Source organism: Bacillus sp. P4_D3 (assembly GCF_056401855.1).
Genome location: NZ_JBFUIN010000001.1, coordinates 1 through 88,995, shown reverse-complemented (window position 1 = coordinate 88,995; position 88,995 = coordinate 1). Strand labels below are relative to the sequence as shown.

At 35.7% G+C, this 88,995-nt stretch carries 86 protein-coding genes, 1 rRNA gene and 1 other annotated feature; of the genes, 28 read left to right on the top strand and 59 right to left on the bottom strand.

Annotated elements, in window-relative coordinates; all coding sequences use genetic code 11:
* Window positions 1-93 (bottom strand): 16S ribosomal RNA (locus AC1DTM_RS00435); the annotation flags it as partial.
* A gap of 447 nt (window positions 94-540) precedes the next feature.
* On the opposite strand from AC1DTM_RS00435, the gene AC1DTM_RS00430 reads away from it, so the two are divergent.
* Window positions 541-897 (top strand): YgzB family protein, encoded by a 357-nt coding sequence (locus AC1DTM_RS00430; RefSeq protein ID WP_002159371.1) that lies wholly within the window; start codon window positions 541-543, stop codon window positions 895-897.
* A gap of 86 nt (window positions 898-983) precedes the next feature.
* Here the strand turns inward: AC1DTM_RS00430 and perR are convergent, their stop codons facing one another.
* The 6 genes from perR to AC1DTM_RS00400 form a co-directional block, all read right to left on the bottom strand.
* Entirely contained in the window at window positions 984-1,412 is a 429-nt protein-coding gene (perR, locus tag AC1DTM_RS00425) for a peroxide-responsive transcriptional repressor PerR (protein WP_000237831.1), read from the bottom strand.
* Window positions 1,413-1,863: 451 nt separating this feature from the next.
* Entirely contained in the window at window positions 1,864-2,319 is a 456-nt protein-coding gene (bcp, locus tag AC1DTM_RS00420) for a thioredoxin-dependent thiol peroxidase (RefSeq protein WP_002010353.1), read from the bottom strand.
* Window positions 2,320-2,363: 44 nt separating this feature from the next.
* Complete coding sequence (locus AC1DTM_RS00415) at window positions 2,364-2,768, bottom strand: potassium channel family protein (protein WP_002091112.1); 405 nt, start codon at window positions 2,766-2,768, stop codon at window positions 2,364-2,366.
* A gap of 72 nt (window positions 2,769-2,840) precedes the next feature.
* Window positions 2,841-3,626 (bottom strand): ABC transporter permease, encoded by a 786-nt coding sequence (locus AC1DTM_RS00410; protein ID WP_016103474.1) that lies wholly within the window; start codon window positions 3,624-3,626, stop codon window positions 2,841-2,843.
* A gap of 4 nt (window positions 3,627-3,630) precedes the next feature.
* Complete coding sequence (locus AC1DTM_RS00405; protein ID WP_002113871.1) at window positions 3,631-4,422, bottom strand: ABC transporter permease; 792 nt, start codon at window positions 4,420-4,422, stop codon at window positions 3,631-3,633.
* Entirely contained in the window at window positions 4,415-5,428 is a 1,014-nt protein-coding gene (locus AC1DTM_RS00400) for an ABC transporter ATP-binding protein (protein ID WP_002113870.1), read from the bottom strand. The genes AC1DTM_RS00405 and AC1DTM_RS00400 overlap by 8 nt, the downstream gene beginning before the upstream one ends.
* A gap of 127 nt (window positions 5,429-5,555) precedes the next feature.
* Here AC1DTM_RS00400 and hemL point away from each other — a divergent pair, with 127 nt between their 5' ends.
* From hemL to AC1DTM_RS00385, 3 genes are all read left to right on the top strand, one after another.
* A complete protein-coding gene (gene hemL / locus AC1DTM_RS00395) occupies window positions 5,556-6,854 on the top strand; it encodes a glutamate-1-semialdehyde-2,1-aminomutase (RefSeq protein ID WP_002159373.1) in 1,299 nt (432 codons plus the stop codon).
* Between the two features lie 202 nt (window positions 6,855-7,056).
* Window positions 7,057-11,493, top strand: coding sequence for a glutamate synthase-related protein (locus AC1DTM_RS00390; protein WP_016103473.1), 4,437 nt, complete (start codon window positions 7,057-7,059; stop codon window positions 11,491-11,493).
* A 269-nt stretch (window positions 11,494-11,762) separates the two neighbouring features.
* On the top strand, window positions 11,763-12,851 hold the full coding sequence (locus tag AC1DTM_RS00385; protein WP_002159375.1) for an aromatic acid exporter family protein: 1,089 nt from the start codon (window positions 11,763-11,765) through the stop codon (window positions 12,849-12,851).
* Between the two features lie 13 nt (window positions 12,852-12,864).
* Here the strand turns inward: AC1DTM_RS00385 and AC1DTM_RS00380 are convergent, their stop codons facing one another.
* From AC1DTM_RS00380 to AC1DTM_RS00365, 4 genes are all read right to left on the bottom strand, one after another.
* A complete protein-coding gene (locus tag AC1DTM_RS00380) occupies window positions 12,865-14,625 on the bottom strand; it encodes an ABC transporter ATP-binding protein (RefSeq protein WP_016103472.1) in 1,761 nt (586 codons plus the stop codon).
* 54 nt (window positions 14,626-14,679) lie between these two features.
* The gene (ntdP, locus tag AC1DTM_RS00375; RefSeq protein ID WP_016103471.1) at window positions 14,680-15,210 is read right to left on the bottom strand and encodes a nucleoside tri-diphosphate phosphatase; all 531 of its coding nucleotides are present in this window, start codon (window positions 15,208-15,210) and stop codon (window positions 14,680-14,682) included.
* A 319-nt stretch (window positions 15,211-15,529) separates the two neighbouring features.
* Window positions 15,530-15,784 carry a YgaB family protein gene (locus tag AC1DTM_RS00370; RefSeq protein WP_002010338.1) on the bottom strand — a complete coding sequence of 85 codons (255 nt, stop codon included), beginning with the start codon at window positions 15,782-15,784 and terminating at the stop codon, window positions 15,530-15,532.
* A 185-nt stretch (window positions 15,785-15,969) separates the two neighbouring features.
* Window positions 15,970-16,251: a gamma-type small acid-soluble spore protein gene (locus AC1DTM_RS00365; RefSeq protein WP_002151730.1), complete on the bottom strand. Its 282-nt coding sequence runs from the start codon at window positions 16,249-16,251 to the stop codon at window positions 15,970-15,972.
* A gap of 125 nt (window positions 16,252-16,376) precedes the next feature.
* Between AC1DTM_RS00365 and AC1DTM_RS00360 the strand changes: the two genes are divergently transcribed.
* Complete coding sequence (locus AC1DTM_RS00360; protein WP_002091123.1) at window positions 16,377-16,553, top strand: hypothetical protein; 177 nt, start codon at window positions 16,377-16,379, stop codon at window positions 16,551-16,553.
* 133 nt (window positions 16,554-16,686) lie between these two features.
* On the opposite strand, the gene mutY is transcribed toward AC1DTM_RS00360, so the two are convergent.
* Complete coding sequence (mutY, locus tag AC1DTM_RS00355) at window positions 16,687-17,784, bottom strand: A/G-specific adenine glycosylase (RefSeq protein ID WP_002159378.1); 1,098 nt, start codon at window positions 17,782-17,784, stop codon at window positions 16,687-16,689.
* Window positions 17,785-17,933: 149 nt separating this feature from the next.
* On the opposite strand from mutY, the gene AC1DTM_RS00350 reads away from it, so the two are divergent.
* Window positions 17,934-18,914, top strand: coding sequence for a metal-dependent hydrolase (locus AC1DTM_RS00350; RefSeq protein WP_016103470.1), 981 nt, complete (start codon window positions 17,934-17,936; stop codon window positions 18,912-18,914).
* A gap of 24 nt (window positions 18,915-18,938) precedes the next feature.
* Here AC1DTM_RS00350 and AC1DTM_RS00345 read toward each other — a convergent pair whose 3' ends face one another.
* The gene (locus AC1DTM_RS00345; protein ID WP_002159380.1) at window positions 18,939-19,205 is read right to left on the bottom strand and encodes a YfhJ family protein; all 267 of its coding nucleotides are present in this window, start codon (window positions 19,203-19,205) and stop codon (window positions 18,939-18,941) included.
* 122 nt (window positions 19,206-19,327) lie between these two features.
* Here AC1DTM_RS00345 and AC1DTM_RS00340 point away from each other — a divergent pair, with 122 nt between their 5' ends.
* Window positions 19,328-19,486, top strand: coding sequence for a small, acid-soluble spore protein K (locus tag AC1DTM_RS00340; protein ID WP_002113845.1), 159 nt, complete (start codon window positions 19,328-19,330; stop codon window positions 19,484-19,486).
* Window positions 19,487-19,518: 32 nt separating this feature from the next.
* Window positions 19,519-19,671, top strand: coding sequence for a YpzG family protein (locus AC1DTM_RS00335; RefSeq protein WP_002010325.1), 153 nt, complete (start codon window positions 19,519-19,521; stop codon window positions 19,669-19,671).
* Window positions 19,672-19,733: 62 nt separating this feature from the next.
* Here AC1DTM_RS00335 and AC1DTM_RS00330 read toward each other — a convergent pair whose 3' ends face one another.
* Entirely contained in the window at window positions 19,734-20,051 is a 318-nt protein-coding gene (locus tag AC1DTM_RS00330) for a YfhH family protein (RefSeq protein WP_002113842.1), read from the bottom strand.
* Window positions 20,052-20,060: 9 nt separating this feature from the next.
* Window positions 20,061-20,873, bottom strand: coding sequence for a recombination regulator RecX (recX, locus tag AC1DTM_RS00325; RefSeq protein WP_016103469.1), 813 nt, complete (start codon window positions 20,871-20,873; stop codon window positions 20,061-20,063).
* A gap of 81 nt (window positions 20,874-20,954) precedes the next feature.
* On the opposite strand from recX, the gene AC1DTM_RS00320 reads away from it, so the two are divergent.
* The 4 genes from AC1DTM_RS00320 (at window position 20,955) to AC1DTM_RS00305 (ending at window position 24,164) form a co-directional block, all read left to right on the top strand.
* Window positions 20,955-21,860 carry a TIGR01777 family oxidoreductase gene (locus AC1DTM_RS00320; protein ID WP_033714563.1) on the top strand — a complete coding sequence of 302 codons (906 nt, stop codon included), beginning with the start codon at window positions 20,955-20,957 and terminating at the stop codon, window positions 21,858-21,860.
* Window positions 21,861-22,005: 145 nt separating this feature from the next.
* The gene (locus AC1DTM_RS00315; RefSeq protein ID WP_002113826.1) at window positions 22,006-23,136 is read left to right on the top strand and encodes an amidohydrolase; all 1,131 of its coding nucleotides are present in this window, start codon (window positions 22,006-22,008) and stop codon (window positions 23,134-23,136) included.
* A gap of 240 nt (window positions 23,137-23,376) precedes the next feature.
* The gene (locus AC1DTM_RS00310) at window positions 23,377-23,934 is read left to right on the top strand and encodes a GNAT family N-acetyltransferase (RefSeq protein ID WP_002091129.1); all 558 of its coding nucleotides are present in this window, start codon (window positions 23,377-23,379) and stop codon (window positions 23,932-23,934) included.
* Between the two features lie 110 nt (window positions 23,935-24,044).
* Window positions 24,045-24,164, top strand: coding sequence for a YfhE family protein (locus AC1DTM_RS00305; RefSeq protein WP_000358484.1), 120 nt, complete (start codon window positions 24,045-24,047; stop codon window positions 24,162-24,164).
* A gap of 373 nt (window positions 24,165-24,537) precedes the next feature.
* Here AC1DTM_RS00305 and AC1DTM_RS00300 read toward each other — a convergent pair whose 3' ends face one another.
* The 13 genes from AC1DTM_RS00300 to nagE all read right to left on the bottom strand — a co-directional run bounded on the left by AC1DTM_RS00300 (window position 24,538) and on the right by nagE (window position 39,558).
* Window positions 24,538-25,704, bottom strand: coding sequence for a diglucosyl diacylglycerol synthase (locus AC1DTM_RS00300; RefSeq protein WP_002113823.1), 1,167 nt, complete (start codon window positions 25,702-25,704; stop codon window positions 24,538-24,540).
* Between the two features lie 473 nt (window positions 25,705-26,177).
* Window positions 26,178-26,909 carry a pyruvate formate-lyase-activating protein gene (gene pflA, locus AC1DTM_RS00295; protein WP_002159384.1) on the bottom strand — a complete coding sequence of 244 codons (732 nt, stop codon included), beginning with the start codon at window positions 26,907-26,909 and terminating at the stop codon, window positions 26,178-26,180.
* A 69-nt stretch (window positions 26,910-26,978) separates the two neighbouring features.
* Window positions 26,979-29,228: a formate C-acetyltransferase gene (pflB, locus tag AC1DTM_RS00290; protein WP_002113820.1), complete on the bottom strand. Its 2,250-nt coding sequence runs from the start codon at window positions 29,226-29,228 to the stop codon at window positions 26,979-26,981.
* Window positions 29,229-29,380: 152 nt separating this feature from the next.
* Window positions 29,381-29,602, bottom strand: coding sequence for a hypothetical protein (locus tag AC1DTM_RS00285; RefSeq protein WP_002159385.1), 222 nt, complete (start codon window positions 29,600-29,602; stop codon window positions 29,381-29,383).
* On the bottom strand, window positions 29,571-31,115 hold the full coding sequence (locus AC1DTM_RS00280; protein ID WP_016103467.1) for a glycosyltransferase family 2 protein: 1,545 nt from the start codon (window positions 31,113-31,115) through the stop codon (window positions 29,571-29,573). Before AC1DTM_RS00280 ends, AC1DTM_RS00285 begins: the two co-directional genes overlap by 32 nt.
* Entirely contained in the window at window positions 31,108-32,073 is a 966-nt protein-coding gene (locus AC1DTM_RS00275; RefSeq protein ID WP_476999952.1) for an NAD-dependent epimerase/dehydratase family protein, read from the bottom strand. Before AC1DTM_RS00275 ends, AC1DTM_RS00280 begins: the two co-directional genes overlap by 8 nt.
* A complete protein-coding gene (locus AC1DTM_RS00270) occupies window positions 32,070-33,314 on the bottom strand; it encodes a nucleotide sugar dehydrogenase (protein ID WP_016103465.1) in 1,245 nt (414 codons plus the stop codon). Before AC1DTM_RS00270 ends, AC1DTM_RS00275 begins: the two co-directional genes overlap by 4 nt.
* Window positions 33,304-34,851 carry a glycosyltransferase family 2 protein gene (locus tag AC1DTM_RS00265; protein ID WP_016103464.1) on the bottom strand — a complete coding sequence of 516 codons (1,548 nt, stop codon included), beginning with the start codon at window positions 34,849-34,851 and terminating at the stop codon, window positions 33,304-33,306. Before AC1DTM_RS00265 ends, AC1DTM_RS00270 begins: the two co-directional genes overlap by 11 nt.
* Window positions 34,852-34,864: 13 nt before the next feature.
* Complete coding sequence (locus AC1DTM_RS00260) at window positions 34,865-35,059, bottom strand: LSm family protein (RefSeq protein WP_002029614.1); 195 nt, start codon at window positions 35,057-35,059, stop codon at window positions 34,865-34,867.
* A gap of 16 nt (window positions 35,060-35,075) precedes the next feature.
* Window positions 35,076-35,477 carry an LSm family protein gene (locus tag AC1DTM_RS00255; protein ID WP_016103463.1) on the bottom strand — a complete coding sequence of 134 codons (402 nt, stop codon included), beginning with the start codon at window positions 35,475-35,477 and terminating at the stop codon, window positions 35,076-35,078.
* A 169-nt stretch (window positions 35,478-35,646) separates the two neighbouring features.
* The gene (locus AC1DTM_RS00250) at window positions 35,647-36,462 is read right to left on the bottom strand and encodes a hypothetical protein (RefSeq protein ID WP_016103462.1); all 816 of its coding nucleotides are present in this window, start codon (window positions 36,460-36,462) and stop codon (window positions 35,647-35,649) included.
* 86 nt (window positions 36,463-36,548) lie between these two features.
* Window positions 36,549-37,793: a serine hydrolase domain-containing protein gene (locus AC1DTM_RS00245; RefSeq protein ID WP_016103461.1), complete on the bottom strand. Its 1,245-nt coding sequence runs from the start codon at window positions 37,791-37,793 to the stop codon at window positions 36,549-36,551.
* Window positions 37,794-38,055: 262 nt separating this feature from the next.
* Window positions 38,056-39,558 carry an N-acetylglucosamine-specific PTS transporter subunit IIBC gene (nagE, locus tag AC1DTM_RS00240; RefSeq protein ID WP_016103460.1) on the bottom strand — a complete coding sequence of 501 codons (1,503 nt, stop codon included), beginning with the start codon at window positions 39,556-39,558 and terminating at the stop codon, window positions 38,056-38,058.
* 323 nt (window positions 39,559-39,881) lie between these two features.
* Between nagE and glsA the strand changes: the two genes are divergently transcribed.
* Together glsA and AC1DTM_RS00230 are read left to right on the top strand one after the other, a co-directional pair.
* Window positions 39,882-40,811, top strand: coding sequence for a glutaminase A (glsA, locus tag AC1DTM_RS00235; RefSeq protein ID WP_002113796.1), 930 nt, complete (start codon window positions 39,882-39,884; stop codon window positions 40,809-40,811).
* A gap of 175 nt (window positions 40,812-40,986) precedes the next feature.
* A complete protein-coding gene (locus AC1DTM_RS00230) occupies window positions 40,987-41,331 on the top strand; it encodes a DUF3969 family protein (RefSeq protein WP_002091149.1) in 345 nt (114 codons plus the stop codon).
* Between the two features lie 159 nt (window positions 41,332-41,490).
* On the opposite strand, the gene ytaF is transcribed toward AC1DTM_RS00230, so the two are convergent.
* Window positions 41,491-42,102 (bottom strand): sporulation membrane protein YtaF, encoded by a 612-nt coding sequence (gene ytaF / locus AC1DTM_RS00225; protein WP_088098680.1) that lies wholly within the window; start codon window positions 42,100-42,102, stop codon window positions 41,491-41,493.
* A gap of 136 nt (window positions 42,103-42,238) precedes the next feature.
* Between ytaF and AC1DTM_RS00220 the strand changes: the two genes are divergently transcribed.
* Window positions 42,239-42,892: a helix-turn-helix domain-containing protein gene (locus AC1DTM_RS00220; protein WP_002201865.1), complete on the top strand. Its 654-nt coding sequence runs from the start codon at window positions 42,239-42,241 to the stop codon at window positions 42,890-42,892.
* A gap of 100 nt (window positions 42,893-42,992) precedes the next feature.
* Here the strand turns inward: AC1DTM_RS00220 and AC1DTM_RS00215 are convergent, their stop codons facing one another.
* From AC1DTM_RS00215 to AC1DTM_RS00205, 3 genes are all read right to left on the bottom strand, one after another.
* Complete coding sequence (locus AC1DTM_RS00215) at window positions 42,993-44,315, bottom strand: acetylornithine deacetylase (protein ID WP_078180143.1); 1,323 nt, start codon at window positions 44,313-44,315, stop codon at window positions 42,993-42,995.
* 180 nt (window positions 44,316-44,495) lie between these two features.
* Entirely contained in the window at window positions 44,496-45,935 is a 1,440-nt protein-coding gene (locus AC1DTM_RS00210; RefSeq protein ID WP_033714561.1) for an amino acid permease, read from the bottom strand.
* Between the two features lie 106 nt (window positions 45,936-46,041).
* Window positions 46,042-46,296, bottom strand: coding sequence for a biotin/lipoyl attachment domain-containing protein (locus tag AC1DTM_RS00205; RefSeq protein WP_002010281.1), 255 nt, complete (start codon window positions 46,294-46,296; stop codon window positions 46,042-46,044).
* 302 nt (window positions 46,297-46,598) lie between these two features.
* Between AC1DTM_RS00205 and AC1DTM_RS00200 the strand changes: the two genes are divergently transcribed.
* Window positions 46,599-48,002, top strand: coding sequence for a sigma-54 interaction domain-containing protein (locus AC1DTM_RS00200; RefSeq protein WP_002159400.1), 1,404 nt, complete (start codon window positions 46,599-46,601; stop codon window positions 48,000-48,002).
* Window positions 48,003-48,240: 238 nt separating this feature from the next.
* Window positions 48,241-48,438: a hypothetical protein gene (locus AC1DTM_RS00195; protein WP_016103456.1), complete on the top strand. Its 198-nt coding sequence runs from the start codon at window positions 48,241-48,243 to the stop codon at window positions 48,436-48,438.
* A 52-nt stretch (window positions 48,439-48,490) separates the two neighbouring features.
* Here the strand turns inward: AC1DTM_RS00195 and truA are convergent, their stop codons facing one another.
* The 6 genes from truA to AC1DTM_RS00165 all read right to left on the bottom strand — a co-directional run bounded on the left by truA (window position 48,491) and on the right by AC1DTM_RS00165 (window position 54,593).
* A complete protein-coding gene (truA, locus tag AC1DTM_RS00190) occupies window positions 48,491-49,228 on the bottom strand; it encodes a tRNA pseudouridine(38-40) synthase TruA (RefSeq protein ID WP_002113777.1) in 738 nt (245 codons plus the stop codon).
* 83 nt (window positions 49,229-49,311) lie between these two features.
* Window positions 49,312-50,691 carry a 23S rRNA (uracil(1939)-C(5))-methyltransferase RlmD gene (gene rlmD / locus AC1DTM_RS00185; RefSeq protein WP_016103455.1) on the bottom strand — a complete coding sequence of 460 codons (1,380 nt, stop codon included), beginning with the start codon at window positions 50,689-50,691 and terminating at the stop codon, window positions 49,312-49,314.
* A 10-nt stretch (window positions 50,692-50,701) separates the two neighbouring features.
* On the bottom strand, window positions 50,702-51,565 hold the full coding sequence (locus tag AC1DTM_RS00180) for a DNA-3-methyladenine glycosylase family protein (protein WP_002113774.1): 864 nt from the start codon (window positions 51,563-51,565) through the stop codon (window positions 50,702-50,704).
* A gap of 59 nt (window positions 51,566-51,624) precedes the next feature.
* Window positions 51,625-52,407, bottom strand: coding sequence for a delta-lactam-biosynthetic de-N-acetylase (gene pdaA, locus AC1DTM_RS00175; protein ID WP_002201873.1), 783 nt, complete (start codon window positions 52,405-52,407; stop codon window positions 51,625-51,627).
* A gap of 125 nt (window positions 52,408-52,532) precedes the next feature.
* Entirely contained in the window at window positions 52,533-54,056 is a 1,524-nt protein-coding gene (gene fumA, locus AC1DTM_RS00170) for a class I fumarate hydratase (RefSeq protein ID WP_195743203.1), read from the bottom strand.
* 354 nt (window positions 54,057-54,410) lie between these two features.
* On the bottom strand, window positions 54,411-54,593 hold the full coding sequence (locus AC1DTM_RS00165) for an SE1561 family protein (protein ID WP_002091170.1): 183 nt from the start codon (window positions 54,591-54,593) through the stop codon (window positions 54,411-54,413).
* A gap of 213 nt (window positions 54,594-54,806) precedes the next feature.
* On the opposite strand from AC1DTM_RS00165, the gene yfkAB reads away from it, so the two are divergent.
* Complete coding sequence (yfkAB, locus tag AC1DTM_RS00160) at window positions 54,807-55,934, top strand: radical SAM/CxCxxxxC motif protein YfkAB (RefSeq protein ID WP_016103453.1); 1,128 nt, start codon at window positions 54,807-54,809, stop codon at window positions 55,932-55,934.
* Between the two features lie 192 nt (window positions 55,935-56,126).
* Here the strand turns inward: yfkAB and AC1DTM_RS00155 are convergent, their stop codons facing one another.
* Both AC1DTM_RS00155 and cax read right to left on the bottom strand, forming a co-directional pair.
* A complete protein-coding gene (locus AC1DTM_RS00155) occupies window positions 56,127-56,924 on the bottom strand; it encodes a YfkD famly protein (RefSeq protein ID WP_016103452.1) in 798 nt (265 codons plus the stop codon).
* A gap of 79 nt (window positions 56,925-57,003) precedes the next feature.
* Window positions 57,004-58,059, bottom strand: coding sequence for a calcium/proton exchanger (cax, locus tag AC1DTM_RS00150; protein WP_002159406.1), 1,056 nt, complete (start codon window positions 58,057-58,059; stop codon window positions 57,004-57,006).
* A 179-nt stretch (window positions 58,060-58,238) separates the two neighbouring features.
* Here cax and AC1DTM_RS00145 point away from each other — a divergent pair, with 179 nt between their 5' ends.
* The 3 genes from AC1DTM_RS00145 (at window position 58,239) to AC1DTM_RS00135 (ending at window position 59,494) form a co-directional block, all read left to right on the top strand.
* Window positions 58,239-58,655, top strand: coding sequence for a pyridoxamine 5'-phosphate oxidase family protein (locus tag AC1DTM_RS00145; RefSeq protein WP_002140268.1), 417 nt, complete (start codon window positions 58,239-58,241; stop codon window positions 58,653-58,655).
* 155 nt (window positions 58,656-58,810) lie between these two features.
* Window positions 58,811-58,957, top strand: a complete 147-nt coding sequence (locus tag AC1DTM_RS00140; RefSeq protein WP_000817786.1) for a BH0509 family protein — start codon at window positions 58,811-58,813, stop codon at window positions 58,955-58,957.
* A 108-nt stretch (window positions 58,958-59,065) separates the two neighbouring features.
* Window positions 59,066-59,494, top strand: coding sequence for an EamA family transporter (locus tag AC1DTM_RS00135; RefSeq protein WP_002029573.1), 429 nt, complete (start codon window positions 59,066-59,068; stop codon window positions 59,492-59,494).
* 13 nt (window positions 59,495-59,507) lie between these two features.
* Here AC1DTM_RS00135 and AC1DTM_RS00130 read toward each other — a convergent pair whose 3' ends face one another.
* Window positions 59,508-60,101 carry a DedA family protein gene (locus tag AC1DTM_RS00130; RefSeq protein ID WP_016103451.1) on the bottom strand — a complete coding sequence of 198 codons (594 nt, stop codon included), beginning with the start codon at window positions 60,099-60,101 and terminating at the stop codon, window positions 59,508-59,510.
* A gap of 477 nt (window positions 60,102-60,578) precedes the next feature.
* Here AC1DTM_RS00130 and AC1DTM_RS00125 point away from each other — a divergent pair, with 477 nt between their 5' ends.
* Window positions 60,579-63,362: a tetratricopeptide repeat protein gene (locus tag AC1DTM_RS00125; RefSeq protein ID WP_016103450.1), complete on the top strand. Its 2,784-nt coding sequence runs from the start codon at window positions 60,579-60,581 to the stop codon at window positions 63,360-63,362.
* Window positions 63,363-63,405: 43 nt separating this feature from the next.
* Here the strand turns inward: AC1DTM_RS00125 and lepB are convergent, their stop codons facing one another.
* The 3 genes from lepB to AC1DTM_RS00110 all read right to left on the bottom strand — a co-directional run bounded on the left by lepB (window position 63,406) and on the right by AC1DTM_RS00110 (window position 65,985).
* The gene (gene lepB, locus AC1DTM_RS00120) at window positions 63,406-63,942 is read right to left on the bottom strand and encodes a signal peptidase I (RefSeq protein WP_016103449.1); all 537 of its coding nucleotides are present in this window, start codon (window positions 63,940-63,942) and stop codon (window positions 63,406-63,408) included.
* Window positions 63,943-64,230: 288 nt separating this feature from the next.
* Entirely contained in the window at window positions 64,231-64,911 is a 681-nt protein-coding gene (locus tag AC1DTM_RS00115; protein WP_002159411.1) for a lysoplasmalogenase, read from the bottom strand.
* A gap of 123 nt (window positions 64,912-65,034) precedes the next feature.
* Window positions 65,035-65,985, bottom strand: a complete 951-nt coding sequence (locus AC1DTM_RS00110; protein ID WP_016103448.1) for a DMT family transporter — start codon at window positions 65,983-65,985, stop codon at window positions 65,035-65,037.
* A 426-nt stretch (window positions 65,986-66,411) separates the two neighbouring features.
* Between AC1DTM_RS00110 and AC1DTM_RS00105 the strand changes: the two genes are divergently transcribed.
* Entirely contained in the window at window positions 66,412-68,337 is a 1,926-nt protein-coding gene (locus AC1DTM_RS00105; protein WP_002113732.1) for a heavy metal translocating P-type ATPase, read from the top strand.
* 182 nt (window positions 68,338-68,519) lie between these two features.
* Here AC1DTM_RS00105 and AC1DTM_RS00100 read toward each other — a convergent pair whose 3' ends face one another.
* The 3 genes from AC1DTM_RS00100 to AC1DTM_RS00090 are packed head-to-tail and all read right to left on the bottom strand — an operon-like array spanning window position 68,520 to window position 70,428.
* Window positions 68,520-69,389, bottom strand: coding sequence for a YihY/virulence factor BrkB family protein (locus AC1DTM_RS00100; RefSeq protein ID WP_016103447.1), 870 nt, complete (start codon window positions 69,387-69,389; stop codon window positions 68,520-68,522).
* A gap of 5 nt (window positions 69,390-69,394) precedes the next feature.
* Complete coding sequence (locus AC1DTM_RS00095; protein ID WP_002115844.1) at window positions 69,395-69,910, bottom strand: DUF4075 domain-containing protein; 516 nt, start codon at window positions 69,908-69,910, stop codon at window positions 69,395-69,397.
* A 53-nt stretch (window positions 69,911-69,963) separates the two neighbouring features.
* The gene (locus AC1DTM_RS00090) at window positions 69,964-70,428 is read right to left on the bottom strand and encodes a low molecular weight protein-tyrosine-phosphatase (RefSeq protein WP_002159414.1); all 465 of its coding nucleotides are present in this window, start codon (window positions 70,426-70,428) and stop codon (window positions 69,964-69,966) included.
* A 177-nt stretch (window positions 70,429-70,605) separates the two neighbouring features.
* Between AC1DTM_RS00090 and AC1DTM_RS00085 the strand changes: the two genes are divergently transcribed.
* Window positions 70,606-70,830 carry a DUF1128 domain-containing protein gene (locus tag AC1DTM_RS00085; protein WP_002113714.1) on the top strand — a complete coding sequence of 75 codons (225 nt, stop codon included), beginning with the start codon at window positions 70,606-70,608 and terminating at the stop codon, window positions 70,828-70,830.
* A gap of 192 nt (window positions 70,831-71,022) precedes the next feature.
* Window positions 71,023-73,689 carry a cation-translocating P-type ATPase gene (locus tag AC1DTM_RS00080; RefSeq protein ID WP_016103446.1) on the top strand — a complete coding sequence of 889 codons (2,667 nt, stop codon included), beginning with the start codon at window positions 71,023-71,025 and terminating at the stop codon, window positions 73,687-73,689.
* 53 nt (window positions 73,690-73,742) lie between these two features.
* Here the strand turns inward: AC1DTM_RS00080 and AC1DTM_RS00075 are convergent, their stop codons facing one another.
* The 7 genes from AC1DTM_RS00075 to AC1DTM_RS00045 all read right to left on the bottom strand — a co-directional run bounded on the left by AC1DTM_RS00075 (window position 73,743) and on the right by AC1DTM_RS00045 (window position 80,321).
* Window positions 73,743-74,825 (bottom strand): toxic anion resistance protein, encoded by a 1,083-nt coding sequence (locus AC1DTM_RS00075; protein ID WP_002115838.1) that lies wholly within the window; start codon window positions 74,823-74,825, stop codon window positions 73,743-73,745.
* 18 nt (window positions 74,826-74,843) lie between these two features.
* Window positions 74,844-76,475, bottom strand: a complete 1,632-nt coding sequence (locus AC1DTM_RS00070) for a YceG family protein (RefSeq protein ID WP_199714963.1) — start codon at window positions 76,473-76,475, stop codon at window positions 74,844-74,846.
* Window positions 76,476-76,585: 110 nt separating this feature from the next.
* The gene (locus AC1DTM_RS00065; protein WP_016103445.1) at window positions 76,586-77,377 is read right to left on the bottom strand and encodes a TerC family protein; all 792 of its coding nucleotides are present in this window, start codon (window positions 77,375-77,377) and stop codon (window positions 76,586-76,588) included.
* A 73-nt stretch (window positions 77,378-77,450) separates the two neighbouring features.
* Window positions 77,451-78,029, bottom strand: coding sequence for a TerD family protein (locus tag AC1DTM_RS00060; protein WP_476999951.1), 579 nt, complete (start codon window positions 78,027-78,029; stop codon window positions 77,451-77,453).
* Window positions 78,030-78,109: 80 nt separating this feature from the next.
* Window positions 78,110-78,694, bottom strand: coding sequence for a TerD family protein (locus AC1DTM_RS00055; RefSeq protein WP_002113699.1), 585 nt, complete (start codon window positions 78,692-78,694; stop codon window positions 78,110-78,112).
* Window positions 78,695-78,717: 23 nt separating this feature from the next.
* On the bottom strand, window positions 78,718-79,314 hold the full coding sequence (locus tag AC1DTM_RS00050) for a TerD family protein (RefSeq protein WP_002029589.1): 597 nt from the start codon (window positions 79,312-79,314) through the stop codon (window positions 78,718-78,720).
* A 128-nt stretch (window positions 79,315-79,442) separates the two neighbouring features.
* Window positions 79,443-80,321, bottom strand: a complete 879-nt coding sequence (locus tag AC1DTM_RS00045; protein WP_002113697.1) for an ROK family protein — start codon at window positions 80,319-80,321, stop codon at window positions 79,443-79,445.
* Window positions 80,322-80,528: 207 nt separating this feature from the next.
* Here AC1DTM_RS00045 and AC1DTM_RS00040 point away from each other — a divergent pair, with 207 nt between their 5' ends.
* Window positions 80,529-81,635: a cell wall anchor protein gene (locus AC1DTM_RS00040; RefSeq protein WP_476999950.1), complete on the top strand. Its 1,107-nt coding sequence runs from the start codon at window positions 80,529-80,531 to the stop codon at window positions 81,633-81,635.
* Between the two features lie 115 nt (window positions 81,636-81,750).
* Here the strand turns inward: AC1DTM_RS00040 and proS are convergent, their stop codons facing one another.
* On the bottom strand, window positions 81,751-83,181 hold the full coding sequence (gene proS / locus AC1DTM_RS00035; protein WP_016103441.1) for a proline--tRNA ligase: 1,431 nt from the start codon (window positions 83,179-83,181) through the stop codon (window positions 81,751-81,753).
* Window positions 83,182-83,226: 45 nt separating this feature from the next.
* Window positions 83,227-83,433: a binding site (T-box leader), on the bottom strand.
* Between the two features lie 93 nt (window positions 83,434-83,526).
* A complete protein-coding gene (locus tag AC1DTM_RS00030) occupies window positions 83,527-83,820 on the bottom strand; it encodes a YesK-like family protein (protein ID WP_133059465.1) in 294 nt (97 codons plus the stop codon).
* A gap of 154 nt (window positions 83,821-83,974) precedes the next feature.
* Between AC1DTM_RS00030 and AC1DTM_RS00025 the strand changes: the two genes are divergently transcribed.
* Both AC1DTM_RS00025 and AC1DTM_RS00020 read left to right on the top strand, forming a co-directional pair.
* The gene (locus tag AC1DTM_RS00025; RefSeq protein WP_088098672.1) at window positions 83,975-85,288 is read left to right on the top strand and encodes an alkaline phosphatase family protein; all 1,314 of its coding nucleotides are present in this window, start codon (window positions 83,975-83,977) and stop codon (window positions 85,286-85,288) included.
* A gap of 108 nt (window positions 85,289-85,396) precedes the next feature.
* A complete protein-coding gene (locus AC1DTM_RS00020; protein ID WP_016103438.1) occupies window positions 85,397-86,680 on the top strand; it encodes an MFS transporter in 1,284 nt (427 codons plus the stop codon).
* Window positions 86,681-86,754: 74 nt separating this feature from the next.
* Here the strand turns inward: AC1DTM_RS00020 and AC1DTM_RS00015 are convergent, their stop codons facing one another.
* From AC1DTM_RS00015 to AC1DTM_RS00005, 3 genes are all read right to left on the bottom strand, one after another.
* On the bottom strand, window positions 86,755-87,006 hold the full coding sequence (locus AC1DTM_RS00015; RefSeq protein WP_078173516.1) for a helix-turn-helix transcriptional regulator: 252 nt from the start codon (window positions 87,004-87,006) through the stop codon (window positions 86,755-86,757).
* 56 nt (window positions 87,007-87,062) lie between these two features.
* The gene (locus tag AC1DTM_RS00010) at window positions 87,063-88,310 is read right to left on the bottom strand and encodes an MFS transporter (protein ID WP_016103437.1); all 1,248 of its coding nucleotides are present in this window, start codon (window positions 88,308-88,310) and stop codon (window positions 87,063-87,065) included.
* Window positions 88,311-88,376: 66 nt separating this feature from the next.
* On the bottom strand, window positions 88,377-88,958 hold the full coding sequence (locus AC1DTM_RS00005; protein ID WP_016103436.1) for a TetR/AcrR family transcriptional regulator: 582 nt from the start codon (window positions 88,956-88,958) through the stop codon (window positions 88,377-88,379).
* Window positions 88,959-88,995: the final 37 nt, after the last annotated feature.

Sequence of the window (88,995 nt, the reverse complement as noted above, 5' to 3'; positions counted from 1 at the left end):
CATAAGAGCAAGCTCTTAATCCATTCGCTCGACTTGCATGTATTAGGCACGCCGCCAGCGTTCATCCTGAGCCAGGATCAAACTCTCCAATAAAGTTAGTTTGTCTAGCATCTAAAAATAAAAATTGACGTTCACGTTGTTTGTTTCGTTCAGTTTTCAAAGAACTACTTCGCCGCTCAATTGCGACTTCCTTATGTTAACATCTTCGTTTTTCGATGTCAACTAAGTTTTTTAAATTTCTTTTTTGTCGTTTTCTGCGTTTCCGCATCAGCGACGTTTATTAATATATCATGCAGTATATATAGGGTCAATACTTTTTCTAAAAAAAATTTCACATCCCGTTAAAAAGCTAAATTAACTATAGAAAAAATTACTACTCCTCTTTTATAGACATGCTTCTTCCACCTAATCTCTTTCTGTATTGCATCTTAAAAGAAAGCACTACTGTTCTTTAATAAGTGATAAATTTAATCATCGCCTTCACTTTCATAAAATATTCTAAATTGTGTGTTATATTATCCCTATAGGAGTGTGGTGGGAATGGGTATTAAATATTCGAACAAAATTAATAAAATCCGAACCTTTGCATTGAGTTTAGTATTTATCGGCCTCTTCATTGCATACTTAGGTGTCTTTTTTCGCGAAAACATCATTATTATGACAACCTTTATGATGGTTGGTTTTTTAGCTGTCATCGCTAGCACTGTTGTTTACTTTTGGATTGGTATGTTATCTACAAAGACGATACAAATTATTTGTCCAAGCTGCGATAAACCAACAAAAATGCTCGGTCGTGTCGACGCATGTATGCATTGCAACCAACCTTTAACACTCGATCCGAGTTTAGAAGGAAAAGAATTTAATGAGAAGTACAATAAAAAAAGCTATAAAGGATAACACGTACTTTCACTTTAGTATTTTTTCATCCCCATATAATAAAGAAAGAGGGTGACGAAATCGTCACCCTCTTTCTTTATTATATATTACGCCTTATGACACTCTGGACAAACGCCATAAATTTCTAAGCGATGACTATTAATAACGAAGCCTGTCGTTTTCGCAGCTTCCTCTTCAAGCTGTTCCAAACCTCCATAAGGAAAATCAACAATCTTACCACATTTTTCGCAAATCACATGATAATGTTGACTTGTAACATAATCAAATCTACTTGAAGCATCCCCATAAGTTAATTCCTTTACAAGTCCAACTTCTTTAAACACACGTAAGTTATTATAGACAGTTGCAACACTCATATTTGGAAACTTACCTTCTAATGCTTTATAAATGTCATCCGCTGTTGGGTGTGTCATAGATTCCACAAGGTACTCTAAAATAGCATGACGCTGTGGAGTAATGCGTACACCCGTATTTTTCAGCATTTCTAGCGCTTCTTTTAATTCTTCTTTGACCACCGTCATGCACCCCGATTCTATACGGATTATTATTTTATAATTCTTATAAAGAGTGTACTCTTTTTCTTATAAATCGTCAATATTTCTACTATAAGTATGTGGTTTATTTTTGTATATATCCTTATTCTTATATACCTTCCCCCATTTCCTATACATTTACATAGAAAAAAGTGCGACATAATCGCACTTGGAATACTATCATCTGAGGAGGTATGCCCTACACTTTCACTTTATGTATCGCAAGAAAATATGTATAGACGCATGCCTTACATATATATTTTTTCTCCACATTAATATAGATTATTTTATCCCGCTATTTGCGGGCAGTAAGACTCCCACTTCAAAATTCCGCAAATGCGAAGGAGTTAGGCGGGAGATCAACTGCCCGTAAAAGCCCAATTGGTGCGGGCTAATAATCAGTGTAGATAGACACCCCCCACTGATTAAAGTTTCACTTTATATAAGAAAGAACGTCTTCAATATGTCCTTTCACTTTCACTTTACGCCATTCTTTTACAAGTTCACCATCTTTATTGATAAGGAATGTAGAACGCTCGATTCCCATGTACTCTTTTCCAAAGTTCTTTTTCAACTTCCAAACATCGTACAATTCTGCTACTTTATGATCTTCATCTACTAAAAGTACAAATGGAAGCTCATGCTTCTCTATGAATTTCATATGTCTGTTCACCGAATCAGGACTGACACCAAGGATGACCGTGTCCTTCTCTTGGAATAATCCATATGCATCACGAAAATCACATGCTTCAGTTGTACACCCTGGAGTCATATCTTTCGGGTAAAAATATAAAACTACATTTTTACCTCGGAAGTCAGCTAAGCGAATTTGTTCTCCGGTACTTCCCTCTAATGTAAATTCCGGTGCTATTTCTCCTACTGTGATCATTGTTATCACTCCTTTTCTTTTCTATTACTATAACAAATGCTACCTTATTTTTCATTGTCCATTACAGTCCTTACCACAAATGCAAACGGTAATGTATATCCAATTAGCGCTTCTCCAATTGCAATCCATCTTCCGATTCCAATCGGAGCTATATCACCATATCCAACGGACAATAAAGTAACCGCGCTAAAATATAAACATATTTCAACGAGCTGAAAGGAATGAGCACTTAACCTATCCCCATCTTCTTTCAAAACTGCAAAACCCATTTCCTCTAGCACAACATAACTTAATCCAAACGCAATCAGTACCGTTGTATAAATTAAAAACAACGTAGCTAAATTGTACAGCGAAAAGAAACGATTGGAATTTGAATATGAACTCCATAATAATTGGACACTTCTCAAAATAGCGATTGCTGCAATTAATAGAATAAATCCCCATAACATGTCCTCCACCTCATTTTATATGTATGAGGACTATAGCTGATTTATCCCTTAGAAACGAACAAGCTTCTATAATTAATTCCCTGCACCACGATATCGTTTAACCCCTTGATTCCAGAGGTTGATTGCAATAGTAAAACAGATAACACCAACAATTGGCGTTGCGAAAGCATAGCTATTCCACTCTGTTTTTCTTAAAAAGTATGCTGCTGGATATACCCCAACAAATGCAAACGGTAAAACAAACGTTAAAACAAAGCGAATAACACGGTTATAAATATCAACAGGATAGCGTCCATAATTCCCTATGTTATACATAAGCGGCATAATGGAACTTTTCGCATCCGACCAAAAGCCAAGACTTGCAAGCGTAACAAATATCCCACCGTACACAAGTGCCCCTCCCCCTGCCATAAGTAGGAATAAGAAGAAATCATACCAGTAAAAAGATAATTGCAGCTCCATTGCTGCATAACCCATCACAATAATCCCCGTAATAGCTCCAATTAAAGATTCAAGTTCCATTCTTTCTAATATAATTTGAAATAAACTATGAATCGGTCTCGTTAATATACGGTCCATTTCTCCTTTAATAATGTAACGATCATTAAAGTCCCATATATTAAAGAAAGCTGAAAAAATGGCAAACGGTACTAAAAAGAACCCATAGATAAAGATTACTTCTTCTCGGCTCCACCCTTTTAGTGCTTGAGTATGCCCAAACACAACGAGAATGAAGATTAAATTAACAGCTTGTAGTGATAAATCTGAAAGTAATCCGACGATAAAATCGCCACGATACTCCAATTTTGTTTTTATATATTGACTTGCATATTGCAAAAATAATTTTATATATATCATCTCGTCATCCCCCTTGTACGATTAGACGTTTTCTCGCCGTTTTCCACATCAGTACAATTGGAATAATAAGTATAATTGCCCAAATCATTTGAAATAATAAAGCTTCATATAACTTACTTCCTTGTATACCTTCAGAGAAAATCATACTCGGAATATAACTAATTGCTTGAAACGGTAAAAACACCATTGCTTTTTGGGCCCATAACGGATAAAAACTAATCGGTAATAATAAACCAGAAAATAAATCGATAACAACACGTTTCGCATACATAATTCCACTATTATTAAATAAGAAGAATGTAAGCATTCCTGTCATTAAATTTATTTGTGTATTAATGATAAAACTAAATATTAAAGATAAGAAGAAATATAACCACGTTTGAAAATTCGTTGTAATTTGTAATGAAAATAATAACGTAACAATAACCATACCCGGAATTGAAAAGAAAGCAAAACGGAATATCCCTTCTCCAAGCCCTTGCATAACTTTCATACCTAAATAGTTATATGGACGAATTAGTTCTACCGCTACACGTCCTTCTTGAATTTCCATCGCAATTTCTCTATCTATATTATTGAAATAAAAAGCGCGTGCCATCCATGCGATCGCAATATACGTAGTCATTTGCGAAATAGATAAACTTTCAATATTCTCTTTCCCGCTATAAATTGCTTGCCATAAAAAATAATACGCACCAATGTTAATCGTATAAATTAAAATCCCGCTGTAATAATTTGTACGATAAGCAAGCATCATTAAAAAACGAATCCGAATCATTTCAATATACTTACCCATGCATAATACCTTCTTCATAAATGTTACGAATAATTTCCTCTGTAGACACTTCGTTAATTTTCAAATCTTTAATTTGAAAGGCTTGTACTACTTTAGAAATCAACATAGAAATGATAACTTCTTCATTCGGTATTTTTGCAACCCATGCGTTTTCTTCTTTCGCTTTTGACCAAACAACATGACTATCTGGCATAACCATTGATAACTCCTGGTATGAAACTGGGGCAACAAACTGAAAATGTATTTCCTTCTCTACTCCCCACTGCGTACGAAGATTATCTAAAGATCCGTCATACATAATATTTCCTTCATCAAGCATGATGACGCGTTCACATAAAGCTTCAATATCAGTAATATCATGTGTCGTTAATAAAATTGTTGTTTTATAACGTTCATTCATCTCTTTTAAGAATTCTCGTATTTTCAATTTCACAAGAACATCTAGTCCAATTGTTGGTTCATCTAAAAATAATAACGGCGGATTATGAATTAACGCCGCTGCTAATTCACAACGCATTCTTTGACCAAGAGATAATTTCCGTACCGGTTTATCTAATAAAGGACCGATATCTAACGTTTCAATAACATGTTCCATATGTTCCTTATACTGAGCGTCTGATACACCGTACACTTTCTTCAATAAACGAAATGATTCTTGCACTGCGATATCCCACCAAAGCTGCGAACGCTGCCCAAACACAACACCGATTGTTCTTACAAATTCTTCTCTCTGTTTGTGTGGATTCATTCCGTTCACTGTAATTTGTCCTGATGTCGGAGTCAAAATCCCTGTAAGCATTTTAATCGTCGTTGATTTACCAGCACCATTCTCACCAATATAACCAACCATTTCACCTTGCTTTATAGTAAAAGAAACATCATTTACTGCTGGCACTATTTTATAATTACGATTTAATAAATCGCGAAATGCACCCTTTAAGCCCGGACGACTTGAATAAGCTGTAAACTCTTTACGTAACCCTTGTACCTCAATTACCGATTTCATAATCGGACCCCCTTCCTAAATGTCACAACGAATAGTTTACCCAACTGCTCCTTCTATCACAAACAATACGTCTTTTCAAAAAACATGTTAGAATAATACATAGATTTTTGTAAGGAGATGAATTGTAGTGAATTTCACGAAATCAGAAGCATTACATAAAGAAGCGTTAGAACATATCGTTGGTGGTGTTAATAGTCCTTCTCGCTCTTTTAAAGCAGTTGGAGGCGGTTCCCCTGTTGCAATGGAACGCGGGAAAGGTGCTTATTTCTGGGATGTAGATGGAAATAAATATATCGACTATTTAGCAGCGTATGGCCCAATTATTACTGGACATGCTCACCCGCACGTAACAGAAGCAATTAAAACAGCAGCTGAAAACGGCGTACTATACGGTACTCCAACAGCATTAGAAGTAAAATTCGCAAAAATGTTAAAAGAAGCAATGCCCGCTTTAGATAAAGTCCGCTTCGTAAACTCTGGTACAGAATCCGTTATGACAACCATTCGTGTTGCTCGTGCTTACACTGGCCGCACAAAAATTATGAAATTCGCTGGTTGTTACCACGGTCATTCCGATTTAGTACTTGTAGCAGCTGGCTCTGGTCCTTCTACCCTTGGAATTCCTGATTCAGCTGGCGTGCCACAAAGTATCGCCCAAGAAGTTATTACTGTTCCATTTAATAATGTAGAAACTTTAAAAGAAGCGTTAGATAAATGGGGACATGAAGTAGCAGCTATCCTTGTAGAGCCAATCGTTGGAAACTTCGGTATTGTAGAGCCAAAACCTGGCTTCCTTGAAAAAGTTAATGAACTTGTTCACGAAGCTGGTGCACTAGTAATTTATGATGAAGTTATTACTGCTTTCCGCTTTATGTATGGCGGCGCTCAAGACTTACTTGGCGTAACCCCAGATCTAACAGCACTTGGTAAAGTTATCGGCGGTGGCCTTCCAATTGGTGCTTACGGTGGTAAGAAAGAAATTATGGAACAAGTTGCACCGCTCGGCCCTGCATACCAAGCTGGTACAATGGCCGGGAACCCTGCTTCTATGGCATCAGGTATTGCCTGCCTAGAAGTACTTCAACAAGAAGGCGTATACGAGAAATTAGATGCACTTGGCGCAATGCTTGAAAAAGGAATTTTAGAACAAGCTACAAAACATAACATCGATATTACAGTAAACCGTCTAAAGGGTGCATTAACTGTATACTTCACGACAAATACAATTGAAGATTACGATGCAGCCAAAAATACAGATGGTGAAATGTTCGGTAGATTCTTCAAGCTGATGCTTCAAGAAGGTATTAATTTAGCACCTTCTAAATATGAAGCATGGTTCTTAACGACAGAACATACAAAAGAAGATATTGAATATACAATTGAAGCTGTTGGCAGAGCATTTTCTACCCTAGCGAACAATAAATAATCTCTTCATTCAAAAGGAAAAAAGAAAGCCCATCTTTCTTTTTTCCTTTTTTCTATTTCATAAATCCCTCATTAATAGTATAATTATTCATAATTATCTGTTTTATATTCTTTTATATCCTTACTATCCCTGTATACAAGGCAGTTCATGCCTTGAATAGTAAGATTATTCAAAAATCATTTTCCAGAGGGGGGATTGACGGATGCTCAATAAAAAAAATAAATGGACACCGTCTTTATTTCGGAATTATAAAAATGCAGAACATGATGCGTGTGGAATCGTTTCCGTTATGGAAAAACGAAGAATTCCTACAAAAGAAAACATCGATTTTTGTATACAATCACTAGTCAAAATGAATCATAGAGCTGGTTTCATTAATGGCGAAGGAGATGGCATCGGAATTCATATCGACATGCCAAAAGCACTTTGGAATGAAAAACTAAAAAGTAGCGGATATAATCCAACGATTGTGGATCATCCCCACTTTATCGTTGGACATTTTTTTCTAAACAAACAAGAAAACATTGCTGATTTAAAAGATTACATTCGTACGCAACTAAACAATGAAAACTTTACAATTGTTCTCGAAAATGATGATGTAATAAACTCAGATGCACTCGGTCCTCTTGGTAAACAAGAAGAACCTTTATTTTGGCAAATTGCCCTTATCGCCCAAAGTGAAGTTAAAAATATTGAACAAACATTATTTTCTGTAACAATAAAAATCGAAGAAAATGAAGCAATTCATGTTGCCTCATTAAGTCATGAACATGTTGTATATAAAGTTCTGGGCGCTGGTGATACACTCGTTGCTTATTACAATGATTTACAACACCCACTTATCGCTTCAACTATGACACTAGGACATAATCGCTATTCTACTAATACGTTATCTAATTTTTTTCGTGTACAACCATTTAGTATTCTCGGGCATAATGGTGAAATTAACACGATTGCAAAATTACGTGATCAAGCTGACATGATTAATGTACCACTTACTGCCGGGGGCAGTGATTCCCAAGATTTAAACCGCACCTTAGAAACCCTTCTCGTTCAGTATAACTACAGTTTATTTGAAGCAATGGATATATTATTTCCACCAATTATTAATGAAATAAAACTTTACGAAACAAACTTACAAAACTTATACACTTATATACGTGAGGCTTGGGGGCATTTCGCACAAGGTCCAGCTGGCATCATTTCACGTTATAAAGATGAAGCTGTTTTCAGTGTCGATTCCCTTGGATTACGCCCAGTTTGGAAAGTAGAGACAGAGAGCTCCTATATTTTCTCTTCTGAACCTGGAGTTGTATCACCAGCCGAATATGTAGCAGAGCCGAAACCACTCGCTCCTGGAGAAAAAGTTGGATTAAAATGGAATGAACAAGATGAGCTCGTTCTCTATGAATACGACAATTATCAAATTGAAGTATTCAACCGTTTTAATAAACGAATCGATGTTACCAACTATCATGTAAACTTATCTATCCCTGAAACGAAAGAAACTGAGGGATTATGTGATTTGGTTCAAGTTGAAACGAATCAATACGTCGCTTTCGGCTGGGATCGAGAACATATTCAGCTCCTTGAACAGATGGCGACAAAAGGCGTCGAACCAATTCGTTCACTTGGGCATGACTCACCACTTGCCGCACTTGATACAGATAGACGAAATATTGCTGATTTCATTAAGGAAAGTGTAGCCGTTGTTACAAATCCAGCAATCGATCGTGATCGAGAAGTCGAGCACTTCTCCACACGTACTGTACTCGGAGAGCGTCCGGGTTTATTAGATAACTCTAAACAACCATTTGTAATCGAGATGCTCTCACCAATTATTTTAGAAGGAAGTTTAGCTCAATCTATCGCGGCAGACTTACACACGATTACGTACGAACAACTTATACAGCTATTCATCACTCATAGCTCTGTCTCTACAATTTCTGTCACATTTAGTCCATCAGAAACTTTACAAAGCGCATTAAACCGAATTGGTTCCGAAGCGATAGCAGCCGTTAAAGACGGGGCTTCCCTACTAGTATTAGATGACGCTAAATCTCATCAAAATGAACTGTTATGGATTGATCCACATTTAGTTACTGCTAAAGTACATCAAGCATTAACTGAAAATAAATTACGCCGGAAATGCTCTCTCGTTATACGTTCTGGTGCCCTTCGCTCCTTACACGATATCGTCACGCTATACGGATTAGGGGCAGATGGTATTAATCCATATTTATTGTTCGCAACGGTAAATGATGGAACAAAAGCACCAATTACTAATTTGTATACCGCACTTAATAAAGGACTAGAGAAAGTAATTTCGACGATTGGAATTCATGAATTACGCGGTTACGGTCGCCTCTTCTCCTCTATTGGATTACATGAGGAAATCGCAAATATATTACAAATTACAAATTTCTTCGGTTCAAATGATTTAGCTTTTTCACTTGAATCACTTGCTGAAGATGCGAAAATTCGAGCTGATGATTATAACAATCCAAAAGTTAGAATGCGAAAATCATTTCATATATTCCCCCGGATTTGGAAAGCAATTGGTGATGTTGCAAAAGGAAACTCTTATGATGATTACCGCGACAAGTTAAGTGAATTAGAAGAAAATAACCCTATCGCAATCAGGCACCTTATTCAAACAAAACAAACAGAACATGTAATTCCGACTGAAGAAGTGTCCATCGGCATTCACAATCATGATTTACCATTTATTATTAGTTCTATGTCATTCGGTTCTCAAAATGAAATTGCCTTCCGTGCATATGCAGAAGCTGCCAATCAGCTAAATATGATTAGTTTGAACGGTGAAGGCGGCGAAATTAAAGATATGATTGGTAAATACCCACATACACGCGGACAACAAGTTGCATCTGGCCGGTTTGGAGTAAACGCTGAACTACTAAATTCATCAAATTTAATTGAAATTAAAATCGGTCAAGGAGCAAAGCCTGGTGAAGGTGGACATTTGCCTGGTTCAAAAGTGACTGCCAAAATTGCGGAAGCGCGTAATGCTACAATTGGTTCAGATTTAATTTCACCTTCTAACAACCATGATATTTATTCGATTGAAGACTTGGCTCAAATGATTACAGAAATTAAAACGGCTAATCATCTTGCAAAAGTAGCTGTAAAAGTTCCTGTCGTTCCTAACATCGGAACAATTGCTGTCGGTATCGCAAAAGCTGGCGCTGACTTTATTAACATTAGTGGATTTGATGGCGGAACAGGTGCTGCGCGTATTCACGCATTGCAACATGTAGGTCTTCCTGTAGAGATTGGCGTTAAAGCTGCTCACAATGCGTTACTAGAAGCAAATATGAGACATAAAGTAGAAATTTGGGCAGACGGCGGTATTCGAAGTGTCAATGACGCCTTAAAAATCATGCTCCTTGGAGCAAACCGGATCGGATTTGGCACATTATCAATGATTGCAATTGGCTGTACAACTTGCCGTGGTTGTCATCTTGATACGTGCCACGTCGGAATTGCAACACAAATTGAATCTGAAGCTCAAGCGAAAGAACATGGACTGCGCCGTTTCGTTCCACGTGAATTAGAAAGCGCAGTTACAGGGCTATTAAGCCTATTCACTACTTTCGGTACAGAATTGAAACGTTTAACAGGGCAGCTCGGTTACACAAACTTACAAGATATTATCGGACGATCGGATTTATTAGAACAAACTCGAGGCAAGGACTTATTAGACTTACGTAATTTAATACAAACGATAGAAGATTCATCCGTGAAAATAACGGCATCTGTACAAGAAAAACAATTTGAAACAACAAATTCTCTCCAGTCAAAAGAATTAGTAAGCGTCGGCGTAGAGCAACGCGTAATGGGCGGTCTAGAATCCTGTTATCGTATTCGTAGCAAATTATATGAAAACACTCATCTTGAACCACTTACATTAAAGTATACAAACGGATCTGTTCCCGGAAACGGATTAGGCGCGTACAATAGCGAGAACTTATTTATACACGTAAATGGTGGCGCGCAAGATGGAATTGGAAAAACTTCATTTGGCGGTGGCATTTATATAACGAAAGCAAAAGGAAAAGATGGAACATATTATAACGGTTCTGTCGGAAAAGGATTTGGATACGGCGCTCAAAAAGGTGCATTATACGTGCAAGGTAACGCTGATGCTCGTGCTGGCATTCGCCTTTCTGGAGCAGATATGATAATTGGAGGCAGAATTACAAAACCACTTCGCGAAAAAGAACAAGGAAATATCGGAGTATATTCTAATATAAAAGGATTTGCTTTTGAATATATGACAAATGGTCGTGCTCTTGTTTTAGGAGATCCTGGTCCATGGATTTGTGCCGGCATGACTGGTGGTGTTGTTTATTTACGTCATGAGCCAAACTTAGGTTTAACAGAACACGCTTTAAAAAGAAGAATCGCTAAAGGTGCAAATGTAACATTGCAGCCAATTAGTAAACATGGTTTACAAGATGTGAACGAATTATTATTAGACTACATTCGTGTATTAAATGAGCATGAACAATATGAAGAAGTCGCTTTGTTAACACCATTATTAGATGATATCCAGCTTCACTTCTATGAAATTATCCCGAAAAAAGAACAGGCGGATCCATCTATTTCAACTGAATGATATGTACAATATTTATTTTCATAAAAAAATTGACGAAGCGAGCATCGCATAGTAATCTAGAATAACAATTTGAAACCTGCTGAAATTCAGCAGGTTTTTTTATTAAAGAATAGATGTTTAAAGAGAATTTGGAGAAATTATAAATTGATTGTAATTTATTTATTAAACTTTTTAACGTCACTAAAATATCACTTGCTAACATATTGTAATGAATGTATAGTATCATGTTGTACATTCATTATGACAAGAGAAAGGATATCAATAAGGGTATGAAACTTGGTGCTCGCATTTTAAAAACGGGTATTGCCATTACATTAGCTTTATTTGCTTGTATTTTACTTCAATTACCGAGTCCAGTATTTGCGGGAATCTCAGCTATCTTTGCTGTTCAACCGTCTGTATATCGCTCGTATTTAACAGCTCTTGAGCAAATTCAAGCAAACGTAATTGGTGCGGTATTCGCTATCGTATTTGCTACTGCTTTTGGACATAATCCTTTTATTATTGGATTAACGTGTATATTAGTAATTGCTCTTACTTTACAATTACACTTAGAAAAAACAATATCACTCGCTTTAGTAACAGTTATCGCCATTATGGAGTATCAAGGCGAAGATTTCTTTAATTTTGCCTTACTTCGATTCGCAACGATTATGATTGGAATTATTGCGGCTTCGCTTGTAAATTTAGTATTTATGCCGCCAAAATATGAAACAAAACTTTACCATCGCATCGTTGATAATACAGAGGAAATTGTTAAATGGATTCGTATGAACAGTAGGCAAGCTTCTGATTTTACAACGCTAAAAACCGATATTGATCGCATGAAAGAAAAAATGATTAAACTAAATCATTACTATTTGCTGTATAAAGAAGAAAGAAGCTATACGAAAAAAATACAATTCGCAAAAATTCGTAAGCTCGTTTTATTCAGACAAATGTTAGCGACAACAAGCCGTGCTTTAAGCACATTAAAGTCATTACATCGCACTGAAAATGAACTGCGCTATATGCCAGAAGAGTTTCAGGAATCTATTCAAAACGAACTTGATTCATTAACGCATTATCACGAACAAGTGTTATTAAAATTTATTGGTAAAGCAAAGAAACAACAATCCGTTGAGATGCTTGATGAAGTTGAAACAGGTAAACAAGAATTGATTGATATCTTTATGGATTATCAAAATAAGGATGATGAGGAAGCATATAAAATATGGTTACACCTCTTCCCTCTTATTTCTTCAATTATTAACTACAGTGAGGAAGTAGAGCATTTAGATTTACTTGTGGATAGCTTCTACACATACCATAAACCAGAAAGCGAACTCCAAATCGAAGATAAAAAAGAAGACGAATAAAAAACAGCTCCTTTTACGCTAAAGGAGCTGTTTCTGTTATATGCTGAAGTCGATATAGATTGTAATAAAATCCCCTTTTTTTCATTAACTCTTCATGAGAACCCTTTTCTTTTATTTCACCATCTTCAACATAAATAATTGTATCGACATGCGTGATCGTCGCTAATCGGTGTGCAATGATAATTGTTGTCCGATCTGCAGCTAACGTTTGCAGTGCCTCTTGAATATACCGTTCATTTTCTAAATCTAAAGCGGACGTTGCTTCATCTAATATAAGTAAAGACGGATTCTTTAGAAAAACCCGCGCGATTGCTACACGCTGTCTTTGTCCACCAGATAATTTCACACCACGTTCCCCAACGACAGTATCATAGCCGTCTGGCAACTCTGTAATAAAATTATGAATTTGTGCAGCTTTGGCAGCTGAAATCACTTCCGCCTCTGTAGCTTTCGGATTGCCATATAAAATATTAGCCCCGATTGTATCGCTAAATAATAAATTATCTTGTAGCACAATTCCAATATGACTACGTAAATTTCTCATATTATACTTTCTTACATCTATCCCGTCTATATAAACTGCACCTTCAGAAACATCATAAAAACGCGGAATTAAACTAGCAAGAGATGACTTTCCTCCTCCACTTGCCCCTACAAGCGCAACCTTCTCTCCCGAGCGCATAGTTAATGACAGATTATGCAATATTTCTTTTTCATCCGCATTATAACGAAAAGAAACATTATCAAATACAATTTCACCATTTAACTTTTTTGTTTGCACTGCATTTGGCACATTAACAATATCGTATTTTTCATCCAACAATTCAAACACTCGATCCATCGAGGCGAAAGACTGTGTTAATGTTGTAGATGAATTAACAAGGCGACGAAGCGGACTATATAAACTATCCATATATCCAACAAAAGCAACCATAGTACCCAGTGTTAACGATCCTTGAATTACCTCATACGCCGCAAAACCAATAACAAGTAATGGCCCTAAATCCGTTAACGTATTCACTGCCGAAAATGTTCTCGCTGTCCAACTCGTATGAGTTAGTGCTTTCGTTAAAAATTCATTATTTCTCTTTTCAAACTGTCCTCTTTCATACTCTTCTAATGCAAAACTACGTGTCACTTGCATTCCTTGAATACGTTCATGTAAATACCCTTGCATAGTTGCTAACGCTTGTGAGCGCTCTTTCGTCAATTTTCGAAGGCGCCCGAAAAAATATTTCACTGCAACTACATAAATAGGTAAGATTAATAAAGCAACAAAGGTTAATTTTATATTCATAGAAAACATAACGATAATGGCAATAACAATTGTTGCAGTATCTAACCAAACATTCATAAGACCAGTAATTACAAAATCCTTCGTTTGTTCTACATCATGGATTACACGTGAAATAAGCTCCCCTGTTTTTGTGTTCGAATAATAACGTAAGCTCAATTTTTGCAAGTGCCCAAAAATATATTTTCGTAAATCGTATAGTATTGTATTGGCAATGCGCTGCGCAAAATATTGACGATAATATTCTATCGGCGGCCTTACTACTGCAAAAATAAAAAAAGCAATCCCAATTGCGGTTATTAATTGAGACGTTTTTTCTTGAAGCGATCCCGTGCTTTGAATAACATCATCAATAATATACTTTAATAACCATGGCATAATAAGCGGGATACCAAACTTCACAAGACCAATAATAATTGTAATAGCAATAAGCCATCGATATGGTTTAACAAATTGTAAATATCTTTTTATACCTTGCACATAATCCCCCCTCTAATAGGACAAACCTGCCGGGAAATCCCCTGCAGGTTTGTTTTAATTTCTGTACATTAAATATCTTTCGTACCACATATCTACGAAATCCGGTGCGAATGGACCTTTTCTTTGATGAATCCACTGTGTTAAATGTGCTACATTTCGTTTTAAAATTGTATCAATAACAGGTGGATACTGCATGATTTGGCTATGCTTCTCATACTCATCTTCATCTAAAAGTGTATATGTCATATCCGGATACACTTTAATATCTAAATCGTAATCAATATACTTTAATGCCTCAGAGTCATATGCAAAAGGAGAACTTAAATTACAATAATAATATACTCCTTCTTCCCTTAGCATTCCAATCACATTAAACCAATAATTGGCATGAAAGTAACAAATCGCAGGTTCGCGAGTAATCCATGTTCGGCCATCTGATTCCGTAACTACTGTACGATCATTCGCTCCGATCACAAGACTCTGCGTCCCTTTTAAAATCGATGTCTCTTCCCACATTCTATGAATGGAGCCATTATGTTTATAACTATGTATTTGTACCTTTTCTCCTTCTTTGGGAAATCCCATATATGCTCCCTTCTTTCAGCTGCAAATGCCATTCTTAAGTTGTCTTAACTACCCCTTGAACTGCATTCACTTTTTTTCTATTATAACTTTTTTGTCAAAATTTTAAAACTAAAGCGATAGGATACTTGTTTTCATAAGGAATATAATGAAGTTTGTATTATTGAATACCACATCACCAACCCTTTTACTAAAGGAAAATCCTCTATGAATTAGCAATACGTATTTTAGAAGATTAAACGAAGATATAACAAAAAGAAAAGTCCCCCTCATCTCTGTTTAAGAAAGGACTTTCCCCTAAAATCAACAACATATCTCACCCTTAATTTGAAATTATTTTTTCGGTTTCAAAAGATTGAATCACATTATTCGTTTGCTGTTCAAATTTTTCATGCAAAAGTTTTAATGCTATTTCTGTTCTGTATATTTCTTGACGGATAAAATGCAATTCTTTTTTATCACACGTATCCCTTCCACTCATTTCAATTTGCTGATACTTCTCTAAATGTGATTGTAACTTTAAAAGCTCATCCATCGTTTCCAACTGCTCTCCTACCAACTTATCAAAATCGTTCATCACTTACCCCCTTTTGATTCATTCGCCAGTTATAATTCCTATTACATATTTCTAATCGTGAACTTCTTTCTCCTTTGACTATATTTGTTGACTTATTAGAAGTTATGTCGTTCACTTTATTTTCATTACAGTGACACGCACACAAAGAAAACACTTCTCTCGAACGGAGAAGTGTTTTTCCTTCATTACTGATTTGAGCTAGAAGATTGTGATTGTTTTGCAGCTGATTGTGCATTTTGTTTTTTCACTGCATGCACATCTGTTTCAGTTGCAAACTCTGTACCATAACTAGCATTTGCACTTTGAGCACCAGAAGCTTGTGCTTTCTGTGCCTCTGATTGTGCGTTTGCTTGTTTTACTGCTTGTACATTCGTTTCAGTTGCAAACTCTGTACCATAGCTAGCATTTGTACTTTGAATGCTAGCACCAGAAGTTGCCTTATTATAACCTTGTTGTTTTTTACTCATCTTTCTCACCTCCACAATYAATAATGTAACCAATTTGCTTAGAAGTTATCCCTAATTTTCTTTTTAAAAATTCACGTATATATCTCTTATCACTCATTCAAACTACATATGATGGAGGTGGGAATATGTATACTGGGCGTGATATGACTGAGCTAACTATGATTTCCAAAAATGAATGGAAAGAGGATGAATTAGCTTATTTTCATCATTCATTTCAGCAAATTATGCCTTATCTAAATGTAGAGGGACAAACGATTTATAAAGAAGTTGTGAAAGAAATCGAGTCACGGGGCGGATTATAAACGCATGGATTTTTAACCTCAAAATACAAATTTATTTTCAATATAAAAAACGTGTTCCAAAGTTCTGGAACACGTTTTTATTATTTATCCCGCATTAACGGGCAGTAAGACCCCCACTGATTAAAGTTTCACTTTATTGCATTGTAATTTTCTCAACACACTTTTCGTAAATTGTACGATGTGATTTCGAGAAAGGTAACTGTTCGAACGCTTCTTTCGACACAAACTTTAATGTATCCGTTTCGACAATATTACCTGTTACTTTTCCGTAAAATATAAATATATCCCAAGTACGATGTGTAAAAGTATGTTGTACATTCATCGCGTATTCATCAATTGAAACAGAGAGATCAAAGCTCTCCTTCATATAATCCGTAAGCTGTTGTTTCTGATTACGAATACCTTCACCTAGTTCAATATTCGGGAACTCCCACATATTAGCCAGTAATCCCGTACTTGGGCGTTTATTAATTACGTAACGGCCATCTTCAGTTTGAAGTACTCCTGCAACGAGCGGTACCATTGTAGGTGCTTTCGCTTTACTTTTCACTGGTAGTTCTTTTTGAACACCTTCAGCATACCCTCTGCAATGTTCACGTACAGGACAAAGTAAACAAGATGGATTTTTCGGGATACAAATTAATGCCCCTAATTCCATCAAACCTTGGTTAAAATAAGATGGATTTTCTACCGAAATAATTTCACGCACAATCTCTTCAAAAACTTTTCTCGTCTTCGGCTTTGCAATATCATCCCACACTGATAAAATACGAGATAATACGCGCATAACATTTCCATCAACCGCTGGCTCTGGTATGCCATATGCAATGCTTAAAATGGCACCTTTTGTATATGGTCCTACTCCTTTTAATTTTTCAATTTTCTTTACATCGCTCGGTACTGTCCCGCCATATACTTCTTTTACCTCTTTTACTGCCGCGTGTAAATTTCGTGCTCTAGAATAATAACCTAAGCCTTCCCATGCTTTTAATACTTCTTCATCATCGGCAGTTGCTAGCGCTTCAAGCGTAGGAAACTTCCCCATAAAATTTGCGTAATATGGTTTTACAGCCTCTACCCTTGTTTGCTGTAACATAATTTCCGAAACCCAAACACGGTATGGATCTTTATTTTTTCGCCACGGTAAATCACGTTGTTCTTTTTCAAACCAACCAATTAAATCATTTTGAAACTGTTCTATGTTAAACTCATTTAATATTTCAAGTGTCAAACTTGATCCCCCTCATTTTTTTGCATATATGTACTATTATAAAGATTTTAGGAAAAAATTTAAGTAAGATGACATAGGAAATAGAAGGCAAAGGACTTGAGGTATCGAATAAAAAGAGTTACATTAATAAAAAACGGAGGTGGATTTCTATGGACACAGCCACTCACCTTGTTATGGGCGTTACTCTAGGCAGTTTGGCAACATTAGATCCAGCTATAGCACAAAGTGATATTGGGCCACAAGCAGTGATGCTTGCAACAATTGCCGGTTCCAATATTCCTGACATCGATACAGTTTTAAAATTGCGTAATAACGCTAAATATATAAGAAATCATCGCGGGATTACTCATTCCATTCCTGCAGTGATTCTTTGGTCACTCCTTATAAGTGGCATCTCTTTCGCCTTCTTTTCAGACGCTCCCTATCTGCATCTACTACTTTGGTCATTTATTGCCGTCTTTCTTCATGTCTTTGTGGATATTTTCAACGCCTATGGTACACAGGCATTAAGGCCCTTCACAAAAAAATGGGTAGCGCTCGGCATAATTAATACGTTTGATACGGTCATTTTCTTTATCCATATACTCGCTATCGCCTGTATGCTTGTCGGAGCACATAAAGGCTATACTGCTTTAGCAGCATATATATTAATGTTTGTTTACTACATCGGCCGCATTATGATGCATCGAAATATCAAAAGTATAGTATACAAACGTTTCAAAAATGTAGAGAAAGTGATTATTTCTCCTTCTTACAAATTTTATCATTATCATTTAGCCGTCGTTACAACTGAACATTACTACGTCGCAAGATGGCACCGCGGTAATATCCTTGTATACGATAAATTTAATCGCGTACCGTTCCCGAATACTGCCATTATGCAAGCTGCTGTGCGAGATGAAAATATATCTGCTTTCTTATCTTTCTCGCCTGTATATCGCTGGGATATTTTCGATTATGATAACTATTATGAAGTTCGATTTATTGATTTGCGGTATCGAAGTAAAGATTATTATCCATTCGTCGCAATCGTCCAGCTCGATCAAAATTTAAATATTATTAATTCATATACAGGATGGATTTTCAGCGAAGAAAAACTTCGAAAGAAACTGGAATTGCTTCCACATTAAAAAAAGCGACCTAAGTCGCTTTTTTTAATGTTTCAAATGATCTTCTTGATTGATTAAATGGCTATACTTCGGATTATTCGTACGCATTTCATGAAGGCGCTCTCCATGATTATTAACCCATGTTCGTACCACTTGTTCAGTCATTTCCTCACCTTGGTAACGACCTGATTTAGCATAAGTTGTTCGGAAGTCTTCCCACAGTAATTCAACCCATGCACGAGCTTGTGCGTAAGAAAGGTTGTCATTCTTATCTAATAATTCTTTCGTTAATGTTTCATAAATATCATTCATGTTCTATTCTCCTTTTACCTATTTATTCCCTTAATTTCTAAAGGATAGTTTCTTCTATTTTGCACATTCTATAAGTGATACTTCTTAAAGAGGTATCGACTGATAATGAGGGGGCGTTCTTAATGGGTAGACAAGCCGAATTTTGGTCTGAGTCAAAAAACAACAGCAAAATCGAAGGTCAACCGAAAGCGAAATCACGCTTCGCTTCGAAACGACCTAACGGCACAATTAACACGCACCCACAAGAACGTATGCGTGCTGCAAATCAGCAGGAAGAGTAGTCCAAATTAAATTCCTACACGAGGTGATAAAGATGAGCTACCGTGACCATTTAGATCGTCGTTCTGAATTATTTAACCATACGTGGACTCGTCCAAAACATGCGAAGGCGCAAGTTAACGGACAGACGCAACAAACCCAGTCTCTCATTATACTGGCAAACGAATGTAAAAAACGCCAATTTTAGAATCTCCTATCTCCTTTAACGTCTACCAAAGATGAAAACCAGAGAGATTCGCTCTCTGGTTTTTATTTTTCTTGTAGCAAGGAAATTGGTATTCCAATCTCTTCATTATCATTTTGCTTATATCCCCAAGCAAATACCCCATTGAAATACGTAATTTTAAATACCACACCAGGTTCTTCTACTAATTCATATGTCTCACCAATATGGAATTTATTTATATCTATCATATAAGCACGAGCCATAGCCATTTTTCTCATTAATACATCGAATTCATTTACAATTCCAAGTTGCTCAGCCTTTACTGCTTGCTCCTTCAAAACCCCAATTTCTTCCCTTAGCTCATGTGGTGTCATTTCACTGTAGCGTTTTGGCATACCCATCTTATTTCCTCATTCCTCTTCACGTTTCATTTGTAAAAATATATCTATCTCATCAATAGAGAATCCTTTTCGATATAACGCTTGCTTCACCTTATTTTCGAATGTCCAACCATCATACTTCTTATATTTCTCATAATATTTATTCCCATGATAGTGTAACGCTTCTTGTTGCTGTTCGTCATCTTTTTCGTCTTTCAATTCTTCCAGACAAATTTGAATTACCTCTCTAGAATACCCTTTACGAACAAGCATTTCGTCTAATTTTTGTTTCATTTGTAAAAATGAATGCTTTTGATAAGATTTTTTTTTCTTTTCTATAAGAAACAAAGCATTCTCAATTTGCTTCTCCTTTGGATACTCTTGTAAACTATGTGTAATGATTAAATCCTGAACACCTTTACTTAATAGCCCTCTCCTAATAACAGTTGGACCTTTTTGATTCACATTACTTTGCGTTCGCACGTATGAAATAGCGTACTCTTTATCATTAATATATCGATCATGTAATAATTTCGAAATGACTTCAGAGATGATGGCCTGTCCCACTTCTTTTTTTCGTAAGAAATCTTCTATTTCTTGTTTTGTTCTCATTTGATAGGATAAATAGGAAATTGCTTGTAAATATGCTTTTTGTACCTCTTCATTGTACAAAATATTCCCTAACGCTACTTCATCAATTTCTAAGCCTTTTTGTAACCCATGTTTCATTAAGATTGATTGATTCACACTAAACCCGTACTCTTCACCTTGACCTTTATCAATATAAATATTAAATCGTTCTTTCGAGCGTTTTTGCACTTCTATTTTTGTAATGACAGTCATACTCTCACCTCTCTATTATTTTAACATAGTCAAGGAACGTTTTTGCTTTTCAAGAATATATATAATGAGGAGGAAATGATTGTGAAAATCGCAATTTCTGGTGGCTCTGGCTTTATCGGCAAATACCTTTCTAGTTTTTTTATTCAAAAGGGATATACTGTTTACATTCTTACTCGAAAAAAAACTGCTGAAACTTCACATACTAACCTTCAATACGTACAATGGACACCGGATTTACAGACCTTTCCCCTCTCCTCTATCGATGTAGTTATTAATCTAGCTGGAGAGTCTATTAATAGTAGATGGACAAAGAAACAAAAAGAAACAATTTTAAACAGTAGGATTCAAACAACAAGAGGACTCATGAAACAATTACAAGCACTCGCAACAAAACCACACACATTTATTAACGCAAGCGCTATTGGATACTATGGAACATCTGAAACAGAGTCTTTTACTGAGCAACAAGAAACTCCCGGAAATGATTTTTTAGCAGAAACAGTATTTTTATGGGAGCAAGAAGCATCTAAAGCACGTTCTCTTGGAATAAGAACAATCTACTCAAGATTTGGAGTCGTATTAGGTGCAGACGGAGGAGCTCTTCCAAAAATGCTACTTCCCTATCAATTATATATTGGGGGGACAATTGGATCTGGAAACCAATGGTTATCATGGATTCATATAGACGATGTCGTTCGCATGATTGATTTCATCATTCACAAAAAAGAAATTGACGGACCTTTTAATATTACAGCGCCAACGCCAATACGGATGAAAGAGTTCGGTGAAATTATTGCCACTATAACTAGGCGACCTCATTGGTTACCTGTTCCTTCATTTGTACTGCGCGCTTTACTCGGTGAGATGAGTATACTTGTATTAGAAGGGCAACATGTATTACCCAATAAAGCGATTGAACATGGATATCGATACACATTTCCTACAGTTAACCATGCATTACAAAATATACTCTTGCATACAATGTAGTACTTCTAAAATAGTTTTACGGGTAGTTTATCTCCTTCAAAACTTCTCACTTTCTAAACTCCGGAGCATTACTACACGAACAACCTTTCAGTTACTTTGTCTTAACTTACACTAAATATTACAAAGTAACAGAAATGAGGTACCTATGAAAACATTGCTCAAACAAGCCATCGTATATCCTATTACCTCTCCAAAATTTCAAGGAGATGTACTGGTTACAGGAGAACGAATCACCGAGGTCAAACCTTATATTAAGCCTACTCAAGATATGACTGTTATAGACGCACGAGCTCTTCATCTTTTACCTGGATTTATTGATGTGCATACTCATCTTGGTCTCTATGACGAAGGCACTGGTTGGGCTGGTAATGATGCAAATGAAACATCTGAAGTTTCAACACCACATATCCGTTCTTTAGACGGGATCCATCCTTTTGATATTGCATTTCAAGACGCTGTACAAAATGGGGTTACGACTGTTCACGTTATGCCCGGAAGCCAAAATATTATCGGCGGTACTACTTGTGTAATAAAAACTGCTGGAACTTGTATTGATCATATGATTATTCAGGAACCCGCTGGTTTAAAAATTGCCTTTGGAGAAAACCCTAAAAAGGTCCATAGCAACGGCACAAAAGAATCAATAACACGTATGGGAATTATGGGGTTACTTCGTGAAACATTCTATGACGCACAACACTACGGGCATGAAGCTGATTTTCGAATGCTCCCTATTTTAAAAGCACTCCGCCGAGAAATACCAGTACGTATCCACGCTCACCGCGCAGATGATATCACTTCAGCTTTACGCTTTGCGACAGAATTCAATCTTGATTTACGTATTGAACATTGTACAGAAGGACACTTTATTGTTGAGGAACTTTCGAAACATAATTTAAAGATTTCAGTTGGTCCGACCCTTACACGACGTTCGAAAATCGAGCTTAAAAACAAAACATGGGATACTTATCATATATTATCTAAAAGTGGCATAGAAGTTTCTATTACAACAGATCACCCTTATACACCCATTCAATATTTAAATGTTTGTGCCGCTATCGCTGTTCGAGAAGGATTAGATGAAAAAACGGCCTTGGAAGGAATAACTATTTTTCCAGCTCGTAATTTACGTTTAGAGAATAGAATTGGAAGCATTGAAGTTGGAAAAGATGCTGATCTCGTGTTATGGACTCACCATCCTTTCCATTATTTAGCCAAGCCTGTACTCACCATGATTGACGGAAAAATAATTTACAAAAAAAATAAAAAAAACTAGTTTATTTTTTTGACTAGATAAAGTATTATACGATTATAAACTGAATGAAACCATAATCAATTTGTGTCGTGATTATCATTTTCAAATTGATGAATGGGGAAGGCAAATGGTGCGCCACCAGCGTTATAAACTGGTTCTAGTGGGTTCGATTCCCACCCCGAAATTTTTTAAAGATTGATATAAAAATTTCGAGGGTGGGTGTTTTTTCGTCATGCTACCCTCGTGTGAGGAGGAGTTAGTGTGTTGAAAAAACGCGACTTACACGACAGCCACGTTCTATACGAGTTAATGGTGGATCCAGCTGTCTTCCCTTTTGTGCGTCAAAAGGCTTATTCTTATGAAGAATATTTATTTTTAACGAAACAAACAATTGAAGCCGAAGAGCGTGGAGAATTAATCTCACGCACAATTTTAGATGAATGGGGTAACCCTATCGGTACAATTACTTTATTTGATGTGCAAGAAAAAGCCGGATTCCTCGGAACCTGGCTTGGCAAACCCTATCATGGCAAAGGATATAATAAATTAGCGAAAGATTCATTTTTTAGCGAACTTTTCTACGAATTAGATATTGAAACGATTTTTATGCGTATTCGTAAAATAAATATCCGGTCTATTAAGGCTGCCGAAAAACTACAATATGTAAATCTAGCAAACGAAACAAGAAAAGCCGTTTATGATGAAATTAACGCGCATGAAGAAGTATATAATTTATATGAAATTCCAAAAGATCAATATACACTTGCAACAATGCGAGATACAACATTCCAAGAAGCACACCAATTAAAAGAAGCGTAATCTAAAAATTCAGAAATAATAATTAATCATTACTAATTTGACATATATGTATATCACCCCATGTCTTTGGAAACGATAGATAGTGACTTTAGGACACGAGGTGATTTGTAATGGATAAAAAGAAACGTGATAAAGCAAAAAACACATTATCTAGTACACAAGAAGTTCTCTATCAACGAGAATTTCGAAAAGCAGATCGTGCAGCGGGCTATCGCTCAAAAAGCATTTAAAGTGAAACTGAATAATTAGAAGGTTTCCCCCCTAATTATTCAGTTTCATTACATAAGATCTTCCAATAGATTAGCAAAAAAGGTTCCTTATAAATAAGGAATCTTTTTTGTGGACAACTTTATCCACAAAAATCGTAGAATTGTGCATAAATTCCAAAAGTATTTTACGAATTCATCTATTTAAATGAATTCTAAACGTGAGAATTGTGGATAATTTTCTAAAAAATGTGGACTATGTGGATATAGTTGTTAATATTCCGACTTTACTGTCTAATAGAAGCGCAATACCTTGTGGATAAGTTAATAATTCACGTTTACTTTTTTTACAACAATAAAAAAACCCTCTTTAAATGCTTAAAAGAGGGGTTTCATATTAAGTAAAAGATTCGGCAAGAGCTGGTGATTTAATAGGTATATGATTCGGCTCTGCATGATTTTCTGCCAAAATTGTATCCACAATATGACCAGCTGGCTCAGGACGATAAATACTTTTCATTGCTTCTTTCATTTGAAGAAGCTTCATATCATCTTGTAATAACGCCTCTGTTTTTGCAAAAACTTCACTATCATCACGAATGACAACTGCAGCCCCTTTTTTTTCAAAATACAACGCATTTTCATTCTCTTGTCCTGGGACAGGTTTATATAAAATGACAGGTACTTGTAATGCTGCTGCTTCGCTTAATGTAATACCACCTGGCTTCGTAATCATACAAGAAGTAACACGGAACAACTCATCAATGTTTTCAACATAACCAAATACTTTTAAAGCATCAGAACTTTGTTCCTGTAGTTCCATTAAATCCTGCTTTAAAGCTTCGTTTTTCCCACAAACGACAACTACTTGTAAGTTTGGTACTGACATAAATGACTGGCATAGCTCTTTTACACTCCCTAGCACACCATGAGCACCTGCTACAATTAATAACATCTTTTTATCCTTACATAACTGATATTTATTATATATAATTGCTGGATTTATCTTTAGCTCAAAACTGCTGCGAATCGGAATCCCTGTTTCAACAATTTGCTCTGCAGGTACACCGATATCAACCATCACTTTTTTCACATGATCGGTTGCTACAAAATAACGATCTACTTCTCGATGGATCCATATTTTATGCACACAAAAATCCGTTAATACGTTATAAACAGGAATAGAAATACCTATTTGCTTTTTCAATTCTGGTACAGCGATGATCGGAAAGGTATTAATAACAATATCCGGTTTCTCCACCTGTAATAGCGTCTTCAAACGCTTCCTTCCAAAATTCGCATACCAAGATGCTATTTTTTTATCATAAATTTTCTCTACACCATAATAAAACAAACGATATAATTCTTTTCCTACCGTATAGCTTTTTAAATATAAATATTTTGTAATATCGGTTATAACTGGATGTGATTCTCCGAACAAGTCGCATACAATTACATCTTTGATTCCTTTTTGACGAAAGGTTTGTTCTAATGTTTTCGCTACTTGCACATGACCGTTACCGTAATGTGCAGTTAATATTAAAACCTTGGGGTTTTTTATCAAACAAATCCACTCCTAGCTTTTTGTTTCTCCATATTGCATATACGACAATAGGAAAAACATTTTCCTTAAACATTACATACTCGGATTCCAATATTCCCCTGTTAGCTATGTACCTGTCGTGGATATGCAAAGCATATAAGATTGACCCCTTAATCCTATCTGTGCTCATATCTTTATATTATACTTTCCTATAAGGGCTTTCGCAATAACTTACAAATGTTCTATATTTCATGATACTCACTCTTTTACTTCTTAATTCTTTTTACTATTTTGTTTTCCCTTTACAATTATGTAAATTTCTCCGCCTATCCTTTACAAAAATATGGATATTCTCTCTTCAGTATACTCTTTTCTAAATATATACTCTAGATTTTATTATAAAGTGAAGGCTAATAATCAGTGGGGGTTTACGGGCAGCAGGGCTCCCACAAATAGCGGGGTAAAGAAACAAAAAGCCTAATCCAATATTTGGATTAGACTGCTTTTAAAATATGTTTTGCATGCTCAACATTTTCTTCTGTCGGTGGATTCACATCCGCAAGTGGATACTTATGTCCAAGTGCCTCCCATTTATAAACACCGAGTTTATGATATGGTAACACTTCCACTTTCTTAACATTAGATAGACTTTGAATAAAGTTTGATAATTTTTGCAGATCCTCTTCACCATCGGTAACACCGGGAACCAATACATGTCTTACCCAAATTAGTTTCTTTCTATCCGATAAATAACGAGCAAATTGTAAAATGTGTTCATTTGGTTTCCCTGTTAATTTACGATGTTTCTTTGAATCAATATGCTTCAAATCTAATAAAACTAAATCTGTATAATCCATTAAAATATCTAGCTTATTTTGGAATTCTGGTTCTTCAGAATAACAACCGCCCGAAGAATCGATTGTTGTATGGATACCAGCTTCTTTGCACTTTTTAAACAACTCAATTAAGAAGTCTAGCTGTAATAGTGGCTCTCCACCGCTAACTGTTATACCGCCTCCAGAAGCTTCAATAAATGGAAGGTAACATGTCACATCCTGCATCACTTCTTCAACTGTTATTTCTTTACCTTTACCGATTTCCCACGTATCAGCATTATGACAATATTGACAACGTAATAAACACCCTTGTGTAAATATGACATAACGAATCCCTGGGCCATCAACAGTACCGCAAGACTCTACAGAATGTATTCTTCCTTTTACCATGTTACTTCCTCCTTTATTGAAACAGCCTCCCTCCGCTATATATTAAAAGCGGAGGAACACTTTTTTCACTTACATGCTTTCATGCATTGTACGGTTAATTACATCAATTTGTTGTTCACGAGTTAATTTAATAAAGTTAACAGCGTAACCAGATACACGAATTGTTAATTGTGGATATTTTTCAGGGTGCTCCATTGCATCCATTAATGTTTCACGGTTAAATACGTTAATATTTAAGTGGTGTCCTTGTTTTATTGCATATCCATCAAGCATAGATACTAAGTTGCGTACTTGTACATCATCTTCTTTACCAAGTGCTTTTGGAATAATAGAGAATGTATTTGAAATACCATCTTGTGCATCTTCATATGGTAATTTAGCTACAGATAATAATGACGCTAATGCACCTTTTGTATCACGGCCATGCATTGGGTTTGCGCCCGGTGCAAATGGTTCTCCAGTACGACGTCCATCTGGAGTGTTACCAGTTTTCTTACCGTATACAACGTTAGATGTGATTGTTAAGATTGACATTGTATGAACAGAATTACGGTATGTTTTATGTTTACGAATCTTGTTCATAAATGTTTTCACAAGATTTACTGCGATTTCATCTACACGATCATCATTGTTACCGTATTTAGGGAAATCTCCCTCAATTTCGAAATCAACTGCAATACCATTTTCATCACGAATTGGTTTTACTTTTGCGTATTTAATTGCACTTAAAGAGTCTGCTACTACAGATAATCCAGCGATACCTGTTGCCATTGTACGAAGAACATTTGTATCATGAAGTGCCATTTCAATACGTTCATAGCTATATTTATCGTGCATATAGTGAATTACATTTAATGTATTTAAGTATAGACCAGCTAACCATTCCATTGTCATATCGAATTTACGCATAACTTCTTCATAATCTAATACTTCAGAAGTAATTGGTGCGTATTCAGGACCAACTTGTGCTTTTGACTTTTCATCTTTACCACCGTTAACCGCATATAGTAATGCTTTCGCTAAGTTTGCACGTGCTCCGAAGAACTGCATTTGTTTACCAATTCTCATTGCTGATACACAACAAGCAATACCGTAGTCATCACCGTAGTCAGAACGCATAATGTCATCATTTTCATATTGAATTGCTGATGTTTTAATAGACATTTTTGCACAGTAGTTTTTAAAGTTTTGCGGTAATTGTTTAGACCAAAGAACTGTTAAGTTTGGTTCTGGTGCTGGTCCTAAATTATCTAATGTATGCAAGAAACGGAATGAGTTTTTTGTTACTAACGGACGGCCGTCTAACGCCATACCACCGATAGATTCAGTTACCCAAGTTGGATCTCCAGAGAATAGTTCATTGTAATCAGGCGTTCTTGCAAATTTCACAAGACGTAATTTCATAATGAAATGATCAACAATTTCTTGTGCTTTTTCTTCTGTTAAAGTACCATTTGCTAAATCTCTTTCAATGTAAACATCTAAGAATGTAGAGGTACGTCCAAGGCTCATTGCTGCCCCGTTTTGCTCTTTAATTGCTGCAAGATAAGCAAAGTATAACCATTGGAAGGCCTCTTGTGCATTTGTAGCTGGCTTAGAAATATCGAATCCATGAGAAGCAGCCATCTGTTTTAACTCTTGAAGTGCACGCATTTGCTCAGATAATTCTTCGCGTAAACGCATTGTATCTTCGCTCATTACACCGCCAGTTAAATTATAATCAGCTTTTTTCGCTTCAATTAAATGATCTATACCATATAGCGCTACGCGGCGATAGTCACCGATAATACGTCCACGTCCATATGCATCTGGAAGACCAGTAATAACACCTGATTTACGAGCCGCTTTCATTTCTGGTGTGTATGCATCAAATACACCTTGATTATGAGTTTTACGCCAGTCTCTGAAAATCTTGCTAAGTTCTTTATCCATTTCATATCCATACGCTTCACAAGCTTGTTCCGCCATACGAATACCACCATATGGTTGTAAAGAACGTTTAAATGGTTTATCAGTTTGGAAACCGACCACTTTTTCAATATCTTTATTTAAATATCCTGGTTCATGTGATGTAATAGAAGAAACAATTTTTGTATCCATATCAAGAACGCCACCGTTTTCACGTTCCTTTGTTGTTAAATCCATTACTTGATCCCAAAGTTTTTTCGTTGCTTCAGTTGCTTCCGCTAAGAAAGAGTCTTCTCCCTCGTAAACGTTTACATTATTTAAAATGAAATCGCGAACATCAATCTCTGCTTTCCATTTTTCACCTTTAAAGTTTTCCCACGCGTTTTTTACATTTTCTAATACTTGAGTCATCCTAATCTCCTCCATTTTTGATTAGTACAGGACTGCGTTTTTTTATATAACAGCTTACACACTTAGAATACTACTTTTTTTCGGAGGTGGACGAAATAGTTGTGACATGTTTGTGAAATATTGAGCAAACTACTATACCCGTAGTGTTAACTTCATGTAAAAGTCTTTATAACTAAACCTTTCTTTAATTGTATTTTTTTGGTACCCTTATATACGAGTCCTATTTTGTAATATAAGAACGATACCCATTGTAGAGCTGTAATACTCTTATCTCCTAATCTGTTATAGTTTTTATAACAGAGCAAAAAAGTGTACATACGTTGTACACTTTTTTTGTTACCACTATAAAACATCTCTTTTTCTATTTCCATCATAAAATCCACCACGACTGTTTGTTAATGCAATTAATTGCTCTAATCCTTCTATATGATCACCAATAATTCGAAGGACAGCTGGAGGATGACCTATTTTTGCGAAATGTTCACTGGGACGAACACGGTTCATCTTATCAACATCGATACGACTTACACAAGCGATTTCAAAACCTGAAAGTACAGCTTTCACTTGTGCTACACAAGGTGACAATAATGATTTATACCCTATTTCCTTCAAACAAGTACGACTAAACGCATTAGGAACCGCAATAAGAGAGCCTACTCCTAAATCTTTTCTATCATAAGCTAAATTTAATGCATATTTAAATGCTGTTACAAGATGAAGTGGTACTCTCAAATCTAAATAATGATTTAAATCATTTAATGCGACATCCGTTCCATCTGCAATAGCTTTTGCAAAGGGATATAGCTCACTAGCTGGGATAACAAAATCACCGTCTATAAATAAAACAATTTCTCCTTTTGCAAAATAAGTTCCAAGTGAACGCCCCACATCGTTTCCAAGTGCTTCTTTATACACAATTGTTGTTGCTCCCTTGTCTTTTGCAATTGTTGCCGTTTTATCGGACGAACCATTTACAACAACAATGATTTCCAATGGTTCAATTTTGCGAAGCTCTTCTATAATCTTTCCAATCGTCATCTCTTCATTTTGCACAGGAATAATAACCGATAATTGCTGTCCTTTATACAAATTAGATGTAATGCCCCATCCTTGATAAAAGTCTTCAAAATTTAGAGTATGGTAGACACTATCTCTTTTCCTATTTCCATCGCAATATCCCCCGCGCGTATCACTGCCTAATATCCTCTCTGCTACAGCTTCTATATGATCGCCTATCATTCGTTTTTCGGAATGAGCAAGATTCGTGCCGTATGCAGCATGCTCGAGTGGGCGAAATTTATTCGGAGTAATAACATCAATCGCACAATGACGGCTAATTCTCCATTTACTTTGTGCTAGGCGTAGATGAGCCACAATAGGATTAACAAAACATTCGTATCCAATATTTTGCACAACTTCCTTCGTCAGCGCATGAGGTACAGATAGTAAAGAATCAATTTTTAATTCTTCACGCTCTAACATTGCATTTAATATTTGGCGCCATACTGTAATAGAATGTGGTTTTTGTTTCTTTAAAAATAATGCGTCTAAATTATTTAAAACTACATCAGCCTGATCATATAAAATTGGATTAAGAAATACTTGCAATTGTGAAGTTCGAATAGCAAAATCACCATCTACAAACAGTAATACATCACCTATCGCATGTTTTGCACCAACTGCGCGTCCAACATCGTTACCAAGTGACTCTTTATGCTGGATTACTGTACATCCTAAGCTCTCAGCAATCGCTTCTGTACCATCATTACAACCATTTGCTACTACAATAATCTCTACTGGGTTTAGTGCTTTTACCGATTGAACCACGTCTGAAATCGTATCCACTTCATTACATACGGGAATAATAACTGATAACGACTTAGCCATTGTTTTCTTCACGAAACCACTTAATAGTTTCTTTCAATCCTTGTTCCCACGTTACTTTCGCTTGAAACTGAACAAGTTCTCTTAATTTCGTTACATCTGGTTTTCGATTTGGAATTTCTTCAAATCCATGTGGATATACTTCCTCAAATGGAACGTGCACAATTTTGGAAACAGACTTCGTTAATTTTTTTATATCTTCCGCTACTTCCCTTATATTTTTTTCATTCTCAGAACCTATATTAATAATTTCACCATTTACCTTCTCATCCATTGCAAGAATTGTTGCCTCGACCGCATCACTTACATACGTAAAGCAACGTGTCTGCTTCCCATCTCCATATACGAGAATATGGTCACCTTGCAAAGCCGCACGAATAAATCGTGGAATTACTCCTGCGTATGGACCATCTTTCGCTCTTGGACCATAAATATTAAAATAACGAACAATCGTTACAGGTAAGCCTTCTAATGCGTACCCTAAACATAATGTTTCCTCTAACGTTTTACAAATTGCATAACTCCAACGTATTTTGGAAGTTGCACCGTATAAACGATYTCCTTCTTCAGAGAATGGCGGCTCTCCCTTTCCATATACTTCAGAAGTAGATGCAAATACTACTTTCTTCTTCCCTTTTAACGCTGCTTGTAAAATATTTCTCGTTCCATCGAAATTTGTTTCAATAAGCTCTACACTTTTTTCCATTGTAGTTTTGACTCCCAAAATTGCAGCTAAATGAAACACCACATCATGTTGATTTACTAATTCATAAATTGAATTTTTATCTAAAACGCTTATTGGAATAACCCGGAGCTCTTTCATTAACTCATTATGATATTTATTTTTTCCTTTATAGAAGTTATCAACAATAGTAACTTCATAACCTCTTTTCACCAACTCTTCAGCTAAATGCGAACCAATAAATCCTGCTCCACCTGTAATTAAACATTTTTTACTCATACACTCACCTTCTTTACGATTCCACGTGTATCTATTAATCGCTCAATCCCTTTAAAAAGATTCCAATCGATACTAGAGTGATCCGTTACAATTAAAATACAATCTGCTTGTTTAATTCTTTGTTCATCTAATGGAACAGATTGATATAGTGTAGCTCCAATTTCCGCTGTAGAAATATACGGATCATGATATTCTATCTTGTATCCTTCTTTTATTAATAATTGAACAATTGGCAACGCTGGTGATTCTCTCAAATCATTTACATCTTTCTTATACGCAATCCCTACAATTAAAACCGTTGCGGGTGATTGCACCGTACCTTTTACTTTCCCAATTATTTTCTCTGGCATTTCTTCATTAATTACATGTGCCGCCTCAATTAATTGACTAATTGCTCCACTCTTTTTTATTCTCCATTGGAAATATAAAGGGTCTACCGGAATACAATGTCCCCCTATTCCTGGTCCTGGCCAATACGGAGTAAATCCAAACGGTTTTGTAGATGCTGCTTCAAGTGCCTCATAAAAATTAATATTCAAACTTTCACAAAGTATATTTAACTCATTTACTAATGAAATATTAACTAAGCGCTGAATATTTTCAAATAGCTTACACATCTCTGCTACTTTCGGGGAGCTAACGGGAACAACTACATCAAATATAGTGCTATACAAATCCTGTACTTTTTGTTTACACTGCTCGGTTTGTCCACTAATAACTTTTGGAATTGTTTCGACTGAATACTGACTATTTGCTGGGTCAATTCGCTCTGGTGAATAGCCAATATAATAATCTTCTCCTACCTTTTTACCTGTTTGAGAAATAATCGGAATGATAACTTCCTCCAGTGTACCTGGATATGTGGAGCTTTCAAAAATGAAGGTTTGTCCTTTTTGAAGGTTTTGTTGTATATAATAAGAGGCTGAAATGAGGGCACTTAAATCTGGTTCTTTCTGCTCATTAATTGGGGTTGGCACGGTCACAATGACATAATCGCTATGCTTAAAATCTGCAACACCTTTATCTGGTGTATTCACTATTAATTTTCTTTCGTTTATTAAGCCTTGTAATACTTTAGAAGACACATCAGGAATATAACTTTCTCCTTTTATAATTGATTCTATTTTCCTAGTATCCTTATCTAATCCAAGTACAGCATGTCCTTTTTCTGCAAAAAGGACCGCTAAAGGAAGGCCAACATATCCTAATCCAATAATGGTTACTTTACTACTAGCATTCATCTATATTCTCTTCTTCCCTTCTCAATTGTAATATTATATCTCTATCCCTTTCTCCATCCGTAAAACTCCCGCGCTCATTCGTATGCTGTAATAAATAAGCAATCGCCTCAAGCTGATCTCCGAAAATACGATCAAATGCAGGAATTCGTCCGTTTACAAACCCGTGTTGTTCTGGACGTATACGGTTCGGTTTTATAACATCAACAAAATCTATTGCGCTTATAGAAAAATCAGCTAAAATAGCTTTCATTTGAGCTAACGGTGGAATAACGAGGGCCTCGTATCCAATCTTCTCTATTACTTTTTTATGCATAGCATGTGGTACTGCCGTTAATGAGTTGTTCCATAAGTCTGGTCGTTTTGCTACCAAATTCACGAAATATTTCCCCATACTAATTGGATCTGTAGGATGAAACATATCCAATAAACATTGCAAGTCATTTAACGCAACATCATTTCCATCTTCTACAGCACGTAAAAATGGAACTAGGTCTTTCGCACCAATCACAAAATCACCATCTAAAAATAAATAAATATCAGCCGTAGCATGCATGGCTCCTATTGCTCTTGCCACATTGTGCCCAAGTGCTTTTGAAAATTCAAGGACAATAACATTCTCTAGTTTTGCTTGTTTAATTGTCTCCGCATCCGCTCCATTCGCAACAACTATAATTTCATCTATACCTGCTTTTTTCACTTCTTGTATAACAGATCTTATAGTCATTTTTTCTTCTGATACTGGTATAATCGCACTGTATTTCGCTTTTTCCTTTTGTAATAAAACTGGTTTATACTTCCCTATAAACTCTCTATCCCTGTTTCCCTCCGAAAAACCGCCGCGTTTACCATATGTTTCGATTACGTATTGCAAAGCACGCAAATGATCACCCATAATACGACTAGTCGCTTTCGGATAAGGAGAACCAGGTGATGTACCCGTGTGCACAGGACGAACCTTATTCGTGTGAATTACATCGACCGAAGCCATATCGGCAATATCTACTCCTCTAGACATCGCCATCGCTTGAAATAGTGCTGGATCTGCTAAATTCCACCACCCAAGATTCTCAATAACATCCCGATTCATCGCATGTGGAATTGCGATTAAAGAACCAACAACAAGCTCTTTTTTATTCAAATAACGATTCAACATGAATTTCCCAACTGTCGTATAGTGTGGTCTCATCTTTAAATAAACAGACCATGTTAAATTATTCACAACAATTTGATGCCCTTGCTGAACTCCTTTCACGAAACGTTGTAGCTCTTTACTCTCAATAACGATGTCACCATCTAAAAACAATACAATTTCACCTTTTGCTTCTCTAGCTCCAATTGCCCTTCCTACATCATTGCCAAGAGAATGTTTATAATAAATTACATGGCAACTATGCTGTAATGCGACTTCCTTCGTTCCATCTGTCGATCCATTATCTACTACAATAATTTCATACGGCTTCAGCTTCTCCACTTCTACTAAAACTTGTGATAAAGTACTTGCTTCATTATGCGCTGGAATAACAACTGATATTCTCATACTTGTATCACTCTTACCCTTCCAAGCGAACATAAGCAATAATAGGAATACGCACGAGTACATCTTCAGGTGGTCCATAAGAAGGTGATGTACGAACACTTACTGCCCCATCCGTCACAGATAAAAGAATACCTGCAACAATTTCAACAGCTGTCACAACTTGCACTAATTCACCGACATGGTTACGCAATTCATCAGTAAATAACATATATAAGTCTCCTTTCTTACACTTCTTTCATTGATATAATACTTGTAAATGGTAATAAAACTTCAGTTCCTATTCCTTCTTGCAGCGTTAAGAAATCGTCACCAACTGCTACAATAACACCTGTTAACTGTCCAACTGTCACAGTAATTTCTACGTTTTTACCTAAATATTGCTTTGCAATTTCTTTAAAAGGTGATGTATTGCATTCTTTTAAAATGTTACAAATAATAGATTGAAATTGACTTGATTCTATAAACTCTTCCGTAGCTTGCTTAGAATTTCTTTGAATAAATCTCGCGAAGTTTTGCGAAAATAAAAGTCGTTCCACAGCAGGCAGTAACTTGTCATCTAAAAAATAGCCTAATTGTCTATTAAACAGTCGGGATAATTTATGCCAATATTTTCTGAACAGACACATATGCTTCTCCTCCTATTATTTTTAAAGTATAAAAATTTACATCCATACATCTTAATTTATACAAAGCAGGCTTTTTTTGTGATAGGTAAGGCATACATTTTCTAAAAGAAATAATTGTTTCAGAGCATAAAAAAGATAGATGGTTTCCCATCTATCTCTTTTCTAATCTTTAATTTTTAATTGTCACAATGGCAGCTACGCCGTAATATACCGCTCTTGATAATTCTGCTTGTTCGGATATAGAAGCTGTAACAAGGGATCCACCACTTGCCGAAAAATATTTTGCAGCTTCTAACGGAATACCATCTTCTTTCACATCAATATGTGTTCCATCTTGCCAGTCTATTTTCTGCATTGTTGCTGAAAAGTCCCCAGTCACTTTACCAATTTCCTTACCATTCATCTCTAAAAATATCCATTCCCATTTTGTTAAACTTAGTACTTGTTTCAACTCTCCAATTTTCTTTCCATTTATACTATAAAATATATAGAAGTTACGCACGCCCATCTTCTTTTGAACACGCAGCAATCTTTCTCCCGATTGATTATATAAATAAAATTGTTGCTTATGTAGTCCCTTAAAAAGAAAAGAAAGTGCACCTTTCCATATACTTTGAATAAAGGAATTATACTCTTCTTTTAAAAACCCTACTGCCTTGCCATCTAATCCAAAGTACGTTATTACTTGAAATACCCCTACCTCTCTACGAACAACGAACTTTTGTTGTTCAAATAATCTAGAGCTCCCTATATTACAATTGTCCTGTTTAAGCATTTTTGCTCTTCGTTTTTCTATAAAACTATATATTAGTAATCCAAACGCTGGTAGCAAAATACCTATTAATTTCAGGATTTCTTTATCTGAAGTGAATATTGTTCCTTTTTTATATTCCATAACTAATCCAATTACAACGATAATCCATACAATGATAGCTATAAACAAAGTTCGTTTCGCATTGCGTGCATGATGCTTATGTATACTCATAAACCTCCCCCTTTTCCATTTATTTCATTATCGCACCGCACATATATTTCCTCAATGCAAAAAAGACTATCCAAAAGGACAGTCTTTTACACTTCTATATTTCGTAACATCGTATAAATGTCGTTATTCACTTTACCAAATGATTTGATGTTGTTTTGAATGTTAGATAATAACACAACATATACACTACCATTTTTACTAAATCCATTTAAGCAATTCCAACCTGGCATTACACCGTGATTTGAATAACTGCCTGGATCTACATACCAGCCAAATCCGTAATCCTTTTTCACGGCTGTAAACATTTGATCATAACTCTCTTTTGAAATTAATTTTCCTGAGAATAGCGCTTCATTAAATAAATATAAATCATGTGCGCTTGTATATATATCACCACAACCATATAGTTGTGACATGCTCGGAATGTTAGGTGTTGTCATGTTGTTATTCACTATTTTATAACCTGTTGATGGGAACCTTGTTTGCTCTAACGCTTTACCAAAACCAGAATGCTTCATACCAGCAGTAGCAAAAATATGTTGTTTAATATATTCTTCTAATGGTTGTCCACTTACCTTCTCAGCAATGTAAGCAAGTATAGAGTAGTTCGAATCGGAATACTTCCATTTCTCTCCTGGACCGCCAATACGCTTTTGATTCCCTATCCGCTTTATCAGTTCTTCATGAGAGATATCTTCTGTTCCCTGCCCATATTCAGGAATTCCTGATGTATGTGTTAATAAATGTTTTAGCTGAATGCTATTACCTTGAGGAAAATCTGGGATATACTTCGCTACTGTATCTTCTACTTGTAATTTATTCTGATCTTTCAATTGCATAATAGCAGTCGCTACAAATGCCTTTGAAATAGAGCCAATATAAAAGGTCGTTTCTGAATTATTCGGTACTTGCTTCTCTTTATTCGCCATACCGTACCCTTTATTCAAAAGAACTTTCCCGTTCTTCACAATAACAGCTGTTCCACTAAATCCTGCGTTTTGTAAATATTGATCCAATTGAGCGTTTTCATTAATTTCTTGAGGCGGTCCTTCAGCAGGCTGCTCTATAGCTTGCGCTTGTTTCACTTGTTCTTCCTGCTCTTTTTGTTTTTGTGCTTCTTGCTTCTTTTTTTCTTCTTCTTTCTTTTTCAACTCTTCTTGCTTCTTCATTTCTGCTGCTGCTTTTAAAGTTTCCTCTTTTTTATTATGCGCAACAATTTTTGTATACATGAAATATACAAGTGACAGTAGTAGGGCTAGAATGATTGTTCTTTTTATGTATACAATCGACCGATTTGCTTTCCCATTAACAGTATTTTTTTCCTGATCCATGATTACCTTTTTCCCCTTATTTACCGATAATTTAATTCATCTACACAAGACTTATTTCAAATCATTTTCGCAGATTATGGACACTCCATTTTATGTCATCACTACTGTATCACGCACCGAACATATTACCAACCTATATGTTCAAAAAAGAAAAAGAAAATTTATAAAAGTAAGATTCCCTTTAAAAAATTAACAAAAAAAGAGGATATCCTGTAAAAGACTGTTGTTATCAATCTTTTTGGATATCCTCTTATCTAACTATTTACACGTGTTTTTTCATATCATCGGCAACAGATTCAACGTTTGTGCCTACGATAACTTGTACACTTGTATTACTTAATTTCATAACACCTTTTGCACCTGCGCGTTTTAATGCCGGCTCATTTACTAAACCTGCATCTTTCACTTGTAAGCGTAGACGCGTTGCACAGTTATCAATAACTGTTAAATTGTCTTTTCCACCTAAAGCAGCTACATAAGTTTCACCAATTGAACCTGCAACTGGTGCGTCTCCATCTTCAACTAACTCATCATCATCTTCACGACCAGGAGTTTTTAAGTCGAACTTCTTAATTAAGAAGTAGAATACTACAAAGTAAATTGCTGCGTAAATTAAACCGATTCCAGCTAGTAACACTGGTTTTGTTGCAATACCAAAGTTTAAGAAGTAATCAATTGCACCGGCACTAAATGTGAAACCATCGTGAATGCCAAGTGATGTTGTTACGAATAAAGAAATACCTGTTAACACGGCATGAATACCATATAATAATGGTGATAAGAACATGAATGAGAATTCAATAGGTTCTGTAATACCAGTTAAGAATGAAGTTAATGCTAGACCACCTAACATCCCTGTAACCATTTTACGTTTTTCTGGTTTAGCAGCTGCAATCATTGCGAAACAAGCTGCTGGTAAACCGAACATCATAACTGGGAAGAAACCAGTCATAAACATACCTGCTGTTTTATCCCCTGCAAGGAAGCGAGCGATATCACCATTTACAACATTACCTGCTGCATTTGTAAAGTCACCAAATACGAACCAGAAGTATGTGTTCATTACATGGTGTAAACCAATTGGGATTAATAGACGGTTTAATAAACCAAATAGACCTGAACCAACTGCACCTAAATTAACAATTCCATGAGCCAGTGCATCAATACCATTTTGAATTGCCGGCCAAATTTGTGCGAATAGAATTCCTAATATTAGCATCACAACCGATGTAACAATCGGAACGAAACGTTTTCCAGCAAAGAAACCTAACCATTCTGGAAGTTTAATTTTATGGAATTTATTATAAAGGAACCCTGCTATAACACCGACAATAATACCACCTAAAACTTTCATATCCACTTTAGTCGATAATTCGGCTGCCTTAGATACTTGTGTCATTGTATCTGCAAGCTTAGATGGATCTACATTCGCGCTATTGCCTATTAAATCTTGGACTTTACCTAATTTATCTTGTAATTCTGCAGTAGAATATCCCTTACTAAGTGCATCAATACTGTTTTTCATAACAAGATAACCAATTGCACCTGCAAGACCTGCTGCACCACTACCATCAACTGAAAGACCTATTGCAATACCAATTGCAAAAATAAGTGCTAAATTATCAAAAACCGCTGCGCCGGCCTGTGCCATAACAGGAATATTAAATACATCTGGTTGCCCTAAACGAAGCAATAATCCTGCTGCTGGTAGTACTGCGATTGGAAGCATTAACGCTTTACCAATACGTTGTAAAAACTGCAACATTTTAATTCCCCCTATCAAATTTATGAAATCGTTATCATTATAAGTACGCTTTAGAAAACGCTTTCTATTACATAACCATAATAACATATAGTTGTATAGATGTGTAGTTTTTATTTCCGAACTTTTTATGGATAAGTTTTCTATTTCCAAACTGTTATATAAAAGGAAAATTCTCCTTGTTAGCTCCACAATATACAGACAAAAAAACTTATTATCGCACAAATAACTTTCGTTTTATCATTCCACTTTTTCATGTTATTATTTATTTCCGAGCATATCGGGAAAAGTAAACTTAGTTAATTCGAAATAGGAGCGTTGGTACTATGCAGTGCATTGAAACAAACAACTTACAGCAGTTGTTAGAACAAGTAAAACCATATACGAAAAAAGGAAAACTTGCTACTTATATCCCCGAACTAGGAAATGCAGATCCAGCTGATTTAGGGATTGCCATTTTCCATAAAGAAACAGAATATATCCATGCTGGCAACTCACAAACACTATTTACTCTTCAAAGTATTTCCAAAGTAATTACACTTGCACTTGCCCTTTTAGATCGTGGTGAAGAATATGTATTTTCTAAAGTTGGAATGGAGCCAACTGGTGACCCTTTTAATTCTATTATTAAGTTAGAAACGACAAGTCCTTCCAAACCTCTTAATCCAATGATTAATGCAGGAGCACTAGCTATTACAAGCATGTTAGCGGGAAAAGATAACGAAGAAAAAATGGAGCATATTCTTCATTTTGTACGTGAAATAACAGATAATCCTACTATTAATTATTCTTCTACAGTTGCTAATTCAGAATTAGAGACTGCTTACTTAAACCGTTCACTTTGTTACTATATGAAACAAAACAGCATTATCGATTGTGATATTGAAGAACTTATGGATTTATACACTCGTCAATGTGCAGTTGAAGTAAACTGTATCGATTTAGCACGTATTGGCTTAATTTTTGCAATGGATGGATATGATCCATATAAAAAGAAACAGATCATCCCTAAACATATTACGAAAATCTGTAAAACATTTATGGTTACTTGCGGGATGTATAATGAATCTGGTGAATTTGCAATTCGTGTTGGAATCCCTGCAAAAAGTGGTGTAGCGGGCGGCATTTTCGGCTGCGTAAAAGGCGAAATGGGAATCGGTATTTTCGGACCAGCTTTAGATGCAAACGGAAATAGTATCGCTGGTTTTAAAATTCTCGAATTACTTTCTGCCCAAGAAGGTTGGAGTATGTTTTAATTTAGAAGTTATCCTGCTATATTGGCAGGATTTTTTATTTCACGAAAAAGTCCGTTCTACTAGGCATCAACACAATTCAAAAAAACAGTAATAAAAGTTCTCTTTATTATGCATATTTGTTCCCCCCTCCTGAATAATATAGTACAACCTAGCGCTGTATGTGGAGGTGTAAAAGATGAAACTCATATTTCAAATGGAGAAACAACCTGTTCTCGAAAAAACAATTCTCCTTTTCATATTGAGTATTGTAGAAAGTTTGAAACTAAAAGTTGTTTCACTCGATGAAGCTCACCGATACATATTCAATTTAGAAGTGCTTGAACTATTAATGGATCGGAACATCGATGATCAAGTACTAGAACTTATTCATTTCGGAATGGGACTTGAAGACATTTACCATGTACTTCCCGAAGAACTTGAACATAGTATTGAAGAACTGAAATGGCTTTGTATTCAAGTTTTAAGTGAGTACAGTATGCATGATGATGAATGTGCACAACTAATTGAAGATATACGCTAAAAAGCACCTATACAGGTGCTTTTATTTTTTTAAACCTTTTGCGCAAAAATTGGATAATACTTGAAAATTTTCGTTACCTTGAAAAGATTTCACGTCGATATATGCAATTTCTTAGTGTATTTCCAAGGAAATACTCGAATACTGTTTTCTCTATCCTTCTTACAACAATTGATCAATTCCAATAAGAATTAATAACACACCTGCAATTATAGTTGCCCATTTCCCTAAGTATTCAGCTAAAAATCTTTTACCCACATACGTAAAACCGCTAATACAAATAAAACTAAAAATCCCAGAAATACATGCCGTAAGCCAAAGATTTAAATTTGTTACTCCAGCATCAAATCCACCTGCAATATTATTTATGGATAATGCAACTCCTAAAACAATTGCTTCCGAAAAACTAATTGTTTTAGAACCATCAAAATCTGCTTTTTCTGGATCACGTAAAACCCCCATAAGTACACTACTATCTTTAGATCCTACGGTATCTTTTTGACTCAAGAAAGGCTGACATAAAATAAACACCCCAATTATTCCTAAAACAATTGCTCCAATAATGTTTGCTGTGAACTCTGAAATAAATAATGCGATCCAATTCCCAAAAAATCCAGCTAGTAAAGTAAATGAAAATCCAAAAAATGCGATGATAAAATTGTTAAACCACGAAATTCGAATTTTGCGAATGCCATATGCAATCCCAACACCTGCATTATCTAAATTRGACGCAATCCCGATTAAAAAAATTGAAAATAAACCCGCTGTACTCATCGTACAGTCACCCCTTTCTCACTTTTCAATGCATATTATGAAAATGTTGAGCAACTGTGCTTGTCTGTTTCATATACTTGTAATAAATGCTCAACATTTTTTCAACGATAAACAATAGAAAAGGAGTGCCTACATTATGCCCAATGAAAATCCAAATGAGCGGCTCGGTAAATTAATAAAGAAACTGTTAAAGGAGCGCGCTCTATCTATGCGCCAACTAGGAACACTGACAAATATTGATCCTGCAACAATTTCAAGAATAATTAATGGCAAACAACAACCGAAGCAAAACCATTTACAAAAATTCGCAAAATGTCTACAAGTTCCACCGCAATTATTACTTGATGAAATGTATCCTGACTCTCCACACATAAATAAAGAAAAAGCAGATATGTACACATCTCTCGATACAATTCAGCAAACATTACAATCCTCTAACCTATTCGACTTCGAGTACACAACAACTCGTGTGAAACAAGAACTTGAAAATTACGAGCGCTATGCTCAAACTACTGAAGGCGAAAAACGTATTCACGAGAGTTTCAAAAGTAAACTAGAACAAATTGATAGTGCTGGCCCTTTCATTGAACAATTAACAAGTATGTATCAACAATTTTGTACAGAAACCATTTCAAACGAAGAACGTGCAATTATTGGGGGTGCCTTACTATATTTCATTTTATCAACAGACATTATCCCCGATTATCTTTTTCCAATTGGCTATTTAGATGATGCCATTGCCGTTGAATTAGCTAAAGAGAAATTAATTGAAGTCAAACGAAGAACATAAACAGCATAACAAGCTATTTCAGATATTGAATTTATCCACCTCTGAAATAGTTACAAAAAAATCGTACAAGCATACTCACTCGCACGATTCAAAAATCAAACTATTTTCTCGTATGACACCATTCATATATAAAAGCAGTAATTACTTTTGTAAATTCAATTAACTGCTCCACTTCAACTTTCTCATTTACAGAGTGTGCTTCTTCTAGTGTGCCTGGTCCATAAATAATCGCTGGAATGTGGAACTCACTAAACCAACCGCCATCAGTTACCGTTGCTGACATATCTAAAATTGCATTTTTAGATAAAATAGATTCATGTACTGAACTTAGAGTTTTTACAGCAACATGTTCGCTATCTACTTCTAAAGAAGGAAAAATTTCGCCACGATCCACAATCATTGATTCTCCGCCCCACTTAAATTGTGGTGGGTTCTCGCTTAACCATGGATCTGCTGCTGCCACTTTTCCTAAATACTCTTCTATTTCTTCTATTATTTGTTCATGCGTTTCATTTGGATAAAAATGTACGGTTATCCACAATCGGCACTCATCCGCAATAAATGCCGCATGACGTCCTCCTTCAATAACAGCTGGATTAATTGTAGTTGTTCCAGATGGATAGCCTTCATATGTTTTCATGACTGCCCAATGACGCTCTAATTCTTGTAAGCTTTGCACAATTTTCATCATTTTCTCAATCGCACTCGCTCCAAATAGACGTCCTCCAGCATGGATCATTTGTCTACGTGTTGCATCATGAAACGTTTGCGGGCTTTTCACAGTAATCCATCCAGTAATTACGCCGCCCTGTCCTTGCATATGTAAATCACTCGTATCCACTACTACTGCAAAATCAGCATCATAACCACGCTTACAACATTGAAGTGTCCCTGCTTCTCCTACTTCTTCGCCAATTACCGATTGAAAAATTAAATCCCCAGGTAATTCAATCCCCGCTTCTTCTAAAAGCTGAATAGCAAATAAGGCTCCAGCTAGTCCACCTTTCATATCTGCCGCGCCTCTCCCAACTAACCAACCATCTGTTATAAACGGCTCAAACGGATTTGTTTCCCACGGCTCGTCCTTTGATACTTCTGCAACATCTATATGCCCATTAATAATGAGACTTTTATGTGACTCACTTGCTGTCCCTTTTTTCACTCCAACAACATTCGGATCATTCGGATATACATCCCATTTATCAATACTAAAATTTCGTTTTTTTAGAAACTCTGCCACAAATTCTTGCGCCTCATTTGTATTTCTTGCTGGTGGTGCTGGTGTTTCAAAGCGAATTAAAGCTTTTGTAAGTTCTAGTAGCTCGTCTTTTCGTAAATCAATTTGTTTTAATAGCTGTGAAACTTCTTGATTCATTGCTAATTCCCCTTTACATACGTAGTATGTTTCCAGCTTTATTTTCACAAAAAAAGAGACTGTTTACAATCTTACAGTCTCCAAATTAATCAATATTATAAAGTGAAACTATAATTAGTGGGGGGTGTTCACCCCCCACTAATTATTAGCCTTCACCAATCGGGCGTTTACGGGCAGTTGATCTCCCACCTAACTTCTTTGCTCCAGCCGAATTTTGAGGTGGGAGTTTTACTGCCCGTTAATGCGGGGTAAACTTTCTACTTCTGTTGTATTTGTCTTTTCAATATGTTCTACTTTACTTCCCTTATTTCTTGTAGCACGGTAAAACAGTAAGCAAATAATCATAAATGGAATACCACAATACAATGCCATTCTTTGTTCCGGAATAAAAGCCATAGCAACAATTACAGTTAAATTTAATACTAACGCAAGAATTGGAACAAATGGATACAGTGGTGTTTTAAATTTCAAATCCTTAATATCTCCGCCCTGCTTTAAGTATGTCCTTCTAGCTAATAGGTTAGATAAAGCAATAGATGCCCAAACTAATATCGCTCCGAACCCTGCAATTGAAAGAAGCCATAAATAAACTGTATCTTCCGCATAAATACCTGATAGTAATGAGAGACACCCTACAAACGTACTTACAATCAATGCATAAATAGGAACACCGTTTTTAGATAATTTACCAAAAATCGGGCTAATCATTCCTTGATTCGACATCGACCATAGCATACGGGAAGTTGCATATAATCCTGAATTCGCAACCGATAGTACAGCTGTAATAATAACGAAATTTATAATATCAGCCGCATAAGGAATACCAATTTTATCAAATACAACTACGAATGGACTTTCTATCACGCCTGCTTGCTGCCAAGGAAATAGTCCCGCAAGAATAAAAATAGATAGTACAAAGAAAATAAGTATGCGCCAAACTGTATTATTAATTGCCTTCGGGATAGTTTTCTCTGGATTTTCACTCTCACCAGCTGCAATACCAACTAGTTCTGTTCCTTGGAAGGAAAAGTTAACTGCAATCATCGTAATTAAAATAGCTGATAATCCATTTGGAAACAATCCACCATAATCAGTAAAGCTAGAAAACATCGGTGCTGGCTCATTTCCTTTCATATCTAGAAAACCAAACATTGCTGCCCCGCCTAAAATGATAAATGCAATAATTGTAATTACTTTAATACTTGCAAACCAGAATTCAACCTCCGCAAAACTTCTTGAAGATAACGCATTAATAACAAAGAGCAACACTGCAAACACTACACACCAAATCCATGACGGTACATCCGGAAACCATCGTTTCATTAAAATACTAACTGCAATTAATTCAATACCTATCGTAGCCGTCCAGTTTAGCCACGACATCCATCCCACTACATAACCTGCTGCAGGGGAAATGTGCTTTGTAGCATACGTTTGATAAGATCCTGCATCAGGCATCGCAACTGCTAACTCTCCAAGACAGAGCATCGTTAAATACATAACAAATCCACCGACAAGATACGCTACAATCGCTCCTCCAGGTCCAGCTTCATGAATTGTATAACTGGATCCTAAAAAAAGCCCAGTACCAATAACCCCTCCGAGTGCAATCATAAATATGTGCCGACTTTTCAATTCCCTTTTTAATCCTTGGTTTTGATCCATTATATAAATCCCCCCTTTTCACTTTGCAAACCCTTTTAATGTAAGCGTTTTTAAAACCCTTCATAGTAAAAATAATTATTTAAAAGAGCAAAAATACATATTACTACTATTAATCACTACCTGTTATTAAAAGGTCATCCCTCACTGTTATTAATAGTTTTTGATCAGCGATAGCTTGTCCTTCTACCACTTCTAATGATTCGATATAACCACTGATTCCCACTTTAATTTCCACTTGCTGCTTATCTATTGTTTCAATTAACGCTAATTTTTCCCACTCATATACGTAAGAACTTTCAGTAACAAATAATTTCTCTACTTTCCCGTAACAAGGACTATACACGCCTTCTATAACCGTCTTCACTTTATAAATTCCTCCCTCTTATTAATTGGCACTGAAACGTTGCATAACCTATAAAGATTCCTAATCCCCCTACTCTTTAAATTTAGAGATCTCAACTACTATTCATGCAAAATACGTACCAACCTCAACACCTATGTAAAATTGGGATTTCTTACGAAAAAAATCTGCATAACCGCAAAATTTTTCTATCATTTGAAAAGTTTTAAGAGAAAATAGCAAAAAAAATTTTGCGATTTTATAAGAATTTTAATAAAATTATAAAAAGTCAGTCTTCATAGGGTATAACGAGGAGAAGATAATACATGCATACAGAAGAAATCAATTTTAAAAAGATTATTGAAATGAATATGCTATATGAAACTTTACTAAATGAACTAGATATTGGGATTCATATTATTAATGAGGAAAGTAAAACGATTATCTATAACCGCAAAATGATGGACATTGAATCAATGGATCGTTCTGATGTGCTAGACAAAAATCCTTTAGAAGTATTTGCATTTGAAGAAAATAAAAATAGTACTCTTATAGAAGCATTAAAACTTGGAAAAACAAACAAAAATATAAAACAAACGTATTTTAACAATAAAGGACAAGAGATTACGACGATTAACGATACTTTTCCTATAATAGAAAATGGAAAAATTAAAGGCGCTATTGAAATTTCAAAAGAGATTAGTCATTTAAAGCAAACAATGAAAACGAACCTTTCTCGCAAACAAAATACTAAGTTTACCTTTGATCACATAATTGGTGATTCTAGAGCTATTCAATCGGTCATTGCAGAGGCAAAGAGAGTAATACGTACATCCTCCTCCATACTTATCATTGGAGAAACAGGGACCGGTAAAGAGCTATTTGCGCAAAGCATCCATAATGAAAGCCAGCGTTCAACAAAACCATTTATTTCGCAAAACTGTGCCGCTATACCAGAAACCTTAATGGAAAGTCTACTATTTGGTACAAATCGAGGTGCTTTTACAGGAGCAATAGATAAACCTGGTTTATTTGAAGAAGCAAACGGCGGGACTTTGTTATTAGATGAGATCAACTCATTAAGTCCAACACTTCAAGCTAAATTGCTGCGGGCTATACAAGAAAAAACAATACGAAGAATCGGAGGCACACAAGAAAAAGAAATTGATGTTCGTATTATAGCAACTATTAATGAAGATCCTCTTGAAGCCATAGCACACAATCGATTAAGACAAGACTTATATTACCGATTAAGCGTTGTTACTTTATGTCTTCCGCCTTTACGGGAACGAAAAGAAGACATTGCATATCTTGTTCAACACTTTATTGAAAAATACAATATCCAATTTGATCTTAGCGTAAAAGATGTAGATTTAAACGTAAATAACTTTTTCTATAAATACGATTGGCCTGGTAATGTGAGAGAACTAGAACATATAATTGAAGGCTCCATGAACTTAATAGAAGATGAAGATATCATTACAGCTTTCCATATGCCAACGCACTTTCGCGAACTAGCAAAAAAGGAACTCAATATGCAGACTCCGCTAACTAGTCACAATACTGATACGCCACAAAATTTAAAACGTATAATCGAAGAAATGGAAAAGAAATATATCCATCAAATTCTTAAAGAAAATAAAGGTAATATCTCACAAGCCGCAAAGTTTTTAGGATTGAGCAGACAAAACTTACAATATCGAATTAAAAAATTGCATTTACACATATGAAATAAAGTGAAACTTTGATCAGTGGGGGTTTTGTCCATCCCCCACTGATTATTAGCCCACACCAATTGGGCGTTTACGGGCAGCACGACTCCCACCTAACTCCCTCGCATTCGCCGAATTTTGATGTGGGCGTCTTACTGCCCGCAAATAGCGGGATGAATATTTCTCCAAGTGTAAGTACCCATTTGGGAAAATATGTTATAATATACATGCAACATGCTAGAAAGGGGCTATATATATGAGTAATGATAAAAAATTAAAGTTACTACACTATTTAGGTCTTTTCCCTACCATTCTATGTATAATGCTATTCATTGATATGAGCAGCTTTCCTCATGCAAAGCTATTAGGCATAATTAGTGGCTCCTTTGCAGCTATTATGCTTGCTGCTTTTTGGAATTTGAAGCTACTTATGAAGAAAGAAAAATCTTCTTAATTTCAAAGTGCAAAAAAATCGAGCCTGATCAGCTCGATTTTTTTACTTATTATTAAAATTTAACATTCTCCAAGTACAACCCGCTCGCCTCAGCAAGACAATTAATTTGATTACGTTGTTTTTCCTCTAAAATGTTTGGAATTGCGTCCGCCTCTAATTGTCCTAATCCAACTTCAATTAATGCTCCAACAATTTTTCGCACCATGTTATGAAGGAATCCGTTACCACTTACTCTAATTTGTACAAATCCTGATTCTTCGAAAACATCAAGTGTATACACTTCTCGAACCATAGATTTTTTCTTAGACTTTGCATTTGAAAAAGCAGTGAAGTCATGTGAACCAATTAAATGTTTCGCAGCTTCTTTCATGCTTTTCACATTTAATTGTTTATTCACATGCATGCTGTATTTACGCATAAATGGGTTCGTATGCTCTTCATTCCAAATTTTATACAGATATGTTTTTGCTTTAGAATTGTAACGAGCATGGAAACGATCTGGTACTTCTTCTACACTCGTAATACTAATATCATTTGGTAAATATTGATTTAAATACTTTTTCACTTTATGTTCTACTAACTTCTCATCACTTTGAAAGTTAGCTACTTGATTCAAAGCGTGTACACCAGCATCCGTTCTACTACAGCCGATAATTTCAGTTTCTTTTCCGACCATTTCAGATATTATACTTTCGATTTTCCCCTGAATCGTATTGTCATTATTCCCAAGACGTTGCCACCCTTTATAACGCGCACCGTCATATTGAATCGTCAATTTATAATTGTTCATCGTATTCTCCTTACTTCCATTCGCTAAATAAAATATACCCTCACATAACTCCTGCTTTGTGAGGGACATATCCTTATTGAATGTTACTTTCTAACAAGTTTCACTACATTTTCTACATGAGCTGTATGCGGGAACATATCAACTGGTTGCACATACTCCACTTCATAACTCTTCATTAATGTTTGTACATCACGTGCTAATGAAGATGGATTACAAGACACGTAAACAACTTGTTTCGGTTTCACTTTTAAAATCGTTTCAAGTAATTTATCATCGCAACCTGTACGCGGTGGATCGACAACAATGACATCTGGACTCCAGCCTTCTTTCACCCATTTCGGTAACCATTGTTCCGCTTTACCAGCTTCATACTTTGCATTTGTGAATCCGTGGCGTTTTGCATTTTTCTTTGCATCTTCAATCGCTTCTGGAATTACATCCATACCACGTACTTCCGCTGCATCATTCGCAAGCCAAAGTCCAATCGTACCGACACCGCAATACGCATCCACAATCTTCTCGTTTCCTGTTAAAGCAGCTGCTTTTTTCGCTTCATCGTATAAAACAACCGTTTGTTCTGGATTTAATTGGAAGAATGCGCGTGCTGATAATTCAAATGATAAATCACCTAGTGTTTCTTGAATTACTTCTTTTCCAGCTAATTTAAATGTTTTATCACCGAAAATAACAGACGTTTTACGCCAGTTTACGTTTTGCATAATTGATTTAACACTTGGCATTTGTTTTTGTACTTCTGCGATAAATTGATCTTTATTTGGTAATTCTTCTTTTGTTGTAATAAGTGTGACTTGCACTTCCCCTGTTTGAACTGCAGTACGTGTCACAATTGTGCGTACTAAACCTTTTTGTTTTTTCTCATTGTAAATAGAAACATTTAATTTTTCTAATATACGTCTTACAACTTTTGTCGCTTCATTCGTTGCTTTATGCTGAATCATGCAATGAGAAATATCAATTAACTGATGTGAGTTTTGCTTATATAACCCTGTAATAACCTTTTCGTCTTTACGCCCCACTTGCAATTGACTTTTATTACGATAATGCCATGGATTTTCCATACCAAGCGTTGGGCGAATTTTCTCTTCTAGACTGTCATTCATATACTTCTCGAATGCTTGTACAACGATATCACGCTTTTGATTTAATTGTTCTTTATAATCTAAGTGCTGCAATTGGCAGCCACCACACTCCTCATATACTGAACATGGTGCTTTCACACGATGTGGTGATGATTTACGAACTTTTTTCACTTTCGCTTCAGCGAAGCCACGCTGAATTTTCGTTGCTTCAGCAACAACTTCTTCTCCTGGTAATGCCCCTGGAATGAAAACAACTTGTCTCTTAAAATAACCAACGCCTTCTCCGTTAATCCCAAGACGTTTAATTGTCACAGGAAACGTTTGACCAACTTCCAACTTACTCTCTTGTTGCTCTTGTATCATTATTACACCTCTACTCTATACTTTTCCATAAATATAACGCTGCATAACTGCAATATGGTTCACACTCTTGTTTCACTTTTTCTAAAAATGCATCATCAGGCTTATTATCTAATTGAAATACACCTTGAAGTGCACGCCTAATCCCGATATCTGCTTCTGGAAACATGTTTTTCCGGCCAAGCCCAAACATTAAAAAGTTTTGCACTGTCCATGCTCCAATACCCCTTATTGGTAACAATTGTGCCGATACTTCTTCTTCTGTTTCGTTTTCTATCCTTGCTAAATCTAATTTACCGTCTGCAATATGTTTTGCTAATCCTACTATATATTCGGCTTTTCGCTGACTAAACTTCTGCTCTCTCAATTCCTCTATTGAAATATTCGCTACTCTTTCTGGTGTTGGGAAAAAGAAAACGCCGTTCTTCTCTGTCCCATATCGTTTTACAAATTGATCTGTTAGCACCGTAGCAAATTTCAAATTTATTTGTTGATGAATAATACAACGAAGAAGACAAGCGAAATAATCAAACTCTAATATAATTGGAGTATAAGCATATGTTTCAAACAGTGGACGTAATGATGTGTTTAAAAAATGATCTTGTATATTTTGAAACGGTTCATTCCAGTGAAAAATGGACCTCATTCGTTTCATTACTTTCTCTTGATCTCCTGCCTGACTAGAAATCCAAAACTGTGGATTTTGAACAGTACCAATCCCTTGCAAACGAACAACAATTTGTTCTTCGTCTATAAAAAGCGGGACATAAATTACTTTCTCGTCTAATTGAATGACGTTTAACGGGTCGAAAGCTAAACGCTTTAGCACTTCTTCAAAATGGTACGGATATTCTAACGTAACATGTTCGCTCCACATACGTTTCCCCATCCTTTTTACACATCATTATAGCATGAGAAAACCGCAAGCATACATGCTTACGGTTGATTGCTTTTTACTAAATCATCTAGGCTTTTAAAATGATACCCTTTCTCGCGCAAATCATCAATGATTTTCGCAAGTGCTTCTGCATTATCTTTTGATATTGCATGAAGTAACAAAACAGATCCTGGATGAATCATAGTCATTACATTATTATGAGCGTATTGCCATCCTCTTTGCTGATCTACTTTCCAATCAAGAAATGCAAGCGACCAAAACACGTTATGATATCCCATTTCTTTCGTAAGAGCTAACGTTCTTTCGCTAAATACACCTCGCGGAGGGCGTACATATTTCACTTCTTTTTGCCCCGTTACTTTTTTAATCTCTTCCGTTACGCTCGTTAATTCTTCACGAAGTTTTGCATCATTTACTGTTGTAAAATCTGGATGACTCCAAGAATGATTACCAATAATATGTCCTTCATTTTTCATTCTTAATAATAAATCTTTTTGTGTTTTTATATAATGTCCCGTCACAAAGAAAGTTGCTGGTACTTTTTTCTCCTTTAATACATCTAAAATCTTTCCTGTGTATCCATTTTCGTATCCATTATCAAATGTTAAATAAATATCTTTTTTCTTCGTATCTCCTAAATAAAACCCACCATTTTTTTGTAGTAATTCTGTATATAGTTTCCCTGCATCTGGCACCGTTTCATTTTTAGGACGTGGGATTCCCCAGTTATGTGGTGTATTCGTATAAGCAAATGTTGAAACTGGAACAAGTGCCATCATAATTGAAAAAATGAGACCTATATATAACCATTTATATTTCATAAATAGTCTCCTTTCCATATATAATCGTACCTGTAGTTTCTGTTTCCCTGCTTTCTTTCATGCTGAACATGTTTTTCTATATATACCAAAAAATGCACCTCGAATAATTCGAGATGCATTTCTCTTTACTTAAATACAGGTTCTTTAAAGCTCGCCAATTTTTCAAGTGATGTTTTATCAACATCAGCATGTAGACTTTTACCATGAGAATCCATCGTTACAACTGCTTTAAAACCATCGATACGTAAATGCCACATTGCCTCTGGGATACCGAATTGTAAGAAATCAACATCTTTCACTTCTTTAATACATTCAGCATAATATTGTGCTGCACCACCAATTGCATTTAAGTACACACCACCGTGTTCTTCTAAAGCTGCTAATGTTTTAACACCCATACCGCCTTTACCAATCACAGCACGAATACCGAACTTTTTCATAATATCGCCTTGATATGGCTCTTCACGAATGCTTGTCGTTGGACCTGCCGCTTTAATTTGCCAATTGTCATTCTCATCTTTCACTACAACTGGACCGCAGTGATAAATAATTTGTCCCTTTAAATCTACTGGACAATCGTTATCCATTAAATGTTTATGAATCGCATCACGTCCTGTATACATCATGCCGTTAATTGTAACAACATCACCAACACGAAGTTCACGAATTTGCTCTTCTGTAATTGGAGCTTGTAATACGATTTCACGCTGCTCTGTTTGTTCTTGCGCAGCATCTTGCTGAAGTGTATCTTCACCTTCCTGGTACAACCAATCCATAATTTCACCTGTTTCAGGATGAATTGTTACACCAAGACGACGATATGCCCAACAATTATATGCAACAGATACGTAGAAGCTCGCTGGCAAACGATTATATACTCCAACTTTGCAACCTAATAAAGTTGTTTCTCCGCCAAATCCCATCGTACCAATGCCAAGCTTATTTGCATTCTCTAATACGTACTCTTCAAGCTTTTGTAATTCTGGAATTGAATTTACATCATCTAATGTACGGAATAATTGATTTTTTGCTAATTCGTAACCTGATGTGCGGTCTCCCCCGATACCGACGCCGATTACCCCAGCGCTACACCCTTGCCCTTGCGCTTGATATACTGCATGAAGAAGGCATTTACGAATTCCTTCTAAATCACGCCCAGCTCGTCCAAGTCCTTCTATTTCACAAGGCAAGCTATATTGAATATTTTTGTTCTCACAGCCCCCGCCCTTTAAAATTAAACGTGCATCAATGTAATCTTTTTCCCATTGTTCAAACTTAATAACAGGTGTACCTGGTCCTAAATTATTTCCGCTATTGTCTCCAAAAAGAGAATCAACAGAGTTTGGACGAAGTTTACCATCTTTTGTCGCCCGCTCAAGCGCACTATAGATAGCTTCCTTCAGTTTTAATTGATTCACACCAACTGGTGTATAAATTTTAAACGTTGGCATCCCTGTATCTTGGCAAATTGGCGAGATATTATCATCTGCCATTTTAATATTATTCGTAATTGTGCCAAGTGCCATCGCCGAACGAGTTCCTGCATTTTCTCGTTCTTTCGCTTGTTGAATTGCGCGACGAACATCTTTCGGTAAGTTCGTTGACGTTTCAACAATTAGTTGATACATGCTTTCTTGAAGCTTTTCCATTGTTACTTCCCCCTCAATTGTGAACGCTACCAAAACGTTATGAAATGAAAATTCCATTGTTATACTCTTCAGCTGTTTATTTATCCCGCTATTTGCGGGCAGTAAGACTCCCACCTCAAAATTCAGGTGGAGCAAAGAAGTTAGGTGGGAGATCAACTGCCCGTAAACGCCCGATTGGTGAAGGCTAATACTCAGTGGGGAATGACCCCCACTGAGTAAAGTTTCACTTTATTTCACGCCATTAAAGGTTAAATGAAATTTTTCACAACTTGATTATACCTTTTTTTCTATATTCCTTCTATTATCCGTACAGAAAAAGGCTGCCAATTTTGTAGTGGCAGCCTTTTTAATATATTATTCGTCTTTTTTAAATTGCTCACATTTCAGTTCTAATTCATCTAACATTGCAAGAAGACGATCTACATCTTCCAATTCTACCTCTTCTGGTTCAATCGTATCAATTACTTCAATGAACATATTTAAACGTTTTTTCAAATATACTAGTTGTGAATCTTTATCTTGAATTGCTTTTCCCATGAAGGCACTCTCCTTTTAATTCGAGTTGCTTTTATTATACCGCAAAAATGATGGATATGGGCATGTAATTTCATCAAATTTGTCGCAGTAATTCATTATAATGTAAGCCCTCTCTCTTTTTTCACAAAAAAGTTTCACTTTATAAAAAGCACATATTCTTCTATTATAGAGAATGGACAAATTGTTATTTCAATAGTCAAAGGAGTATTTCATATGACGATATCACAAATAATGAAGCCGATTACTCCTTCTTACGATCCATGGGAAGCGTATATGGACCTTGAAGAGTACGGCAAACTACTATTAACAAACGTTGAGTTTACAACGACGACGTTATGCAATATGCGTTGCGAGCATTGCGCTGTTGGTTACACATTACAGCCGAAAGATCCAAATCCGCTTCCGATGGAGCTTTTATTAAAACGATTAGATGAGATTCCTTATCTACGTTCTTTAAGTATTACAGGCGGAGAACCTATGCTTTCAAAAAAATCCGTCGACAACTATGTAACACCACTCTTAAAATACGCCCATGAACGAGGCGTTCGCACTCAAATCAACTCAAACTTAACTATAGATTTAGCACGTTACGAACAAATTATTCCCTACTTAGATGTATTGCACATTTCACATAACTGGGGAACAATCGATGACTTCGTTGAAGGTGGATTTGCAATGATGGAGCGTAAACCTACTTATGAACAGCGCGCTAAATTATTTGAAAGAATGATTACAAATAGTAAGGCTCTATCAGAGGCAGGTGTACTCGTATCAGCCGAAACTATGTTAAACAAACGAACTCTACCACATATTGAACATATTCACCATCAAATCGTTGAAGAAATGGGCTGTAAACGTCATGAAGTGCACCCGATGTATCCGAGTGACTTCGCTAGCACACTTGAAATTTTAACAAAAGAAGAAATTCGAAATGCAATTGAACATTTATTAGAGATCCGTGATGAAAATGTATGGATGTTATTTGGAACATTACCTTTCTATGCATGTAGTGATGATGAACGTGATTTATACACATTGAAGAGATTACATGAAAGTAAAAATGTAACTGTCCGCAATGATCCCGATGGTCGTTCTCGTTTGAACGTAAATATTTTCGATGGAAATATTATCGTGACCGATTTCGGTGATGTCCCGCTTCTAGGTAATGTACAAACAAATACACTACAAGAAGCTTACGACAAATGGTGTGACTCAAAAACAGCAAAATCATTAAGTTGCCATTGTCCTGCCGTGAAATGCCTTGGACCAAATGTTCTTGTAAAAAATAGCTACTATCCAAAAGAAGATTTCTTATCAAAAACATCAAACATTATGTTATAAAGTGAAACTTTAATCAGTGGGGGTTTTATTCATCCCCCACCGATTATTAGCCTTCACCATTCGGGCGTTTACAGGCAGCAGGGCTCCCACCTAACTTCTTTGCTCCAACCGAATTTTGAGGTGGGAGTTTTACTGTCCGGCAAATAGCGGGATAAATAAAAAACGTCAGCTTATAGGCTGACGTTTTTTATTTCATTGTGAATGTGATGAAGAAACAAATTTAAAAAATAAATGATCATGAATTGGAATAGCAGCTCCGATTCCTTGAGATGTAATATTTTTCACGACAAGCCTTTTTTGATTCCCTTTTAACACAAGGTAGACTTCTCCAAATGTTACTTTTCCTTTTTCATTTACTGCTGGTGTATACGCATATAAATATCCAAGTTGACTTGGACTAATATTATAAACACGCTCATGTCCGGTACCATAACCAATGGTTGTTTTAAATGAAAGTGGCAATTGTACTTTTTCAAGCGCTTTTAGAAGCATCATTTTTTTCACATCTGTAGCATCTTTCATATCTGCTGTTAAATCACCTTCGATTGTCTTTTGGGTTTCTTGCTTATAGCGAAGTGGGTATAAGCGATCACCTCCGCGATTATCATATACATTCCGATTTACTTGCTTATATTCCCAATTAATCGATGTGTCTATTGACTCATAATTTAATGCCCATTGACCTAAATAAATTTTCGCCCGGTATCCTACCGCAAGCGGTGCATTCGAAATTGTTGTTTCATTAAACATTCGAATTAAATCAGGGTTTTCAATTTTTATATTTGCTGTTTTCAATAATTCTTGCGCAAACTTACTTGGCTGTAAACGCGGTAAATCTTGTGCGTCATTTGGAAATGTATTATCTTTTGAAATATTTAAAACAGATGAAGGCATTTTTACTTCTACCGGTGTCTTTGCAAAACTACTGTTAGGAAATAATAAAATAAACGAGACCATGGTTGAAAGACATATGCTGTATACTCGTTTCACCTGTCTGGCTCCTTCCTACATAAAGGTATATAAATCTGTATTTATTGTTTTCCCTCTGAAGCATTGTTATCCCTATTTTTCATAATAAATAAAAACCAATTCCCATAATGACATACGCCGCTAATAAAGTGCCTCCTTCAAACCAGTTTGTATCCCCATCATTTGAAATCGCAATGGTTAAGAAAACAGCTGTAATCATAGAAACAAGTTCAGGTATTGTAAATACTAAAGGCATCTTTTGTGCAAAAAGCATCGAAAGAAGTACTAACACAGGAGCAACAAACATAGCGATTTGTAATGTAGAACCTACTGCAATTTCTACTGCGATATTCACTTTATTTTTATATGCCATAATAATCGCAGATGCATGTTCTGCTGCATTACCAACAATTGCAACGATAATAACCCCTATAAATAACTCTGACCAGCCAAACGACTTTGCGACCGTTTCAAAAGTATGTACGAGTGCCTCTGACACATAAGCAACTGCAAGTGTTGCTATCGCTAAAACGAGTAGCGCTTTACCTTTGGACCACTCTGGCTCTTCCTCATGTGCTACTTCATCACTTTTATGTTGATATACACCACGGTGCGTAACTAACTTAAATAGCAATGCAGCAAGGTACATAATAATCATGATAATAGAAACACCAATACTTAATTGATACGTCTTTCCAGCATCCATCTTCATTGAAAAAATCTCCGGAATAACAAAGGCTACGACAACAGCAAATATTAATAAAGCTGAATTATGTCTTGCATCATAAACATTGAAACTTTGCCTTTTATACTTAAGGCCACCTATAAAGAAGGATAGCCCTCCTACCAGTAATAAGTTTCCAAGTACAGAACCAGTTAAGGAAGCTAAAACAACTTCTGTTAATCCTGCCTGAAGTGCAAAAATTGAAATGATAAGTTCAACGGCATTACCGAAAGTGGCATTTAATAAACCACCTATCCGAGGCCCAGAAACGATTGCTAAACTTTCTGTCGCCCTCCCCATAAAACCAGCTAATGCAATAATAGTAATGCAGTATACAGCAAACATAATGGTTTGTGGCCAATGAAGTGTTTTTCCGATTACAGAAAGTGGTACACCTATAAGCGCTACTGTAAGAAATATTTTATTAAACATGCTTTTCATCCTTCCATCGTATGTATTTCTCCTCGATATTATTATTATTCATCTCCTAACTTGTCCGATTTCATCACAATTACGTTTAAAAAATCGGATTGAAGAAAACAGTATGAAAGATATTTAAATTATCTTGTTCAGACAGAAAAAATTACGAATTATGAAAAGAGGCTAAAAATATGCACTTAAAAGAAAAAATCGCAACTATTATTCAAGGTCAACGTACTGGTGTATTATCTACTGTACGTAACGATAAGCCACATAGCGCCTTTATGATGTTTTTCCACGAAGATTTTGTACTATATGTTGCAACAGATCGAAATTCAAAAAAGATAACAGATATCGAAAAAAATCCCAATGTACATGTACTACTTGGACGCGAAGGAAAGAAATTAGATGAAGATTACATTGAAGTTGAAGGTATAGCTTCCATCGAAGAAGATCAAACATTAAAAAACAAATTTTGGACTAATAGCTTAAAACGCTGGTTACTAGGTGCGGAAGACCCTAATTACGTACTAATAAAAATTAATCCCGATACAATTTATTACATCGATAGTGCCGGTACGACCGAGCCCGAGTTTTTACGACTATAAAATAAAAACAAGCCCCCTTAGGTGGGCTTGTTTTGTCGAAAGGTTCTTCTGAAAAAAACAATAAAATAGGTGGAACTTTCTAAAGATTGTGTTATATAATAGCAGTAACTTAAATAAACTGTATTAAAACAGATTGAGGGGAGAAATAAAAATTGATGAAAAGAGAAGAACGAAAAAACATGATTGAGTTTATTGAAAAGAAAAAAGGGATTGAACGTGACGAATTATTATTTATGACAGATGATGAAGTAGAGCATATTTATAATGTAACGTACTTTTTATATGAAGAAATAGCAGAGTAGCATAATAAACCCCCACCTTATTAAAAATATAGGACGGGGGTTTATTTCGTTATTTATACATGAGAATGATTTTCATGTATAATAATGTAAGATTGGAGGAATTTCCCTATGAGTTCATGGCTATTATTCGCACTATTATCAGCAATTGCTGCTGCCCTCGTATCTATTTTTGGAAAGATTGGCTTAGATGGAATCGATGCCAACGTCGCAACAACGGTTCGCTCTATTATTATGGCATTATTTATGGTAGGAGTTATTATTATACAAGGTAAATTTCAAAATATCGGTGATGTTCTCTTAAATAAAAAAGCACTGCTATTTATCACATTAAGTGGAATCGCTGGTGCTTCGTCATGGCTATTTTATTTTCTTGCATTAAAAACAGGAAAAGTTTCACAAGTAGCACCTATCGATAAATTGAGTGTAGTATTTTCCATTATTCTCGCGATGATTATATTAGGTGAAAAGTTAAACTTTATGACTGGTATTGGTGTAGTCTTTATTACAGCTGGTGTATTATTTATTGCTTTCAGCTAAAAAACCGCTATTATTAGCGGTTTTGTCTTTTCCTTATGTAAATCCACACAACCAATGTTACAATTGCCGAAACTAATAAAATCCATATTCCATAATGATGTAAACTATATTCAACAAAGCGCCACTTCTCTCCCAGTTTCCAACCTAGGCCAATAAAAACACTTATCCAAATTAGTGCACCACCGTAAGCATACAAACAAAAACGCCACCATGTTAAATTTGAAACTCCAGCAAAATATGCTGTTAAATGACGTACTCCTGGTATAAAGTATCCAATCATTAAAAGAAATGGACCGTATTTTTCAAATAAAATATGTGTTTTTTCAATATGATGTTCCTTAATTCTAACTTTCGGACCATATTTTTTTAAAACAGGGAGCCCAAGTTTTAAACCTAATATGTAACTTAATGTAATGCCAAGCATTGCCCCTGCCATTCCACTTAAAAAAGCAGCTGTTCCTGACATAACTCCTTTTGAAATGTTATATCCAATAAAAGTCAATAAAAACTCATCCGGTATAGGTAATCCAACAATCCCGCCAGCTAGAGCTATAATAATTCCAAAATAACCATAATGTGCGATTAACTCGCCAATATGTTGTTCCATTCGGAAGACACATCCTATACACGATCGTTATTCCATATTGTGCCCATTCTATCTTTAAGACAAACATGGTATACATATTCACTATACATTGTTTTTATAATGAACTCTACTTCTATTCCATTCCTTAAACAGAGATTTAATCAGTGGGTTTTTTATCCATCCCCACTGATCATTAGCCTGCACCAATCGGGATTTTACGGGCTGCAGGGCTCCCACTTAACTTCCTTGCATTCGCTCAATTTTGGAGTAGGAGTCTTACTGCCTATAAATAGCGAGATAAAAAAATAAAAATTCATAGGCTTATTTTTTTGTTACAATAAAGGGAAGTTACTTTTTGCAACGGTTTAACTCTCAAGAAAAATGATATATCTAGCAAAAACATAGTTTGGTCTATATAATGCAACTTCTACCTAATAGAGTAACATGCACCCTTTTACATACAACATCATTTTTCTAAATTATACAGGGGGAACGAACATGACCATTGAAAAACAATTTATCCAAAAGATTTACTATAAAACATTTTTAACAGAAGAAACTTCCATTCCGGTAACGGAAGTACTCGGTGAAGCATATATAAATGAATCAAAAAATGAATTCTCCAATATATCTAATATTCGCTTCGCACAAGGTGAAGTTTACTTTCAAAATAACGACTTTGAAGCAGCAATATTTAAATGGGAGAAAGTAAATAATGAACTTGCTCTCTGGGCCATGAAGAATATTGCAGATGCTTATTTCGAATTAGGTTTCTTACCAAAAGCAGAGGAACTTTATAAATCTATTCAATCAGAAGATACAACTCTTACGATGGAAGTTTCCCTACAACTTCTTTCTCTTTATATCGAGCAAGACCGTCTAGGACTAGCATTTAAGACGATTAGTGAAGCTGTTGCATTTCAACCAGACTATCCGAATATTACTGCGATTGCTCGATCGTTCTATGAAAAACAAGAAGATTGGAATAATGCTATTGAACTCGCTGTTCAAGAAGGAATTCGAACAAAATCATTACACTGGTTCGATACTTTAATAAATTATGTGAACAGAGGCTTTACTAAAAAAATTAAACCTGAGTATTTCTATGAATCTTTAAAAGCCTTATATACAATTGATCAAGTTCAATTTAAAGAGCTTGTTATTTCACTTTGGAACAGTTATCAAAATGAATCATTACATCTACCTTGGATTCAAACAATAAATCACTTATTCTTACATATTGAAGTAGACGCTAATGATGATTGGAATGAAATTTCTACTCGCTATCAAGAGACGTATTTTGAATTGATTACTGGACAATATTTCATGCACGAATTACAAGGACTTGTACCAGATTTATTAACAAATTGGTTTAGTTTAACGAAAACCGAGGATTCTTTACTTGTCTCCGCAGCAGTATTAGCATGGAATGAAGTTTCACCGACAACTCTAGAATCATTACTCGTAAAAAGCGCAGGTGCCTTACTTTCAAATGCATCAGCTCATGCAAATGTTGATATGGCAGACGTATCAGCATTATTTGAAACGATTGCTGTATGGGCTGAGAAGAATGATGTAGATTTAGGTCATCAATTCACACTACTTGTTCGTGAGTTATACGATTTAACTGTTACACAACTTCTAGTAGCAGGCGCTAGCGATTATGATAAATCAGCCTTTATTAACTCTATACTAGGAGAAAATATATTAAATGGGGCTATAACAACTTCAATTACATTTAAAGATGATAGTCAAACTGAAATAACTGAGCTTACAGAGCTAGATATACGAAATATACCAAACTTTGACGAACTTCATAACATACTAGCGGCACCTTCTCAGTCAGAACTAGAAAAAAAATGTATTGAAGTTAAATTACCAAGTAGATTTTTACGAAAAAATAAGTTTTCATTCCTTGTCACACCTACTGTGCATGGACAACTTGACAAAAACAGCTCTCACTTTGAATACTTACAGGCAGCAGATAGTCTCATCTATGTACTAAATTCAGCTTCACCATTACATGATGAAGAGCTCGATACATTATTATATATTCGTGAGCAAGTACCAAATTTACAAATTCAATTCGTCTTACAAACAATTGATACGACTACTAGTGAAAACATCACGAACAACATTAAAAAGAAAATACTCGTACATTTCCCAGAAGCACAATTTTTCCCTTACTCTCCTTCACAAGAGAGTAGTGAACAGCTAGGTAACGTAACAGACTCTATTCTTTCTAACCTTACTCAGCGTAACGTTGAAAAAGAACGCATTGAAAAATTATTATGGTTTATCCAAAAAACAATCGCATACCTTGTCAATGAACGTGTGGAATTAGAAAATACGTTAGTGAAATCCGTCCGCTGGAATAAACATATTTTAGTAAAACTTGATGGTTTTATTAATAATCTTACTGCCATCCAAAAAGATAAAATTCGTTCCATTACAGAATCTTATCTCTTAACGAAAGAAGAGATTACGCAGGATATACATTCTCAAATTCCTGAATTGTTGCAGAGTTGCTCTGATCTTGTTCAAGAAGATAGTGATTTCAAATTGGTCCATGAAGAACTAAATGTAGCAATGAATGAAAGAATTCAAAAACATGTACAGCAAGTGCTTCTCCCTAAATTTACTCAATCTATTCAAGAATGGATTGAAACTGCTCATAATGAATTCATTCAAGCTCAGGCTTATTTAGATGAAATGGGCGATACCTTTAATAAGCTCTATGAGGAAGAGCGTATTAAACTTCCTTGTGATTTCAAATTACTAGATGACTGGGATAGAGATGTTGCAAGAATGACGAATAGAATTACAGTAGCTAACATCAATATTTTATTACGCTTTACACCGACACAATTTTTCTTAAAGAGTGCAGGGAAATTATTCGGTAATATGCAAAAAAATCAATCTATGCTATCAAATAAATATAAACAATATATTGAAACAGAAGATTATACAGAAGTTGCTCAGATGATTTCAAAACAATTTTTCCTTCAATTTGAAGTATTTGAAGGTGCGCTAGAACGTGATATCATGATGTTCTTTAAAGACCCTCTTAGCATATTGAAACAAACCGTAGAAGCGGCCCAACTTGAAATACAAGAAGATGAGCAAACATTAACAAAGCTAAGAACGAACCCAGAAACTTATCATGATCCTTTAACACTCTTTAAATTGCAATTGTTACAACGAAAATTCATGTTAAATATCGACCGAAACAATGAAATCATTGCTTCACAAGAAACAATAAATAAAACATCAACTGTTTAAATAAGAAAAACCAAGCAACTAATTCGCTTGGTTTTTCTTATTTCTAATTATCCATTTTCACATGTTCAAATGGATAATATATCGCCATGAGCTTTCCTAATACTTCTGTTCTATCAATGAGCCCTAAGCCGTTCCTACTATCCCTACTAACTAAACGATTATCTCCCATCACAAAAATTTTGTTTTTAGGAATTGTAATCGGTCCAAAATCTTCAGTTAAATTGATAAGTAATTTTTCTGCCTGTTTTTTATTATTCTTTAAATACTCTTCGTTTTTCACTTGATGATTAACATATAATTGATCATTTCTCATCTCAATTATATCTCCAGGCAAACCAATCACTCTTTTCACATAAAAGTTGTCTGTCTTCACAACAATAATGTCTTCTCTTTCATAGCTTTCAAATTGTTTTGCTAACTTATTAACAATCACCTTATCCCCATCTTGTAACGTTGGCCTCATAGATGCTCCTTTTACAGTCGTAGGAAAAAACAAAAAGATTTTTGCCAAAAACACCAATAAGCATGCAATTGCAATTATTTCAAAGAATTCACGCAAATTTTTTTTCTTTTGCATCATTCCACCATCTCATCATCTTTTTATTTTCATTATAAGTACTCCGACCAGTTAATTTCCACAAAATTCTGAATTATAACATTAGAATATTACAAATATAAAAAATAATAACCCCCCATAAATTTACTATCCTTATATACTATATTTTCCATCTACTAAACAGGACTTTTTCTATGACATTCATGCTTAGAAAATATAGAATACTGCATAAGTTAAAAAACAAATATAGTAGCATAGCAATAAAAAAGATACTCTCAAAATAGTCTATCAACTATTTTTGAGAGTATCTTTTTATAATCCTACATATACAATACACATCTGAGCCGCGACATATGTAAACCAAATCCAAAGTGGTTCATACTTCAGTTTGCGCCCCCCGATATCTGTCACACCGATAATAAAATCAGAAATCACAAACAATAAACCACCAAGTGCTGGCACCCACCATATTCCTGTATTCTCGTAATATAAGGCGAATGCAAAACATGCCATTCCTCCAACCCACAAACCGTAAATTAGAGCCCCAATCGTAAACAATTTATCCTGTTTTTCATTTCGGATAAAAAAGAACCATCCTATAATTAGAAAGAGTCCGTATACGAGTAAACCGATCCAAAAACCATTCCATGAAATACCTGTTTGTAAAAATGCTTTCACATAGAAACAATGTGCAAGCGCGAAAGTAACCATTCCTCCAATTAATCGATGACCAATTGGAATTAATCCTGCCATAAATAAATCCCCTACAGTTGACAATGTCATACCGAGTGCAACCCACGTACTGTACTCAACCGATGGATCTTGTAACCATATCCAAATTGCACTTCCTGTTAAAGAAAAACTAAGAATAAGACGAACCGCTAAAGGTAACGGCATATTATTTCTCGTTCTTTTCGTCTGTCCTATTGCATAAATTGCTCCCATTAAAAAAAGAATAATTTGCCCGACTAACACAATGTAAAGTACATTCATAATATGTTCTCCTCAATAAATGCTTTTTCTATCTTTTTTTCGTTACATATAGCACGTTCTCCTTTTTCTATGTAAAAAAAGAAGAACAATACTGTTCTTCCATTTTAATCGTTTTTCTGTTCTCTATGCTAGTTGTTTTTCTTGCTCAACTTTCTTTTTAATCGGATTACGATTTACTACAATAATTCCCGCTGCGACACATGCTAAACCAAATAGTACAAAGGAATGAATTGCTTCCCCTAAAATCAGACTTGATAGTAGCACACCAAACACTGGTATAAAGAACATATACATCGAGACTTTCCCTACTTTGTTATACTTCATAATTGTATTCCATATACAGAATCCCGCTGCTGATAAGAACGATAAATATATGAGCATAAGTATTGCATGTAGATTAAATGCGAATGGCATCATTCCAACTTGAAATGCACCTATACATATCAAACCAATTGATCCGAAAATCATCTGATATGCTGTCATATACCCAATATCTAACGTTTTACTACCTTCTTTCGCTAATATGTTTCCATACGAATACATCATCGCTGCTCCAAGAAGTAATAAGCTACCTATTCCAAAATGGAATGATAAACTTCCATCACTCGGTACATTCACTAAAATCACACCGCAAAAACCGATAGCTACTCCAATTACTTTTCTCCTATTTAGAGCATCATCTTTATATAAAAAGTGTGCGAGTAAAATTTGAAAGAATGATGATGTTCCTGAAATAATCGCTCCTTCAATTCCTGAGCTGTAACTCATTCCAATATAAAAACATATATATTGAAGAAAAGTTTGAAACAAGCCAATTTGAACTAACTGCTTTCCTGTTCCTTTTTTGAACTTCATATCTTTTCCTAACGCTTTAAAAAATAATAAGAGCATTACACCAGATAAGAAAAAGCGATAGCCAGCAAATAATATTTGTTCCCCGACTTCTTGTGGCTGAATTCCAAGTTCAACATAGCTTAATTTAATAAAGGGAAATGCGCTTCCCCATAAAAATGTTGCTACTATTGCAGCAATAAACACGCCAATCGGATGGGTAAAAAATTTCTCTGTCTTCAACTTGATGTCTTCCTTTCCGACCTTTTTATGAACAATATTCATATATACCAAAGGAAATGCGAAAACACAAGTTTTCAGTTTATCCCGCTATTCGCCGGGTAGTAAAACTCCCACCTCCAAATTCGGCTGGGGCAAAGAAGTTAGGTGGGAGCCCTGCTGCCCGTAAAAGCCCGATTGGTGAAGGCTAATAATCAGTGGGGGATGAACAAAACCCCCACTAATTAAAGTTTCACTTTATACTAAAACAAAAACATATCATCTAAGAAAAACATATGCTATACTATAGAATAATTACAACATAATAACTATTAAAATCAGATTCAACAGAAATGCTGCTATCCATTATGGATGGCAGCTTTCGTCGTTTTATAGGGGTTTCGATTTTGATTCTTTTTCTCAATAAGAATTCGGAAGGAGCGAGTATTAATGAACGCAGAAGTAAAAACATTACAAGCACAAAAAGATATTTCTCATCCCTCTTTATGGGATACATTAAAGAAACATTATGAACTTATATTTGCAATCGCATCTGGTATTTTTATTTTAGCTGGCTGGTTATTCACAAAAAATGATGCAATAAGTGCAGGTATTACTTTCTATATCCTTGCTTATGTAATTGGAGGATTTGCAAAAGCTAAAGAAGGTATTGCAGACTCAATTGAAGAGAAAGAGCTAAATGTTGAAATGCTCATGATTTTTGCAGCTATCGGCGCCGCAGTTATCGGTTACTGGGCAGAAGGTGCTATTTTAATCTTCATCTTTGCATTAAGCGGAGCAATGGAATCTTATACATTAAGTAAAAGCCAAAAAGAAATTTCAGCGCTTCTTGACTTACAACCTGAAGAAGCATTACGTATTTCACACGGAACCGAGGAACGTATTCCAGTTGGACAATTACAAATTAACGATATTATTTTAATTAAGCCAGGTGAGCGTGTTCCTGCTGATGGCACAATTCATACTGGTGAAACAAATATTGATGAAGCTGCTATTACAGGAGAACCTATTCCGAATGAGAAAAAATTCGGTGATGAAGTATTTGCTGGCACTGTAAATTTACGTGGAGCTATTGAAGTTAAAATTACGAAGCCGAGCGATCAAACATTATTCCAAAAGATTATTCGTCTCGTTCAAAGTGCACAAAGCGAAAAATCACCATCACAACTATTCATCGAAAAATTTGAAGGAACATACGTAAAAGGTGTACTACTTGTTGTTGCGCTTATGATGTTCGTTCCTCATTTCTTACTTGATTGGAGTTGGAATGAAACGTTTTATCGCGCTATGATCTTACTTGTAGTCGCTTCTCCTTGCGCACTAGTTGCAGCCATTACACCGGCAACTTTATCAGCAATTTCAAACGGAGCGAGAAACGGTATTCTCTTTAAAGGTGGTATTCATTTAGAACGTCTAGCTTCAGTAAAGGCGATTGCCTTTGATAAAACAGGAACATTAACACAAGGAAAACCTACTGTAACAGATGTATATGTTCGAGAAGGCATAGCAGAAAGTGAAGTACTTTCTATTACAGCAGCGATTGAAAGTCACTCTACACATCCTTTAGCAGAAGCGATTGTTAAATATGCAAAACATGCTTACGACATTACGATAAAAAAACCAGAAAACGTTGAAGATGTAACTGGTTTTGGATTAAAAGGAATATTAGAAAACAAAGCTTATAAAATTGGTAAAGCTGATTTTATCGGAGAAGAAATAAAAACATTCCATAATGGCATTTCTGCTTCACTTGAAAAAGAGGGGAAAACTGTCGTTTATATTAGTGATGAGGATGGTATTCTTGGACTGATCGCTTTAAAAGATACCCTTCGCCAAGAAACGATAGCGGCTATTCGTGATTTGCAAAGCATTGGTGTCGAAGCAATCATGATTACTGGTGATAATGAAGAAACAGCAAAAGCAATTGCCAATGAAAGTAATATAAAAGAATATTACGCATCATGTTTACCGGAAACAAAAGTTGAAACGATAAAGCAGTTAAAAGAAAAGTATGGCATAGTCGCCATGGTTGGAGATGGTATAAACGATGCACCTGCCCTCGCTACTGCTAGTATTGGTGTTGCAATGGGTGAAGGAACAGACGTAGCATTAGAGACTGCAGACGTTGTTCTTATGAAAAACGAATTATCTCGTCTCTCTCAAGCAATCCGTTTATCAAAACGAATGAACCGTATTGTGAAGCAAAACGTTATCTTCTCTTTAGCTGTCATTGCAATGCTGATTTGTTCAAATTTTTTACAGTTTTTAGCTCTTCCCTTCGGTGTTATTGGACATGAAGGAAGTACCATCCTTGTCATTTTGAATGGTTTACGATTATTAAAAGGAAATAAATAACGGGTCCCTGATGAAGGACCCGTTTTTTTTAATGGTAGCTATTATGACCGTTCGCACTGCTGCTTGTTTTATGCTTTGGATGCGAACTGCTCTTTTGTTTATTGTTGCTTTTATTGTTGTGGTTCTTTTTATTATTACTCATGAAATATCCCCCCTGTCCCCTTTTATTATGGAACAAGAGCTCATTTTTCATTACGGGAATTATTGTCACCCGTTCTATAATGATGGAGTAAACCATTAATTTCACCGCCAAGTAAAATTACCCACGCAGTTAAGTAAAACCATAACATTAAAATAATGATACCACCGAGACCACCATATGTATTAGCGTAATTTGCAAATTTATCTACATAATAGGCAAATGAGTACGATACCACAATCCACCCTACAGTAGCAAATAAAGCCCCCGATATGACTTCTCTTCGCTTTAATTTCCGATCAGGTGCAAACGTATATAAAAAGCTAAACAAAGCGACCAAAACGAAGAAACTCGCTACTAAACGTGCAATACTCCACACATAAGCAAAACTATCCGATAAACCAATTGCTTTAAACACTGCTGCACCAATTACTTGTCCGAATACTGGAACAATTAGCGCAAAGACAATCATAAAAATAATAGCTAATGTAAACACAATTGATAAAGCTCTTGTTTTAATAAAGGAGCGTGTTTCTGTTACATCATAAGCACGGTTAAAAGCATTCATAATCGCATTTACTCCATTAGAAGCAAACCATAACATCGATAGTAAACCGAATGATAATAAACCACCATTTTGTTCGTTTACAACTTTATCTACGTTTACTTCAATTAAGTTCATCGCATCTTCTGGTACGTACGGTTCTAATAAATTGAGCACACTTTCTGTTTGAAGGTCAATAAAGCCAAGAAGCGTAATTAAGAAAACAAGCCCAGGGAAAATCGCAAGCAAGAAGAAATAAGCGAGCTGTGCTGCTAAGCCCGCTACATCATCGCGCATCGTCCGGTCATATAAATCTTTCCCAAACGAAAAAGTGCGATTTCTTTTTGCTTTTTCTAGAAATTTTCTCATATTTTTTAGACGCTTTTCTTCTCTTCTTTATTTTGCTTTAGCTCAATGTATGCTTCAGTTTTTTTTTCCTCTGCATTTGAGTCCTTCATAAATAATTCACGCGCTTCTTTCATACCACCATCTTCAGCTACCACTGGCTCTTCTTCTGCTTTAAGCTCATCTACCTTTGGAGATACAGCTTGAATTTCAATCGTTTCCGGTTTTTCTACTGGCACAATTTTTTTCTTACTAAAAATTTCTTTCGTTTCTTTTAACGTTTCTACAACAGACGGCGTCAATTTTTTAATTTCTGCTACTTTCGCTTTCACTACATTGAAATCAGCAAGTTCGCGTCCTTTATCTGTAACAGTTTGCACTTTTTCTTTTATCTTCGCATTTTCACCAATTTCAATCATCTTTGTTTTTGCTTTTTCTGCCGTGTTTTTTACTTTTTCACGGTTTTCTTTCTTTAACATAGATACAGCTACACCTGCAGCTACACCAATCGCAATGTTTCGAGCAATATTATTTTTCTTTGCCATATTCCTTCACCCTTTCATTTCTTATATTAGAAAGTATTACTTTCTAAGCTTCCTCATATTCCTTGTTCATTTCGAATGAAAGCTAATAGCTTTACACACCCTTCTGTTACAAGGTCATACACTTCTTGGAAGTTCCCTGTAAAGTAAGGGTCAGGAACGTCTGTCCAGCCACCGTCTGGAACAAAATCGGACAGTCTACCAATATAGCCTCCAGTTTTATCAAAACTTTTTAAATCCGCTATATTCTTGTTGTCCATGGCAATAATATAATCAAACTTTGTTAAGTCTTCTTTTTCTACTTGCCGTGCTTTAATTCCTTCAAAAGAGACTTCATTTTCTTTTAAAATTTTTTGTGTTCCTTTATGTGGTGGATGACCAATATGCCAATCTCCAGTTCCTGCAGAATCAATGACAATTTTCTCTTCGAGTCCCTCTTTTACGACAAGATCTCGAAAAATTGCTTCTGCCATTGGAGAACGACAAATGTTCCCAAGACAAACAAACAATACTCGGACCATATTTTTGTTTCTTCCCTTCTTGGTGCATTTCTTACTATATACTTATATAGTATAAACAACCAATTATTAAATATAAAGGAAATCCCTACTAATTTAATAGGATTGAAAAGTTTCATTAACGAAAATGATAAAAAAATGTTAAGATAACCTTATGTTATTTTAAAGGGGGACACTTCGGTGGATTTATCCGTAAAATCAGAAGCAAACGTTGAATATATGGTAGAAGCTATTAAAGAAAAATTACGCATGGTTAATGCTGGAGCAATGAGAGCTGCTAGTTTTAACGCAGAAATGTACGAGGACTTACGTGACATTTATGAGCATGTTATGAAACGTGAAACATTCAGTATTAGTGAAATGCAAGCTATTACTGAGGAATTAGGTACATTAATTAAAAAATGACAAAGAGCCTCACGTATTCGAGGCTCTTTTAATTTCAACAAATTCATGACAACTCTTCTCTTTTCCTCATCACATTCTAAAATACTGTACAATGAAAGTAGAACCTCACCTTAGATTTTTTCTCCATACATACTACTCTAAAAAAATTGCCACACTACCATTGCTAACTGTTTTTACTGGGGGTGCTTACTTATGAGCAATTGGTACAGTAAGACGAAAAATCAAACATTAATCGACCTAGAAACAAATGAACAGCACGGTTTAACAGATGAAAACGTAAATGAACGTTTAAAACAGTATGGTCCAAACGAATTGACTTCAAAACAAAAACGTACTTTATGGCAGCGCGTTTTCGCCCAAATTAATGACGTCCTCGTATATGTCCTTATTATCGCTGCCCTTATTTCCGCCTTTGTAGGTGAATGGGCCGATGCAAGTATTATCGCGCTCGTTGTAGTTTTAAATGCTGTTATCGGTGTAATCCAAGAATCGAAAGCAGAACAGGCTTTAGAAGCATTGAAAAAGATGGCAACACCTAAAGCTATCGTAAAGCGAGATGGTGAACTTAAAGAGATTCCATCTGAGCACGTCGTTCCAGGTGATATCGTTATGCTTGATGCTGGGCGGTATATCCCCTGCGATTTACGACTTATCGAAACTGCGAATTTAAAAATTGAAGAATCTGCTCTAACTGGTGAATCTGTCCCTGTCGATAAAGATGCAGTCTACCACCCTTCCATGCAAAGTGATGAGCAAGTACCATTAGGCGATCAAAAAAACATGGCCTTTATGTCGACGTTAGTAACATACGGACGTGGCGTCGGTGTTGCTGTCGAAACTGGAATGAAATCACAAATCGGAAAAATCGCAACTCTTTTGCATGAAGCTGAAGATGATATGACACCGCTTCAAAAAAGCTTAGCACAAGTAGGAAAATATTTAGGTTTTGTCGCTGTAGCTATTTGCGTTATTATGTTTCTCATCGGTTTTTTACAAGGAAGAGATACTTTGGAAATGTTTATGACCGCAATTAGTTTAGCTGTTGCAGCCATTCCAGAAGGCTTACCAGCTATCGTTTCCATCGTTCTTGCAATTGGTGTTCAGCGTATGATTAAACAAAACGTTATCATTCGTAAACTACCAGCTGTTGAAGCTCTCGGTTCTGTCACGATTATTTGTTCAGATAAAACAGGTACATTAACTCAAAATAAAATGACTGTTACTCACTTTTATAGTGATCGTGCATACGATCAGCTAGAAAATTTGAATGTAAATAATGCTGCACACCGTCTATTATTAGAAAACATGGTTTTATGCAACGATGCTTCTTACGGTGCCGACTCACAAACGGGGGATCCTACAGAAATTGCCCTTCTTGTTGCCGGAAGCTCTTTTAACATTCAAAAAGATTATTTAGAAAATAAACATGAACGTGTTAACGAATTGCCTTTCGATTCTGATCGTAAAATGATGTCAACTGTACATACGTACGATGAAGGCTACTATAGCATGACGAAAGGTGCTATTGATAAACTTTTACCTCACTGTACCCATATTTTTATTAATAATAAACTGGAGGTCCTAACAGATTCTGATAAAAATCAAATATTAGAAGCTGCCGGGTCAATGTCGCAAGAAGCCTTAAGAGTACTTTCATTCGCATATAAACGATACGATTCAAACGATGTGGATATTAATCACCTCGAAGAAAATCTCATCTTTATCGGTCTTATCGGTATGATTGATCCACCACGCACAGAAGTAAAAGATTCAATTATAGAATGTAAAAAAGCTGGTATTCGCACAGTTATGATTACTGGTGATCATAAGGATACCGCCTTTGCAATTGCCAAAGAACTTGGTATCGCTGAAGAAAAATCTGAAATTATGATTGGAACTGAATTAGATAACATTTCAGATACAGAACTAGCAAGTAAAATTAATCACTTAAATGTCTTTGCTAGGGTTTCTCCAGAACATAAAGTGAAGATTGTAAAAGCATTACGTGATGAAGGAAATATCGTTTCCATGACTGGTGACGGTGTAAATGATGCTCCCTCTTTAAAACAAGCTGATGTTGGAGTAGCAATGGGAATTACAGGAACAGATGTCGCAAAAGGCGCAGCAGATGTAGTTTTAACAGATGATAACTTCTCATCTATTGTGAAAGCTGTTGAAGAAGGAAGAAATATTTATCGTAATATTAAAAAGTCTATTCTCTTCCTACTCTCTTGTAACTTCGGCGAAATTATAGCTCTCTTTTTAGCTATTTTACTCGGCTGGGCAACACCACTACGACCTATTCACATTTTGTGGGTAAATTTAATTACAGATACACTGCCTGCATTATCACTCGGTGTTGATCCTGAAGATCCAGATGTGATGAAGGACAAACCACGACATGCGAAAGAAAGCTTATTTAGCGGCAGCGTTCCTTTTCTTATTTTCAATGGGGTTGTAATTGGACTTCTTACTTTAACAGCCTTTATCGTCGGGGCAAAGCTCTATACAGGAGATACAAATTTATTTCCTCTCTTCCCAGATCAAATTGATGAAGACGCTCTATTACACGCTCAAACGATGGCATTTGTCGTTCTTAGTTTTTCTCAACTCGTTCATTCATTTAACTTACGTTCAAGAACGAAATCAATTTTTTCAATTGGGATATTTACAAATAAATATTTAGTCTTCTCACTTCTAATCGGTGTTCTTATGCAAGTGTGTATCATCTCCATCCCACCTCTTGCCAATATATTTGGTGTGCATGCATTAACAATGCGAGATTGGGGATTTGTTCTCTTGTTAAGTATCATTCCGCTTGTTGTGAATGAAATCATTAAATTATTTAAGAGAAAATAAAGTGCAAATAGCGAATAAAAGGCAATGAGGAATATTCCTCATTGCCTTTTTGTTTATCCTTGTAATTCTTTTTTAATGTTTTCTGTTAATGTAGCCATACGCTTACGACTTTCTTCACGCTCACGTTTATTTTGCTCTTCAATTTGTTGTGTTTCTTGCATACCTCTTGAAATAATGTTCCAAGTTTCCTCAAGTGTTTCCATCTTAATACTAGAAGAACCTGATATTCTCGCTACTTCCACACTTTGAGTTGCGATATTTTGTGCATTTTTCTTAAGTAATTCATTTGTACGGCGATCAAGTTCAGCCATAGAGTCCGCAACAAGTTTTTGACGTTTCGCATTTACCGCTTGAATGATACCATTTTTAAAAATAGGAATCGTTGTAATAAATGCTGTATTGATTTTACCGATTAATTTATTGTTACCGCGTTGAATCATACGAATTTGTGGCGCTGTTAATAGAGCAACCATACGTGCTTTTTCTAAATCATCAATACGTTGTTCTAAAATTTCAACAGAGTTTTTAAGCGATTCTAATTCAATACCTGCTAACTGATCATTATTACGTATGCGTTCTTCGTACATCGGAACTAACTCTGTATTTAAACGCTCTAATAACATTTCCCCTGCTACTACGTATTTTTCTAAGTCTAAATAATACTTTAAGTTTTGCTCATATAAACCATCTAACGTACCAATTGATTTTTTCATTTCATCTTGATACTTCGTAATTTCTACGTATACTTTATCCATTTCGCGACCCATCGTCTGATACTTACTAAAGATTTGTTCAATCATTTTATCTGCTTTTTTGAACATACGTGAGAAGAAACCACTTTTCTCTTCCGCAAAGTCTTTACTATCAAATCTGTCCATAATTTTACCAAGCTGTTTTAATAATTCACCAGAGTCTTCTATTTTCGATAAAGACATTGTATGTAAAATTTGATCAGCGAAACGTGAAATCTCCATAGAAGGCTCTTTTCCAAGCTCGATTAATTCTAGTTGGTCTTTAATGTCTACTGCATTATAAATACGTTGTACTTCAGCATCTTGTCTAAGTTGCAAGCGAACGTCTTGTGCGGTTTGCTCATTCAATTCTGTTTTCGAATCTAGTACGACTGGGTTATTCATATGATATTCTCCCTTTCCTTATAAAAATGGACGAAATAGTCCTTTTATTGTTTGTGATAAATTTTTATAGGCTGATGAACCATGAAATTCAAGATCGAAATTAACTTCTTCAAGCCAATGTGAGTCAAATGCTCCTGATTCAATATACGGTTCAATATCGTTTCTCCCCGTTGGATTAAAGTGGAATACATCTACTCCAATTTGATTTAAAAATAGTAATAACACAGCATCAGAACGACTTAATTCTCCGCTCTTCTCATTATTAAATATAACAATTTTCGGTACTTCTTGCGAATAATCAAATTTCTCAAGCTGCTCTAAAATGTTCGGTGGTATTTGCGAGAGTTGTGCGAAAACATACAGTGCTACATCTTGTTTCGTCTCTCTCGCAATTGGTTTACACATTTCACTTTCACACGTATGAATAATCGCTTCTGCAATACCATGTTGTAATCCTTCTGGTAAACGCTTATGCGACCACCAGTGGCTGTTCATAATTAAATCCGGATGTAACTTCCCCCCGCGGTCCAATGCATCACGATAATGATATTGGAAATTCGCTTTTTGTTCTTTCGTAAACGGGAATGTATTAATTAAAAAACTGTTATCAAATGATGTAACAGCCTTTAATCGCTGGAAATATTCTTTATCATTCTTTGAAACGCCTGATATTTTTGCAAATAAAGAAGGAATATAAATATGCTTATTTTCAACAAAGAATGTTGGACGTACAAATGCCTTTTCTTTCGTAATTAAAAAGAGTTCATCGTACGTTGTTTTGAGCGTACGGGCTACAGGTGTATACGAACGGAATTGCCACGGTTTGTATAATAATGAATTATCGTGGTGAAGTACTTGCTCGATTTCTTTTGAAGCTTGATAAGCTACTGTTGCGACGCGTTCACGACGCCGATCAGGAAATGGTTCTAATGAAATACGACCCGAATGAGATATGACAAAGGTCTTTCCTTCCTCATCTACACTCTCAAATCCATCTTTTCCTTCTGGGTGATAATAAAGCACATCGCAGCCGAGCATAATAAGAAAGTATAAGAAATATATACGACTCTCCGTCGCATCACCGTACCAAACGATACGCGGCATTTGTTTCTTATAATTAATCGTAGAGAACCACTTCGCTACGTAATTTTCACTTAATTTAATCATATCGATTAAGAAACGCCGGAATCCTTCTGTTTTTAAAGATTGATTATGTTGTTTCTCATACAATTTCAATACAGCAATAAACGTCGTATATATATAATGCTGTAAATCCGGATTGTCTACTTGCGGTAATAGTTGTTTCCCAGACAAATGTGCTACAAGCCTATTTACTGTAAGTCCATTCGGCGCTTCTTGATGTAATGCAAAAACTTCTTGAATATGGCGCAGTTTTTCGGGATCAATCACCTTATTTAAATTTTGTTCATGCAAAACCTCGATCCCTTTTGCTTCACTATAATCAAATAGCCCATTGAAATATTCATCTACATCATTCGGAACACCAAGAATGCGACTTGCTATGTAACTAAATTTCATCTCATTCTCTGTCAGTTCATATTGTGGGCGTTTTTCTAAAAGTGCTTCAAATTGCTTTAAATCTGATTCATCTTTTAATGCACATGGTTGAAGTGTAAAACGTGAAAACACAACAGTTCACCTCCAAAAACATTTACGTTTTTTCTAAAGTCTCTCTTCTATTATAAACTATTTTTAGTTATAAAAAATGGGCGCTCGCATAACGAGCAAACCCATTTCAATTATTTATGTTCATTTTTAGTAGCTGCAACTTCTTCTCGTGCTTGTCCACTATTCTTCATGTAGTGAATTATAAATGTTATTCCAAACGCTACAACTAAAACAATAAAGAACACTGTATGACTTACTTCAATATGAATGACAGATAACAGCATTTTTGCCGCAATAATTAAGATTAAAATATATGCTGTCGTTTCAAGTTCTGGAATACGCTCTAACAATTTTAAGAATACGCCAGCGATACCACGCATCATTAAAATACCGAGCATTCCACCTAATAGTAAAATCCAAACTTCATTCGATACACCAAATGCAGCAAGTACACTATCTACAGAGAATGCGATATCCATTAATTCAACCATCGCAACCGTTCCCCAGAAAACACCGAACATTCTGAAGAGAATACTATTTTGGTTCAAACCATGGGCTTCCTCTTCTTCTGAAGTGCCTTTTCTTTTATCAATGAAATATTTAATTGACAGCCAAGCTAAGTAAAGCGCACCTAACACTTTTACCCATGCCAATTTAATTAAGAACATTCCGATTCCAATTGCAATAAAACGGAATACATAAGCTCCAATCAGTCCATAGAATAATGCTTTTTTTCGTTTTTCTTCTGGAAGATGTTTTACCATTACCGCTAACACAAGTGCATTGTCAGCAGATAATAAACCTTCAAGTACAACAAGTGTACCTATTAACCCCCAAGATACTGGATCTTGTAACACTTTAATCCACATGTCCAAGTCGAAAAACTGAGCATACGTATCAAGGATTCCTTGCAAAATACTCATCTTACCTTTATCCCCTATTCTTTGCTAGATTTATAGAAAGGTCAAAAAAAGGAAACGAATGCCGTTTCCCTTCTTATGCATCCAAGCCATACGCTTTTACAAGCGCACCTAATCCACCTTGGAATCCGCTTCCTACTGCACTAAACTTCCACTGTCCATTATGACGATATAATTCACAAAAGACAACTGCTGTTYCAATGGAGAAATCTTCCCCTAAATCAAAACGAAGAACTTCTTCGTTTGTTTCTTCATTTGCTAAACGAACGAATGCATTTGCAACCTGTCCAAAGTTTTGATTACGGCCTTCACCATCATAAATTGTAACTGTAATAGCAATTTTATGAACATCTGCTGGAACCTTTTTCAAATCGACAACAAGTTGCTCATCATCGCCTTCACCTGCACCTGTACGGTTATCTCCTGTATGTAAAACTGATTCACAAGGAGACTGTAAATTATTATAGAAAATAAAATCAGTTTCCTTCGTACATTTCCCGTTCGCATCTAATAAAAAGGCAGATGCATCTAAATCGAAATCAGATCCACCATCATAAGATTTAATATCCCATCCAAGACCAATTACTGCTCTTGATAAACCTGGGCTTGTTTTAGCTAAATCAATTTTCTGTCCTTTTTGCAATTGAATAACCATATATATTCACCTCTATATTTTAATTTCAAAAAATATATCCATCAGTAAATACGCGTTTCACTGATGGATATATAAATCTATTACTCTACATCTAAACCAAAGTTATTACATAGAGAACCTAATCCACCTTGGAATCCACTTCCGATTGCATTGAATTTCCATTCACCTGCGTGACGGTATAATTCGCTTACTACTACAGCTGTTTCAATAGAGAAATCTTCTCCTAAATCGTAACGAATTAATTCTGCATTCTTTTCTTCATCCAGAATGCGTACGAAAGAGTTAGAAACTTGTCCGAAGTTTTGGCTACGGCCTTCTCCATCATAAATTGTGATTGCGAAGCAAATACGTTCGATATGTGCAGGAACATTTTTTAAGTCTATTTTAATTGTTTCATCGTCGCCTTCACCTTCACCTGTACGGTTATCTCCTAAATGCTCTACAGCACCATTCGCACCTTTTGGATTATTATAGAAGACGAAATCCTCTGCTCCTGAAACTTTACCGTTAGCACCTACTAAGAAGATACTAACATCTAAATCGAAATCGTTTTGTCCGTCATAACGATTCGTATCCCAACCAAGTCCTACAAGAACTTTCGAAAGACCTGGATTTGTTTTTGTTAAGTCTACCTTTTGTCCTTTTTTCAATGAAATTGATGCCATATACGATTCCTCCTTGGTTTATTTTATTGGTAACGTGATACAATCTCACTTAAGTTTTTATCTTGTGTTCCTTCTCCAACTGCTGAAAACTTCCATTCGTTTCCGTCTCGATACATTTCCCCTGCAATTAAAGTCATTTTGCCAGCGTAATTATCTGACAAGTTATAACGTGCTAATTCTTCACCTGTTTGTGGGTTTTGAATACGAATATATGCATTGCGAATCATCCCAAAATCTTGACGACGATTTACACAGTCGTAAATATTTACAACGAATACTAAACGATTAATACGGCTCGGAACTTTATGTAATTCTACGAAAATTGTTTCGTCGTCACCAGCGCCTTCACCTGTTAAATTATCTCCTGAATGAATGATACTACCACAAGTAGAAAGTTTGTTGCCGAAGTAAACTAGATCATTTTTGTTTAAAAAACGATCCCCTTCTAACATAACAACAGATGCATCACAATCTACACTTGGTTTACTTCCAAATAAAGAAGACAGAAACCCACCTGATTGCCCAATTGGATCCCAGCCTAAGCCAACCTGCAGTTTCGCTACTCTCGGTTGTCCTTTCGTTAAATCAATCTTTTGTCCTTTTTCTAAAATAATAGGCATGAAGTTTCTTCCTTTCTACAAAGCATTTTCCAAATCGGAAAACATTGTATTCTCCTCTTATATTGTAGCATTATTTATCTAATGAGAAAAAGGATAAATTCTCAATTATATGAAAACAGATACTATATTTATTTATACTGATGTAATAAGTGGTAAATAGAACCAATCATTCCTGCACAATTGCCGCTTTGTGCAAGTTTAATCTCACAATTACTATAAATCTCTTGATTTAAGTATGTTCCTATCTCTTTCTTCACTTCATTTAAGAAATCATCTCCTCTTTCAGTAATTCCCCCACCAATAATAATTATTTTCGGATTAAAAATATAAGCAAGGTTACTAATTCCAATCGCCAAATGTTTAAAGAAAATCTTCACGGCTTGAGTAACACCGCTATCACCCTTATCATATAATTCGAAAATTGTTTTACCATCCCACTCCTTTTCACCTTTATATCTTCGTACAAGATGAATTAATCCCGAAATTGAGGCAACCTCCTCAAAAGTATTCCCTTCTATTAACATGTTCCCCCATTCCCCAGCGCCAAACGAATGTCCACGGTATAACTCCCCATTTATAACAATTGCTCCACCAATGCCCGTTCCAAGCGTAAGCATAATAAAATCGCTTTCTCCCCTCCCTGTACCTTTCCATTTCTCGCCTAAGGCTGCACAATTAACATCATTTTCAATAGATACAGGAACTTTTAATGCTTCTTGTAATCTCTCAACAATAGAAATATTAGCATAACGCGGAATATGATCCACACCTCCCGTTATCACTCCTTTATCAATATCAACAATTCCCGCTGTACTAATACCAATTCCGGAAATAGTATGTTCAGTCATTAACTTTTTTGATAAATATATAAGCTTTTGAACAATTTGTTCCCCGCCCAAGTGAATTTCTGTTGGGACCTTTTTATGCATTAGTACTACCCCTATTTCTGAAACAATTCCATATTTAATTTGCGTACCACCAATATCAAATGCAATATATTCTTTCATCCGTTGCCACTTCCTCTACTGTTATGAGTATAAATTCTCCATCACTCTACTATTTGCAAAAAATTTACATTAACTCTTTTCTCCCTTTAGAAATACACCACCTTTTTCTATATATAGTTTTTTTTGCATAAAACTCTTTTTCCTATGAAATATTACGAAGGGGTGTATTTTAGATGGAACAATAATTTTTTCTTCAGGAGGAAAAAAATGACAAAAATCTTCATTTTAGCATCAACACTTTCTTTATCCTTTTTTAGCGGCTTAAATATTGGTAGTGCTGCAACTGAAAACTTCAATCCAATAACAAACGCTATTGTACAAAACAGTGATCATTTAGCAGAAGGAAACTCAAAAGATAATAATAAACCTCCAGGAAGCAACGGTTCTCAGGACGATAGTGGTTCTGGCGGTAGCGGCTCTGATGGCAGTGGTTCTGGTGGCAACGGTTCTGGCGGCAATGGCTCTGGTGGCAACGGCTCTGGTGGCAACGGTTCTGGTGGCAACGGTTCTGGCGGTAGCGGCTCTGGTGGCAACGGTTCTGGTGGCARCGGTTCTGGTGGCAACGGCTCTGGTGGCAACGGTTCTGGCGGTAGCGGCTCTGATGGCAGTGGTTCTGGTGGCAACGGTTCTGGTGGCAACGGTTCTGATGGCAGTGGTTCTGGTGGCAACGGTTCTGGTGGCAATGGTTCCGGTGGTAACGGTTCTGGTGGTAGCGGCTCTGGCGGTAGCGGTTCTGGTGGCAGCGGTTCTGATGGCAGTGGTTCTGGTGGTAGTGGTTCTGGTGGTAGCGGTTCTGGTGGCAACGGTTCCGGTGGTAACGGTTCTGGTGGTAGCGGCTCTGGCGGTAGCGGTTCTGGTGGCAGCGGTTCTGGTGGCAACGGTTCCGGTGGTAACGGTTCTGGTGGTAACGGTTCTGGTGGTAACGGTTCTGGTGGCAACGGTTCCGGTGGTAACGGTTCTGGTGGCAACGGTTCTGGCGGTAGCGGTTCTGGTGGCAACGGTTCTGGTGGCAACGGTTCTGGTGGCAATGGTTCCGGTGGTAACGGTTCTGGTGGTAGCGGCTCTGGCGGTAGTGGTTCTGGTGGCAATCGAGTTAAGGGCGATAGCAGTTCGCAAGATGGCAAAGGCTCTCAAGAGGGCAATCGAGTTAAAGGTGATAGCAGTTCACAAGGTGGTAACGTAAAAGATAATGCGACAAAACAAGGTGATAAGTTACCTACTACTGCAGCGCATTATCCTGCATCTATTTTAATGGGACTTTCAACATTCCTAATTGGTATGTTATTGTTTATTCGCCGTAAAAATGCAAAATAAAGACCAACATCCTTCCATCTAAAAAATACATGAAACCAATATAAAACTAAAAAGGACTTTGGATTGCAGTTTATTATGCAACCCAAAGTCCTTTTGGCATCTATCAGAAAGAGTATTAATATGCTTTTCCCCAATAGACCATGTGCTTTGCTTCTTTACTACAGCAAATACATTCGTCAGCTAAATGTTCTTGTTCAAAAGGCATACAGCGTGAAGATACTCCAACTTCTTCTTTTAGTTTCTCTTCACAAGCTAGTTCTCCACACCACATCGCCTTAATAAACCCTTGCTTTTCATCAGCTGCTTTTTTCATCTCTTCGAAATTCGTCACACTACACGTATTCTCATCGCGAAATACTTTTGCTTTATTAAATAAAGAATGATGAATTTCCTCAAGTAATGATGGAATACGTTCTTCTAATTGATCCATTGCTATAAATTCTTTTTCTTTCGTATCTCGCCTTACAAGTACAACTTGATTCTTTTCAATATCCTTTGGACCAACTTCTAATCGAATTGGAATTCCCTTCATTTCATACTCATTAAATTTCCAGCCCGGTGTTTTATTGCTAGCATCTATTTTTACACGCGCAACCTTCTGAATACGTCCTTGTAACTCTGTTGCTTTTTCTAACACACCTTCTTTATGCTGAGCAATAGGTACAATAACAACTTGTAATGGAGCGACTTTTGGCGGCATTACAAGTCCGTTATTATCGCTATGGACCATAATAAGTCCACCTATCATTCTCGTTGATACACCCCACGAAGTTTGGTGTACATATTGCCACTTACCGTTACGATCTAAAAACTTAATATCAAATGCTTCAGAGAAATTCGTTCCAAAGTTATGAGATGTTCCTGTTTGAAGTGCTTTTCCATCATGCATTAAACTTTCAATCGTATAAGTTGCCTTCGCTCCTGCAAACTTTTCTTTTTCTGTTTTTTGCCCTTTAATAACCGGAATTGCTAAATACTCTTCACAAAAGGCAGCATATAGATTTAAAATATTTAATGTTTCAATTTGAGATTCTTCTGCCGTTTCATGAATCGTGTGACCTTCTTGCCATAAAAATTCAGTTGTACGAAGAAATGGTCTCGTTGTCTTCTCCCAACGAACTACTGAACACCACTGGTTATATAACTTTGGTAAATCATTATATGATTGAACAATTTTTGAAAAATGCTCACAAAATAGAGTTTCAGATGTAGGGCGTACACAAAGTCTTTCCGCTAACTTTTCATCCCCACCATGAGTAACCCATGCTACTTCAGGAGCAAATCCTTCAACATGATCTTTCTCTTTTTGTAATAAACTCTCTGGAATAAACATTGGCATGTACACATTTTCATGGCCAGATTCTTTTAATTTTTCATCCATCACTTTCTGCATATTTTCCCATAATGCATAACCGTATGGACGTAAAATCATACAACCTTTCACACTTGAATAATCAACAAGCTCCGCTTTTTTTACAATATCGGTATACCACTGAGCAAAGTCTTCTTCCATCTTCGTAATGGCTTGTACTTGTTCTTTTACCATAGTTATTCTTCCTCCTTTAGAAAATAGAAAAAGCCCGTGTCCCCAAATAGGGACCGAGCTTTGTCGGCGTTACCACCCTGATTCATACACAAAAAATTGAGTATGCTCTCTTTTTGATAACGGGAATTTCCCGCTGCATATGCAGAACTCAAAGGTAGGTTCCATATCACCTTTTAAGAATCTTCCAGCCAAAAGGATTCTCTCTCTGCAAAAAAGGTAAGACATGTACTAGTCCTTTTTCATCGTTATAACGAAATAAATTTGTTCAATATCATAATATAAATTTTATTTTAAAACAAGAGTGAATTTTCTTATTTTTATACATTCTTTTCAATTATTACTGTTTTATACATAACTTTTCCGAACTATTTTTACAAGTTGATGAGCCACCATGCCAATTAGTGTACCAATTAAAACGAAGAAACAAATAAATCCGTATCCCATTCCTTCCCATCCACCAATAGCCATCATTGTTACAGGAAAGAAAGCTAAACAAAGAAGTACTAAACTAATTGCAAATATAATATCAAACTGTTTGTCTGGAAAACGTTTCTTTAGTAAATATGACATAAAAAATACAAGGAGAATCGTAACTCCACCAATGATGTAAAAGATACCAAATCCATCTAACCAATCCATAGTATTCCCTCCTTCCATCCATTCCCTTATACTTATTATATGTTTAATTTTTCTGAAAATAAACAATAGAATTTTATTCAGAAATATATTCTTATTACCAGGTATTAATAGTAATATATAAGAATAGGTTTTATATAATCAGGAGGGAAACTTTATGGATAAAGCATTAACAAATCACGTCATTATTTTATCTTTCGACTGCTTATCAGCTTTAGATTTTCCTATATTACAAAAACTACCTAATTTCCAAAATTTAATAAAAAAGGGCGCGATTGCGAAAAAAGTGGAGCCAATTTATCCTTCTGTAACATATCCAAGCCACTCAACAATCGTAACCGGTAATTATCCTAATAAGCATGGCGTTGTCAGCAATACATTACTTCAACCAGGACGTGAGTCACCAGATTGGCATTGGTATCGAAAGTCCATTAAAGGAACAACTTTATATGATGAAGCACGCAAAGCAAATTTAACGACAGCATCCCTTCTATGGCCTGTTACTGGAAGAGCAAATATCGATTACAATTTACCAGAAATTTTTCCAAATAGACCGTGGCAAAATCAAATTTTAGTTTCATTATTTAGCGGTAGCCCGCTATATCAATTAGATTTAAATCGTCGCTTCGGCCATATACGAAATGGATTGTCACAGCCTGAGCTTGATGATTTCGTCCTTGCTTCTGCCGTACATACAATTCAGACGAAAAAGCCTAATGTTATGTTTGTACATTTTACTGATTTAGATACTCAAAGACATTATCATGGCTTCGAGTCCGAGGAAACAGTAGCTGCAATCCATAGACACGACGAACGCCTTGGAAAAATTATTCATGCATTAAAAGAAAGCAGGCTATACGAAGAGAGTACAATTATTGCACTTGGTGACCATAGCGCTTTAAGTGAAAATAAAGCAATCCAATTAAATGTCCTATTTCGTCAAAAAGGACTTATATCCGTAAATAAAAGTGGAAAGTTACTAGATTGGAAAGCCTATTGCCAAAGCTGTGATGGATCTGCCTACGTACATGTAAAAGATAAAAATGATACTGAAACGATTAAAGAGATTCAACTTCTTCTTGAAGAGCTTCTTCAGGATAAACAAAATGGAATTGAATTTATTCTGCACGATGAAGATGCAAAAGAACGTGGTGCTGATGGTAATTGCTTATTTATGCTAGAAGCCATGGAAGGTTATTACTTCATTGAAAATTATACAGGGGATTTCATAAAAGAAATTACTAAAAAAGATGTTACTTCTAGTAAGAAATATACATTTGGAACACACGGATATTCTCCAACAAAACCTAACTATGAAACAATTTTTATAGCTGCTGGGAAAGGCATTCAAAGTGGTGTTACAGTCCCGTATATGAGACTTATTGATGAAGGCCCGACTATTGCTAGATTACTCGGTTTGCACTTAGGTGAAACAGACGGAGCAATTGTAGAGGATTTGCTTCAATTGTAAAGAACTGTGTATATATGTAAAAGTTATGTAAAAATCATCCTTGTTTCTCTTTTTACAATTTTTATTTTTGTACACTGTTAGTAGAACAAATTTAAGGGGGAACATTATATGAAAAAAATGTCCAGACAAGAAAAAAGCTGGATATTATATGATTGGGCTAACTCGGTATATTCGCTCGTCATTACAACTGCATTATTTCCAATTTACTTTAAAGCAGCTGCAAAAGAAGCTGGACTATCTGGTGCAACTTCAACAGCCTATTGGGGATATGCAAACTCGTTCGCTACACTTTTAATTTCTATACTCGCTCCTATTCTCGGCACAGTTGCTGATTATAAGGGATTTAAAAAACGATTTTTCACATTCTTCTTTGGACTCGGTATCGTATTTACAAGTATGCTAGCAGTTGTTCCAACATCTCAGTGGTACTTATTACTAGGATGCTATATGCTCGCATTAGTCGGCTTTGCTGGAGCAAATATTTTTTATGATGCATTTTTAATAGATGTTACATCTAAAGATAGAATGGACCGAATTTCTACAAGAGGCTTTGCATTAGGTTATATTGGGAGCACAATTCCTTTTATCGGTTGTATTGCTCTTATCATTCTTGCTCAAAAAGGAACTATCCCCCTATCGGTCGGAATTGCTAGTCAAATTTCCTTTGCAATAACAGCTCTTTGGTGGGGACTATTTACGATACCAATGCTAAAAAATGTAGAGCAAACACACTATATTGAACGTCATCCAAGACCAATTGCAATGAGCTTCAAGCGCCTTGCTGATACTTTTAAAAATATTAAAGAATATAAAACTGTATTTATGTTCCTAATAGCTTACTTTTTCTACATTGACGGGGTAGATACAATTATTACTATGTCTACTGCTTACGGAACAGATCTCGGTATTAGTGCAACCAATCTATTAATCATCTTATTTGTAACACAAATTGTCGCTTGTCCATTCGCTTTATTATATGGAAAACTATCAGAAACATTTACCGGTAAAAAAATGCTATATGTCGGTATTATTATTTATATCATTATTTGCATATATGCTTATTTCTTAAAAACGACACTAGATTTCTGGATTTTAGCAATGCTGGTTGCTACTTCTCAGGGCGGGATTCAAGCACTTAGCCGTTCTTATTTCGCAAAACTAGTGCCGAAAGAATCTGCAAATGAATTCTTCGGATTTTATAATATCTTTGGTAAATTCGCGGCAATTATGGGTCCAGTATTAGTAGGTGTCACAACACAATTAACAGGAAAAACGAACGCTGGTGTCCTTAGTATTATCGTCCTATTTATTATCGGTGGATTCTTATTAACTAGAGTACCTGAAAATGATACGTCCGTTACACCACCTAATCCGAAAACTAAAACAATATAAGAAAAAGATCCTCTTCAAACGCGAAGAGGATCTTTTTCTTTATTTTTAACGATAACGTTGTACAATTAAAGACTCTACAGCTTGTACAAAAATAGTTTATCGACAGTTGTTCCTAATACTTCTGCTAACCGGAATGCTAGCGCTAAGCTTGGATCATACTTATTATTCTCAATTGCATTTATCGTCTGTCTTGATACGTTACACTTATCAGCTAATGCACCTTGTGAAATATTATTTTCAGTGCGTAATTCATAGATTTGATTTTTCACACCGTTTCTCCTAACCTGTAAAATTATTTTTACAACATCAGTATATAGTTGGTACATTTCATTGTCAAAAGATTTCCATAGAAAAAGGAAGCAAACATGCTCCCTCACGATACTTATTTCGAAATTAAAGAATTGTTTAACTCCTTTTGATTTGCGTCTTCTTCTTTATTTATAATATTTCCACTTATCTTCATGCGTAAAACTGGCACAATCGCTAATAAAATAAATGACATCGCTATACAAAATACAATAACTAGTGAAGTCATTTCCTTCAATCCCCCAGCTAGTGAAGTTCCAATTAGCATTGCACCCATAAACAGTGGTAAAATTGTCCCATTTACCCTTCCAATCATATTTTCTGGTACAAGTTGAATCATAAGCGTACCGACAACGATATTGACACAGGCTAAACAAATCCCTGTTCCAAATCGCATCAAACTAGTAACCCAAAATGATGTAGACAACCCTTCGACTAAAAATGAGATTGCTAATATACTCATACCAAATACAAACATCTTTTTCGGATTTACTTTTGAAGCGAAAACTGCAGCAACAATACCACCGATTAGCATACCTATTCCATCCGCTGCTGCTAAATATTGAACAGCTTCTTTTTCCATGCCTAAACGTTCGATTACAAGGAATACTTCTAATGGGTTCGTTAATCCGACTGCTAAACCAATAATAGTAAAAGTAATTGTAATCATACGTAAATTTCGCGTGTGAAGAACGTATTTCCATCCTTCTTTTATATCATTTTTTAATGAACCTCTCACTGCTTGCTCTTGTTCAACCCATTTTGGTAAAAACGAAAGGACAATAGCCGATAACAAAAATAAAATGATCAAGCTATATAGTGACGTAAATAAACCAAGTTGTGTATACACAATTGACCCTACAACTGGTCCGAAAATCATAAATAACGACTGTAACGTTTGGTTAAATGCAATAGCACTCGCTACCTGTTCTTCTTTTACATAACGCTTAAATATACGTGAAGATGACGGTTGAGAAAACTGACCTACAATTGCGGAAACGAGTGTTGCGAAAAATATAGCCTGCCAATAATCAAGCTTTAACAATAAAACAATTCCTATAATAGATAGTACGCTTAATACATCTCCAGCAACCATCGTTCTCTTCGGATTCCAGCGATCTGCTAACGCACCACCGATGAATGAAAAAATAAAAATTGGTGCATATTCCATAACCGACAATAAAGAAACTGAAACCGGATCATTATTCGTTCGCTCCATAATAAAATACAAAAGAGCCATATTTCTGATCCAAATTGCAAATTGTTGTAAAATATCAGATGCCATAACGAGCATAAATGCTCGGTTTTTAAATAGAGTCTTCATCCTCATTTCTCCTTTTATAAACCGACCGTTCAGTCTAATTTTTTTGTAAGAAAAGCCGCTGACTTATTATTCAGCTGCCATCCCTTTTAACAATACATCTATTGCCTTTTTATAAATTCGTTTTAGCTCTTGGTAATCTAACTCATAGTAAAGTACTCCAAGCCCTGATAATAACCCATTCACAATATACATGAGATCGCGAGTATTATCTTCACGGAACTCTCCAGACTTTATGCCTGTTTCAATTAATTTCTCAAAAATCACATACGATTCTCTAGTTAGAGCTAACATTTCATCTAAAATCTCTTTACTTACAACTTGGCTCATAGAAAATTCTTCTATTGCACTAGAAATAGGTTGCTGTATGTCCTCTACATAATATTCTGCGAGACCATATAATTTCTCAATATTAGTAACATACAACTTCTCTTTTTCATTCCATTTCTCAAGCCAATCATACGTATGCTGTTTCACTACAAATAAAAATAATTCTTCTTTACTTTTAAAGTGATAATAAATACTTCCTTTACTTCGCCCTGTAACTTCACAAATATCTTCCATAGATGTAGCTGCATAACCTTTTTGTGAAAACAGACTTTCTGCTTTATATGCAATTTCTTTCTTTATCTCTTCTGCACTTCTTCTCATATTCACACCTCACTAAACCGACCGTTCAGTCTAATAA

Bases quoted from the DNA above. Each gene is read 5' to 3' on its own strand.
- AC1DTM_RS00430 (WP_002159371.1), top strand. From the start codon at position 541: ATGGGTATTAAATATTCGAACAAAATTAATAAAATCCGAACCTTTGCA.
- bcp (WP_002010353.1), bottom strand. From the start codon at position 2,319: ATGATCACAGTAGGAGAAATAGCACCGGAATTTACATTAGAGGGAAGT.
- AC1DTM_RS00415 (WP_002091112.1), bottom strand. From the start codon at position 2,768: ATGTTATGGGGATTTATTCTATTAATTGCAGCAATCGCTATTTTGAGA.
- AC1DTM_RS00410 (WP_016103474.1), bottom strand. From the start codon at position 3,626: ATGATATATATAAAATTATTTTTGCAATATGCAAGTCAATATATAAAA.
- AC1DTM_RS00405 (WP_002113871.1), bottom strand. From the start codon at position 4,422: ATGGGTAAGTATATTGAAATGATTCGGATTCGTTTTTTAATGATGCTT.
- AC1DTM_RS00400 (WP_002113870.1), bottom strand. From the start codon at position 5,428: ATGAAATCGGTAATTGAGGTACAAGGGTTACGTAAAGAGTTTACAGCT.
- AC1DTM_RS00390 (WP_016103473.1), top strand. From the start codon at position 7,057: ATGCTCAATAAAAAAAATAAATGGACACCGTCTTTATTTCGGAATTAT.
- AC1DTM_RS00385 (WP_002159375.1), top strand. From the start codon at position 11,763: ATGAAACTTGGTGCTCGCATTTTAAAAACGGGTATTGCCATTACATTA.
- ntdP (WP_016103471.1), bottom strand. From the start codon at position 15,210: ATGGGATTTCCCAAAGAAGGAGAAAAGGTACAAATACATAGTTATAAA.
- AC1DTM_RS00370 (WP_002010338.1), bottom strand. From the start codon at position 15,784: ATGAACGATTTTGATAAGTTGGTAGGAGAGCAGTTGGAAACGATGGAT.
- AC1DTM_RS00365 (WP_002151730.1), bottom strand. From the start codon at position 16,251: ATGAGTAAAAAACAACAAGGTTATAATAAGGCAACTTCTGGTGCTAGC.
- AC1DTM_RS00360 (WP_002091123.1), top strand. From the start codon at position 16,377: ATGTATACTGGGCGTGATATGACTGAGCTAACTATGATTTCCAAAAAT.
- AC1DTM_RS00350 (WP_016103470.1), top strand. From the start codon at position 17,934: ATGGACACAGCCACTCACCTTGTTATGGGCGTTACTCTAGGCAGTTTG.
- AC1DTM_RS00345 (WP_002159380.1), bottom strand. From the start codon at position 19,205: ATGAATGATATTTATGAAACATTAACGAAAGAATTATTAGATAAGAAT.
- AC1DTM_RS00340 (WP_002113845.1), top strand. From the start codon at position 19,328: ATGGGTAGACAAGCCGAATTTTGGTCTGAGTCAAAAAACAACAGCAAA.
- AC1DTM_RS00335 (WP_002010325.1), top strand. From the start codon at position 19,519: ATGAGCTACCGTGACCATTTAGATCGTCGTTCTGAATTATTTAACCAT.
- AC1DTM_RS00330 (WP_002113842.1), bottom strand. From the start codon at position 20,051: ATGGGTATGCCAAAACGCTACAGTGAAATGACACCACATGAGCTAAGG.
- recX (WP_016103469.1), bottom strand. From the start codon at position 20,873: ATGACTGTCATTACAAAAATAGAAGTGCAAAAACGCTCGAAAGAACGA.
- AC1DTM_RS00315 (WP_002113826.1), top strand. From the start codon at position 22,006: ATGAAAACATTGCTCAAACAAGCCATCGTATATCCTATTACCTCTCCA.
- AC1DTM_RS00305 (WP_000358484.1), top strand. From the start codon at position 24,045: ATGGATAAAAAGAAACGTGATAAAGCAAAAAACACATTATCTAGTACA.
- pflA (WP_002159384.1), bottom strand. From the start codon at position 26,909: ATGGTAAAAGGAAGAATACATTCTGTAGAGTCTTGCGGTACTGTTGAT.
- pflB (WP_002113820.1), bottom strand. From the start codon at position 29,228: ATGACTCAAGTATTAGAAAATGTAAAAAACGCGTGGGAAAACTTTAAA.
- AC1DTM_RS00285 (WP_002159385.1), bottom strand. From the start codon at position 29,602: ATGATGGAAATAGAAAAAGAGATGTTTTATAGTGGTAACAAAAAAAGT.
- AC1DTM_RS00280 (WP_016103467.1), bottom strand. From the start codon at position 31,115: ATGGCTAAGTCGTTATCAGTTATTATTCCCGTATGTAATGAAGTGGAT.
- AC1DTM_RS00270 (WP_016103465.1), bottom strand. From the start codon at position 33,314: ATGAATGCTAGTAGTAAAGTAACCATTATTGGATTAGGATATGTTGGC.
- AC1DTM_RS00265 (WP_016103464.1), bottom strand. From the start codon at position 34,851: ATGAGAATATCAGTTGTTATTCCAGCGCATAATGAAGCAAGTACTTTA.
- AC1DTM_RS00260 (WP_002029614.1), bottom strand. From the start codon at position 35,059: ATGTTATTTACTGATGAATTGCGTAACCATGTCGGTGAATTAGTGCAA.
- AC1DTM_RS00255 (WP_016103463.1), bottom strand. From the start codon at position 35,477: ATGTGTCTGTTCAGAAAATATTGGCATAAATTATCCCGACTGTTTAAT.
- AC1DTM_RS00250 (WP_016103462.1), bottom strand. From the start codon at position 36,462: ATGAGTATACATAAGCATCATGCACGCAATGCGAAACGAACTTTGTTT.
- AC1DTM_RS00245 (WP_016103461.1), bottom strand. From the start codon at position 37,793: ATGGATCAGGAAAAAAATACTGTTAATGGGAAAGCAAATCGGTCGATT.
- nagE (WP_016103460.1), bottom strand. From the start codon at position 39,558: ATGTTGCAGTTTTTACAACGTATTGGTAAAGCGTTAATGCTTCCAATC.
- glsA (WP_002113796.1), top strand. From the start codon at position 39,882: ATGCAGTGCATTGAAACAAACAACTTACAGCAGTTGTTAGAACAAGTA.
- AC1DTM_RS00230 (WP_002091149.1), top strand. From the start codon at position 40,987: ATGAAACTCATATTTCAAATGGAGAAACAACCTGTTCTCGAAAAAACA.
- AC1DTM_RS00220 (WP_002201865.1), top strand. From the start codon at position 42,239: ATGCCCAATGAAAATCCAAATGAGCGGCTCGGTAAATTAATAAAGAAA.
- AC1DTM_RS00200 (WP_002159400.1), top strand. From the start codon at position 46,599: ATGCATACAGAAGAAATCAATTTTAAAAAGATTATTGAAATGAATATG.
- AC1DTM_RS00195 (WP_016103456.1), top strand. From the start codon at position 48,241: ATGAGTAATGATAAAAAATTAAAGTTACTACACTATTTAGGTCTTTTC.
- truA (WP_002113777.1), bottom strand. From the start codon at position 49,228: ATGAACAATTATAAATTGACGATTCAATATGACGGTGCGCGTTATAAA.
- rlmD (WP_016103455.1), bottom strand. From the start codon at position 50,691: ATGATACAAGAGCAACAAGAGAGTAAGTTGGAAGTTGGTCAAACGTTT.
- AC1DTM_RS00180 (WP_002113774.1), bottom strand. From the start codon at position 51,565: ATGTGGAGCGAACATGTTACGTTAGAATATCCGTACCATTTTGAAGAA.
- pdaA (WP_002201873.1), bottom strand. From the start codon at position 52,407: ATGAAATATAAATGGTTATATATAGGTCTCATTTTTTCAATTATGATG.
- fumA (WP_195743203.1), bottom strand. From the start codon at position 54,056: ATGGAAAAGCTTCAAGAAAGCATGTATCAACTAATTGTTGAAACGTCA.
- AC1DTM_RS00165 (WP_002091170.1), bottom strand. From the start codon at position 54,593: ATGGGAAAAGCAATTCAAGATAAAGATTCACAACTAGTATATTTGAAA.
- yfkAB (WP_016103453.1), top strand. From the start codon at position 54,807: ATGACGATATCACAAATAATGAAGCCGATTACTCCTTCTTACGATCCA.
- cax (WP_002159406.1), bottom strand. From the start codon at position 58,059: ATGTTTAATAAAATATTTCTTACAGTAGCGCTTATAGGTGTACCACTT.
- AC1DTM_RS00145 (WP_002140268.1), top strand. From the start codon at position 58,239: ATGCACTTAAAAGAAAAAATCGCAACTATTATTCAAGGTCAACGTACT.
- AC1DTM_RS00140 (WP_000817786.1), top strand. From the start codon at position 58,811: ATGAAAAGAGAAGAACGAAAAAACATGATTGAGTTTATTGAAAAGAAA.
- AC1DTM_RS00135 (WP_002029573.1), top strand. From the start codon at position 59,066: ATGAGTTCATGGCTATTATTCGCACTATTATCAGCAATTGCTGCTGCC.
- AC1DTM_RS00130 (WP_016103451.1), bottom strand. From the start codon at position 60,101: ATGGAACAACATATTGGCGAGTTAATCGCACATTATGGTTATTTTGGA.
- AC1DTM_RS00125 (WP_016103450.1), top strand. From the start codon at position 60,579: ATGACCATTGAAAAACAATTTATCCAAAAGATTTACTATAAAACATTT.
- lepB (WP_016103449.1), bottom strand. From the start codon at position 63,942: ATGATGCAAAAGAAAAAAAATTTGCGTGAATTCTTTGAAATAATTGCA.
- AC1DTM_RS00115 (WP_002159411.1), bottom strand. From the start codon at position 64,911: ATGAATGTACTTTACATTGTGTTAGTCGGGCAAATTATTCTTTTTTTA.
- AC1DTM_RS00105 (WP_002113732.1), top strand. From the start codon at position 66,412: ATGAACGCAGAAGTAAAAACATTACAAGCACAAAAAGATATTTCTCAT.
- AC1DTM_RS00100 (WP_016103447.1), bottom strand. From the start codon at position 69,389: ATGAGAAAATTTCTAGAAAAAGCAAAAAGAAATCGCACTTTTTCGTTT.
- AC1DTM_RS00095 (WP_002115844.1), bottom strand. From the start codon at position 69,910: ATGGCAAAGAAAAATAATATTGCTCGAAACATTGCGATTGGTGTAGCT.
- AC1DTM_RS00090 (WP_002159414.1), bottom strand. From the start codon at position 70,428: ATGGTCCGAGTATTGTTTGTTTGTCTTGGGAACATTTGTCGTTCTCCA.
- AC1DTM_RS00080 (WP_016103446.1), top strand. From the start codon at position 71,023: ATGAGCAATTGGTACAGTAAGACGAAAAATCAAACATTAATCGACCTA.
- AC1DTM_RS00075 (WP_002115838.1), bottom strand. From the start codon at position 74,825: ATGAATAACCCAGTCGTACTAGATTCGAAAACAGAATTGAATGAGCAA.
- AC1DTM_RS00065 (WP_016103445.1), bottom strand. From the start codon at position 77,377: ATGAGTATTTTGCAAGGAATCCTTGATACGTATGCTCAGTTTTTCGAC.
- AC1DTM_RS00055 (WP_002113699.1), bottom strand. From the start codon at position 78,694: ATGGCATCAATTTCATTGAAAAAAGGACAAAAGGTAGACTTAACAAAA.
- AC1DTM_RS00050 (WP_002029589.1), bottom strand. From the start codon at position 79,314: ATGCCTATTATTTTAGAAAAAGGACAAAAGATTGATTTAACGAAAGGA.
- AC1DTM_RS00045 (WP_002113697.1), bottom strand. From the start codon at position 80,321: ATGAAAGAATATATTGCATTTGATATTGGTGGTACGCAAATTAAATAT.
- proS (WP_016103441.1), bottom strand. From the start codon at position 83,181: ATGGTAAAAGAACAAGTACAAGCCATTACGAAGATGGAAGAAGACTTT.
- AC1DTM_RS00030 (WP_133059465.1), bottom strand. From the start codon at position 83,820: ATGGATTGGTTAGATGGATTTGGTATCTTTTACATCATTGGTGGAGTT.
- AC1DTM_RS00025 (WP_088098672.1), top strand. From the start codon at position 83,975: ATGGATAAAGCATTAACAAATCACGTCATTATTTTATCTTTCGACTGC.
- AC1DTM_RS00020 (WP_016103438.1), top strand. From the start codon at position 85,397: ATGAAAAAAATGTCCAGACAAGAAAAAAGCTGGATATTATATGATTGG.
- AC1DTM_RS00015 (WP_078173516.1), bottom strand. From the start codon at position 87,006: ATGTACCAACTATATACTGATGTTGTAAAAATAATTTTACAGGTTAGG.
- AC1DTM_RS00010 (WP_016103437.1), bottom strand. From the start codon at position 88,310: ATGAAGACTCTATTTAAAAACCGAGCATTTATGCTCGTTATGGCATCT.
- AC1DTM_RS00005 (WP_016103436.1), bottom strand. From the start codon at position 88,958: ATGAGAAGAAGTGCAGAAGAGATAAAGAAAGAAATTGCATATAAAGCA.